Source organism: Roseibium sp. AS2, assembly GCF_038900065.1.
Taxonomy (GTDB): Bacteria; Pseudomonadota; Alphaproteobacteria; order Rhizobiales; family Stappiaceae; genus Roseibium.
The window spans coordinates 168,682-281,788 of record NZ_JBBMQN010000004.1 but is presented as its reverse complement, the minus strand read 5'-3'; the positions used below and the strand labels follow the sequence as shown (position 1 = coordinate 281,788).

Here is a 113,107-nt window from a genome sequence, read left to right as displayed (position 1 = left end):
CACCTACATGTCCGATGAATCGCTGCACCGGAAATTCGGCCGCAACCTGCAGGACCGGGACAGCCTGACCTTCGGATTCGACGCCGATTTCCAGATCGAAAGCTACCTGCGCCACCAGGGCATGACCTTCGTCGACAGGTTTGACGCCAATTCCTATCTGTATGTCACCCGCGCCATGGACTATTTCGATCTGGCCGAGGAATTCGGCGGCGCCCTGCCCAATGCCTTCAAGGACACGAAAACCCGGTTCTGCGTCATGTCCTTCACGTCGGACTGGCTGTTCCCGACGACGGAAAGCCGCCGTGTGGTCAAGGCCCTGAATGCCGCTGCCGCGAATGTTTCCTTCGTCGAGATCGAAGCGGACTGGGGACATGACTCTTTCCTTCTGAATGTCCCGGAAATGTTCGCCACCATCCGTGGATTCGTCACCGGATCGGCCCGCGCCCGCGGCATTCCGGTTCCAGGCGAGGAGATCTGACGCCATGAACCTCGCACCGACACAGACCGGTCCCGGTCATGTCCGCGGCGACCACAAGGTCGTCGCCTCTCTGGTACCGGAAGGCGCCCGTGTCCTCGACATCGGCTCGGAAGACGGCGCCCTGCTCGATCTCCTGATGCATGAACGCAATGTGGATGGACGCGGCATCGAATTGTCCCAGGCCGGCGTGAACCGCTGCGTCGCCCGGGGCCTGTCGGTCATTCAGGGAGATGCGGACACGGACCTGTCCGATTACCCGGACCGGGCCTTCGACATCGCCATTCTCAGCCAGACACTGCAGGCCACCCGGGAACCGAAGAAGGTCATGAGCGAGCTGCTGCGCATCGGCAGGCATGTTGTGGTTTCCCTGCCGAATTTCGCCCATTGGCGCAACCGGGCACAGCTGCTTTTCCGCGGCCGCATGCCGGTGACGAAATACCTTCCCTACGAGTGGTACGACACGCCGAACATCCATTTCTGCTCGCTGCGCGATTTCGTCGAGCTGTGCCACGAACTTGACGCCGACGTCGAGAAGGCGATCGCCCTGAGTGGACGGGGCAACAAGATCCCGATCAATGCGCCCTGGTGGGTCTGGAACATCGTCGCCGAACAGGCCGTGTTTCTTCTGAAACGCTGAAGCGGGCCGGACAGGTCAGACCTGTCTCACCCCGGACCTTCGATGCACCGCCCGCACCGGTTTCAGACCGGAGGCAACGCCTTCGGGGATGAACACCGGGCGCAGAACCCGGAACCGGCTCTTTTGCCCTCCGGCTGGCAGGCTCTGGAAGATGACTTTCTCGGCTTCCGTGACCAGAACACCGCCGAAGGCCGGCCAGATTCTCCGGCCGATGCCCTCCCAGGTCCGGGCCGCGCTCTGGATCGTGCGCGTCCTCGAAGGCGGCATGAACACCGCCTCCCTGTCGTCCACCACCTTGAACTGGCAGCTTTTCAGGAGATCCTTCAACTGGCCACCCGAATAGGGCCGGCCATAGCCGAACGGCGAAAGTTCGGAACGGGCCCACAATCCGCGCCGGTTCGGCACGACGGCAATCAGCCGCCCGCCGGGTGCAAGCACGCGCCAGGCTTCCCTCAGCACCGCCGCAGGGTCGGAACAATGGTCCAGCGCATGAACCAGCAGGACCCGGTCGAAAAAGGCGTCGGGAAACGGCAGGTCGGTGTCCTCGACCAGCGTGCAGGTACTGGCGCGTTCGCGCGGCCAGGGAACCGCCCCCTGTGGTGCGGGCATGGCTGCGATCGCCCGTTCGGCGGTCTCCAGATAGGGCCGCATGAACGGACCGGCATAGCCGACGCCCAGCAGGCTTTTCCCGGTCATGTCCGGCCACATCTTGCGGACCGGCGCACCGACAAGGCTCCGCAACAGCCGCCCGAGCGGTAAATCGTAGAAGGCGCGCAGATGGACGACGTCGAGATACATTCAGGCTGGCTCAATGAACAGGGTCGGCGCGATTGAACATGGAACCGGGGCCAAGTGCAAGATCTCATGCCTTGCCCTTGTCGCCGCTCTTTGACACTGTGCGCATCAAACAGACCCTTCCTGCAAGGAGCCCGGCATGGCCTTGAGTGAAACCACCGAAATCCACCAGTTCACCTGTCTCGACAACAATTTCGGCGTGCTCGTGCACGATCGTGACAGCGGCACCACCGTTGCGATCGACGTGCCGCACGCGGCCGCCTACGAGCAGGCGCTGGAGCAGACCGGCTGGACACTCAGCCACATCCTGATCACCCATCATCACTGGGACCACGTCCAGGGCCTGGGCGACCTGAAACGGGCCACCGGCGCCACCGTGATCGGACCCGAGCGCTCACGCCAGAAGATCGCCGAACTGGACCGGACCGTCGAAGACGGCGACGACGTGCTCTGCGGACCTTACGAAATCGCGGCAATCTCCACACCCGGGCACACGCTGGACCAGATCTCCTGGTATTTCCCGGCGATCGGCATGGCCCATACCGGCGACACCCTGTTCTCGCTCGGCTGCGGCCGGGTGTTCGAAGGCGACATGGAAATGATGTGGTCGTCCCTTTCCAAGCTGATGCGCCAGCTTCCCGACGACACGGTGATCTATTGCGGTCATGAATACACCGAGGCCAATGCCAACTTCGCGCTGACCATCGAGCCGGACAACACGGACCTGCAGGCACGCGCGGCGGAAGTCACCGCGCTCAGGGCAGGGGGCGAGGCGACCCTGCCGACCACAATGAAACGGGAAAAGGCCACCAATCCGTTTCTGCGCGCCGGCGAGGCCTCGGTCGCCGCCGCCCTCGGCATGGACGGCAAGTCCGCGGAAGAGATCTTCGCCGAGATCCGCACCCGCAAGGACAACGCCTGATACCGCCTGGGTGACGGGAGCGCATCCGGCGCTTTTTTGAGCTTTCTGCGCCGGATGACTTAAAACGATTGAGTTTTGCCCCCATATGCACGTCATCGTGATCATGAAGGGGCACTTGCCATGACACCTGACAGTTCCGAAGCTCATCTGGCACGCAGCGCCGAGCAGCGCGCCAGGGACGTGGTCCACCGGATCGTCCACCAGGCGGAAGCGATCCCGCTGCAGCAGGGCGGCGGTCACAAGCTGGACATGCAGGTCCTGTACGAGGAAGTGGTTGCGGCCCTGCGCGAAACCATCGATGATCTGGCCTTCTGCTCCGGACCGAATGCGTCCTGACCGGTTTCCTTCCGGCTTTTCCCGACCGCTTCCGGAACCCTCGATGACTATGTATTCAAAAATGACCGCTGATGACGTCGTCGCGCTGCTCAACATGCAGCCCCATCCCGAGGGCGGCTTCTACGCCGAAACCTTTCGCGACGAAGTGACGGATGATGACGGCCGGGCCGCCTCGACGCTGATCTATTTCCTGCTGCCCGAAGGCGTGCTGTCGCGCTGGCACAAGGTCGACGCGGTCGAGACCTGGCACTGGTACGCGGGCGCGCCGCTGGAGCTGTCGATCAGCACGGACGGAAGAACCAGGGAAGTCCTCACTGTGGGAAACAATCTTCTTGCCGGCCAGCGCCCGCAAGGCATCGTGCCGCGCGACGGCTGGCAGCAGGCAAGGTCCCTGGGCGCCTGGACCCTTGTCGGCTGCACCGTGGCGCCGGGATTTCAGTTTGATGGATTTGTCATGGCACCAGAGGGCTGGGAGCCGGGTGTGACCCTGGACGCACCTGTATCAGGAGTACCGGCTGACTCACCACGACGGTGAAGTTGAAAACGTCCACCTTTCAGGCAACAGTATCCCGGCATGCGCCGGTCGGTCGTCACACCTTGTGTTGACAACACCATCTTGGCCGCCCCGGCCATGTGCCGGGGCCGACACCAAGGAGCGGATCTGTGCGCGGTCAGATCCGGGACGGTTCAAGGGCGTGGCTGTCAGTTACGCGGCAGCTTTGACCCGTTCGAACACCTTTTCGAAATCTCCGGTCGGATCGGCGGTCAGGATGCTCGGCTGGTGGCGGTCAGTGACTACTGCGTCAATCCCGACGAGCCCAAACCACCAGTCCATATAGGTAGAGTGAAAATCAGCACCGTATTTCGTATCTGCGCCCGGCGAAAAAACCCCTGACGTGTAGAAGACATGTGCCGTCTTGTTTTCCAAAAGCCCGAAATAGCCACGTTCAGGATCAAAACCGAACAGCAGGCCGGGTTGGGTGATGACATCGATATAGTGTTTCAACTTGTAGGGGACCCCGCCGTTCCACATGGGTATGTTGAAGACATATTCGTCGGCTTCAATGAAACGCCGGGTGATTGCGGCGATCTGGTCCCAGGCGCCTTGCCCGGCCGCAGTCATTTCTCCGACGCCGAAGAATGACAGTTTCGCCGCATTCTTGTCCCCGTCGAACTCCGGTAGCGTCTCGGTCCAGAGATTGAGTACATCGACCTGAATCCGGGCGTTGCTCCCCCTGCGCTGCTGAATATGGGCGTTGGCGAGCTGGGCGGACTGGGATTTGTCACCGCGCGGCGACGCATTGATGTGCAATAGTTTCGTCAATTCACTGATCTCCGGTTCAAGGGCTCGAGAAATCGCCCCGATAACCATCAAATATTATTTTTGACGGTTACATGCAATTGCAGTAACCATCAAATTAGAATAATAACGGTTTCAAATTCCTGTGAGCGCCCCCAGGAACAGCGGATGACGACAGTTCAAACCCTTCCACCAATGCTGATTGCCGATCATCCGGCGCTCGATTTCCTGAATTCGGTCGGAGCACCGTTTGGCGAGGAAATCGAATGGCTCGCCACTGGGGAATGTCTGCTCGACTGGTTGGCGGCATCCGGATTGATGGCGCAAGATCAAGCGGACAAATGCCGGAAAAACTTCGCTCGAACAGATCTCGACACGGTTGCCCGGCAGGCCATTGCACTGCGCGAATGGTTCCGTACATTCCTGATACGGCAAAGCGAATTCAATGAGTGGTCACTGGACGACGACGATTTCAACCGGATAAACGGTTTCCTGGGCAAGGCGGTTCACGTATTCCGGCTCCACCCGGCATCGCCCGGCGATGATGAACGCAAAAACCGCCCCGAACTCTCGGGTTCTTTCGCCTTCGATAGTCCCGAGGATCTGCTCGCCCTGCTCGCCCTGAATATCGCGGAATTCGTTTCGGTTGCCCGCCTGAACGACACCCGAAACTGTGCGGGCGAGACCTGCACGATGTGGTTCGTCGATCTGACCAAGAACAAGAAACGGCGTTGGTGTGACATGAAAATCTGCGGCAACCGCGCCAAGGCAGCCGCTTTCCGGGAACGGCAGGTAAAGACCTGACCAGCACGACCGACGGTCATGCCAGATCACGGGAAAATCCGACAGTCCGACCAGTCAAGACCACGCCAACTCGCGACCCAGGAGCAAGTCTCTCGCGCGCAGTGCATTTGCAATCGGCAGAAAGACCATGCTGTCTGATTGCTATGGCAACACCGATTAACGGGGCTGATGTCAGGCCAGTCCCGCGATTGCCCTGGCGAAGTCGCCGGCCGAGAACGGTTCCAGGTCGGCAACCCCTTCGCCGACACCGATGAAATGCACCGGCAGACCGTGTTTGGCGGCAATCGCGACCAGAATGCCGCCCCGCGCGGTGCCGTCCAGCTTTGTCATCACCAGACCGGTGACCCCGGCGACCTTGCCGAAAATTTCCACCTGGTTGAGCGCATTCTGGCCGGTGGTGGCGTCCAGGGTCAGGAGAACCGTGTGCGGCGCGTCCGGATCGTGTTTCCTGATCACGCGGATGACCTTTTCCAGCTCGTCCATCAGCTCGGCCTTGTTCTGAAGCCTGCCGGCCGTGTCGATCAGGAGGACGTCAACCGCCTTGTCCTTCGCGGCCTTCATGGCATCGAAGGTCAGGCCGGCGGCATCCGCGCCCGTGTCCCCTGCGATGACTTCGGCACCGGTGCGCTCACCCCAGATCTTCAACTGCTCGACGGCCGCGGCCCTGAAGGTATCTCCGGCGGCAAGCATGACGGTCTTGCCTTCCGAATGCAGCTTCTGGGACAGCTTGCCGATGGTGGTGGTCTTTCCGGTGCCGTTGACACCGATCATCAGCACCACATGCGGCTTGTTGCCGGTATCGAGGTCGAGCGGTCTGGCAACCGGTTCCAGCACCTTTTCGACCTCTTCGGACAGGATCGCCCGGACTTCCTCCGGCGAAATTTCCTTGTTGTAGCGGCCGTCGGACAGGCGCTCGGTGATCGCCATCGCCGTGTCGACGCCGAGATCCGCCTGGATCAGGATATCCTCCAGCTCTTCCAGCATGGAGGCGTCCAGCTTGCGCTTGGTGAAGATCGAGGAAATGCCCTCGGTCAGCGAGGCCGAGGATCGCGACAAGCCGTGTTTGAGCCGCTGAAACCAGCTCGCCTTCGGTTCATCGGCAGCGGGGACCGGCTCGGGCAAAGGATCCGGCGAAACCGCAGATTCCGGCCGGGGCTGCTCCGCGATCTCCGGTTCCGGAGCAAGATCCGTCGACATCTCGTCAAAGGGCACGTCCGGCATCCGCGGCGGTGCGAACCCGTCAACGAGATCGGGGCCGCTGGCAGCTTCCAGCGGCTGCACCGTCGCGCTCATGGCCGCAACCGGCTCGACCTCCATCTCGATGCCCGGAGCCTCGTCGCCCGACAAGGCTTCGGCATCGGGCGCAGCGGATTGCGTGTCAGCCTGCTCCGCAGGATCCGGCTGGTGCTCCGGCGCGTCCTTGCCCCCGAACAGCCGTCCGAGAAACCCGCGTTTTTTTTCGCTCATGAACCCGCCCTAGAATTTCTGTCTGACATCATCTGTCCGATCCGCCGAAACGAAGAGGCACCAGACCCGGCCACAGCCTGTGATAGCATCCGGATCTGTCCGGCGCCATTCACCGACCGATCCGGATCCCCTCAAGCCACCCGTGAAAGCGCTTCGCCCAGAAGGTGCCGGCCGGTATGGCCGATAATTCTGGTTTCGACAATCTCTCCGGCAACGCCGCCGTCCAGTTCGACCTGGGTGAACTGCTCCGTCCGGCCGAGACCTTCCTTTTCGATCAGCACGGGCCGGGTCTTGCCGGCCTCCGCCGCCAGGTGCCGGACCAGGGCGTCCTGTCCCTTGGCGCGAAGCCGGGCCCCGCGTTCCTTGATCAGGGCACGCGGCAATTGCGGCATGCGTGCCGCCGGGGTGCCCGGGCGCGGCGAAAACGGAAAGACATGCAGATGGGTGAGGCCGCATTCGTCGATGATCTTCAGAGAATTTTCGAACATCTCTTCGGTCTCGGTCGGGAATCCGGCGATGATGTCCGCGCCGAAAACCACCTCCGGCCGCATCCGCCGGACCTCCTCGCAGAATTGGATCGTGTCGGCCCTCAGGTGCCGCCGTTTCATCCGCTTCAGGATCATGTCGTCACCGGCCTGCAGAGACAGATGGAAATGCGGCATCAGCCGTTCGTCTTCGGCGATGACCCGCATCAGGTCGTCGTCGGCCTCGATGGAATCGATGGAAGACAGGCGCAGCCGCTTCAGGTCGGGCACCATTTTCAGGATCTTCGCGCTCAGGGTGCCGAGCTTCGGCGCCCCCGGCAGATCCGCCCCGTAGGAGGTGATGTCAACGCCGGTCAGGACGATTTCGTTGTAGCCGTTGGCGGTGAGCCGCTTGATCTGGTCGATCACCACCCCCATCGGCACGGACCGGGAATTCCCGCGGCCGTAGGGGATGATGCAGAAGGTGCAGCGGTGGTCGCAGCCGTTCTGGACCTGGACGAACGCCCGCGCGCGACCGGTCAGCCCGTCGATCAGATGGCCGGCCGTCTCCTCGACACTCATGATGTCGTTGACCCGCACCTTCTCGGTGTCGGAAAGGCCGAAGGCAGCGACGTCGGAATAGGATTTGCGCTCCAGTTTCTCCGTGTTGCCGAGCACCAGGTCGACCTCGTCCATCGCCGAAAACGTTTCGGCCTCGGTCTGGGCGGCGCAGCCGGTGACGATCACGCGGGCATCCGGATTGTCGCGCTTGGCTTTCCGCACCGCCTGGCGTGCCTGGCGCACGGCCTCATTGGTCACCGCGCAGGTGTTGATCAGGATCGCGTCCTGAAGACCCGCGGCCTCCGCCTCGCGTTTCATCACCTCCGACTCGTAGGAGTTGAGCCGGCAACCGAAGGTCACCACATCGACGCTCATGAAGCGGCCTCTGCCTCCGGCGCCATGTCGCCGGTATTGGTCCTGCGCCAGTCCAGCGTGTCCAGATCGACCTCGCCCTCGAATTCGATTTCGGTGGGGCCGGTCATCAGCACATGCCCGTCGCTTTCGCGCCACTCGATGGCGAGCGGCCCGCCGGGCAGATGAATGGTCGTCTTGCGGCTGGTCTTGCCATCCCGTGCCGCGGCCACGCCGACCGCACAGGCCGCTGTACCACAGGCCAGCGTCAGACCGACCCCGCGTTCCCAGACCTTCAACCGGATCTGGTTCCCGTCGAACACATGCGCAAGCGAGATATTGGCGCCTTCCGGAAACACCGGATGGTGTTCCAGCAGCGGGCCCACGCGTTCCAGGTCATAGGCCTCGATGTCGTCGACCCAGAAGATCGCATGCGGATTGCCCATGCTGACCGCGGCAGGCGTGTGCAGGATCGGATCGTCGATCGGCCCGATCTGCAACTCGATCGCCCGCGTGTCGGCGAATTCCTCGGCAAGCGGAATGTCCTGCCAGTCCAGCTTCGGTGCGCCCATGTCGACCGTGACGGTGCGTGCGCCGTCCGCCGCGAAAGCATGAAGAAGCCCCGCGCCGGTCTCGATGGTCACCAGATCCTTGCCGACTTCTTCCATCAGCAGGCGGCCGACGCAGCGCGTGGCGTTGCCGCAGGCATCGACCTCGCCGCCATTCTGATTGTGAATGCGCATGAAGGCGTCGACGCCGAGAGAAGACCGTTCCACGGTGATCATCTGATCGAAGCCGATGCCGGTCGTCCGGTCGCCGAGGGTCGCGATGACCTCGCCTGTCAGACGCAGCGGTTTCTCCCGCGCGTCCCAGACCACGAAATCGTTGCCAAGGCCGTTCATCTTCAAAAAGGGTCTGGTTTCAGACGCCATGCCGAATGCACTTTTTTCAAGCTTGAGAAAACAGGTCCGCCATCTTGCGGACATTGGCACTATATGGCGGAAAATGCTGTTAATTACCAGTGGGACAGGCGTTTTCGTCAGATCTGCGTAAACGAGCCGGCGCTCCCAGACTCATTCATGATCCCGCGAACCCAGCCTGAAAGCAGGCATCCGGCTCACAGGTCCCGGGCATTGAACGTGTCACACGCATCCATGCTGCCGGACCGGAAGCCCTCCCGGAACCATCTTGCCCGCTGCGCGGAGGTGCCGTGGTTGAAGCTTTCCGGCACAACATAGCCCTGCGCCTGCCGCTGCAACGTGTCATCGCCGATCTTGCTGGCGGCGTTGAGCGCTTCCTCGATGTCACCGTCTTCGACGAAGCCGCGCTGGCGGGCCGCGTAATGCGCCCAGATGCCCGCAAAACAGTCCGCCTGCAGTTCGACGCGCACGGACAGGGCATTGCCCTCCGCCTTGCTCATGGATCGCCTGGCCTTGTGAAATTCCGGCAGGATGCCCAGCACGTTCTGAATATGGTGACCGACCTCATGGGCCAGCACATAAGCCTGGGCGAAGTCGCCGGGCGCGTTCAGCTGCGAGGCCAGCTGCTGATAGAAACTGAGATCAATGTAGAGCTTGCTGTCGGCACCGCAGTAGAACGGTCCGGTGGCGGCACTTGCGTGGCCACAGGCCGAGGAGACGGACCCGGAAAACAGCACCAGCGTCGGCTCGGGATAGCTGCCCCCGCCCTGCCGGAAGATCTCGCCCCAGGTGTTTTCGGTGTCGGCCAGGACCACGGACACGAACCGGGAGGTCTCGTCATCGGCCGCCGTTTGCGGCGCCTGGCTCCGGGAAGGCACAGTCTGGTAGCTTCCACCGCCATCAAGCTGGCTCAGCAGGGTCAGCGGATTGACACCCGTCAGCCAGGCGATGCCGAGCACCACCACAATTCCGGCCAGACCGAGACCGCCGCCGGCACGGGCACGGCGTCCTGAAGGGATCCGCATGCGCCCGCCCCTCGAACGTCTGTCATCGATATTGCTGCTGCCGCGGCGGCCTTTCCAGCGCATGGTCTTCTCCGCTTCATTGGTTCCGCCCTGCCGGGCTTCGATTGCATCTCTTAGCAGACGGCGACCGCAAGGCCCAATCCTGCGATGATCATTGGAGTGAACGCGCGCGGCGCCATCGCGAAACGGAATATCACAAGAATGTGATGCCGGTTACATCGCCCGGTCGAAACCGCGCCTATCTTCAGCCGCGTGATTCAGCACAGAAGGATCTTGAATGTGCCCGATATCAGTGAACAACAGGCGCAACGCCTGATTTCCTATGCCACTGCGCGGCTCGGCCGGGTCGAAGGCAATGGCGAATGCTGGACCCTCGTCAACAACGGTTTCCAGCATCTCGGCTTCCACAAGCCGGCGGCAATCTACGCCTGGGGCCGCGTGATCGACCAGCTCGGCAGTGCCAGGCCCGGCGACGTTTTCCAGTTCAGCCGGTTCACCTATCGCGTCGAGCATTCCGACGGCAGCTGGTTCGAAGGCAGCCGGGGCGCTCCGCGCCACACGGCCATTCTGGAAAGCATCGATGCCAACGGGCACGCGACCTTTCTGGAATGCAATGTCAACGACGCCCTCAACCCCCAGGACGACGCGCACAATGTCCAGCGCAACAGGTTCCATGTCAGGACAGCGGACATCAACGAGGACGGCGGTACGCGCACAACCGTGCGGACAAGCGGCTCCTTCATCATCTACCGGCCGCAGGCCGCCGAATAGACCGAGCGCAAGACCCGTCAGGCGCTGATCACCATGTCGGCGGCGGCACCGATCCGGGACAGGATCAGCCGCATGTGCGCCGGCGCAACGGCGACGCAGCCTTCGGTCGGGCGGTAGTCCTCGCGGGCGATGTGAAAGAAGATTGCGCTGCCTCTGCCCTTCACCGCCGGAGCCATGTTGCAGTCGAGAATGACAACAACATCGTACAACCGGTCGTCCCGCCACATTGTTTCATGGCTGGCACCGAAAGGACGTTCGACAGGCCGGTTGTAGCGGGGACTTGCCGGATCGTCGCACCAGCCGGAGCGTTCCGTGAGCGGTTTGACCGGCAGCAGTGTGGCCGGCGGCAACCCCCGGTCCGGGCGATAGCAGACATTCAGCAGCCGGAAACGGCCCGCCGGCGTGCCGCCGTCGCCTTCGCGCTTGCGGACGACGATGCCCGACCTCCCCAGCGCACACGGAACCGTGATCGGTCCAAGCCGCAAAATGCCCTTTGTCCGGTCACGGACCAATGCGCGAACGTCGAGCGTCTCCGCCGTTTTTCTGACATGTCCCATGACGGCCCCGATCCTTGCCCTGCACTGCGCTGAAGGTCCTGATAAACCGGCCCTGACCCGCGCGTGAAGAAGAATTGACGCAACGCAGCTTGTATGGCGACAATTTCACGCGCACATAGGGGAAAGGAACACTCTTGTGTCATTTGCACAAGTTGACGTGATTGTTTTTGAAGATTCTGGCAAGGACCGCGACGATGACCGCCCGCACGATCTTGATTGTCGACGACGATAGCGAACTGCGCGAAGCACTGGTGGAACAACTCTCGTTGTACGACGAGTTCGAAACCATCCAGGCCGACAGCGCGACCACAGGCATCGCCATGGCCAAGGACGAGCATGTCGACCTTCTGCTCATGGATGTGGGACTGCCGGACATCGACGGCCGCGAAGCGGTGAAGCTGCTGCGCAAGGCCGGGTTCAAGGCACCGATCATCATGCTGACCGGTCATGACGGCGACAGCGACACGATCCTGGGGCTGGAAGCCGGCGCCAATGATTATGTCACCAAGCCGTTCAAGTTCGCCGTGCTGCTTGCCCGCGTGCGTGCGCATCTGCGCCAGCATGAACAGAGCGAGGACGCCACCTTCGCCATCGGCCGCTATTCCTTCCGTCCGGCCGCCAAGGTGATGCAGGACGATGCCGGGGCCAAGGTGCGCCTGACGGAGAAGGAAACCTCAATCCTGAAGTTTCTTTATCGCGCCGGCGAAAAACCGGTCACCCGCGACGTGCTGCTGCACGAGGTCTGGGGCTACAATTCCGGTGTCACCACGCACACGCTGGAAACTCACATCTACCGCCTGCGGCAGAAAATCGAGCGGGACCCGTCCAACGCGGAGCTTCTTGTCACGGAAGCCGGTGGATATAAGCTTGTGCCGTAACGGGTAATCGGCGTAAATCTTCGGCATGAGCCTTGCCCAAGACATTGCGATTCTCAATCAAATCCCGATGCTTTCGGACTTCCAGGACGATCAGCTCCGGCTGCTCGCCTTCAGCGCCGAAAGCATGGATTACAGCCGCGGACAACGCCTGTTCGATCAGGACGACCGTGCCGACGGCGGTCTCGTCATCACCAGTGGCATGGTCAGCCTTCAGACCAGGAGCGCTGACGGATTTGTCGAAGTCGACCGGGTCGGCCCGGGCACGCTGCTGGGCGAGACCGCCCTTCTGGCCGAAAACAGGCGGCCCTGCCGGGCCGAGGCGACGGAAGCCGTGCGCATCATCCGCATCCGCCGCGCGCTCTTCAAGCGCATGATCCAGGAATATCCGGAGCTCGCCCAACGCCTCCTCGACCAGCGCGCCAGCAATTTCCGCAACACGGTCGCGGCGCTCAAGCCCATCGGCGACAAAATGGCGGAACTGGAACAGATCAACGCCGAACGACGGGTCCGGAACGACGACAAGTCCTGAAATGATGACGTCAATCCGGATCGGCACCGCCGGGCGCAAGCGCCCGGTTCAGATACCGGGCAGCCCAGTCTGTTCAAGCGATAGATCCCGTCTCAGACCCAGGGACGGCTTTCACCCATCTTGCCCTCGAAGGTATCGATCTGGCCTTCCTTGGCCATGGTCAGGCCGATGTCGTCGAGACCGTTCATCAGGCAGTGCTTGCGGAACGCATCGATCTTGAAGGCGATGTCGCCGCTTTCCAGGCCCTGGATTTCCTGCTTTTCCAGATCGATGGTCAGCGTGAAGTTGGCGCCGCGCTCGGACGCATGCATCAGCGTGTCCAGCTCGTCCTCGGACACCTGGATCGGCAGGATGCCGTTCTTGAAACAGTTGTTGTAGAAGATGTCGGCGAATGAGGTCGAGATCACACAACGGATGCCGAAGTCGAGCAACGCCCAGGGGGCATGCTCGCGGGAGGATCCACAGCCGAAATTGTCGCCCGCGATCACAATCTTCGCATTCCGGTAAGCCGGCTTGTTCAGGATGAAATCCGTGTTTTCCGAGCCGTCGTCATTGGTGCGCATCTCGTGGAACAGGGCCGATCCCAGACCGGTCCGCTTGATCGTCTTCAGGAACTGCTTGGGAATGATCATGTCCGTGTCGATGTTCACGATCGGCAGCGGCGCCGCGACGCCGGTCAGGGTTTCGAATTTTTCCATTTTTTTCTCCTGAAAGCGTTTTCTCAAGCCGCAAGGCTGGTCGTCTGGTCGACACCGAGCATCAGATTGAGGTTCTGGACCGCAGCGCCCGATGCGCCCTTGCCCAGGTTGTCGTAGACCGCAAGGATCGCGGCTTGCGCGCGCGCATCGTTGGCAAAGACATGCAGGCGCAGCTTGTTGGTGTCGTTGAGCGCCTGCGGATCGAGCTCGTCCGCGCGTTCCAGATCCTGCAGCGGTGCGACCTCGACGAAACTGTCGCTGCTGGCCGCGAAATGATCGGCGATCGCCGCATGCAACTGCGCGCCGGTCGGCACGCTCGCAAGACCGGCCAGATTCAGCGGCACCACCGTCAGCATGCCCTTGTAGTAATTCCCGACGGTCGGCGTGAACAGCGGCGCTGCCTCGAGCAGCGTGTATTCGGTCATTTCCGGCAGATGCTTGTGATTGAAGCCGAGTGCGTAGGGCGCGAACACGTTGGCGGCGTTTCCCGCGGCCTCGTAGTCGGCGATCATGCCCTTGCCGCCTCCGGAATACCCGGAAATGCCGTGATAGCTCACGTTGACATCTGCCGGCAGCAGACCTGCCGCGATCAGCGGACGCACGGAGGCGATCAGCCCCTGGGGCCAGCACCCCGGATTGGCCACCCGCATGGCGGCGGCGATGATGTCGCCCTGGTCGACGTCCATCTCGGCGAATCCGTAGGCCCAGCCCTCGGCGATCCGGTGCGCGCTGGACGCATCGATCACCCGGGTGGTGTCATTCTCGATCAGGGCGACACTTTCCCTGGCCGCCGCGTCGGGCAGGCACAGGATGGCGACGTCGGCCCTGTTGAGATAGTCGGCGCGGGCGGCCGGGTCCTTGCGGCTTTCCTCCGGGATGGAGATCAGCTCCAGGTCGCGGCGCATGGCGAGGCGTTCGCGGATCTGCAGACCCGTCGTTCCGGCTTCACCATCTATGAATACGCGCGCGGCCATGGCCCGCTCCTCTCCTTGTCAAAACGCAAGCGTCATACACCCAAACAGCGGGCTTGTCACCGCATTGTCCGCCACCAAGACCTCAACGGGCCCTTGAGTGATACTCATCATTCGGACGCATGTCGGATGCGGCGGCGACCCTGTTGGTCATGTTGAAGAAGGCTGCCACCGAGGCAATGTCCCAGATGTCGCGGTCGGTGAAACCCGCGTCCCGCAGCGCCTGCCGGTCGCTTTCCACGATTTCCGCCGGTCTCTCCGTCAGCTTGACGGCGAAATCGAGCATGGCCCGCTGCCGGCCGGACAAATCCGCCACGCGGTAGTTCATCACCATCAATTCGCCGAGCACCGGATCGCCGGAAAGTTCGCGCACCGCGGCGCCATGGGCGGTCAGACAATAAAAACAGCGGTTGACCGCAGATACCGCAACGGCAATCATCTCCCTCTCGAGTTTGTCAAGCCCGCTATCGGCCAGCATGAGGTCGTTATACATGTCCGTGAAGGCACGCAGTTTCGTTTCATCGAAGGAGTAGGCTTTGAGAACGTTGGGCACCAGACCCAGCTTCTCCTCGCACACATCGAAATACGCCTGTGTTTTTTCACTTAATGTTTCAATTGAATCGATTTGCAAGGCCGTGACTTTACTTGACAATTTGTTCCTCCCGTCATGAAACCTTTTATGTCGGCGACATATGACCATAAGTCTAAAAACCAGATCGCGACAGAGCCAAACCATACGACCGCCCAGGGGGATGGAAAATGCCGGACAAACACGACGTCGAGAAAAAGAAACTCATCGACGCGGTCCAAGCGCTCTTGGAACAGGAAGATCCGGCCCTCGCCGAATTCTCCCGCGCCTTTTATGACCGGGGCGCCGCGGAAGACCTGGTGACCTATTCGGCCGAGGAACTGATCGGCTTCGCGCGGCATGCCTGGCAGGACTTCCAGGACCACGATCTCGGCACGCACCGCGTCAGCATCGGAGAACCGTCCTTTCAGGCCGAGGGCAAGAAGGTCAACGGGCTGACGGTCATAGAGGTCGTCAATGACAACATGCCCTTCCTGGTCGACTCCGTCATGGATGAACTGCAGGGCAGCAAGTACGAGGTGCATCTGGTCCTCCACCCGATCTTCATCGTCGAGCGCCAGAAAGACGGCAAGCTGATCGCCGCCACCGCGCACAAGAAACCGCCGAAACGCACAGACCGCCAGGAAAGCCTGATCCACATCCACGTGACCAGGATCGATTCGGAAGAAGAGCGCACGGCGCTGAAGGCCAAGCTGGACAAGGTCCTCGACGACGTCCGCGCCGTGGTGACCGATTTCAAGCCGATGCAGGAACGGCTGGCCGAAGCCATCGACACCTACAAGACGACCCAGATCCCCGACAGCAGCGACGAATTGTGGGAAGCGATCCATTTTCTGGAGTGGATGGAGAACGACAACTTCATTTTCCTCGGCATGCGCGAATACACGTTCGACGGCGGCATCGAGGAAGGCGAGCTCTCCCCGCACGCGGGCACCGGCCTCGGTCTGCTCACGGACCCGGATGTACGGGTGCTCCGGCGCGGTTCGGAATTCGTGCAGATCACGCCCGAGATCCGCGAGTTCCTGAAAAAACCCGAACCGCTGATCATCGCCAAGGCCAATGTGAAGAGCACCGTGCACCGCCGGGTGCATATGGATTACGTCGGCGCCAAGCTTTACGACGACAACGGCAACCTGATCGGCGAATTGCGCATTGTCGGCCTGTTCGCCTCGACCGCCTATACCGAACCGACGAGCACGATCCCGTTTCTGCGCCGCAAGGTCGCAAGCGTCCTCGCCCGCGCGGGCTACGGCTCCGAAAGCCATTCCGGACGGGCCCTGCGCAACGTGCTGGAAGCCTTCCCGCGCGATGAGCTGATCCAGATCGACCGGGACCGGCTCTACGATTTTGCCATTGCCATCCTGCAACTCGACGAACGCCCGCGCATCCGCGTGCTGTCACGGCCGGACAAGTTCGACCGTTACGTCTCGATCCTCGTGTTCGTGCCGCGCGATCGCTATTCCACCGAAGTCCGCCTGAATGTCGGGACCTATCTGGCAGCCATCTACGAGGGCCGCGTGTCCGCCTGGTACGTGACCTATCCCGAAGGACCGCTGGCGCGGGTGCATTACATCATCGGCCGCGACAAGGGCGAGACGCCCCAGCCGGGGCAGGAGGAACTGGAAGCCGCCGTCGCCGAAATGGTGCGCACCTGGTCCGACAGCGTGCGCGATGCCTTGAGGAAAAAGCTGTCGCCACCGCAGGCCCGCAAGCTGGCGGACCGCTATGCCCTGTCCTTCCACGGCGGTTACAAGGAAGTCTACAACGCCCAGTCGGCGGTTTCCGACATTTCCAAGCTGGAAACCCTGACAGGTCCGAGCGACACCACCATCACCTTCCACCGGCTGGACGGCGCGAAGGAAAACCGCCTGTCCCTCAAGGTCTATCACCGCGGCGCACCGATCCCGCTGTCCGCCCGCGTGCCGATGCTGGAAAACATGGGTTTCCGGGTGATCAACGAGCGGACCTACCGGATAACGCCGGCGGACGCGCCGCTGTCCTATCTTCACGAGATGACCCTCGAGGCGCGCGGCGGTGAGGACTTCGTCGTCAGCGATCAGCTCAAGACCCGCCTTGAAAGCATGTTCATGGCGGTCTGGACCGGACAGGCCGAGGATGACGGCTACAACCGCCTTGTCCTGACCGCGGATCTCGCCTGGCGCGACGTCGCGGTCATCCGGGCGCTGTCGAAATATCTGCGCCAGGCAGGCATCCGCTTCTCCGAAGACTACATGTGGTCGACACTGAACAACTACCCGGCCATCGCCGCCAAGCTTGTTGAACTGTTTCACCTGCGCTTCAATCCCGACCTGACCGAAAAGGACCGGGACCTGGGCACCGAGCGGCTCGAAGGCGAACTCATCGCCAACCTGGAAGATGTCGCCAGTCTCGACGACGACCGCATCCTGCGCCGGTTCCAGAACACGATCGAAAGCGTGCTCCGCACCAATTTCTATCAGCTGGATAGCAATGGCCAGCCGAAGCCGGTGTTCGCCTTCAAGATAAACAGCCGTGAGATCGACGACCTGCCCCGGCCGCGCCCCTTCAGGGAGATTTTTGTCTACAGCCCGCGCGTGGAAGGCGTGCATCTGCGCTTCGGCATGGTCGCCCGCGGCGGCTTGCGCTGGTCCGACCGGCCGCAGGACTTCCGCACCGAGGTGCTCGGCCTCGTCAAGGCCCAGCAGGTCAAGAACGCCGTGATCGTGCCGGTGGGTGCCAAGGGCGGCTTTGTTCCCAAGAACCTGCCGCCCATGAGCGATCGCGACGCCTGGTTCAAGGAAGGCACGGAAAGCTACAAGATCTTCATCAACGCACTGCTCGACGTGACCGACAACCTGGACGAGGACAAGGTTCTGCCGCCGGAAAGGGTCCAGCGGTTCGACTCGGACGACCCCTATCTGGTCGTTGCCGCAGACAAGGGCACCGCGACGTTCTCCGATACCGCCAACGGCATATCGGAAAGCCGGAATTTCTGGCTGGGCGACGCCTTTGCCTCCGGTGGATCGGCCGGATACGACCACAAGAAAATGGGCATCACCGCGCGCGGTGCCTGGGAAGCCGTCAAACGTCATTTCCGCGAGATGAACCGCGACATCCAGAGCGAGCCGTTTACCGCGGCCGGCGTCGGCGACATGTCCGGAGACGTTTTCGGCAACGGCATGCTGCTGTCGAAGGCGACCAGGCTGGTTGCCGCCTTCGACCACCGCGACATCTTCATCGATCCGGATCCGGACGCCGCCACCACCTTCGAGGAGCGCAAACGCCTGTTCGACTTGGGCCGCTCGTCCTGGAAGGATTACAACACCGAGCTGATCTCCAAGGGCGGCGGCGTGTTTTCCCGGCAGCTGAAGTCCATTCCCCTGTCCCCGGAGATCCAGAACCTCCTCAATCTGCGCAAGTCCAGCGCGCCGCCGCAGGAAGTCATGACGGCGATCCTCAAAATGGAGGTCGACCTGCTGTGGTTCGGCGGCATCGGCACCTATATCCGCGCCACCACGGAAACCGACGCCGATGCGGGCGACCGGGCCAATGACCCGATCCGCATCACCGCGCCCGATGTCGGCGCCAGAGTGATCGGCGAGGGGGCCAATCTCGGCCTGACCCAGCTGGCCCGGATCGAGTTCTGCAAGAAGGGCGGGCGCTGCAACTCCGATGCGATCGACAATTCCGCCGGGGTGAATTCCTCGGACATGGAAGTCAACATCAAGATCGCCCTCGGCGCGGCGGTGAAGTCCGGCAAGCTGACCCTGGAACAGCGCAACGAACTGCTCGCGGAAATGACCGACGAGGTCGCCGAACTGGTTCTGAGAAACAACTATCTGCAGACCCTGGCGATTTCCATGACCCAACTGCGCGGCATGGAGGATTTCGGCTACCAGGTGCGCATGATGCGCCAGCTGGAAACGGCCGGCTTGCTGGACAGGGTTGTCGAGGAACTGCCGGACGAGGCCACGCTGGACGAAATGCGCAAGGCCGGCCAGACCCTGACACGCGCCGAACTGGGCGTGCTTCTGGCCTACGCCAAACTCACGCTCTACGATTCGCTCCTGGAGAGCTCCGTACCGGACGACGATTATCTCGCCCGGGAGCTGTTCCGGTATTTCCCTGACCAGATGGCAACGTCCCATCAGGACGAGATCAGCAGCCACCGGCTGCGCCGCGAGATCATTGCGACCATGCTCGCGAACTCCATGATCAACCGGGGCGGACCGACTTTCCTGACCCGGCTGATCGACCAGACCGGCGCGACACCGACGGAAATTGCCCAGGGATTTGTCGCGGTCCGCAACAGCTACGACCTGACCGAGCTCAACGCCGAAATCGACGCCCTCGACACTGTGATCGACGGCAACCTCCAGCTTGAACTCTATTCCGAAATCCAGAGCCTGCTGCTCGAAAGGGTGGTCTGGTTCAAGCGCAACGTGTCCTTCGACAAGGGCCTGTTCGCGGTTGTCGAACGGTTCCGTTCAGGCGTTGCCGCGCTGCGCAGACGGCTGGAAACGGTTCTTCCCGAAGAACCGGCTGCCACCTTGAACGCGCGGGCGGCGGACTACGTCTCCAGGGGGGTCCCGGAAGCACTTGCCCGCCGGATCGCCTGGCTTCCGGCGGAACACGCCATTCCCGATATCGTGATCGTCTCCGAAGAGACGGCTTCGGATCTGGATACGGCCGCGACCGCCTATTACGAAGTCGCCCACCACTTCCATATCGGCGCCATGCACGAGCGCGCCAACGATCTGGACGTGCGGGATTATTACGACGGCCTGGCGCTCGACCGGGCCCGGGCGACCCTGTTCGGCGCACACCGGGCACTCGCGATCGAGGCCGTCGGCGACGGTGGCTTTGCCGGCTGGCTGGAAAAACACGAATCCAAGGTCAGCCGCACCAATCAGTCCGTCACCGAAATTCTCGACGGCAGCCTGAGCGTGTCGAAATTCTCGGTCGCGGCAAGCCTGCTCGCGGAGATCTGCGGCACCGCCTGACGCCTTGCGCGGACAGACCGGACCGGCGGAAGCCCCGCCGGTCCGTGATCATGACTTCCGGTTTCCGGCCGCTCGCCACGCACCGGCGCCTCATCCTGACAAGGTCCGGCCGAACGGAAGCGCCATCTTCTCCTCAGAACCCTGCACCCGGCCATGGGCACCGGCAAGGACCGCTCGACAATGACCGTCACTACCGACCTTTCCGCCGGCCACGCCGGCAGGCGCGCTGTTCTTTCCTGGGCGTTGTTCGACTGGGCGGCACAGCCGTTCTTCACGCTCGTGACGACCTTCGTGTTTGCCCCCTATTTTGCCTCCGCCTTGACGGAAACGCCGGAACAGGGCCAGTCGCTCTGGGGGTATGCCACCGCCGCCGCCGGTCTGGCCATCGCGCTCACCGCACCTGTGCTGGGATCCGTCGCGGACGCCACCGGCCGGCGCAAACGCTGGATCCTGATGTTTTCGCTACCCTTTGTGCTGTGCTGCTGGGCGTTCTGGTATGCCGTCCCGGGCAGCCCGTACGCGATTGCGATCGCGCTCGCCGCATTCGCGATCGGCACCTTTTCGATCGAGGTCGCGACGGTGTTCAACAATGCCATGATGCCCGGGCTGGTGCCGCCGTCCCGCATCGGGCGGCTGTCGAGTTTCGGCTGGGCAATGGGGTATGCGAGCGGGCTGGTCTCGCTGGTGATCGCCCTCGGTTTCCTTGCCGCGAACCCGGACACCGGCAGGACGCTTTTCGGACTTGAGCCGGCGTTCGGTCTGAATGCCGCGACCGGCGGCGGCGACAGGGCGGTCGGGCCTCTGTCCGCGCTCTGGTATCTCGTGTTCGTGTTGCCGATGTTTCTGTTTGTTCCGGACATGCCTCATCAGGCGAAAATCGGTCCGGCCATCCGTGCGGGTCTGAAAAATCTTGCGGTGAGCGTGTCCGAGGCACGCGAGAACCGGAACATATTCCTGTTTCTTCTGGCCAACATGATCTTCAAGGACGGCCTGGTGGCCCTGTTCGCCTTCGGTGGCATTTACGCGGCCGGTCAGCTCGGCTGGGGCGCTCTTGAAATCGGCACCTTCGGCATCATCCTGACCGTCACCGGCACGCTCGGACTGCTGCTCGGCGGACCGATGGACGACAGGTTCGGAGCAAAGTCCGTCATCGTGTTTTCGCTGATCGTCCTGATGATCTGCGGGCTTGGCATGATATCCGTCGACCGGACCACCATCTTCTTTGTCATCAAGACCCAGGCCGCCCCGGACGGAGCGCTGCTGGCGTCCCTGCCCGAACGGACATTCATCGTGCTCGGCGCCGTGATCGGCGCGGTCTCCGGGCCCCTTCAGGCGGCCTGCCGCAGCCTGCTCATCCGCCTCGCTCCTGCCGGGAACATGACCCAGTATTTCGGTCTGCTGGCGTTGTCCGGCAAGGTCACCAGCTTCCTGGCACCGCTCACCGTCGGCGTCGTCACGGCCCTCACCAACAGCCAGCCGGCCGGCATGTCCGTCATTCTGGTCTTCTTTGCCCTGGGTCTGGCTCTGCTGTTGAAGGTGCGGGAGGAACGGGACTGAAGAGCCGATAAAGGGTGATAGTCTCTTGCGCCATCCCGGCTCGCGCTCCGGCCCGGGATGACGTCAGAAGGGCGGGTGTCGTTCTCCCGATGCCCGATCAGTGGCGGAAGTGGCGCATCCCGGTCATGACCATGGCCAGACCCGCCTCGTCGGCCGCCGCGATCACGTCGTCGTCGCGCATCGAGCCCCCCGGCTGAATGACGGCCGTCGCCCCTGCTTCCGCTGCTGACAGCAAGCCGTCGGCGAAGGGGAAGAAGGCGTCCGATGCGACCACACAGCCCTTCGTCAGCGGCGTGCTTAATCCCGCGGCTTCGGTTGCGTCAAGCGCCTTGCGGGCAGCGATCCGGGCGGAATCGACACGGCTCATCTGACCCGCGCCGACCCCGACTGTGGCGCCGTCCTTCGCATAGACGATGGCATTCGACTTGACGTGCTTGGCGATCCGGAAGGCGAATTTCAGATCGGCCAGCTCCTGATCGCTCGGCGCGCGCTTCGTCACCACCTTCAGGTCGAGATCGTCGACGACACCGTTGTCGCGGGACTGGACCAGCAGGCCGCCGGCAACGGATTTGACGAACAGCCCTTTCGTGCGGGCGTCGGCGAGACCGCCGGTGACCAGCAGGCGCAGGTTCTTTTTCGCCGCGATGATTTCGCGCGCGGCGTCATCCGCATCGGGCGCGATGATCACTTCGGTGAAAACCTTGACGATTTCCTCGGCGGCGGCCGCGTCCAGCGGCCGGTTCAGCGCGACGATGCCGCCGAATGCCGACACCGGATCGCAGCGCAGGGCCTTTTCATAGGCCTCTTTCAGGGTCGCCCCTTCCGCCACGCCGCAAGGATTGGCGTGTTTGATGATGGCCACCGCACTGGTGCGGTCGGGATCGAATTCGCTGACCAGCTCGAAGGCCGCATCCGTGTCGTTGATGTTGTTGTAGGACAACGTCTTGCCCTGGACCTGCTTCGCGGTGGCAACCCCGGGCCGGCTTTCGCCGGTCTTGTAGAAACCCGCGGTCTGATGCGGGTTTTCGCCGTAGCGCATGACTTCGGCGAGTTCGCCGCCGACAGCCCGGTGCGCCGGGGTCGCCTCGCCGAGCTGATCGGCCATCCAGTTGGACACCGCCGCGTCATAGGCCGCCGTGCGGGCAAACGCTTTCAGCGCCAGTGTCTTGCGCAGCCCGATCGGGGACTGGCCGCCGTTGGCGTCGAGTTCGGCAACCACCGTGCCGTAATCGGCCGGGTCGGTGACCACGGTCACGTACGCGTGGTTCTTGGCTGCCGCGCGGGTCATGGCCGGTCCGCCGATGTCGATGTTCTCGATCCCGGTGGCGTAATCCGCACCGGAGGCAACCACCTGTTCGAACGGATAGAGATTGCCGCAGAAGAGATCGATCCCGGCAATGCCATGATCGCGCATGGCGGCCGCATGATCGGCGTCGTCCCGGATCGACAGCAGGCCACCATGAACCATCGGATGCAGCGTCTTGACCCGCCCGTCCATGATTTCCGGAAAGCCGGTGACTTCGGAAATGTCCAGAACGGTCAGCCCGGCCTCTTTCAGGGCCTTGTAGGACCCCCCGGTCGACACCAGTTCGACGCCGCGCTCGCTCAGTGCCCTGGCGAAATCGACCAGACCGGCCTTGTCGAAGACGGACAGCAGCGCGCGTTTGACGGGCACAAGTTCGGGAACGGGAACGGCTTTGGACACAATGGCCATGAATTTGCCTCGCGGTAAGGGACGCCTTGGGAGAGTTGCGGCTGCCCCTAGCACGTCTTCAGGCAAATCGGAAGGTCACTTCAGGTTCGTGGCGCCTATTCCTCGAGCGGCAATTCTTCCACGTCGTCGAAATCGCTGGTGCCGCGCCGGCTGAGTTTGGCCGCCACCGTCTTGCGGAATTGCCAGCCCACGGACGGCGATTCCAGCAGCGATCCGCTCACCACGATCTGGTCGGTCTTGCGGTGTCCATAGACATCCGAAAGATAGATGCTTTCTTCAAGGCCCACCTCGGTGCCCGGCGCCTCGAACTCCCAGGCTTCTCCGTCCCTGCACACCAGCAGCACCGCCGAGCCGCCGCGAACAAGCGACGAGCGCAGGCCCGGGTGGAGATGAAAGCGGATCGCATAGTGTTGGTCCGGATCGACCGGCCCCACGGCGCCGAATGTGTCGACACCGTCCAGAACCGTCCCGTCGGCCGCAATCCTCAGATCCCGCTCGTGGACGACATTGAACTCGGCCACATATCCGTCATGCGAGGCCGTGACCCTGCTGCCGGTGGCGTCGTCCTCCCGCTCGACCGGAACGGTGGCCGGGCCGGACAGAATGGGAGCCCCGAGAATTTGGCCGAAGGGCTTGTCGGACAGGAACCGGCAGGAGGATGTGTCCTCGATGACGGCGGTCGAATGGGCCGCCGTCGACCGGCTGACCCGGCGCCACAACGGGTTCGACTTCGGCGACACGCCGCAATTCACCACGATGCGGTTGCTTCCCGAGGAAAATTCGAAAGACAGGCAGCCGGCATGGGCATCGCCCGAGACATTGACTGCCGGGGAGGGGCCCGTGTCGATTATCGCGACGGATTGTCCACCGCTCAGGCGCTGATACCCGGAATGGGGCGCGTTCAGGGGCGGCGCTCCGCGCGCATCGTCATAGGCCAGGATGGTCGCCACCAGATCGCCCGGCGTCGAGCCCATGCCGTTGAAATGGGCCAGCGCGCCGTCGCCATGACGGAAGAAACGCAAAAGGGGCATCATCCGGTCCACCGACTGCAGCATCGCAGGGGGCACTTCCAGGCCTTGGGCGACGAATGCCTGCCGAATCGGCAGGAGATCGGCCAGGATGTCGATCAGCGCCTTCGGATTGCGCGAAATATGCCCCCCGTCAGGCAGGATCTGGCGGGTGAGTTCCTGGTCAAGACGACGGATGCTCTGGCGCGCGAACCGGCCCTGGCCGGCCATGGAGATGCAGGCCGACGCGATGGCCAGCGTTCCGTGAAGCCGCTCGACGCCGTCTTCGGTCTCGTTGATGGTCTGGCGCAGAAAGCGCACCTGCCGCGCCAGCGACTTGACGAAACTCCGGTAGAAGTCGTGATCGCCGTCCTGGAGAATGAACGGCGAATGCGCCAGCCACGAGAGGATCCGCCGCGTGACGACGGACGCTTCCCAGCCGATGTCGTGCCAGCGGCCGCTATAGCGGATCCAGTCCTCGACGAGCGCCCGGGCGTTCTGCCGGGAAATCTGGCTGTCGGATGCGCGCAGGTCGCGGAGCCAGCCGAAACTGTGCAACTCGCGCTGCCAGTCCTCGTGCACGGCCTTGAGTTCGAACGGGGAGCGGCCTTGTGTCTCGACGAGGTGGCCGGAAAACAGAAAACGGCCGCCATAGATGTCGGCGGCGTTGGTCGCATCCGCCGTGCGCAGGTCCTGCGGCGCGATCAGAAGGCGCGCCGGCACAGCCGAAAACGGCTGCATGCGGAACAGCGGTCCACCATGCATCCACTTCAGGGAGCGTTGCCAAACATGCAGGGCCACAAGACGCCAGACCAGGCCTCTTTCATTCAGGCTTGCGATATTCACCAAACCATCCCCGATACTGATGGTTCAAACCCGTCTATGGGAACTCTCCGGCTGCGAAAACGGAAAAAGACACCGTTAAGGTTAGCATTTCATTTAGAGAATCATTGCAAATGAACAGTTTATGCCGCGTTAAAGACGCTTGAATCTGGCTGCGAAAAACCCGTCCATGCCCTTGGACTCACCGGTTGCCGCCGCATTGTGGCAGGGCAGGCAGCGCAAATATCCGTCATTTGTGACCAGATGGGCAAGCCCGCCGACCTCGTCGGGCACCACGTCCACCCGTGTCACACGGCCTTTCTGGCGCTCCAGAAAGGCAGCCGCCTGGGCCTCGCCCTCGGATGTTTCGAGCGAGCACGTGCAATAGACGATCAGTCCGCCGGGCTTGACCCAGCCGACGACACGGTCCAGCAGGGTCCGCTGAATTTCGGTCAGTTTCTCGACGTCGTAGGGCTGCTTGATCCAGGGAACGTCCGGGTGCCTGCGGATCGTTCCGGTGGCACTGCAGGGGGCATCCAGCAGGACCGCATCGAACGGCGCGTCCGGTTCGAATTTTCGCAGGTCGGCGGCAACCGTCCGCACATTCAAGCCGAGCCGGGCCATGTTGCCTTCAAGGCGCTTCAGCCGCGCGCTCGAAATATCGATGGCGGTCACGTTCGCCCCGGCCGCAGCCAGTTGCGCCGTCTTGCCGCCAGGCGCCGCGCACAGATCCGCGACCTCCAGACCGGTGACCTCTCCCAGAAGCCGGGCCGGCAGCGCCGCCGCGGCGTCCTGAACCCACCACTGACCGTCTTCGAAGCCTTCCAGTGCCTCGACGGCGCCTTTTTTCGTCAGCCGGACGCTGCCTGTGCCGACGGTTTCTCCGCCCAATCTGCGCGCCCAGTCTTCCGGATCCGCCTTCACCGAAAGATCCAGCGCCGCTTCGCTCTGGTGCGCTTTCGCGATCATCCGGGCCGTGTCTTCGCCGAAAGTCTCCCGCCAGCTCTCCAGAAGCCAGTCCGGTGTGTTCAGGAGATCGGGCTCGAGGCCGCCGGTGATCTCTTCCTTCTCACGACCGAGGCGCCGGAGCACTCCATTGACCAGCCCCTTGTAGGGCCGCGCCCGCCGGTCCAGGCCGGCATGGTCTACCGCCAGCGAGACGGCGGCGCGGTCCGGAACCTCCATGAACAGCATCTGCGCGATGGCCACATGCAGAATGTCCAGAATTCTGCCGGTTTTTTCCGGAATCGGCCTGTCGAGCAGACGCTCCAGAACCGCGGCGATTTCGCCGCGGCGCCTCAGGGCGGTGCCGACGATCGCCCGCACCAGCGCGCGGTCGTTGGCGGCCAGCACACGAAATCCGGAATGGCCCGAGACCGTGTCCAGCTCCCCGTCAAGCGGCCGCTTCTTGAAAACCACGTTGCCGAGCAGATCCGCCGCTACCTTGCGGGCGGCAAAACCTGGTTTGTCGAACCTTTCCGCCGCCGTGCCGGCTTCGGGTTTCGGATTGCTGTTCGGCCGTTTGGTCAAGGAATTTCCAATCGCGTGTCGGCCGGTGACATACGGCCTGCATCAAAATCAAGCGCCGCAGACCGGGTGACCGGTCGCGGCGCAGGACCCCATTCTAGGTCCGGTCGCTGTTCCGGCAAAGCATTTTTCCGGGTACGCCCGTTTTGTCCCGGCTTGCGACTAGCCCCAGGGGCCCTTGCTGGGACGCGATCCGCCGGAGGGAGCCCGCCGCCCTGTCCCGCCCCAGGGCCCGGAGGCCCGCGGCGCGGCACGGCCGAACGCGGCACGGTCTCCGCCAAGCGGGCCGCTATCGGCCAGCTTGCGCAACGCGTCGATGCGGTTCTGGGTGTTCGGATGCGTCGAGAACAGGTTGTCCATGCGCTCGCCGGACAGCGGGTTCATGATGAACATATGCGCTGTTGCCGGATTTGCCTCCGCGTCCGGATTGTGGATCCGCTCCACGCCGCCGGCGATCTTGCCGAGCGCGGAAGCGAGCCACATCGGTTCACCGCAGATTTCGGCGCCCATGCGGTCGGCCGCGTATTCCCGTGTTCTCGAAATCGCCATCTGCACGACCATCGCCGCCATGGGCGCGACAATCATCATCAGGAGCATGCCGACGAACCCGAGCGGATTGTTGCGGTTCCCGCCGAAGAAGAACGCGAAATTGGCCAGCATCGAAATGGCACCGGCAATCGTCGCGGTGATGGTCATGATCAGGGTGTCGTGGTTCTTCACGTGGGCGAGTTCATGCGCCATCACGCCGGCGACTTCCTCCGGTGACAGCATGTTGAGCAGTCCGGTCGTCGCCGCAACGGCCGCATTCTGCGGGTTTCGTCCGGTCGCGAAGGCATTCGGCTGAGGATTGTCGATCAGGTAGACCTTGGGCATCGGCAAGCCGGCGTTTTGTGCAAGCCCCCGCACCATGTGGTAGAAGTCGGGCGCGCTGCGCTCGTCGACCTCCCTGGCATGGTGCATGCGCAGCACCATCTTGTCAGCGTTCCAGTAGCTGAACAGGTTCATGGCCGCCGCAACGGCAAGTGCGATCATCATGCCCGACTGACCGCCGATCATGAATCCGATCCCCATGAACAGGGCGGTCATCGCCGCCAGAAGCATTGCTGTGCGGATATAGTTCATCGCCGCTGGTTTCCGTTTCGCTTTCTGATCCTGAAGTGTCTGATGGCCCCGTCAGGGACCGGTTCTTCCAGAAAGATGGGGAGTGCTGCCAATCTTGGCAAGAATGCCCTATATGTTCATGACAGGATCGTAATCTGGACGAACAGGGCCCATGACGGACAAGCCGGACACCCCGACCGCCGCCTACAGCCACAGCGCGGCGCCCTCACTGAAGACCGAACCGCAGGCGGCTCCCGCGAAACGGTTCGAGGATCTGCCGCCCGCGGCCCAGCGCGCCCTGCGGGAGGCCGAAGCCCGCCGAAGTGAAATCGACGCGCGCGAAAAGGCTCTGCCGGAAGAGAAAAACGGCCGTGGCGGGCTGGAGCCAACCCGTTACGAAGATTGGGAAATCAAGGGCCTGACCGTGGATTTCTGATCGCGGTCCACATCCGTGTTGAAGTCGGTTCTGAGGCCAGACCGACAGCCGAACGTCAGGTGAGTTTTCTCACTTCTGCGGCAACGGCCACGGCGAGGCCGGCCTGCGGTTCCGCGTCCAGATGGATCGCATCGACGGCGCTGGCCGATATCACCGAGCCGGTATCGAAGAAGGCCGCACCGTAGTCTGCCGCCTTGTCAGAATAGCATTTGGCAAGCCGGTGTGATTCCACGACGCTCTGCTCGCTGAATTGCGCCGCGAACGGTGTGCCTGCCATCGGTCCCAGAGGCGGCGGCGCCATTAGCAGCACCCTGGGCGCCCGACCCTCGACGTCGTCCGTCGGCCGCCGCGCGAAATCCAGCAACCGCCCCATCGCCACCGCGATCGTGTCCGCGTTCATCGCAAAACGCGCCTGCAGGTCATTTGTCCCGAGCATCATGATCAGGATGTCGATCGGCATGTGGGTCTTGCGCACGATCTCCAGATGCCGAAGCCCGTTCTTGTCGCCCTTGACCGGATCCTCGAATACGGTCGTGCGTCCGTTGACGCCCTCCTCAATCACATGGAAGCCGCCGCCGAGTTCCTTCTGCAGCAGCCGCGTCCAGCGGACGTCGTGTCCGTATCGGGATTTGTCGACCGGATTGAACCCCCATGTGAGCGAATCTCCGAAGCAGACAACGGAAATCGGATCTTTAACCGTCACAGCCATTGTAAAACCTGTTAAAACGAGTTCGAATTTCAGATTTCAACGATTACCGCCTCTCAATCGCGAGAACAAGAATGCCGGTGCGGTCACCGGCTACAGCCTCAACATGAAGACGGCGGTCAATGCCCTCGGCATGACGGGCACCCAGTACGGGTTCGGCAGGCGCCTGCCGACCAACGCCGCCGAAATCCTTGCGGGACACCCGGTCGCGGGAAATCCGGTCGCCGGCACATCGGAGGTCTACGGACGAAAGTCTGTTCCGGTGCCGGTTGGTTAATAAGGGATTTACCAGAGAGGCGATAGAGTCGGTCCAGAGTTATGCGTAACGACTTTCGGATCCCTGATGATTGCCAGCCCAAAGCCCTATCAGCGCGGCAAGTGCCTGCCGAGTTCCAATCCGTTCCAGCGGCTCGCCGACCTTCTGGACGGCGCGACGCCGGGCCGTGATCCGATCATCATGACCATTGGCGAGCCGCAGCACGCGATACCGGACTTCGCGGCGGATGTTCTGGCGGAAAACATGGGCGATTTCCGGCGCTATCCGCCCATCAACGGCACACCGGAATTCCGGCAGGCCATCGCCTCCTGGCTGGACCGGCGCTACGCGCTTGACGGCACCGTCGATGCGGACCACGGCGTGCTGCCGCTCAACGGCTCCCGCGAGGGTCTGTCCTTCGGCGCCATTGCCGCCCGCGACCAGCTCGACAAGGGTCTGGATCATCCGGTGGTGATCCTGCCCAACCCCTTCTACCAGACCTATGCCGCCGCGGCCCATGTGGCGGATGCCGAAGCTGTCCTGCTGGATGCGGTCGCCGCCAACGGCTTCCTGCCCGATCTTGACAGTCTCGATCCGGATCTTCTGCAAGGAACTGTCGCCTTCTACATCGCCTCACCCACCAATCCGGAAGGCCATGTCGTTGATATCGCCTATTGGCAGCGCCTGATCGAACTTGCCCGCAAGCACCGTTTCTTCATTTTCGCCGATGAATGTTATTCGGAAATCTACCGCGAAACGCCGCCTCCCGGCATCCTTGAAGCCGCCAAGGCGATGGGCGGCGGCTTTTCGAACATCATCGTCCTGAACTCGCTGTCGAAACGATCCAATCTGGCCGGTCTGCGCTGCGGTTTTGCAGCCGGAGACCCGGATTTCCTGCGAAGATGGGCAAAGTTTCGCGGTCTCGCCGCACCCCAGGTGCCGCTGCCGGCCCAGGCCCTGGCAGTGTGCGCCTACCAGGACGAAAACCATGTCGCGGAGAACCGCCGGCTCTACAACGAAAAGTTCGAGGCCGCGGAACGGATCCTCGGTCCGATCCTCGGGCCGGTGACACCTGAGGCCGGGTTCTTTCTGTGGCTCGACGTGAGCCGCTGGGGCGACGGCGTCTCCGTGGCCCGGGCGCTCTGGAGCGACATCGGGATCAAGGTCCTGCCGGGCGGTTATCTGGCCTCGGATCAGGCGGACGGCGGCAATCCGGGCAGGAACTATATCCGCATCAGCCTGACCGCACCGCTGGAGCAGGTGGAAACCGCCCTTGATCGATTGGCAAACTGGATGGGAGAAACAGCATGAGGCGGGCCAGCGCAGTTCGCGGCAACGGCCGCAGGGGCTCGGTTGACCTTCTGGACACCGAAAGCCCGCTCAAACGGTTTGCCCGGCGCAATCTGGCCGGCGCCGCCGGACTCGCCATCATCGCCCTGGCGGCTATGATGGCGGCCAGCCTGGCCACATGGTCGGTCAGCGACCCGAGCCTCAACCACGCGACCGGCGGCCAGGTTCGCAACGCTCTTGGGGCACCGGGCGCGATCCTCGCCGATATCCTGATGCAGACCATCGGCCTCGCGACCGCCGTTTTCCTGATCCCTCTGGTTCTGTGGGGCTGGCGCCTCCTGACCGGACACACGCTCGGCATCGGCCGCCGCCGGCTTGCCTACTGGCTCATCGGCTCCAGCCTCGCGGCCGGCGCCCTGGCCGCACTGCCCGTTCCCGACAGCTGGCCTCTGCCCACCGGCCTCGGCGGGTTCCTTGGCGACACCGTTCACTGGGCTCCGGCCCTGATCACCGGCAACATGACAAGCGGCGCGGCAACCATTGTCGGCGGCCTGGGGCTGGGTGTGCCCTCCGTTCTGTTCCTGCTGGCCGCCGCCGGATGGCTTGGTTCCGCCGGTGAGCCCGTCACCCGGGTCGAACCGGCCGCTGCCCCGAAAGGCCACGGAAAGTCTCTCGAGGACGATCTCGGCCTGGACGATGACGAGGCCGAATCCCGTGTTGGAATGATCGCCAGCGCATTCGTCGGCCAGATGGAACACTGGGGCCTGCAGGCCGCGACCCAGTTGCGCCGGGTTACCGGCCTGCAGCGCAGCCGCCCGCGCGACGAGGACGACTGGGACGAGGACGACACCGAATCCGACTACGAACCCGAAGACAGCCGTCAGGACAGCCGGTTGAAGGCGTTCCGCAGAGCGCTCACCGGCCGTCTGGTCCCGGAGGACGATGACGGTCTCGACGAATTCTACGACCGCGACGACAACGACGAGGATACCGATACCGGCGGCTTCGGTCATGCGTTCCACGATGCTGGCCACCAAACTGGCCACGTCGGTGGCGACTACGACGACCATGGCGATGGCGACACCTTTGCGCCCGATGAGCTGCTGATCGACAAGGGACCGGTCACCGGAAGGCCGGTCGTTCCTGTCGGCATTGCCGCGCCGGCATCCGTCGGCGAGGCGGCCACCCAGCAGTCCGCGACGGCCGGCCGGGTGATCCCGGCGGCACCGCGTCCGAAACAGAGCAAACGCGCCATCGCGGAGGCGCAGCCGTCGTTTCTCGGCGCGCCCGAGGCGTATGAACTGCCGCCGCTGCACCTGCTCGCCGAGCCCAAGACGGCCGGCAAGGTGCCGGGCCTGTCAGCCGACGCGCTGGAACAGAATGCCCGCATTCTGGAAGGGGTGCTGGAGGATTTCGGCGTCCGCGGTGAAATCATCGAGGTCCGTCCGGGCCCCGTCGTGACCCTTTACGAGCTGGAACCGGCACCGGGCATCAAGTCCTCACGCGTCATCGGGCTTGCCGACGACATCGCCCGATCCATGAGCGCGATCTCCGCCCGTGTCGCGGTGATCCCGGGCAAGAACGCCATCGGCATCGAATTGCCGAACGCCCGCAGGGAAACCGTCTACCTGCGTGAATTGCTGGCCGCCCAGGACTTCGAGAAATCGAAGTCCAAGCTGGCGCTGGCCCTCGGCAAGACCATCAATGGCGAGAGTGTCGTCGCCGACCTGGCCCGCATGCCCCACCTTCTGGTTGCCGGGACCACCGGTTCGGGCAAGTCCGTGTCGATCAACACCATGATCCTGTCCCTGCTCTACCGGCTGACACCCGAGCAGTGCAAGATGATCATGATCGACCCGAAGATGCTGGAACTGTCCATCTATGACGGCATTCCGCACCTGCTGACGCCCGTCGTGACCGATCCGAAGAAGGCCGTCGTGGCGCTGAAGTGGACGGTCCGCGAGATGGAGGACCGCTACAAGAAGATGTCCAAGATGGGCGTCCGCAACATCGACGGCTACAACACCCGCATCAAGCAGGCCCTGGAAAAAGGCGAGAGCTTCACCCGCACCGTCCAGACCGGCTTCGAGCGCGACACCGGCCAGCCGATCTACGAGGAAGAGGACCTGCCGCTCGAGGCAATGCCTTATATCGTTGTTGTCGTCGACGAGATGGCCGACCTGATGATGGTCGCCGGCAAGGACATCGAAGGCGCGATCCAGCGGCTTGCCCAGATGGCCCGGGCCGCCGGCATCCACCTGATCATGGCAACCCAGCGCCCGTCGGTGGATGTCATCACCGGCACCATCAAGGCGAACTTCCCGACCCGGATCTCGTTCCAGGTGACGTCGAAGATCGACAGCCGCACCATCCTGGGTGAAATGGGCGCCGAACAGCTGCTCGGCATGGGCGACATGCTGTTCATGGCCGGCGGCGGCCGCATCCAGCGTGTCCACGGCCCGTTCGTTGCCGATGAGGAGGTGGAAGACATCGTCAAGCATCTCAAGGTTCAGGGCACGCCCCAGTATCTGGAAGCCGTCACCGAAGAGGAAGACGGCGGCGACAGCCCCTATGACGGCGGCGACGGCGCCTCAGGCGGCGGCGACGGCAACGATCTTTACGACAGAGCTGTCGCCATCGTGCTCAAGGACAAGAAGGCTTCGACCTCCTACGTCCAGCGGCGCCTGTCGATCGGCTACAACCGCGCCGCCTCGCTGATCGAGCGCATGGAACAGGAAGGCCTGATCAGCGCGGCCAATCACGCCGGCAAGCGGGAGATTCTGGTGCAGAACGGCCTCGAGGAAGACTTCTGACCCATTGTTTTCCCGCTTTTTGTGATTTTATGTCAGGTGGTGCCAAAGCTTTGCCACACACGGCCCTTAACTCTAGGAAACGTGTACCGAAGACAACGATCCAGGATCCTGCAACATGCTGAAATGCCTCGCTCACCGTCTGTTCAAGTCTTTCGCGGCGACAGGTTTGGCTGCGGGCCTTGCCCTGTCGGCGCTTGTGCCGGCCATGGCCCTGACCGAGCACGAGCAGAAGACCCTTCAGGATCTCAATGTCTATTTCAACTCCGTGAAGACCATGCACGGAGACTTCATCCAGTTCGGTCCCGACGGCAGCCAGTCGGACGGCAAGTTCTACATGGCGCGTCCCGGCAAGGTCCGGTTCTACTATGCCAAGCCGTCCGTTCTCGACATTGTCGCCGACGGCAAGTCCGTCTCGGTCAAGGACCGCAAGCTTAACACCCAGGACATCTGGCCGCTGGGGCAGACCCCGTTGCGCTTTCTCCTGTCCGACGACATCGACCTGCAGAAGGACACCAACGTCACCAATGTGCTGGTGGAAGAGGACCTTGTCACGGTGACCATCTTCGACAAGACCAAGTTCAACTCCGGCACGCTGACCTTGATCTTCGATGCCAAGGACTACGCCCTGAAGCAGTGGACCGTGACCGACCAGCAGGGCTACGACACGTCCGTGGCGGTCTATAACGTCGTCTCCAACGGCCCGACCAATCCGGACCTGTTCAAGATCGACTATCTGGCCAATGCCCGCCAGGGCAGGAATTGACGGCCGGTCCGGCGGACCACCCGTGAGCGCGGCAGAGACGTCCGGATCCCGCGCCGCCGTCTTCGAACTGCTGGAAGCGTTCTGCGCCCGCAACGATCTGCGGCTGACCACCGCCGATCCGCACGGCCACGCGGGCCTGGTCGAGAGCCCGGCCGGCAAACGCTGGTTCTTCAAGGGCACCCGCTTCGATCTCAATCCGCTCGGCGCGTCTGAAATTGCCGGTGACAAGGCCTATGCCGCCTCGTTTCTGAAAGCAGCCGGGATCGCCGTCCCCGCCGGCCATTTTGTTCCGGCCGATGACATCCGGGACGGCAAGCGCCCGCCCGAAGAGGTCCTGGATTTCGCGGAAGACCGGGGATTTCCCCTGTTCATCAAGCCCAATTGCGGCCGCGAAGGCCTGGACGTGATGCGGGTGGACACCTACCACACCCTCCAGAACGGTTTGCAAATTCTCGCCAAACGCCACCAGCAACTTCTTGTTCAGGAGGAGATCCGGGGCCAGGAACTGCGCATTCTGGTGCTGGACGGCGGTATCCTGTGTGCCATCGAACGCCACCCGCCAAAGGTGACCGGAGACGGCGCGCGCAGCCTCGCCGAACTCATCGACGCCGACCCGCTTGTCGACGCCACCGACGGTCGGATCGATTTCAACCTGTCCCAGCAAGGCCTGATGCTGGAAACCGTCCCGGCGGACGGCCAGACGGTGACCGTGCTGCCCGTCGCCAACCTGTCGGCAGGCGGCACCGCCCGCATCGTCACCGGCCCCCTGTCCGCCGGCCTTGCCGCTCTCGCCCGTCATGCCGCCCGGACTCTGGCGTTGCGCTACGCCGCAGTGGATCTGATCCTGCCGGAACGGCCGGTCCCCGGCACGGCCGCGATCGTCCTGGAGGTCAACGCCGCACCGGGGCTGGGCAGACTGTCCCGGCAGGGCGAAGCGGAATCCGCGCTGGTGAAAGAAGTCTACGACAAGGTGTTCAGCGCCCTGTTCACGGCATGACGCGGTCCGGCGCGTGCCACATGATAAAACGGCAACCACCACCTGCCGGGACTTGGCTTCCCGGTTGCAGCGCGGTATGAATGCCGGACCACAAGGACCCGGGTGCGATTCCCGGGTGGCTCTTCCGGCCGCCGATCCGCCGGACAACCCGATACGAATGATCTGGCACACCGCAGCGCCAACCGCTTCGGCAGACAGAACTTTGGGCTGTATATGATTTCATTCTCTCAATACAAGAACCAGTGGACGGGCAACATCCGGGCCGACCTGCTGTCGGGTCTCGTGGTTGCGCTCGCCCTGATCCCGGAAGCAATCGCGTTTTCCATCATTGCCGGTGTCGACCCGAAGGTCGGCCTCTACGCGTCCTTTTCCATAGCGGTGCTGGTCGCGATCACCGGGGGCCGTCCGGGCATGATCTCGGCCGCGACCGCCGCAACGGCGGTGCTCATGGTCACGCTGGTCAAGGATTACGGGCTGCAATATCTGCTCGCGACCACCGTGCTCGCCGGCCTGTTGCAGATCGGCGCGGGCGTGCTGAAGCTCGGCTACGTGATGCGCTTCGTCTCCCGCTCCGTCATGACCGGCTTCGTCAACGCGCTCGCCATCCTGATCTTCATGGCGCAATTGCCGGAACTCGATCCCTCGCGCGTTCCGCTGCTGACCTTCGCGCTTGTCGCCGCGGGCCTCGCGATCATCTATCTGTTCCCGCGCGTGACCAGGGTCATTCCCTCGCCGCTGGTCACGATCCTCGTGCTGACCGTCCTCACCATTGCGTTCGGCTGGGACGTGCGCACCGTCGGTGACATGGGTGAGCTGCCGAACACGCTGCCCATCTTCCTGATCCCGGACATCCCGCTGACCTTCGAGACCCTGCAGATCATCTTCCCCTATTCGCTTGCCGTCGCCGTCGTCGGCCTGCTGGAAAGCCTGATGACCCAGCAGATCGTCGACGATCTCACCGACACATCCTCCGACCGCAACCAGGAATGCATCGGCCAGGGCATCGCCAACACCGCGACCGGCTTCATCGGCGGCATGGCCGGCTGCGCCATGATCGGCCAGTCGATGATCAACGTGAAATCCGGCGGACGCGGGCGCCTGTCCTGCTTTGCCGCCGGTGTGTTTCTCCTGTTCATGGTGGTGGTTCTGGGCGATCTCGTCGGCCAGATTCCCATGGCGGCCCTGGTGTCGATCATGATCATGGTGTCGATCGGAACGTTTTCCTGGAGTTCGATCAGGAACATCAGGGAACATCCGCGCTCGTCCTCCATCGTCATGCTGGCGACGGTCTTCTTCGTGGTCTACACCCACAACCTTGCCATCGGCGTGCTTGTCGGCGTGCTGCTGTCGGGCCTGTTCTTCGCCTGGAAGATCTCGCAGATCTTCCGCGTGACAACGTCCGTCAGCCCGGACGGGCGGCACCGGACCTACAAGGTCGAGGGCCAGCTGTTCTTCGCTTCCTCCGAGGACTTCATGAAGGCCCTCGACTTCAAGGAAGCGGCCGAAAAGGTAACGCTCGACGTCAGCCGCGCCCATATCTGGGACATTTCCTCCGTCGCCGCCCTCGACATGGCGGTGGTGAAATTCCGAAGAGAGGGCGCCGAGGTCGACATCGTCGGCATGAACGCGGCAACGGAAACCATCGTCGACAGGCTTGCAATTCACGACAAGCCGGGCGCCATGGAAAAACTGCTGGGGCATTAGGGTTTAGGGAGGCACACATGACCAAGGGAACGCTGATCGCCCTGGTGGACGGTTCGAAATACTCCGAAAGCGTCTGCCACTACGCAGCCTGGATCGCAAAGCGGACGAAGAGCACGATCAAGATCTATCACGTGCTCGGACGCCGTGAAGGTGCCGACAGGCAGGATCTCAGCGGAGCGATCGAGCTCGGCGCCCGGACCCACATTCTGGACGAGCTGAGCGAACTCGACGCGCGGCGCGCCAAGCTCACCCAGGCCAGGGGCCGCGCGATCCTGGAAGACGCCCAGGCGATTATCGAAGCCGATGGTGTCACCGTCGAAACGCGGCTGCGGCAGGGCGATCTGGTCGAGACGGTCCTTGCCAAAGAAGACACCGGCGACATGATCGTGATCGGCAAGCGCGGCGAGGCGGCGGATTTCGCCAAGCTGCATCTGGGCTCCAACCTGGAACGGGTCATCCGCTCAAGCAGCAAGCCGGTCTTTGTCGCCAACCGCGAATTCAAGCCGGTCACCAGTGTCCTGATCGCCTTCGACGGCGGCCAGTCCTCCATGAAGGCGGTCGACTACCTCGCCCGGAACCCGCTTCTGGCAGGCCTGCCCGTCACGCTCGCCTTCGCGGGCAGCGATACCACCGACATCCGCAAGTCCCTCGAAGACGCCCGGGCGACCCTGGCCGCCGGCGGCTTCGACGCGCAGATCCTCATTCAGGCAGGCAAGGCCGATGCCGCCCTCGGCAAGCTGGTGGAAGACGGGAATTACGATCTGGTCGTCATGGGCGCCTACGGCCATTCCCGCATCCGCCATCTGATCATCGGGTCGACCACCTCCGAGATGATCCGCACCTGCAAGGTCCCGATCCTGCTGATGCGGTAAGGCCTTTCGGGTGCCGTCGAGGCTGAAACCCGGCAGTCGCCGGCAAGAGCGTGCCTTGGGCGTGCCCGGAGCCCTCGAATGTCATAGCCTCGGGCGCCTGACCCTCAATAATCGCCGAGCTTCATGTCCGGTGAGTAGTCTCCCGGGGCATCCTTGGTCACGGCCTGGCCGCAGATGGTCGCGCCGCGGGCGGCGTCGAAGGTCAGCGACGGAGAGCCGGACAGCGACCAGCCCTTGTTGAGCGCCTGGGTGACCCGGTGGCAGAATTCGCTGTCGTCGACGCCGGTGATGAAGCGGTACAGTTTCATGAAGAGTCTCTCGTTGCTGTCAGGATACGTGCTTTCTGTCAGGCACGGGCGGCGATGGCATCGGCGATGGCGATCACCCGCCGGCCCATCTCCGCATGTAGCCGCTCGACCATCTTGCCGTCCACCTGGATCGCGCCCTTGGACGCATTTTCCGGCAGCGCGAACACTTCGTTGATCCTGCGGGCCCAGGCGATCTCTTCCTTCGACGGGCTGAAGGCGTCATGGCAGGGCCCGATCTGTTTCGGGTGGATCAGCGTCTTGCCGTCCATGCCCATGTCCACGCCTTGCGCGCATTCCGCGGCAAAACCCTCCTCGTCCTGAAAGGCGTTGTAGACCCCGTCGAGAATGTCGATGCCGCCGGCCCGCGCCGCGGCGACGCAGGTCATCAGCCATGGCGTCATCGCCGCCCGTCCGGGCGACAGGCGCGCGCGGGTTTCCTTGGCCAGATCATTGGTGCCCATGACGAAGCAGGACAGCCGCACCTGCCCGTCCCGGCCGCAGGCACCGATCGCGCCGGCATTGAGCATCGCCTGCGGCGTTTCCATCATCGCCCAGAGTTTCAGATCGCTGGACGCACCCAGGACCGAAAGCTTGTGGGCGATCATCTGCAGGTCGGCAGGCGCGTTGACCTTGGGCACCAGGATCGCATCCGGGTTGGCCTTGACTGCGGCGGCGAGATCATCGTCGCCCCAGGGGGTCTCCAGAGCGTTGATCCGGATGACGACCTCGCGCTCGCCATAGCCGCCTTCGGAAACCGCCGCGACGATCTGGCTGCGGGCGAGGTCCTTGGCGTCCGGTGTGACCGCATCCTCCAGGTCGAGCAACAGACAGTCCACATCCAGGGTTTTGGCCTTTTCCAGCGCCCGCGCATTCGAGCCGGGCATGTAGAGGGCGGAGCGACGGGGTTTGAACGAAGTGGTCATCGGTTGGTCTCTGATCAAAGGGAACGCGGAATTCGGAATAACCTAGTGGATCGGGCCAGTAATACCATCCGCCGAAGGGGGAACAGCCTGTCATGCCAAAGAGTGGTGATCATGACCCATCTGACGGCGTCGCCGGTCCCCCTTTCGAGGCTGACCTGAAAATCATGTCCTTGGCCGCGATGACGGCGCCAAGCGTGATCGCCACACAGGCGATGCCGACGGCCATCGTCAGCGGACCGAACCCGAAGGCGATCAGGAGCAGGGTCGACAGCAGCGGTGCGGAATAGGCGGCCGCACCCAACACCTGGATGTCGCCGCGTTTGACGCCGATATCCCAGGTGAAAAAGGCAAGTCCGACGGGGAACGCGGCCAGGGCCAGAACGGACGCCCATTCCAGCGGCACCGCCGGCCAGACGGTTTCCTCAAGCGCCAGATGACACAGGCCGGAGAGCAGCGCCGTCATCAGGCAGAAGCCGGCGACGGCTTCCGTCGGCACGGAGCCGAGCCGGCGCGACAGCACCGAATAACTCGACCAGAACAGGCAGGACGCCACCGCCGCGCCGTAGCCGAGCATCGATCCCCCGGAAAACTGCACGCCCTCACCGCCGGTGATCAGCAGGACCGCGCCGGCAAGACCCAGAACCGCGCCGATGACATGGTGCAACCGCAGGTGTTCGCCCGGCAGAAGCGCGGAAAACAAGACGATCAGCAGCGGCCAGGTGTAGTTGATGAGGTTCGCCTCTACCGGCGGTGCGTTTCGGATCGCGGTGAAATAGAAGAAATGGAAGCCGAACAGGCCGAAGGTGCCGAAGGCCCAGACGCCGATGGGCTGGCGCAGCAGGCGTGTCCTGCCCGTCACCACGAGCCACACCAGGGCGATCGCACCGGAAAAGCCGAAACAGAGCGTGTTCAGCAGGAACGGCGGCACCTGGCCGGACCCCGCGCCGAACAGACCAAGTGTTGCCCACATCAGCACCGCGCTCATTCCGATGAGTGTCGCCTTGAGCCTGTCCGCGTTCGCCATGCCGTCTTTCCGTCGTTTCGGTTGTCACGCTCATGGCATGAATGGGAGGCCCGCGAAAGAGCGTTGCCGGATCTGCCCCGGCAAACCCGCCGCAAAGCATATTTGATCGAGGTCCTTGATCCCGGATCGGTTTTCGGGACATTGTGTGCCTCACCTAAGTCGATTTTCTTTTCCGGGGACTACATGACGACACCGCAGATCAGGGCTCTCGGGCCGGACGATGCCCATCAGCTTGCGCCACTCATTGCCGAAAACGCTCAGGCGCTGAAACGCGGCGCGCCACGGCGCCCCGACGAATATTACGCAGAACGGATTCTGGGAGACAAGAGCGCCGAAGTGATCGGTGCGCTGGACGGCGGCGAGCTGGTCGGTTTCGCGGTGTTCTTCGACCTGCCGGAACTCATCACCGGCCTCCGGATCGGCCAGCTCGACGATATCTACGTGCATCCCGATCACCGCAACAAGGGCATCGGCCGCCGGATGATCGAAACCCTGGTTTCAGAGGGGCAGACGCGCGGCTGGCTGCACCTGCGCTGGCTCGTTCCGGGCAAGAATGCCCCGGCCGTCGCTCTATACGAGAAGATCGCCGAACCCGACCACCGCAAGAGCTACGTCATCCCGATCGACCGGATCGCCGGCGACTGAGCGAAACAGGCACTTCTGCTGCCGTTCTCTATCCTAGGTCCCCGCCTGAAACAGCGGCGGGATCCGGCCAACGGGCAAAAGGCCAAGCTGGACCAGCCCGTTGGTGATTGTGACGGGAATCGTGATGGACCGGACACCGTCAATCTCCGTTGCTGCCGGTTCCAGGCTGTTCACCACGCCTTCAAGCAGCGGGTAAGTCCGGTCTTGCGCGGGAAACAGCGGTTTCAAGGCCCGCACCAGAGCGCCCGCATTGCCGAGTGTCAGGTCGAGCGCGCCGGATATCGTGCCGTCGCCCGCAAGAACCAGGTTGCCGCGCGCGGTTGCCCGGCCCGTGCCGAGCACGGCTTCCCCCAGAACCAGGTCTATCGGCAGGCCGTCGCCACTGGCCCGCACCAGCGAGATGAGGTCCGCCCCCCCGAGGAGACCCATGCCGCCGTCGATTCGGGCATGACCGCGCAGCATGATCGCCTGACTCAACTCCGGCAGGGCAGCCAGAGAAAGACTGTCGACGGTCACGAACCCTTCCAGTATGCCTGCCGTTCCCGGCGCTTCGCGCACATGCAGTTCCGCTTTGTCCGCCGAAACCAGCCCGTCCGGCACGTCGCCCGCAAGGGTGATCCCAGGCTTGGCGATCACGGCATCGAGGGCTCCGAGAGAATCTTGTCCAAATTTCATGCTGGCGCGGGCAGTGTCCCATGTGATCTCTCCGGCCAGGCCTGAGAGCGGCACCGACAGGGACGCCGGGGAGTGTGCCTCGAAAATCGCATGCCGGGGATTGTAGATCAGCGCCACGGCGTCCAGCCCGCCGAGCGATCCGGTCGTTCCGGACCGGTCCGCCGTGCGCATCTCACGGCAGGCGACCTCGTAACGGAACGGATAGCCGGCGATGGACAGATCGGCACAGGCAAGCTCCAGGCCCTGACCGGCCATGCGGTCAAGCTGCAGGTCCAGCTGTTCGGCCAGCACGGACCGGCCGTAGGCCCAGGCCGCCGACCATCCCGCGACCACCACGACAACCGCGACGAGCAGCAGAATATAGCCGCGCCTGGAACGCTTCGGCGATTTCGGGGGCGTCGGCGCCTTGATTTCGGTATCCGTCACGGGATTGAACTTCCTCTCCGGGGGGCCACAGGGACCCTGTCTACCGTGTCCGGCGCGAAACCGCAGCACCGAAGCGGCATTGAATTGGCGGGCGCGGCTTGGTATCTCCGCACTTGCCAAAGCACTTTCAAGAAACACGGAACCATTTGATCCAAGCGGGGCACCTGTTCCCGTGTTTCTTAAAAAGGCTCTGCAACAGAATACAGGTCGATATGAGCGATTTTTGGGTCTTTGGCTACGGCTCCCTGATGTGGAACCCGGGATTTGCCTTCCTGCGGTCCGAACGAGCGCTGCTCACCGGCGCCCACCGGTCTCTTTGCGTCTATTCCTGGGTACACCGCGGCACCCGGGAACGGCCCGGACTTGTCTTCGGTCTGGACAATGGCGGCGCCTGCCGCGGCATCGCCTATCAGGTCGCCGAGGAGACATGGCCGCAGACGCTGGACTACCTGCGCGCCCGGGAACAGACCACGATGGTCTATCGCGAACACCATCATCACATCGAACTGGATGACGGCGGCAAGATCGAGGCGCTGGTCTATATGGTCGACCACGGCCATGCGCAATATGCCGGGGCATTGCCCCTGGAAAAACAGCTCGAAATCGTTCAGGGCGCGGTCGGCCAGTCGGGCGAAAATCCGGAATATGTCATCAACACCGCAGCCCATCTCGAAGACATGGGCATCCGCGACACCGGTCTGTCCTGGCTCGCGGATCGGCTGAAAACCTAGGGTTTCGGACACTCCGGACTGATCCCGGGCAGATGCGACCGGACCATCCGGCCGTCACACCCGGCGACACCCTCAAAAGATGCGTCATAAAACTGTTACGTACTATAGGTAGCAAATCCCTCCAAAATTTGTGAGGAGGCTAACTATGCAACGAATCGCCCGGGAGCTCATCAGCAAGGGTCACGCCAAGATCAGGCTGAACGCCGAAGACGTTGATACCCTCCTTTCGGTGTTCGGCTCGGCCGACCGGTTCTTCAACCAGGACAAGGCCGAGAAAGCCGCCTTCAGATTCAAGAGCGATGTTGAAGGCTATCGCGAAATCGGCGCGGAATTCTCAATCTCCGAAGACAGGCCGGATCTGAACGAGGCCTATGGGGTCGTGCTGGGCAATATCCCTTCGACACAGGCCCGTGGCTGGGCAACCGGAAATGTGCTTTTCAAATCTCTGCTGGACGTTTCGAAGGTCTACCAGCCGACGATAAACGCACTGTTCGAGGCCCTTCGCCAGGAAATCAATCCGGACGGGGCGGTGCTGGAAGTTGGAGACACCTCGTATCTGCAGGTCAATTATTACCGCCCCTCGGCGGAAACCCGCGATTTTCTGCAGGACCATCACGAGGACGGGCACCTTTTGACCGTGGTCAAGGCACTCGAACCGGGCCTGGAAATCAGGCCGGACGACCGGTTTGAACCGGTCGTTCTGGAAAGGAACGAGATCCTGCTCATGCCGGGAAGCCTGCTTTCCATCATGACGGGAGGAGAGATTCCGGCCTTGTGGCACCGGGTGCGCAACACCAACGCCCAACAGAACCGTGCATCCATGATGTTCTTCGTCAATCCATGCCTGAAGGAAGCACCGGCCCCATGGAAATCGGGCCCGTCGGGCCAGGATACGGATCTGGCGGCCGCCTGTGTCGAGCGTTCGGTCGCCTTCGGCCTGGAGCCGATCGATACGGCAGTTTGAACCCGTGGTGACCGGGTCCGATCCTGTCGGGCTCCCGAATATGGACGGTGCAAAATCATGAAAAGAAAAGTATTGGTCCTGAGCGCTGGCGATCCTGCCGGCATCAATTTCTGCAAGTCTCTGGCCCTGCAACCGGACCGTTTCCAGATCCAAGGAGCGGACACCGACATCTATCGCCTGCATCTGGCCTGTGCCGACAGCCGGCATCTGCTGCCCCCGCCCGGCGACGAAAATTATCTTGCGGCCCTGAACCGGCTGATCGAGGAAGTCGAGCCCGATCTGCTCTATGCCGCCGATACCAACGCCGAACTGATCTTCGTCTCTGAAAACCGGGATCGGATCAATGCGCGTGTGTTCATGCCTCCGCCCGCGGCGGTCACGTCCTACGAAAACAAGTTCGAGACCTATCTTGCCTGCCGTGAGGCCGGCATCACCGTTCCCGAGACCATCATGCTCCGTGAGCCTGCCGATGTGGACAGGGCGATTGCGGACTTCGGCGAAATCTGGATCAGGGCAACCCATGGCAGCGGCGGTTCTGGCTCTCTGCCGACGTCCGATCCCGTGCTGGCCTGCGCCTGGGTCGAACGGAATTCCGGCTGGAACCGATTCAGCGCCTCGCAGCGGCTCGGCCGGAAGATGGCCACCTGGATCGGACTGTGGGACGCGGGCAGGCTGGTCACATGCCAGGCGCGCAAGCGTCTGCACTGGGAATATGCCCATCTCAGCCCGTCGGGCGTAAGCGGCATCACCGCCGCACAGGCCACCACGGACGACCCGAAGATCCACGAGGTCGCGCTCGCCACCATCGAGGCGGCCGCCCATGTGCCCAACGGGGTCGTCGCGGTCGACCTGACCTATGACAATGACGACGTGCCCAACCCAACGGAGATCCAAGCGTCCCGCTTCTACACGTCGATCTACTTTCTCGCCCGCGCCGGTCTCAATTTCCCGGCCCAGTTCGTCAAACTCGCCCTTGGCGATCCACTCGACACGGATCTCACCGGGACCCATCCGCTCGAGAACGACCTTGTCTGGCTGAAGACCGTCGATGCCGAGCCGATCCTGACGACGGCCGAAGAAGTGTCGGGCAACCTCACCAGGTGGAAAGTGGCGCAATGATCAGCGCCCGCCAGGTCCGGGGTGCGATGGAGCCGCAGTACCGCTCGGCAAGCGTTTCGGCGATCAGGCCCCTCGCCAGCGGCATGTTGAACCATGTGTATCGGGCGCAATTGAGTGACCCGCCCTGCGACATCGTTGTCCGGGAGCGCCACTTTACCGATCCTGAATACGGACAGTTTTTCGCCGCGGAACGGCTGGCCTATCCCCTGCTTTCCCGAGACCGGCCAAGGGTGCCCGCGTTTCTGGGCGCGGACGAAAGCGGCACGCTTTCAGGAAACCCTCTTGCAGTATTCGGTTTCATTGACGGCACCCGTCTGGACGACCTGTTGGAAGACCGTCCGTCTTCAAGGCTGCTGCGCGCGCTTGCCATCGCGATTGGCCATGTTCACGAGGTCGCCGCACCCGGCTACGGGACGTTGTCCGCGACAACCCATGGACCGGAGGAAACCGGGGCGTTCTGGCAATCCCTGTTCGAAGCCGAAGCAGCGACCCTTGCCAGGCTTTACCCGGCATCCGCGGAAAACCTGAGATCCCGTATTCCGGAATGGCTCGCCCGCCTCCGCGAAGCGCCACCCGGCCTGGTCGCGCCGGCACTGGTTCACGGGGATTTCCATGCTCGCAACATCATCATCGACAGCACCGGCGAACCGAACCTGATCGATTGGGAGGCGGCCCGCTTCCGGTCGCCCGGCTATGACCTGGTGCAGATCCTGGACCTCAATCTGATCCGGCACAAAGGCGCGGGGACCGAATTCCTCTCGCACTATCTCGCGACCCGCAGGATTTCCGCCTCACCGGATGAGGCCATGAAAATCATCGACGTCTTCAAACGGTTCTGGCGCATCCGCATGGGAGGCTTCATGTGCCTCAACGATGTGCCCGGCTGCTCTTATTTCGGTTTCCAAGCCGACTACCGCAGATACCTCCAGGAGGGTGGATTTCTTGAATTCTGACTCTGTAACGGCACTGACATCCATTCTGGATGTGCTTCCGGACTACGATGTGTTTCTCATCGATCAATGGGGCGTTCTCCATGAAGGCCACGCGGTTTATCCGGGTGCGCACGAGGCCTTGCGTGAAATCAAGCAAGCGGGCAAGACCACGCTCATCCTGACCAATTCCAGCAAATCCAACCTGGTGAACGCCGACCGGCTCGAACGGCAATTCGGCATCGGGTCCGACTGCTACGACCACATTGTCAGTTCGGCGCATTATCTCATCGAAGCGCTCGTCCGCAATCCGGCCTCGGTCTGGCCCGGCTTCGCGGGCTCTTCTCCCAGGGCCTTTGTCCTTGCCGACGGCAGGGACATCGCCATCGTTGAGGAAAGCGGTCTTGCCTGCGCCCCGGGCATCGCCGAAGCGGACTATGTCCTGCTGCTCAGCGTCCCGCCCGGAGAAGGAAGCGCGGATCACGAACACTGGATACCGGACGCGATCAGGCGCGGATTGCCGCTCGTCTGCCCGAGTGCGGATCTGCACTCGGTCTCGGTCAAGGGCCTGGTCAACGGACTGGAGTCGGTTGTCTCCGCCTATGCCCGGGGCGGTGGCAGCTTCGTGAATTTCGGCAAGCCGTCTTCCTCCATCTACGAGGTGGTGCGGTCCCTGACCGACTGTCCGGCACCGGCGAGGGTGCTGGCGATCGGCGACCAGACCGGATCGGACATAGCGGGAGCGAAGCTGAAAGGGTATCACAGCCTCCTTGTGCTGACCGGTGCCGGAACGGCGCGGCTTGGGACCGGTGACCTTGAGAAGGCGGCCGGCATCCTGGATGCGCCCGCCTTTCCCGAAGCCGAGCGGCCTCACTACATCATGACCTCCCTGAAACCATGAGCGCGGAGCACCCCCTGACGGGACGGGTCCGGCCGCGGACGCTCGCGACCGGCCTCGTGCTGCTGCTGTCCGTTTTCGGAGCGGGAACCTTCGGACAAACCTTTGTCTGGGGTATCCTGGCACCCGATATTCTCGCCGCAACCGGGCTCGGCAATGCGGAATTCGCGGCGGCAATCAGCATTGGCGGCCTGGCCGCCTCCACGCTTTACCTGTTCGCCGGCCTGTATGCTGCCAGGATCCGGCCGGAACGCCTGCTGACGGCCTCCCTGATCCTGACCGGCATCGTTCTGCTGGGTTTCATGCCCGCATCGGTATCCTGGACGGGACTTGTGATCGCCTTCGTGCTGCTGAGGCTGTCGTCCCGGCACATGCTGTATCACGCCGCCGAGATGACGATTTCGGCAAACCGCACCGATCTGGGCCGGTTTGGCGCAATGCTGATGTCAGCCGCCTATCCCCTGTCGCTGTTTGTGGTGCCACCCGTTGTCGTGCTTGTGCTGGCCGTTTCGGACCTGGCGAATTTCTTCACGATCGCGGCGGCCTACGCGTTCGTGGTCGGGGGCGCTGCCTTCCTGATGGCGATGCGCTTCGGCACACCTGCCGTCAGCAAGGACAGATCCGCAGGATCCAACACTTTCCAACTGCTGCTTGACCCGCGCTTTCTGCTGCTGACGGCTATCTATTGCGTGACATTCGGTCTCGATACGGCGGCCCTGCTGTTTCACAAGACCCTGTTCGAGGGGATCAACTCGGTCAACATCCTGACGCTTTATGCCCTCGCGCAAATAGCGGGCACCGGCCTTGCCACGTTTCTCGCACCGCGCATTTCGGGACCGATGTTCCTTTGGTGCCATCTTCTGGTTCTGTCTGCCGGCATTGCCAGCCTGGCCCTGCTGCCCGGCATCGGCCACATCGGCTTCTTTCTCGGTCTCGGCGGCAGCATAGCCATGTCGAACTATGCGGCCGTCTACTTGTGGTCCGGCGAGTTCAAACCTCTGGATTTCGCCAGGGCGGTTGTCCTGCGGGGTTTCACGGCGGCCTCGGCGGGCGCGGTCGTCGCCATCGGAATCGGCAGCCTGATCGACCATGGCGCCGGACCCGGCACCCTGATCCGGTTCAGTGCCGCAGCTGCCGTGTTTGCGTCCATGTGTATCGCCGCCTACCACATGATGAGCACACCCGCGCGAACGGGAGCCGAACTCTGACATGCGCCAGGCTCTGGTCCTCATTCACGATTTCGGCGACACGCTCGGCAATCTGACCGGCGGCCTGCTGGACCGGCGCTTTGTCTGCAGCTACTGGAACCCGGTGCTTCAGATCACGCCGCCCCGACCGGCGGAGACCTGGGATCTCCTGATCGTGCTCGGCGGAGCCGCCCATCCGGGGGCCTCGGGCACCCGTCACTGGCAGCAGCGCGAGATCGGCTTCCTGGAACAGGCAATCGCGCATGGCGTCCCCGTCCTCGCAATCTGCCTTGGAGCGCAACTGATCGCCATGATGCTTGGCGCTTCGCCCAGGCCGCTGACACAACCGGAAATCGGGCCGTTTCCGGTTCGTCCGGCCGGACCGGACGGTGCTCTTGAAGCATTGGAGGCCAGCCGCTTTCATGTTTTTCAATGGCACCAATACGGCTTCGAGTGCCCGCCCGGCGCAACCCCGCTGGCCTTCGGTCCGGACGGAATGTGCGCGGCCTTCGGGTTCCGGAACCGGGTTCTGGCGACCCAGTTTCATATCGAGGCAACCCGCGAGATCTTTGAAGGCTGGATGCTGGAAAACCTGCCCCGTATCGAAGGCCGGCTGCAAACGCTTCACGACGAAGTCCGCGATCTGGGCCCGGCAATCGAACGCGCCTGCCGCACAGTATTCGCGGACTGGCTGGCTCGGGTGGTGTGCGGGCAGGCCACATACAAATCATCCTGCGGGGAGGCTGGACATGAAATTGCATCACCTTGAGGTCGCCCGGTCCGGGAGCTTTTCCTCGATCGGCGCCTATCTGGCGCGGGCCCGCCCGGACGAACCGGTGATGTTCTACGCCGCCGATGTGCTGCGCGCGAAGGTGTTCCAATTTCAGAAGACATTTGCCGAAGGCCTGTCCTACGCCATCAAGGCCAACAATCATCCCAATGTCCTCGGCCATGTTCTCGATTGCGGCGTCTGCAGTTTTGATGTCGCAAGTCCTGCTGAAATCGGGCAGGTCAGAAGGAAGGCACCGGGAGCCGTGCTGCACTACAACAACCCGGTTCGAAGCCCGGCCGAGATCGAGACCGCCTTGCGCGCCGGCGTGTCTTCCTTTTCGGTGGACCGCCCTTCGGAACTGGAAAAGCTGTTCGCGCTGGTGCCACCTGGAGCGGCAACGATTTCACTCAGGTTCAAGCATGAAAACCCGTCTTCCGCCTACGGGTTCGGCGCGAAGTTCGGGGCCACAATTGCCGACGCAGAGCGGCTCCTTCAGTCAGCGTCCAGGCGCGGATATCGGACCGGCCTGAATTTTCACGTGGGCACACAATGCAATGACCCGAAAGCCTGGGCGGACCACCTTGGCATCGCCGCGGCAATCACTCGAAACACCGGTACGGTTCCCGCCGAAATCAATGTCGGGGGCGGTTTTCCGAGCTGGAGAACAACCGAAGAGCCGCGACTGGGTGACATCCTGCGGATCATCGGCGCCGAATTCCGCGCGCATTTCGATCCGGGCAGGGTCCGGTTGCTGTGCGAACCCGGCCGCGCCCTCATCGCCGATGCCGTGACGCTCGCCACCCGGATCAAGGCCCGCTCGCCGGCGGACACGCTCTATCTCAACGACGGCATCTATGGCCGGCTGAACGAGTTTCCTCTGGTCGGCCTCGCCGGGCGCACCGAGATCCTCACGCCGGCGGGAGAGCGCCGTCAGGGGACGGCCGGGCTCTTCAGGGTCTTCGGACCGACCTGCGATTCCGTCGACAAGCTGCCCGAACCGGTCGCGTTGCCGGAAGACTGCCGCGAAGGCGATTATCTGCTGTTCCATGGCATGGGCGCTTATTCGAACGCATCCGCGACGGATTTCAACGGCTACGGCGGCCATGACTGGGTCGCCGTAGACCGCCTGCTTCCACCCGCCGGGTCAGGCCCGAGCGAAATCGATGCAGTTTGATATCCTGATCGTCGGCGCGGGAATGTCCGCGGGGCCGGTGATCGAGCACTTCGCAACAGTGGCTCCGGAGACCCGGATTGCGATCCTCGACCGGGGGGTCCGGGAAAACTTGCGCGAAAGGCGCAGCATCAGGTTCGCCCGCGAGGGGACATTCCGCGAGGCGGACCAGTGGTGGACCTGCGGACTTCCCGGAGGCGCGGCAAATCTGTGGTACGGGCAACTGTCGCGCTTCCAGGGGCCGGACTTCCTTGAACTGCCGGAAGACCGGAACGGGCCGACTGAATTCTGGCCAATCGGTCAGCCGGAACTGACGCCCTATTACGATAGCATCGAGCGGCGGCTGCGGCCTTATTGTGCCGATCATCTGCTGAGAGGCCGCAACGCGCCGGCCGACGCGGGCCTTGTAACGCCCCGCAACAGGGTGTCCACGTTCGAAAAGATGACGTTCGACCTTCTGCGGACCCAGGGTTGGGACCCTTATTGCGGCGCCACCTGTCTCGGTGGACACGGCTGGTCTTCCGCTCCCGTGGACCCGGTGACCTTGCATGGCCGTGATCCGGCCTCCGCGAACAGTCACATGAAAAACTGGGTTTTCCGCACGGCGGCGACGGTGCGTGCGATGGACAATGTCTCGTATTTCGAAGACCGGAGTGTTGAGAAAATCATTCCGGCGCCCGGTGGTTATCGCCTTGAATGCATCAACAGGTCAGGCTGCAGGTCGGACTTTTTTTCTAACCGGATTGTCCTGGCCAGCGGGGTCACCTCGACGGTTCCGCTGCTCGCCACAATCCCGGATATCGACAGGACACTGCTGGGCCGCAAGTTCACGCTGACAAACGAGCTCACCGCCTACATCGACACGGACATTCCCAGAGACAGCGTTCCCGACCAGCAGATCGGACGCTTTGCCAATGTATCCTCAAGGCGGCTTTATGCACCCAGCGACTTTCACCCGCATCTGGGCGGTAAGATATCCCTCTACGATGCACGCAGCTTCGAAGGCGATGCGCGCCATGCGGAAAAACTCCGCCGGTTGCGCCGGCTGGACAGGTCGATTGGAACGCTCTCACCAGACAGGGTCACATTGAAAGTGAGCTTCAAGGGAACGTCGGAGCCGAGCGAGAACAAGTTCATCGAGACGGATCCGACAGGCAGGCCGGTCCTGCACTACAAACCGACCGGTCAGGACGAGGCGCTGATTGAATACGTCGAGCGGCAGGTGCGCGGGCTGGCGGAAAATCTTCCGGGAGCAAGGTTGCTGGGACTGTCCGACAATGTCCGTGGCGCGGACGTCAGCTCCGCGCATCTTCATGGTGGCGCGGTCCTTGGAACCGATCCCCGAACCAGTCTCCTGACGCGGGACTGCGAAGTCCGGGCCGCTCCGGGGGTGTTCGTCGTCGACGCGAGCTTCATGCCCGGATCGGGAGGAACAAATTCCTCCCACACCATTCTGGCCAATTCCCTCCGTGTGGCGACTGTCGTTGCCAGCCGGATGGCACATGAAAAGACATCTGCCGACGCGCAAGGCGGCACACCGCGCCGGTGAACTATATCCACCTGATGGCGTCGGCATGAGGTTCCGCGTGAACAGACGGAGATCCTTATTGCGCGGAACTGCCCGAGGCGCGCCGCGCATCAACCTGCTTGAGCACAGGCGACGGGTTTGGCGCCTGACGGGCCTCCTCGATCAGCCGGTCACTGGTGGTTTCGATCGCCGTGACCATGCGCGCGTGAAAGATATCCGTGGCCAGTCCCGGCGGAATCGGCGGCAGAATCTCGACAATCACGGTTCCCGGATAAACGTTCCAGGAAGCCCGCGGCCAGTAAAGGCCGGCATTGTGGGCGATGGGGGCCACGGGACAATTCAGGTCCCGGTAAAGATGGGCGACGCCGAATTTATACTTCGGCTCGGCCCCGGCGGGCCTGCGCGTGCCTTCCGGAAAGATCAGGATCTGGCGCTTTTCGGAGATGGCTTGCTTGGCCGCCACAACCATCGCGGCCAGCGCTTTCGTCCGTTTGCCCCGGTTGACCGGGATCTGCCTGAATTTGGCCGTGTACCATCCGAAGATCGGAATCCAGCGCAATTCGCGCTTCAGGATGAAGGTGGGGCTCGAAAAAAGCGGGATCAGCGCCACCGTCTCCCAGGCGGACTGGTGCTTCATCGCGGCCATGAAACCGCCATCGGGCAGGTTTTCCCGACCGCGAACCTCCATCCGGATACCGGCAACGACCCGCATCAGCAACAGCAGCACCTTCGCCCAGGCAGGCATCACCCACCAACTCCAGCTGCGCGGCAGCAGCAGCATCGGGGAAAACAGGATCATCACGACCAAATTGAGCAAATAGAACAGGACCTGAAACAGGGTAGATCGCAATAAGGTCATGGCACCGTGAACGCTGATCAGGAAAATTGCCACCGCGCGGTCGTGGTCTGAACGCGTCAGCGCACACCCTTCACGGTAATTCGAAGTCGGGCGAGGATATACTTCACATATTCACGCATGAGAAGCCGGATTGTGGCCGGCTCCATGTACCAGGTGTCCAGTTTGAGTTCCTTGGAGAAAACCGGGTAGGCAATCAGGTCGACGGACGGCAGCGCTCCGGACAGTTCCGCGCGCGCCCTGGGCAGGTGATAGGCGCTGGTGACCAGCAGCAGCGAGGAGAAGCCGTTCTTTCTGGCCCAGCTCGCCGTTTCAGTGGCATTCTCGGCCGTGTTCAGGGCAACCCGGTCCAGATCGACGCTGCTTTTTTTGAGCGGCATCGACGATGCGGTGACCTTGGCCAGTTGCTCGCGTGTCGTGCCCGGATGAACACCGGAAATCAGCAGCCTGTTCGCGCGGCCTTCTTCCAGAAGCCGGACCGCCTCGCTGACACGCGCGTGACCACCGGTCAGCACGACGATGGCGTCCGCGTTCGAGGCTGTAGGCACCGTTGCGGTCGCAATCTTGTGCGCGAACAGGGCGAACTGGCCAAACGTGCCCGCAACCAGGGCCGTAACGACGGCGACAAGGACGACCCGCAGGCCGAATCGCTTCCTGCGAACCGGCACCGGGCGACCCGCGACCCGTTCCGTGGTGTCCGAAGCGTTGTCCTTCAAAGCCTGATCTATGACAGTGTCCGCGTGCGTCATGGTGAAACTATGATAAGTGATTCGGCCATTTTCGCGGCAATCTGTCAGAAAAATCAATCCACTTTCGCCAGATGGGCCTTGACCGCCAGGCCGGATGTGAGAGCCGTGAGGATGGCAACCAGGAAGACGACGCCGAAAACACCGAGATATCCCGGCAGACTGACCGACACGCTGCCGAACAGGGCGGACAGCTGATCGGACCCGGCCTGACCCGACCCCTGGCGGGTCAGCATGTCGAGAACCACGAAAGACAGGATCGCCGCCACGCCGCCCGAGACCCCTCCCTTCAGGCCGAGCACCAGAAAATGCCTCTGGAATTCCCGTGCGATGAAACTGTCTTCAGCGCCGACGAAATGCAGCACCGAGACAACGTCCTTGTTGCCGGCCATCGCCGATTGCGTGGCAAACACGACGCTCAGGACCATGGACGCCATCACCAGGATCATGATGGCGAAACCTCCGACCACCACCGCCCCCGCCATGGCCGACAGCCGCGATGTCCAGACGGAATGGTCGTCGACACTGGCGCCGGTCACGGTGTCCGACACCACCGCGCTGAGCTGATCGAGGTTCAAAAGCGCCGGGTCGCCGACGGTGATCTGGATAAGCCGGGGCACCGGCAGGCCTTCCAGCTGCAACCCTTCGCCCAGCCAGGGCTCCAGCAGGGCCTTGGTCTCCGCATCCGACAGCGCCCGGACCGAGTCGATGCCCGGGAACTCCTGGGCCAGCGCAACCGCCTTGTCGATCTCGCGCAGCATGTTCACGCCCTCGGTCGGGCGGATCTGGATCGTGATCTCGCGGACCAGATCGTTCTGCCAGGCATCGGCGGCATCCCAGACCACCGACACCGCCCCGACAGTCAGACAGGCCAGAAAGCTCATGATGGCGACGACCAGGGTCAGTGCCCGGCCGGCCACCGATTGCGGCGGCACGATCGCCGCGACCGGCCGCAGCTTGGCGTCGTCGCCCTGGTCTTCGCTGTTCGGCCTCGCCGCCGCCTTTTTGGCGGGGCGCCCCGGACCCTTGGCCTGCCTCGGGCCCTTGGACCGTCCAGACCGCCGCGGCGGACTGACCTTGGCGGTCGAACCCTTGTTCTTTTCGGTGTCGTCGGACTGGGCCATTGTGCCGCCTAGTTGCGCTGAAGAGGGTGGGGTCGCCCGTCACGGCTTTTCGCACAGGCCTGACGATCGCCGAACGGAGCGGTGCGCAGGAGTCCCGGACGGGACGCCCCCGTCTGCCGGTTGCTGCGGTAAACTGGCACGCTGTTCGTCCGTACCCCGGTCAAATCCGGTCTCCCCCTGGATCCTACTCGAATATTGAAATGCGCCCATCGGCAAGAACCATGCGACGTGCGTCCACCTGTTCCAGCAGCGCGATGTCATGGGTCGCGATGACGACGGAGGTGCCGAGTTTGTTCAATTCGATGAACAAGCGCAACAGCCGCCGGGCGAGGGGCGGATCGACATTGCCCGTCGGCTCGTCCGCCAGCAGCACTTCCGGACGGGTGATCAGCGCCCGCGCGATCGCCGCGCGTTGTTTCTCGCCACCTGAAAGCACGGGTGGCAGCACATGCATGCGTTCACCGAGCCCGACCCATTTCAGAAGATCGATCACGTCGGACCTGTATTCCGCTTCCTCCTTGCCGACCACCCGCAGCGGCAGGGCGACGTTTTCATAGGTGGTCAGGTGATCCAGCAGTCTGAAATCCTGAAACACCACGCCGATCTTGCGTCTGAGCCTCGGCAGCTCCTGCTTGTCGATCACGCTCAGATCGCGATTGAACACCTTGATGAGACCCCGCGTCGGCCGGAGCGACATGAACAGGAGTCTGATCAGACTTGTCTTGCCCGCGCCCGATGGCCCGGTCAGGAACTGGAACGACTGCGGCTCGATGGCGAAGGACAGGTCCCGAAGGATTTCAGGGCCCATACCGTATCTCAATCCGACATTTTCAAAGCGGATCACGAACATACTCCTGTAGCGGCGCCCGGGTACAGCGGCCCGCAATTGGCCAAGAATTGGCAATAGCCCCGCACTTCAGCGACAGGCCGCGACCCGGGGGCCAGCCGTCTTGCCCGCCTGTCCGTGTACCTTGTCATCCCTGGTTGCGCCATTACAAACAACTTACTGAGGAAGGCCCTGTTCGGCTATCGCTCTATAGCCAGCCTGTTAACGTTGCATTAATCATATAAAGGTCCATTAGAGACCTGAAAGCCCGACATTGTATTTGGTGGCCTTTGTCCAATATTTCATGCCGGATTTCGCCCCGTCGGTTCCAGATCGAGCCGTTTGAGCATGCCATGACGAAAGGTCTTCGCGCATGAAGATCAAATGTCCGGACTGCAGTACGTCCTATGAAATCAAGGCAGAGGCACTTGGCCCGGAAGGCCGCAGTGTCAAATGCGCCAAATGCGGCAACCGCTGGTTCGTCTCGCCGAATGACGAAGAAGAGGCTGACGTCGCCTTCGGTTCTGTGGACGAGAGCGCCGGAAATGCCGGCAGCGCCGCCGCTGCCACCCCCGCCGCCGGACCCACCGAGGCGGAAGCCGAGGACGAGGACGAGGACGAGGCCGGCTGGGCTCAGGATGCCGAAGACGACAGCACCGAAACCGCCCCGGTTGACGGCGAAGACGACGACACGGGCGATGAAGACGGATTTACGCCCGACACGGCCGCTGCCGCAACCCCGGACCCGGCTCCAGCCCCGGGGCCGGCGCCGGCCCCGGCCAGCACCGACGAGTCGAAGTTTGCCGAGGATCTCCGGGACGAAGAGGAAGAGGACGGCAATTCGACCGATATCGAGTCCCTTGCGAAACGTCCGAAGATCATCGTCAATCCGAACAAGTTTCGCAGAAACCATATCGGCGCCCTGCTGCGCTGGCTGTTCCGGCGCAATTTCCGGCGGCTTGGAGGCGTGATGCTCTTCGGCGGCGTCCTGGCCGTCTGTGCCGTGCTCGTCCTGATGCGCGACAATATCGTGAAACAGTCTCCCGACCTGGCCAGCCTGTTTCAGCTGATCGGTCTGGAGGTCAACCTGCGCGGGCTCGAATTCCGCAATTTGCGGGTCTTCAATGAAGTTGAGGACGGCAAGCGGGTTCTCGTTGTCGAAGGATCGATCCGCAATCTGCTCGAAGAAAGCAACACCGTCCCCGCGGTCCGCCTGTCCATCCGCAGCGCCGATCAGCAGGAAGTTTACGCCTGGACGGTGGAACCGAGAACAAAATCGCTGAATGCACTGGACGAGACCCGGTTCAGGACGATATTAGCCGACCCTCCCAGCAGCGCCACCGATATCCAGGTCCGGTTTGTCGAGCGCGGCAAACGCCAGATAGTTCTCGAGTGATCATGACCGCACATATTCGTACATTGTTCGATGAAGACGCCATTTCCCTGCGCGTCGGCGCGCTTGCGGAGGAAATCGCGGAAGGAAAACCGCATGACCTTCTGGTGGTCGCGGTGCTGAAGGGAAGTTTCATCTTCGCCGCCGACCTGGTGCGCGCCATGCACCGCGCGGGCCTGCAGCCGGAAATGGAGTTCATGCACCTGTCTTCCTACGGTGCAGGGACCGAAGGCTCCGACACCATCCGGATATTGCGCGATGTCGAAAGTGACGTTAACGACCGCGATATCATTTTGGTGGATGATATCCTTGAATCGGGCCGCACGCTGACCTTTGCGAGAGAGAGGCTGAAAAACCGGGGCGCCCGTTCGGTCAAGGTCGCAACCTTGCTGGACAAACCGGAGCGCCGCAAAGCTGCCATATCTGCCGATTATGTCGGGTTTGCCTGTCCTGATAAGTTTGTCGTCGGATATGGGATGGATATGGGCCACGCCTGGCGGCAGTTGCCCTATATTGGATACGTTGTTGCACCGGAGGAGGGTGCAACGGACGGCACAACAGGAGAGTGAGCATGGCTCGCATTCTTCTTACCGAAGACGATGAAGCTGTCCGCAGTTTCGTTAAGCGCGCACTTGAACTGGACGGACATTCCGTCGATGCGTCGGAAGACGGCGGTGAAGCTGTGGAAAAGCTGGGCCGGGAAAAAGGTGCCTACGATCTGCTTCTCTCCGACATCAAGATGCCGGTCATGGACGGAATAGCCCTGGCCCTGCACGCCGCGCGCGACTATCCGACGCTCCCGATCCTGCTGATGACCGGTTTCGCCGATCAACGCGAACGTGCCAATGGCCTTGACGCCCTGGTGCATGACGTGATCACCAAACCGTTTTCCCTTGCCGACATCCGCAAGGCGGTGCGTGACGCCATCAATGGCGAACTGCCGCAGGCCACCACCCGCCGCTACGCCTGAAGACGGCGCCGATCCCGCGAAATTCTCCGGTTGGACAACAGCGCAGCAGTTCCGATGCCAACCCGGATTCTGCACCGGTTCTGACCAAAGACCGGTCAGACTCCGGACCAGGCCCGTGCCTCGCCGTCAATACCGCTTCAGCAACCTTTCCAGGTAATCCAGTTCCAGCTTCGGCCGGGACGGATCGGAGAAGCGGCGGCGCAATTCCTCAAGGATCCGGCGCGCCCGTTGCACGTCGATTTCATCGGGAATGCGCACACGGTTGTTGAAATCGGGACCTTCCGCCCGGCGCGGCCGCCCCAGCGGGTCCTCGTCCTGCGGAGACAGACCGCCCGGTGACCCCGGACCTTCTCCCTGGCCCATCATCTGTTCGGTCATGCCTTGCGCGCCGCGCCGAAGGGCATCGAGAGCGTCGCCCTGCTGACCGAGCGCCTGCTGACCCTGGGCGCCATCCAGGGACTGCTCCGCCTGGCCCATGGACTCACCGGCTTCGCCAAGCGCTTCGTTCTGGCCCATGCCGTTCTGATTGAGCTGCTCCATGAGCTGCTGCAGCTGCTGTGCCAAATCGCCCTGTCCCTGCTGAAGCTGCTCAAGCATCTGCTGCAACTGTTCCTGGGTAAGCTGCTGGCCCTGTCCCTGTTGTTGCTGACCCTGCTGTTGCTGCCCCTGGCGCTGCTGCTGCTGGTCCTGATTGAACTTGTGCGTCTCGTCCATCAGTTGCTGCTGCTGCTGGATCATTTCCCCAAGCTGGTTGAGCATTTCCATCATTTCGCTGCTCATGCTGTTGGGCATCATCTGCGGCCGTCCGGCCTGCAGATTCTCCAGCATCTGCTGCATCTGCGCGAGCAGTTCGCGCGCGGCGTCCCGCGATCCCGTCCGGGCCAGCTCCTCGATCCGGTCGAGCATTTCGCTCAGGTCCTGCTGATCGAGGGTCTGCTGGTTGCCGTCAAACGGCTGCATCGCCTGCGGGTTCTGCCGCATCTGCTCGGCCAGCGCCTGCATGTACTCGTTCAAGGCCTCCCGAAGCTGCTGCGTCAGCTTGGCGATCTCTTCCTCGCTGGCGCCTTCTTCCAGTGCCTTGCGCAGCGCCTCCTGAGCCTCGCGCAACTTGCGCTCGGCGGCCGACAGGTCGCCATCCTCGATCGACAGGGCAAGATCCCACAACAGCGGCAGCAGCTCCCTGAGCTCCTCGTCCGTTGTCGCGGCAACAAGCTGTCCATAGGCAAACCGCATGCCCAGGTAATTGCGTGCCTTGAAGTCGAAGGCCTGCGGCGCCAGCATGAGGGCATCGAAAGCGGTGATGATTTCCACCTGGTTCTGGGCGTCCAGCGCCAGGTTCCGGCGCTGCTCGACGACTGCCCGCGCCAGCGGCTTGCCGAACCGGCGCTGCGGCAGGGCGATCCGGTAGGCGGGCGACACGCCTTCCTGACCGGCCTGATCGCGCGCGCTCAAGATGAGGTCGACCTCCGATCCCGCCCAGGGATGAGACGTCAGGTCGCGGATCGTTTCAGCCGTTTTGGCGGTTCCCGCCCGGGGCGGGAGCGACAACGGAAACTGCGGTGCGTCCACCAGCGGCCTGGGAACCCGGTCGCCGTCATCGGGATCGGGCAACGGAGCGACGCGGGCTTCGGCCGCGACCACGCCGTAATCGTCCTTGACCAGGTAGGAGAATTTCAGGGCACCGCTAAGCTGTGGCTCCGGATCGTCGGTCAGACGGATCTCCGGTGAATCGTCCGGGCGGACCGCGAAGACGTAACTGTGCAGCCGCTCATCACCCATCAGAAGCTCGACCACTCCGGCGGTCTCCAGCTCGAGGCGCCGCTCGACCGGCAGCAGGTGCGCCAGCTCCTCGTCGGGGTTTTCGGTCAGAACATCCGGTTCGATCACCTGCGGCTCGTCATCGTCCGCCGTGGCGAAGGTCATGGCAAGTTCGCGGGCACCCTGGCTTCTGACGACCAGAACAGACCCCTCCGGAACCGAGACCGGCGCACCGGGCTCGCGCAACCGGGCGCTTTCCCCGCTCAGATAGATCGGCGGTTCGTTGGTATAAACCGGCGGCGTCACCCAGGCGTCCAGCCGGCTGGGGGGCTCCACAGTCTTGAACGGGTTCTGGAAGGCGGAGGCCAGACGTCCGGCATGATCGCCGCTGGCGGTCGAAAATCCGATGACAAGCAGACAGGCGGCGAGAACACGCAGCGCCCAGGGGTCTTTCCGGTAGGCCTGGGGGTCGGGTGCTCCGGAGCGGACCGCCGCGATGGCCGCCGCTGTCCGGCGCTGATGCAGCGCCCAGATGGCCTGGCTTTCCGAATTGTCGGTGCCGATCGACAGCTCGTCCTCGAGCGCGGTCAGCGGACGGTGCGAAAGATCCGAGGCCTGCTCGACCCGGCCAAGAGCCTCTTCGCGCGTGGGCCAGGACAGGTGTCGGAGATCCTTCCCGGCATAGAACGCGGCGCCGGCAAAGGCGACAACGCCCAGCGGGCCAGCCCAGACCGGCAGAACCAGCCACAGGCCGAGCCAGGACAGGCCGACAAAAGCGCCGATGACAACGAGAACGGGGAGCGCGGCACGCCAGAGGCGTTCCACAAACAAGGCCCAGCGGCTGTGCCGGACGATACGGTCGAGGCGGGATCTGACAAAGGCCCGCCATCCGGCAGCCTCGGGCAGCGTCGGCCGGGCGGGATCTCGATTGCTGTCAGTCGGGCTCAATGGCACCTCCGGTTCCTGTCACCCGGATCTGAAGTTTGTCCCGATTCCCGGCATGCCTTGAACGGACTTCAGGCCCGAAGGGTGACTGGCAAGTTGGTATTGTCGGCGTGGATCACGATCCTGGAACGCATTCCGGCGGCTGCAGCCGAACGAACTCCATTTCAAGATCTCCACACCAGCCCCGCAAACCGGCAGTCATTCCGGATATGTCGACCCGGATAAATCAGCCTGCGGAACCTGCCCACCCCCAATAAAGTGAGGCAAAGGAAGCCGTCCGGCAACCTGTCGGAACAACTAATTGCCGGAAGATTGTGTCACGAACCGTTGAACCAGTCCGGAATACGGTCCAGGGCGATCAGGTCCTCGTAGCTCGGCCGTGGCCGAACCACCGCGAATTGATCAGCGTTTACCAGCACTTCCGGGACCAGAAGACGCGAATTATAGGTACTGGACTGAACCGCGCCGTATGCGCCCGCGGAATAGATCGCCAGCAACTCGCCCGCAACGACCCTGGGCATATCCCGGTTCTGGGCCAGATAATCGCCGGTTTCGCAGACCGGCCCGACAATATCCGCCTTGATTCGCTCCGTGCCATCCACCGTTTCACGGACCGGACGGACCTCGTGATAGGCCTCATAGAGTGTTGGTCGGATCAGGTCGTTCATGCCTCCATCGACGATCACGAAGGTCTTGTCCGCGCCTTCCTTCATGTAGATGACTTCGGTCACGAGGATCCCCGCGTTGCCGGCGATCATGCGGCCCGGCTCGAACATCACCCTGCAGTCGAGTTCGCGCACGTGCTTCTTGACGACCTGGGCGTAGGCATCCGGATGCGGTGGCGGATTGTTGTCCGTGACATAGGGAATGCCGAGCCCGCCGCCGAGATCGACGTGATCGATCCTGTGGCCCTGGGAACGCAGGTCCGAGATCAGGTCGCCCAGGCGGGCAAAGGCATTGTCGAAGGGTTCCAGCTCGGTGATCTGCGAGCCGATATGCATGTCGATTCCGGAAACCTCGATTCCGGGCAGTGCGGCGGCTTCGGCATAGACTTCCCGGGCCCTCTGCCACGGAATGCCGAACTTGTTCTCCGCCTTCCCGGTGGCAATCTTGGCATGGGTCCTGGCATCCACATCCGGGTTGATGCGCATGGACACCCGCGCGGTTCGGCACATCGCGGAGGCGACCCGCGACAATTGCCGGAGTTCGGGCTCGGACTCCACGTTGAAGCACAGAATGTCCTCTTCCAGCGCAAGTGTCTGTTCGGCTTCGGTCTTGCCGACGCCGGAAAAGACGATCCTGTCGGCCGGAACGCCGGCGGCCCGCGCCCGGCGCAGCTCGCCCTCGGAGACCACATCCATGCCCGCGCCCAGCTGAGCCAGTGTCTTCAGCACCGCCTGGTTCGAATTCGCCTTCATGGCGTAGCAGACCAGGGACGGGATATCGTCGAACGCGGACGAAAACACCTGGTAGTGGCGGGACAGCGTGGCGGTCGAATAGCAGTAGAACGGCGTACCGACCTCCTGCGCGATCCGCGCGATCGCGACATCCTCGGCGTATAGTTCGCCGTTCTTGTAATCAAAATGGTGCAAGGAATGCCTCGTGCGGCTGGACCGCCGGATGCCACGCTGCGGGCACGGCATCAGGAAGGTCGATCGTGTTCAAACTGTCGGGCACCGTGTCCGTTTTCCGCCGAACGCGGGAGCTCCAGGGTCAATCTTCACTTGCCTGACGGGCGACCCGGTCGCCCGCTGCGCCGGTCTCTTACCGGATCAGGAAATCGAGCGGAAAGGACCGGTCGTTTTCCGGCGGGACCGCAGGCGCAGGCGCGGCCACGGCCGGATCCAGGGCTTCGCCTGCCTCGGGCACCGGCGCCCCCGGGTCGTCCAGGCTGCCCTTTCGGCCGCACCCGGTCAGGATCAGGCCCAGGCAAAGGCCGAGCAAAGCCAGGAGTTTGAGCCGGGTTGTCATCGCCATTGTGCCCCTTTGTAACGGTTGATCCGCTCCCGCGCGGACCCGGACCGTGTCTTGACGCCATGCGCCGGTTCCTGTCCTCGCATGACACGGCGCATTCGGCAAGACCCTCAGCCCCGCGCCAGATCCTTGAGCCAGCGCCGCGCCTGCTTGCGCACGTTGACCGGCGAGGTGCCGCCGTAGCTGACGCGGCTGCGCACCGACTTGTCAACGGACAGGACCGAATAGATCTCCGCCGTGATTTTCGGTTCCACCGCCTGCATGTCCTCCAGCGGCACCTTGTGCAGCTCGACATTGGTTTCAACCGCAAGCGCAACGATCCTGCCGGTGACATGATGGGCGTCCCGGAACGGCAGGCCGAGCACGCGAACCAGCCAGTCGGCCAGGTCCGTTGCGGTCGAATACCCCGACCCGGCAGCCTTTTTCATGGTTTTCACCGCAGGCTCCAGATCCCGCATCATGCCGGTCATCGCCGCAAGCGCCAGGGAAATGCTGGCCAGGCCGTCAAAGGCCTGTTCCTTGTCTTCCTGCATGTCCTTGGAATAGGCCAGCGGCAATCCCTTCATCATCACCAGCAGTGCCTGAAGCGATCCGTAGATGCGGCCCGACTTGGCCCGCACCAGTTCGGCCGCGTCCGGGTTTTTCTTCTGCGGCATGATCGACGACCCGGTCGAGAACTTGTCGGACAGTTTGACGAAGCCGAATTGCGCCGAACACCAGATCACGATTTCCTCGGCCAGACGGGACAGGTGCATCGCCGTCAGCGACGCCGCGGCCAGCGCCTCGATCACGAAATCCCGGTCCGACACGGCGTCCAGGGAGTTCGCGCAGGGGCGGTCGAAGCCAAGCGCCTCGGCCGTCATCGCACGGTCGATCGGAAAGGACGTGCCGGCCAGCGCCGCCGCGCCGAGCGGGCATTCGTTCATGCGGGCGCGGGCATCGCGCATCCGGCTGCGGTCGCGGCCGAACATTTCCACATAAGCCAGCAGATGATGGCCGAAGGTGACCGGCTGCGCCGACTGCAGGTGCGTGAAACCGGGCATGACGACGGCAGCATGCGTTTCCGCCTTTTCGGCCAGAACCTGCATCAATTCGCTCAGCTGGGCTTCGAGCGTGTCGAGGGTGTCCCGAACCCAGAGGCGGAAATCGGTTGCCACCTGGTCGTTGCGGGAGCGCCCCGTGTGAAGCCGGCCCGCGGCCGGACCGATCAACTCGGCAAGGCGGGCCTCCACATTCATGTGAATGTCTTCCAGAGCCCGGGAGAAGGTGAATGTACCGTTTTCAATTTCTGACAGGATTGTGTCTAGACCTTGAACGATCTTGTCGGCATCGTCCCGCGTCACGATGTCTTTTTCAGCGAGCATGCGCACATGGGCTTTCGAGCCGTCGATGTCTTGCCTATAAAGCTTCCGGTCGTAGTCGATGGAGGCGTTGATCTCCTCCATGATGGCGTCCGGTCCCTCGGCGAACCGGCCTCCCCACATGCGATTGCTCATGTCCTGTCCTTTAGAAGGCGCCCCGTCGGGGTGTGAACGAATGACCAAGCCTACCGAACCCGCAAAAGCCTCCAGACGCGGCATCATCGCCGCCGGGCTCGCTGGTGCAGTGGCCGCCGTAGCGGCTCTATACGTGATCGTTGGTCCGAATGGCAATATCGCCGGCACGCAAAGCTGTACGGCCGCGCTGGCGGCTGCCGGTGCCGTCAAGCCCCATGCAACCGGAGAGGTGGCCGCGTTCCTGCCCGCGAGCCAGCCGCTGGATCTGCGCGACCTTGCGTTTCTGGGAGACGACGGCGCACCGGTGACGCTGGCCGATTTCGCCGACAGAACGGTGCTTCTCAATCTCTGGGCAACCTGGTGCGCGCCCTGCCGGAAGGAAATGCCGGCACTGGATCAGCTCCAGGCCGATCTCGGAAACGGTGAATTCGAGGTGGTTGCGGTCAACCTCGACCGGGGAGGGCCGGACAAGCCCAAAGCTTTCCTGGACGAAATCGGCGTCGGAAATCTCGCCTTCTACCAGGACAGTTCGAACCGGCTTTTGAAGGATCTCAGGAAGGTCGCCCGCGCCACCGGACTGCCGACAACGATCCTGGTCGGACCGGAGGGCTGCGAAGTCGGCACCATGTACGGCCCCGCCGAATGGGCCTCCGGCGAGGCAAAGGCGCTTATCGAGAGCGCCATGAAGGCTGCTGGAACGTGAAACACCCTGCGTCCCGGTGACCGCGCCGGCAGCTCGAACTCTTTGGCCCGAACTCTTTGGGAGCGGACGGCTTGCGGGGCGACAGGATTTGTGGCGCAGAACGACTTACGGACCTTCAATCGATGCCGATTGAAAGTCCGCTCTCGTGACCACCCCTGAAGCTCCCTGAAACCGGACCCACAAACCCGTGTGTCCGGCGGTCGGATAATCAGACCGTGATGTCGACCGCATTTCCAAGACCCGGGATCTGGCGCTGTTCGCGGCGGTCCTGTTCCTGGGTCGCCTGGGCCTCGTCAAGGCGCTCGGCAACCTGACGTTCCTGATCGTTCTGGTCCTTGACCGCATTCGCAGACAGCTCGTTTCGAACGCTGGCCGCGCTGTAGGCGGCCGAGGAAGAAGTGCTGTCGGATACACTCGCCATAATCAGATACTCCTTGGCGTACTGTTGAAACCGGTTTCTAGACCAGAATGTCGACCTGACTTCCGAGACCGTTTTCCGGGTTGCGCGTCTCCGCACGGTTTTCCAGTTGTTCAGCCTGACGGCTCAGGAATTCCGCGCGGCTGCTGCTGAAATCCGCCTGGCGCTGCACGGTTTGCGCAACCACCTCGGACTGACCGGCATTGATCGCCTTTGCCTTTTGTGCGACCTGGTCCGGTTGCGCGGAGGCGAAGGACGGTTGAAATGCTGCATATGATCCCTGTATTGCGTCAGGCATCGGGGTTCCAATCTCTGGATACGATCTTGCTGACACATATTGGCAGATACAGGCGGGTTCAAAGGTAAACACCAGGAATTACCCGGCAGGTTCCTTACCGGAGCGTCCATGCGCTTCCGAAGATTTACTTAAAATTTTATGAGAAGCCCGGCAAGATACTGAAATCAGTGACAGGCGCCGGCATCCACACCTGGGAGCAACGCAGGGGAAAGCCCGTGAAGCATCGCGCGAATCAGGTCGAATTCACGCGCGACGCGAGGCGATTCAGACCGTCGTGTTAAGAATTCGGGACAGAAAGTCGGGAAAGGCGTTCAGGCAGTCACGTCGACCTGGGCACCGAGACCGGCCCCGGGAGCGGCCTGGGCCGACTGCAGGTTTTCAGCACCCTGCTGCAGCAGCGCCACCAGATTGGCATCCTGCTGCGCGGACATTTTCAGCATTTTTGACTGCAGCGCCTGAGCCGTCTCGGCCTGGCTCTGCGCAACGAACGTGTTGGCGATGCCGACGCTGTCCATCAGAAACTCCCTAGTTGCGAATCACCCTAGCGCCCGGCTGTTAAAAGTGCGTAAACGCCTTCAGCCGGGTCACGGGCCCGGGCGCCGGCGCAGAGCCGTCCGGCGCAGCTTCCCGGACGGGGTGCGCGGCAGTTCCTTGAGGACCTTGTAGTCCTTCGGACGCTTGTATTCCGCCAGATTGGCGGCGGCGTGCGCGGCCAGCCGATCGGCATCGAACGCAGTTGGATCCACCGGCACGACAAAGGCCGTGATCAGGCTGACACCGTCCCTCGCGGGAACCGCGGTCACCGCGACCTCCTGAATCTGCGGATCGCCCGCCAGCACCCGTTCCACCTCTTCCGGCGCAACCCGGTAGCCGAAGGCGTTCATCAGATCGTCCGCACGGCCCTCGTACCAGTAGTAGCCGTCATCGTCCCGCCGGGCGCGGTCGCCGGTCAGGAACCAGTCGCCGCGAAAGGCGGCGTTGGTCTCCTGCGGTCTGTTCCAGTAGCCCAGCATCAGCCCGGGCTCGTCCCGATGAACGGCAAGCAGGCCGGCCTCGTTGGTGGCAGCGAACCCGGCCTCGTCACCGGTCTCGCGCAGGATCGCAACCTTGCGGCCCGCTTGCGGCTTGCCTGGTGATCCGGGCCTCACCGGCGTCTCCGGGCCGCTGGACAGATAAGTCGAGATTTCGCTCATGCCGAGGGCCTCGTAAAGCTCCCGGCCGCTGCGTTCCTTCCAGTCCTCATGAAGACCTGCAGACAGGGCCTCGCCGGCGGTCAGCCCATGGCGCAGATCAGGAAACGACTGCGGGCTCACTGTGCCGTATTTCAGGATCCGGCGGTAAAGGCTCGGCACGGCGGCAAAAAGCGTCGCCCGGCTGGCCGTGATCACGTCCGGCCACAGCTCCGGATCGCGCGGGCCGTCATAGACGATGCTGGTCGCCCCGTTCGCCCACGGGTCCATCAGGCCGACGCCCAGCGTGTAGGTCCAGTTGAAGGCGCCCGCATGCAGCAGCCTGTCCCGCGCCCGCATCCCGTACCAGCCCTGGTACATGGGTTTGCGCGCGGCAGCCGCCCGGTGCGCGTGAAGAACACCCTTTGGTGTTCCGCTGGTGCCTGACGTGTAGATCAGAAAGGCGGGATCTTCCCTGTCCGTATCGGCAAAGGAAGCGGGGGTGGCCTGTTTCAGGCCGCTGATATCCGCCGGACCCAGAAGCCGGGCCCCGGCCGTCTCCGGAACGCCCGTCTTGCCGTCATGCAGCACCAGCCGGGCACCGCTGTCGGCAAGAATCGCGGATGTTTCCGTGGATGTTAGCTGGGGCGACGTCGGCACCGGCACATAGCCGCCGGCGATGGCGCCGAAGAACAGCAGCGGAAAATCGCTGGAATGGCCGATCCGCAACAGAACCCGGTCGCCCCGGTCGAGCCCGGTGGCGGACAGTCCTGCGGCAACCGAAAGCACCGCGTCGGTGAGCGCACCGTAGCGCCATTGTTCCAGAACGGTGCCGCCCGTGCCGATCACTTCCAGCGCCGTCTTCTCGGGATCCGGCACCGCAGCGGTCAGACAGTAGCGGGCAAGATTCATCAAATTCGGATCTTAGCGGGTCGGAACCGGTTCCTCGCCGCGGTAATCGTAGAAGCCGCGCTGGGTCTTGCGGCCGAGCCAGCCGGCCTCCACGTATTTCACCAGCAGCGGACACGGACGGTATTTTGTATCCGCCAGGCCTTCATAGAGCACCTGCATGATCGACAGGCAGGTGTCCAGGCCGATGAAATCGGCCAGCTGCAGCGGGCCCATCGGGTGGTTCGCGCCGAGCCGCATGGCCTTGTCGATCGATTCGACGGACCCGACACCTTCGTAAAGCACGTAGATCGCCTCGTTGATCATCGGCAGCAGGATCCGGTTGACCATGAAGGCCGGGAAATCCTCGGCCACCGCGACCTGCTTGCCCAGCCTGACGCAGAAGGCCTTGGACGCCTCGAAGGTCTCGTCTTCCGTGGCAATGCCGCGCACCAGCTCGATCAGCTCCATCAGCGGCACCGGATTCATGAAGTGAATGCCGATGAAACGCTCCGGACGGTCCGTCGTCGCCGCCAGACGCGTGATGGAGATGGAGGAGGTGTTTGTTGCCAGGATGGCTTCCGGCTTCAGGATCGGACACACCTGGGCAAAGATCTTGCGCTTGACCTGCTCGTTTTCGACGGCCGATTCGATCACCAGATCCGCGTCACGCAGAAGGTCGAGATCCCCGGCCGGCGTGATCCGGTCACGGGCGGCGGCGCGCTCTTCTTCGGTAATCAGGGATTTCTGGACCTGACGGGCCATGTTGCCGTTGATCGAGGCAAGGCCGGATTCGATCCGCTCCGTGGAAATGTCGCTCAGGCCCACGTCGAAGCCCGCGAGTGCACACACATGCGCGATACCGCTGCCCATCTGACCGGCGCCGATCACGCCGACTTTCTTGATTTCGACTGCCATCCTGAAAATCCGATCGCTGGATCAACGGATATCCCGCCCGAAGCGGGCGGACATCCAAGAGTTGATCGATTCTACCCCATTGGAGCGACCCGCGCTCATTGGAACGCAGATTGCTAGAGAAACATCCCGTCTGGCCGGGTTGCGGCTATTTTTGGCAAGTCTTGCGCCGAACAGCAAGAACCCCGGAGCGAAAACTGTCATTCACCCCGGGGTCCGTGATCATTTTGTCGCAGGTCCTACTCGACGGCGGCCTTCAGTTCGGGAAGGACGTCGAACAGATCCGCGACCAGTCCGTAGTCCGCGACCTGGAAGATCGGCGCTTCCTCGTCCTTGTTGATCGCCACGATCACCTTGGAATCCTTCATGCCGGCCAGATGCTGGATCGCGCCGGAGATGCCGCAGGCGATGTAGAGATCCGGGGCGACGACCTTGCCGGTCTGGCCGACCTGCCAGTCGTTCGGCGCGTAGCCGGCATCCACTGCGGCCCGCGACGCACCAACGGCGGCGCCCAGCGCATCGGCCACCGGCATGATGACTTCCTGGAACTTCTCTTCCGACCCGAGCGCGCGGCCGCCGGAAATGATGATCTTGGCGGAGGTCAGTTCCGGACGGTCGGACTTGGAGAGTTCCTCGCCGACGAATTCGGACAGACCCGCGCCGTCTGTGCCCGCAACGGTCTCGATCGCGGCCGAACCGCCGTCTTCCGCCGCGGCGAAAGTCGAGGTGCGCACCGTGATGACCTTCTTCGGATCGCCCGACTTGACGGTCTGGATCGCATTGCCCGCATAGATCGGGCGTTCGAAGGTATCCGCGTCGATAACGGCCGTGATGTCGGAAATCTGCATCACGTCGAGCAGGGCGGCGACACGCGGCAGCGTGTTCTTGCCGTTGGCGGTCGCCGGGGCCAGGATGGCGTCGTAATCGCCGGCCAGGCCCACGATCAGGTCGGCGGTCGGTTCGGCAAGCTGGTGTTCCAGCGCATCGCTTTCGGCAACCAGGATCTTGGCGGCGCCGGTCAGCTTCGCGGCTTCCTCGGCAACGCCCTGGACGCCCTTGCCGGCCACCAGAATATGCACGTCGCCGCCCAGGGCGACAGCAGCGGTGAGGGCCTTGGCCGTGGCATCGTTCAGCGAACCACCGGCATGTTCAGCCACAAGAAGTGTTGTCATTGTGTTTTCCTCCTGCGACGGGCCCTAAAGGACACCGGCTTCGTTCTTGAGTTTGTCGACCAGCTCGCTGATGGAGCCGACCTTGACACCTGCCTGACGGGTTGCCGGTTCCGCGGTCGACACGACGGTGAGACGCGGAGCGGCATCAACGCCGAAATCGGCCGGTGTCTTCTCGTCGATCGGTTTTTTCTTGGCCTTCATGATATTCGGCAGCGACGCATAGCGCGGCTCGTTGAGGCGCAGGTCGGTGGTCACGATCGCCGGCAGCTTCAGCTTGACGGTCTGCAGGCCGCCATCGACTTCACGCGTGACGTCGACGGTGCCGTCGCCCAGATCCACCTTGGAGGCGAATGTGCCCTGGCTCCAGCCGAGCAGCGCGGCCAGCATCTGGCCGGTCTGGTTGCAGTCGTCGTCGATCGCCTGTTTTCCGAGGATCACCAGGCCCGGCTCCTCGGCCTCGACGATGGCTTTCAGGATCTTGGCAACGGCCAGCGGCTCGGTGGTTTCGTCCGTCTTGACCAGAATGCCGCGGTCGGCGCCCATGGCCAGGCCGGTGCGGAGCGTTTCGGTCGCCTGTTGCGGACCGACGGAGACGACAACGACTTCCGTTGCCTTGCCGGCTTCCTTCAGCCGCAAGGCCTCTTCGACGGAAATTTCGTCAAACGGGTTCATCGACATCTTGACGTTGGCAAGATCGACGCCGGAACCGTCGGATTTGACACGGACTTTGACGTTGTAGTCGATGACCCGCTTCACGGGTACGAGGATCTTCATTTGGTCTCAACCTCTTGCTGGGCCGGCTTTCACCGCACCGCTTACTCAGGCCCGTCCACCAGAATGACGTTAGGTTACAAATGGCGGAAAAGAGCCAATCGTGGCGCATGGCGGGGGACGGTACTGACCCGCACGGCGGCTGTCAATCGCGGTAAAAGGTCTAAGGCGGCAATTTGCCGGGACTGGAAAAACACGCGTCGCAACGGCGACAGTTCGGCAATGCAGCATTTGCGGGAAAACCGGGCCCGAAAACACGACAGGCCTGCGCCGGATTGTCCCGCCGGCCGTCCCCGGAACGTTCAGGTCAGGTTTTTGTCGAACAGCGGCACGCCCCGGCGCCGGAGGACCAGCACCAGCACGGCGCCTGCAGCCAGACCGCCGACATGGGCGATCCAGGCAACATTGCTGTCGGCGGCCGTGACCGCATTGAAGATCTGGTAGAGGACCCAGGCCCCCAGCAGCCAGAATGCGGTCAGCCGCAGTGGAATGCGGCCCAGGAACAGCACCCAGACCTTCACCCTTGGATGCAGCATCAGATAGGCCGCCACCACCCCCGAGACCGCGCCGGAGGCTCCGATCAAGGGGACTTCGGACCGTGTGTCCATCATCGCATAGGCAAGGCCGGCCGCGGCGGCACAGGCCAGATAGAACACCAGATAGCGCACATGGCCCATGGCATCCTCGACATTGTCGCCGAACACCCACAGGAACAGCATGTTTCCCAGAAGATGCATGAAGCCGCCATGCAGGAAGGAATAGGTCACCAGCGACATCCAGTCCGGCTGCATGCGCAGCGCTTCCGCCAGTTCGCGCATTTCGAAGAACACGACCGGGATGAGGCCGAAGGAATAGGACGACGCGCCGATGGCCTGATCGTCTCCAGCACCCTGGAACACCAGGAAGATGAGGATATTGGCGGCAATGATCGTCAGGTTCACGTAGGGGCGCCGGACATGCGCCAGCCCGTTTTGATCGTGGAGGGGAAGGAACACTGGGCGCCTAACGATTCTTGCCGGGAACCCAGAGAACGTCTTCCTCGCCCTTGCCGTTCATGTGGCGCGAGGCGACGAAGAAATAATCGGACAGCCGGTTCATGTAGCGCACGGCGGCGGGATTGATCCGCTCGCGCGCGGCAAGGTCGACCATCAGACGCTCCGCACGGCGGGACACGGTCCGGGCCAGGTGCAGATGGGCCGATGCCGCGCTGCCGCCCGGCAGAACGAATGATCTCAGGGGACTGATGTCGGCATTCAGCGTGTCGATGGCCGCCTCGATCGCCTCCACCTGGGCGTCCGTGATGCGCAGCGGCTCGTAGCCCAGGTCCTCATCGGTCTCCGGTGTTGCCAGGTCCGCCCCCAGATCGAACAGGTCGTTCTGGATCCGGTTGAGCACGGCATCCACTTCCGGAGCGGCCGCGCCGGTATGCAGCCGGGTCAGGCCGACCACCGCGTTGGTTTCGTCGACGGTGCCATAGGCCTCGATCCTGAGATCGTTCTTCGGCCGGCGCTCCCCGGAGCCGAGCGCGGTCGTGCCGTCGTCGCCGGTTTTTGTGTAGATCTTGTTCAGGACAACCATCGATCCCGTCCCCCCGTTTTGCCATCCGGCAGAATTAGAACCTGTTTTGGCAGGTCTGCACCAGAGCGTGCCTGTTTTTCGTCAGCGCCCTGCGCCGAAAAAGTAGAGCCCGCCCATCACCAGCACAAGGACCAGGAACTGCAGCCCGACCCGCCAGCGCATCAGCATCTGCGACCGGTTGGCCGGCCCGTTGCGGAACATGTTCCAGATCCCCAGCAGAAGCACGATGGCAACCGCCGCCATTCCGATGGGGACAAGAATGTTGAAAAGCTCTGCCATGGTGTTACCTCATATGGCCGGTGGAAGCCTGTTATCTGGCGCGGCACGACCGGAAGTCTATTTCTCGCCGTCGGCCGCCCGGATGCAGAAACGGTCGAGAAGTCCGGTCGGCAGCACCCTTTTTGCCACGGCCATGATCGTCGTCGGAACCGTGACATGATAACGCGCCTTCGGCCGCTTCGCCTCGAGCGCATGCACCAGCTTCTTGACCACCGCTTCCGGCGGCAGCTTGAACGGGCCCTGTTCGCCCGCTTCCATGCGCTGCCGGCGCTTTTCATAGGTCTTGTGGAACCGGGAGGCCTTCATGCCGTCCGCGCCGATCCAGCGGTCGAAATTGGCAAGCGCGTTTTCGGTGAACCGGGTCTCGATCGGACCGGGTTCGATCAGGCTGACGTGAATGCCGGACCCTCTGAGTTCCTGGCGCAGCGTGTCCGAATAGCCCTCAAGAGCGAATTTCGATGCCGTATAGGCGCCCCGGTATTTCAGCGCGACAAACCCGAGCACCGAGGAACATTGCACGATCCGGCCCGACCCGTGGGCGCGCATCGCGGGGATCAATTGCCGCGTGAGGTCGTGCCAGCCGATGAAATTGGCCTCGAACAGCGCGCGCAGCGCCTCTGTGGGCATGTCTTCCAGAGCGCCCGGAATGGCATAGGCCCCATTGTTGAAAACCGCATCAAGCCGGCCGTCGGTCCGCTCCAGCACGGCTTCGGCGCCGGCCCGGATGCTGGCCGCGTCCTCATAGTCGAGGCGGATCGCCTCGAAGCCCATGTCCGTCAGCCGGTCGACATCCTCCTGCCGCCGCGCCGCCGGGAAAACCCGCCAGTCCCGGCCGCGCAGGATGTGGGCCGCCGAGGCGCCGATGCCGGAGGAACTGCCCGTGATCAGGATCGAGCGCGGCCTGGGAAAACTCTCGGGATAATCATTCATTCAGGGGAATTCCGGCAAATGGCACCCGGCGAAAAGGATTGTCGGTCCGAAGTCCTATCAGATTGGCTCACCGGAAAGCAATTTCGGAACAGGTCCGGCAAAGCCCGCGGCTTCCTTGATGAAGCGGGATTTCAGGCCGGGCATGCGGTCGACCACGCCCAGACCGAAATCCCGCACCGCGCGCAGAACGTCGCTGTCGTTGGAAAACAGCCTGTTGAGCACATCGGTCACGACCCCCATCTGGAAGGTGTCGAACCGGCGCCAGCGCTGATAGCGTTCCAGCACATCGAAGCCGCCCGGATCCTGTCCGAGCCGGCGCGCGTCGATCACGACTTCGGCCAGCGCAGCGACATCCTTGAAGCCCAGATTGAGCCCCTGGCCCGCGATCGGGTGAATGCCGTGGGCGGCATCGCCGATCAGCGCGAAGCGCGGCTTGACGAAGTCCCGCGCCAGCTTCAGCCCGAGCGGATAGGCCCGGCGCGGTCCGTCCAGCTCCAGGGTGCCCAGGTGATGGCCGAAGCGGCGTTCCAGCTCCAGCTCGAAGGTGAAGTCGTCGGACCTGACCAGCCGGTCCGCATCCGCGGTCTTTTCCGTCCACACCAGCGACGACCTGTTGCCCGGCAGGGGCAGGATCGCGAACGGGCCCGCCGGCAGGAAATGTTCCTCCGCCCGGCCCTCATGCGGCCGTTCGTGCTTCACCGTCGTCACGATGCCGGACTGGCCGTAGTCCCAGTCGACCGTGCGGATCCCGGCGAGATCCCGAAGCCTGGAGCGCACGCCGTCGGCCGCCACCAGCAGCCGGCTCTTCAAAAGCGTGCCGTCCTCAAGCGCCAGCTCGACATGGTCGGTGTGGGTGCGGAATGTCTCCGCCATGCCCGGCGCGAAAAACGACACGCCCAGCGCCTTTGCCTCCTTGTAAAGCGCGGGCATCATCACGCCGTTGGGCATCATGTGCGCGAAGGGCTCGCCGTCGGCGGTCTCGCCGCCGAAGGTCAGAAAGACCGGCCGGACCGCATCCCGCAGCTTGCTGTCGGTGACGATCATGTCGTTGATCGGCTGGGCCTTGGCCGCAATCTTGTCCCAGATGCCGAGCTGGCCCAGCATGCGCGAGGCCGCCGCCGCGATGGCCGAGGCGCGCGGATCCTTGTGCAGATCCGCCATCGGCTTTGGATCGACCACGGCGCAGGCCAGGCCCGGATCGCCCTGTTTCAGCGCGACCGCCAGCGACAGGCCCACATAGCCGCCTCCCGCGATCACCACATCGAACATGTCCACGGCGTTCTTTTTCCTGGCCATTGTCTTCCGCTCCTCGTCTTCGGCTTCCCCAAAGACATCTTGACTTTAACGTCACCTGCCGTCCAAGAGTGGTCTCGGCAGGCCGCCGCCCCCGGCCACTGCTCCGGCATCTTTCGGACCTTATCTAGAGCGCTTTGCGCTCGAATTGAACCATTTGACCGTATAACGCTTTAACAGGGATCACGCCGATGAACACGGCCATTGACAACCTCCTCGGGATTCTTGACCTGGAACCGCTGGAACGCAACCTGTTCCGTGGTCGCAGCCCCCAGGTCGGCTGGCAGCGCGTGTTCGGCGGCCAGGTGATCGGCCAGGCCCTTGTGGCCGCCTCCCGCACCGTTGTCGAGGACCGGCATGTCCATTCGCTGCACGGCTATTTTCTCAGACCCGGCGACCCGGCGGTTCCGATCATCTACGAGGTCGACCGCATCCGCGACGGCGGCAGCTTCACCACGCGGCGCGTGGTCGCGATCCAGCATGGCGAGGCGATCTTTTCCATGTCCGCGTCGTTCCAGCTGCGCGAAGACGGCCTTGAGCACCAGAGCGCCATGCCGGACGTGCCGTCGCCGGACGACCTGCCCAGCGAACAGGAGCTGAAGGACCGGTTCCTGTCGATGGCACCGGAAAACATCCGCAAATACTGGGAGCGGGAACGGCCGATCGAGATGCGGCCGGTCGACATGACCCATTATTTCAGCACCAAGCCGCTGCCGCCGCAGCAATATGTCTGGGTGCGGGCCACCGGTCCCTTGCCGGACGACGAGCGCATCCATCAGTGCGTGCTGGCCTATTCCTCGGACATGACCTTGCTGGACACGTCCCTGTTCCCGCACGGCACCTCGGTGTTCAACCCGAAGATCCAGGCCGCCAGCCTCGACCACGCCATGTGGTTCCACCGCCCCTTCCGCGCCGACGACTGGCTCCTCTACGCCACCGACAGCACCTCCTCCTCCGGCTCGCGCGGCATGAACCGGGGATCGTTGTTTACGAGGGATGGTGTGCTGATTGCGTCGACGGCGCAGGAGGGGTTGATTAGGTTGCGGAAGGAGGGGTGAGGGTTAGGACGCACGGGAGATCCGACGCGACTCGGCGCACCAGTTGGGAGATCGGTCGCTTGGCAACAAATGTCAGCTTCATTCCGCAATACGACATTGCAGTATCGAATGATCGGGCACGCTGGTTCACCGAAGGCAGTGAAGGAGCGTGCCCGGCCTCAAAAACCTGGACTCGATCCGATTGGTCAGCTCAGGTGGTGGACCTCCTGCAGTCTGTACACGGGTGTCGGGATACCCTCCATCCGCGCCTTGATCTGCAGCGACAGGAACTGCGAGTAATGGCGCGACTGGTGCAGGTTGCCACCATGCATCCAGAGGTTCGGCACCTGCGTCGGCTTCCACATGTTGCGCTGTTCGCCTTCCCAGGGCCCTGGATCCTTGGTGGTATCTGAGCCGAGGCCCCAGCATTTGCCAAGGGTATCCGCCGTCTCCTGACCCATCAGGTCCGCCACCCAGCCGTTCATCGAATTATAGCCGGTGGCGTAGACAATGAGATCGGCGTCGAGATGACTGCCGTCGTCAAGACTGACCCCGGTCTCGTCGAGCGAGACGACCTGGCCACGCTTGAGCTTAATCTCGCCGTCGATGATGAGCTGGCTCGCGCCCACGTCAATGTAATAGCCCGAACCGCGGCGCAGGTATTTCATGAACAGGCCGGACTCGTCATCCCCCCAGTCGAGCCAGAAACCAGCCTTTTCCAACCCATCGTAGAATGCAGCATCGCGTTCTTTCATCTGCGCATAGGCCGGGATCTGGAACTCGTGCAGAATCCGATAGGGCAGTGAGGCGAAGATCAGATCGGCCTTTTCTGTCGTCACACCATTGCGGACCGCTTCCTCGGAGTAGAGCGCACCCAGTCCGATCTCCATCAGCGTGTCCGATCGCACGATGTGTGTGGAAGACCGCTGCACCATGGTCACGTCCGCGTCGTGTTCCCAAAGCGCGGCGCAGATGTCATGGGCCGAATTGTTGGAGCCGATGACGACCACCTTTTTGCCGGTCCATTTGTCCGGCCCGTCGTGTTCCGACGAATGCTGCTGCACACCCTTGAACCTGACCATGCCGGGGAAGTCGGGCATCCGCTTCTTGCCGGACATGCCGGTCGCCATGACAAGTTGCTTGGGACGCAGCACCACCTCTTCGCCGTCGCGATCCACCACGACAGTCCATTCCCCCGTCTTCTCGTCGAAGCTGGCGGACTTGGCAGTTGTGCGGCTCCAGTAGTTCAGCTCCATTACCTTGGTGTACATTTCCAGCCAGTCACCAATCTTGTCCTTTGGGGCAAATACCGGCCAGTTCTCGGGGAACTTGATGTAAGGCAAATGGTCGTACCAGACCGGGTCGTGCAGGCAGAGTGACTTGTATCGCTTGCGCCAACTGTCACCGGGCCGGTCGTTGCGCTCGACGATGATTGTCGGCACGCCGAGTTGGCGCAAGCGGGCGCCGAGCGCGATGCCGCCCTGACCGCCGCCAATGATCAGACAGTAAGGCTGGGTTTTGTAGCCAAGCTCCGCAGCCTCGCGTTCACGTTCTTCCTTCCAGGTTTCGCGGTTCTTCCCGGCTCCGTGCCTGGCGCCGAGCGGGCGCATGAAGCCTGCCGGCTCCTCATGCCCCTTTAACTCGACCATCGTGGTCAGCAGGGTCCAGATCTTGCCGTCCTTCAATCGCACAAGACCATAGCCCTGCGCCATTTCAGTCTCGAACTGGATCCATGCGGTAGTGACGCCATCATCTTCGGTGGGAATCTCGCCCTCGGCCAGTTGCCAGTTGCTGGGCCTGGTCGTGGCCAGTTGGTGCTTCAGCATGTCCTCGACCTGGTCCTTGCCCTCAATCGTCTTGAAGTTCCATGTGAACGTCACAAGGTCGCGCCAATAACAATCGTCCAGAAACATATCCCGCGCTTTGGCAATGTCATTTTGAGTCAGCGCGGCGCCGAAACCGTCCAAAAAAGCCTGAGTCCGGCCGGCAACAGTCGTATCGAGCATGTGCTCCTCCCTTTTCGTTTTTGGTGTTGGTCCTCCGGCACCACGACTATCAAGCGGACGCGCTGGCAAGCAACGGCATCTGGTCCTGACGCAGGGTAATTGTGAATACACATCGCGCGGCCGTTGCGCCTGCAACGGCCGCGCAACGGCCGTGTTGCGTCAAGCCGGTGGCGTAAGGCCCGCCTTCCGGATGCGCCGAAGCATGGTCGAACGGTTTACGCCCAACCGCCGCGCCGCCTGCGCCATATTCCAGCCGCAGGCCGCCAGCAACGCTTCCAGTTCGTCGATACCGTCCGGTTCTGGCTCGGCCCGCTTCGGCGCAACGGGCAGGTCCGGCAGGTCAATGACCAATCCTTCGGACATCGCAACGGCGACGTCCAGAACCTGCTCCAGTTCCCGAATATTCCCGGGCCAAACGCGCGATTTCAGATCGGCCCTGGCTGCGGAGGACAAGCGTATATTTGCAGTGCAGCGCCAGCGAAGCAGACGGTCGATGAGCCAGTCCAGGTCGGCACGGAGGCGCAGCGGCGGCAATGCCAGGGTGTTGCCCGCGACGCGATAGAACAGGTCGTCGCGGAGAATGCGCGACAGTTCAAAGGCCGTACAGCGGCAGGAGGCCACGATGCGAAGATCGGTCCGCCCGTCGAGCATCGTCAGCAGGGCGGATTGCCCGTCCGGCGGCATGTCTTCGATTCCACGCAGAAACAATGTTCCGGGCGTCGCATCGGCAAGCAACTCGACTGCGCCTGGTCCGGTGCAGCGAATGGCGTGAAAGCTGCGGTCCTTGGGACCGGTCACATGGATGGCACGGGCCAGTCTCTCCTTTCCGGTGCCGGTCTCGCCGGTGATCAGCAGCGGCACCTGCGTTGGCGCCAGACGCGCAGCCTGCTCCAGAAGACCCCTCAGCGCCGGATCCCCCCCGGCAAAGCTGCCAAGTGCTCCAGGCAGGGCCGGTTCACGCTGCCTGAGCGCGGAGATCGTCAGCGGGGTCTGAGGCGCTATGGCATGGCCGAACAGGCAGCGCCCGTCCTTCAGCCGCAACACCCGCTCTTCGGTCGGCCGTCCACGCATGAGGTCCGGCAGGTTGTCCATCGACAATTCCAGCCAATCGTCGATCCGCGAGCCGATCAGGCCGCCGCCCACTTCGGGATCCAGCGCCGTTCGCGCCCCCGATGTCATGCCGACGATTCGGCCCGAGCCGTCGAGCGCCACAGCGGCTTCGGGATCAACTTCCAGAAACTCGGGGTTGGTCGAGAAACGAAGTACCCATTCTCGCCGGGTCGTCGCCATCAAGTTGGCCATCTCGACCCGCCGTGCCGAGGCGGTCACCAACCCCATCGCAAGATACTGCGAGGGTTTCGGCGAAGGCGAGCGCAAGAGCGAAATATCGAGCACCGCAGACAACTCACCCTTGGTGTCGAAGATCGGCGCCGCTGTGCAGGACAACGGTATATGCGCGAGCCCGAAGTGATCACCCTGGTGGATGGTGACGGCTTTCCCGGTGACAATGCAGGACCCGACACCGCAAGTGCCGGCCAAGTCCTCGGTCCAGTTCGAACCGAGATAAAGTCCGGCCTGACGCAAGTGGTCCTCGAAACGAGGATCGCCGAAGAAATCGACGCAAACACCCTTTGCATCGGCGAGGAGCAACACATAGTTCTGTCCCGCGACCTGTTGAAAAAGCGTTTGGAGACCCGAGCGGGCCGTGGCTATGAGTCTTTCCGACTGCTCGCGGTGTGCGCGCAGCTCGGACTCGGTAACGACATGGGCGGGGTCCGGCCGCGAGGGATCCATGCCATAGCTCTGAACACAACGCCTCCAGCTCTCCGCGACAAGACTGTCGCGCCCGGTTTCCACCCCGCGCAGCACACGGTCGATTTCGTCGACATGTTCGAGATCAAGCATCGCGTCCTCCCAAACGTTGCCCAGCAGTCAGGATAGCGCGTTGACCGGATCAGCGCCATCCGACCTTGATTGGCATGGTCACTGCGAGAAAATGGGGTCGTTCGCACGCTTACCAAAGGTCGTCGGAATGGGGTCGAAACCTGCAGCAGTCCACTTTCCAGCGAATGTCCGCTTAGGTACCCAGCGTGACGTAAATTGCCAGTCCGCCCCGACCCACGCACGCCCGTCCCCACCCCCCTACCGCACCGGACTGGTGAACCCCGACACCGCCAGCGGGTTGTCGCTCAAGGCCTGGTGGTCCGGCGTGTCGGGCACCAGAGCACCATGCCGGACGTGCCGTCGCCGGACGACCTGCCCAGCGAACAGGAGCTGAAGGACCGGTTCCTGTCGATGGCACCGGAAAACATCTGCAAATACTGGTAGCGGGAACGGCCGATCGAGATGCGTCCGGTCGACATGACCCACTATTTCTCGAACAAGCCGCTGCCACCGCAGCAATATGTCTGGGTCCGCGCCACCGGTCCATTGCCCGACGACGAACGCATCCACCACTGCGTGCTCGCCTATGCCTCCGACATGACCTTGCTGGACACGTCCCTGTTTCCCCACGGCACATCGGTGTTCAACCCGAAGATCCAGGCCGCCAGCCTCGACCACGCCATGTGGTTCCACCGCCCCTTCCGCGCCGACGACTGGCTCCTCTACGCCACCGACAGCACGTCGTCATCCGGCTCACGCGGCATGAACCGGGGGTCGCTGTTCACAAGGGATGGTGTGCTGATTGCGTCGACGGCGCAGGAGGGGTTGATAAGGTTGCGCAGGGAAGGGTGAGGAGGCATCCCCGGAGACGATACGCCTTTGCAACTTGCTGCACTCGTGAGCAGATGGACCGCAGGGTGAGGAATGGCGAGTTTGCGCGCCTTTTTCGATTGCTCGCAGATCTCGGCTCGACCTGAAATGCTACCCTCATGGCGAGGTTTCCGTAAGGCTGTTGTCGGCGGGAAGTGGTGGTTTGCTGCGTTATGCACGAATAACCAAATTGCGCAGAAAACTATCAATGCAAAGCAGCTGTTGTAAGCCACATCGAGCGCCGTGCTCGACCAAAAGCCGTCAGACATTCATTGAGTATCTAAGCGCCCTGAATATCCTTGATCAGCAGACACCCTTGTGGGTGGCAAAAAAGTTGCACTAACCTCAAACACACCTACTCTAGAACTGATGCAGACAAACTATTTGGATATGACATTTCACAACTCAGTTTTAGTCGGAGGGTAGCATGAGAACTGTAGCGAGATTTCAGCTTACGACCGCTGATCAGCCAGAAGAAGCATACTCGCTTGTTTTTGATGAAGTCCAAAGATGGCGCGACGAGAAGTACATCTTAGAGGACGGCGTATGGCAAAATCGCAAGTTCGGCGGACAGGCGGACTTTGAGGAGAAGGTCGGCGGTCAAGACAGCTGGAGTTCATATGCAATAGTGTCCAAGCAATCGACGGGACAGGCTGCCATTGAAATGGTCGCAAAGGCCCTTCTCTTCGAAAACAAAACGTATCTCTTATGCGAAATTCGGGCCATAGATGCCACCGGTAATTTTATGCGTCCAAATATCACGATCTCCGCTCCAGGTTTTCTTAAGAGCATCCTGTCCAAGGATATCTCATGGAGACACGCACGCGGAATAGATCGTGTGTTTTCGTCGGCGTTTGAGGTGGATGAAGTATCGTACCTTCAGTTCGAAAGGCTTTTGCTTGCTGACGAGAGGCAACTGCCACTGATTGTTGTCTCGAGGGACTTTGGCTCACAGCTAATACCCGGACTCTCACAAACCATGGCAGAGAGAGGCGCTGGCGTTTGCCATGTGGTGACGATTGACGAAGATGTATCCTGGAAGATGACGGAAAATCTTGGGAGAGATTGGTCCTGCTTCAACGGTGCGATACGCGTTTTTTGGCCGAGAACAGTTCTTTCCTCACATCCGAAGAAGCATCCACTATGGATGGCAGATCGGCTCCACGCCCGAATTGAACACTCGCGAAACCCAAAAATTTATGCATCGGACCTCATTCTAAGGAGCGTGTTTGAGGCATCTTGCTACATACCCTCTCCAAAGGAGTTTGAGGACGTAGAAGCCCACAGCTTGGAGGTTGGCTACAGACAGGCGCGTCAGGAGCACGAAGACAACAAAGACTACCAGAGTTTGGCGGAATCATACGCAAGAGAGGCGGACGAACTCAGGAGAAAACTAGCGCTGCTTCAGCAGGAGAAACGCACCGCCGAAGAGAACCTTCAAGCACTGATGGTCGCGAACAGCGGAGTATTGGTAGAACATTCTGCCGATCTTGATGAGCGAGATGAAACCCCAGAATTTCAAACGGTTAAGGAAGCTGTGGAGTTCTTTCGCAAAAATTCTGGCGCATCCATTGCGTTCCCAGATGACCTTGCGGATCAACTCGACTCAATCATTCCTACTGCCGGACCTCCCCAGAAGCTGTATCTCTACCTTCTTGCACTCCGCTCTTTAACCGAGGAGTTGCAAGAAAAAGGAAGCCTGGGGAACACGGTAGTAAATTGGATGAAGGATAAAAACGTAGATTGCAGCGGTGAATCTGAAACAAAGAAAGCCTCTGGACTATTTCAGTTTTCCGTTGCTGGTCAGAGCCGTGATTTTGAGTTGCACCTAAAGGTGAGCAATGCAACATCCCCTGATCGCTGCATTCGCATCTACTTCACAAATCAATCCACCTCCCCTTTTGTCCTGATTGGATGTATCGCATCGAAAAAATACCTGAACTTGTAATAGCTTGGACCATAGGACTGTTAAAATTTGCTCCTTCTAAAAGCTATTCAGAGTTGAGTGAAGTGCCGTTGCTAACTGAACAGCATCTGCAAGGCCAACAACCTGCATATTCCGCAGGCATAAGCCAATTCATGATTCGTTGGGCACGGATAACTGGAGGGGCTGCGGCCACAATCCACTGCATTTCGAATGTAATAACCAATATGTGTCAGGAGCGCTAACACATTTAGGGCCGACGAATGTCAGCTGAACCCAATCAGCGCCCGCAAACAGACAACCTCATCCAGTCACCACCACGCGCCCAAACCCTCTCACACCACCCCTCACCGCACCGAATTCGTAAACCCCGACACCGCCAGCGGGTTATCTGTCAGCGCCTGGTGGTCCGGCGTGTCGGGCAGGAGGGCGCCTGAAAAGGCCTCGAACATCTTGCGCACGAAGCCTTCCGGCAGGTCCTTGGTGATGAACACGATGCGCGTGCGGTGATCGTCGTCCGGCCAAGCGTCCAGGGTCGCGGGCGGATGGAAGACGTGCTGGACGCCGTGAATGACCACCGGACGGTCGGGATCCTCGGCGATCTGCACGATGCCCTTGACCCGGAGCAGCTTGGGCCCGTGCGCCGAGCGCAGCAGATCCAGAAACATTTCCAGCGCCGAGGCGGGGATCGGCCGGTCCGTCGACAGGGTGAACGCCCGGATCGCATCGCTGTGCCGGTTCACGTCATGCGCATGATCGTGGCCATGGGAATGCCCGTGATCATGGCTCTGCCCGTGCTCATGGCTGTGATCATGACTGTGCTTGTGGGCATGCCCGTCCCCGTGTCCATGAGCGTCCGAGTGGCCATGATCATGGTGATGCCCGTGCGGGTCCTCATAGGCTTCGGCATTCAGCCAGGCGGCCACGTCCGGGATCTTGCTGGCGGGATCGTAGAGGCCCGCATTGAACAGCTGGGCCACGGTGGCCTCGCCGGACTGCGCATCCAGCCGCCGTGCACCGGGATTGAGCTCCCGGAGCCGGTTCTTGAGGCCTTTGAACCCGGCCTGTGCGTCTTCCGAGCTCAAGAGATCCGTCTTGGTGAACACCAGCCGGTCGGCGACGGCGGCCTGCTTGCGGGCTTCCTCGTGGTTGTCCAGCGTCGACAACCCGTTGACCGCGTCGACCAGCGTGATCACGCTGTCCAGCCGGTAGCGCATCACCAGGTAGGGGTGCAGCATGACCGTGTGCAGGATGGGGGCCGGGTCGGCCAGACCCGTGGTTTCGATGACCACCCGGTTGAGCTTGTCCATGCGGCCGTTGTCGAGGCGGCGCAGCAGGTTTTCCAGGGTGGTCACCAGATCGCCCCGGATGGTGCAGCACAGGCAGCCCGAAGCCAGTTCGACGATGCCGTCGCCGGCCTGGTCGACAAACAGGTGATCGAGACCGATCTCGCCGAATTCGTTGATGATCACCGCCGTGTCCGCCATGGCGGGATCCTTCAGGATCCGGTTGAGCAGGGTGGTCTTGCCGGACCCCAGGAAGCCGGTCAGGACCGACAGGGGGATCGGGGGCTTGGGTCCCTTTTGCTGCTGCTGCGAAGACGGCGACGGCGAGGCCATGAGATATTCTCCAGGTGGTCCGCGCCCGCACGGACGGCGGCACGCAGGTTGCCTGCAGACACATAGGCAGAAAGCACCGGCAGCGCAATCTGGCCAAGCCTGCCGTGATGGTCTGAACCAGTCCGTGCATCCCCGGATCGGGACAGGTGGGGAGACTGCCCGGTTTGGTGACACCCTCTCGATCTGTCATCCCGGGCAAGTGCAGCTTCGCTGCATGCTGACCCGCAATTCAGCGCACATGCCGCGCCTCGGGCGCGTCAAAATAAATGAGATCAATCACTTGAAGGGGTTAGGTGCTCGCGTCGCTCGCGCTGATCCGCTGGGTCCCGGGTCAGCGCGCAGTTTTGCTGCACTTGTCCGGGATGACGGCCTTGGTGTGCATCAACGGCCCGAGGCGATGACCCCGCCTATCCGGCGTTCAGCACCGCTTCGTCGTCCTTGTCGCTGTCCTTTTCGGCAGCCACGTCGGGGCCCGCCAGCGCGACGATCTTGCCGTCGACATCGTTTCCGCTCAGGTCCATCGGCGTCAGGTCCTGGACCACCTCGGCCTCGTCGCCGAACGCTTCTTCGTCGGCGTCGGCCTCGTCCGGATCCTGTTCATCCGCATCGACCACCAGTTTGACGGCCTCGGCGGCCTTGCGAAGGGTTGCGATCACCTCTTCGACGGACGCCCCGTCTTCCAGCTGGTTGGCGGACAGCTCGGCCAGGCTGGCAAGGGCCCGGATAGTGGCTGTGGATCTCGGTTCCATCATGGGGCGATCTCACGCGTTGTGTGTTTCGGCACGTTCTGTACCCGAAATGACCCTGCGGGTGTCATGGCATTTTCTGGTCGGGCCACGGCTTTTTCAGAGAAATGCTTACGACACTGTTAAGGAGCAGCGTAAATAAATGGTTAATACAACCGATAAGCTTCGACTGGAACCTGCGGGATCGGGATCACTGCCTGCGCGGGCTCGGGGCGGGAACCGGCACGGTAAAATCCAGCCCCTTGCGGAAAATCGAGCCCGGCGCAACGGCCTGCGCCGTGTCCGTGGCCGCTCCCGGCCGGGCCACCTCCGCCTGCGGTATGCCCCCCGCGACACTGGCTCCGGCAACGGCGGCCCCGGCGACATTGGCCGCCGCTGTTGTCTGAAGCTTCTGGCGGATCTGGATTTGCGCGCGCCGAACGGGATTGGCCGCCGGCAGGGGAATGTCCTCGGCCGGAATTGCCACGGCGACCGCGGCGCTGCCGACGGTGGCCGGCGCGGCGTCCGGCTTGCCCAGACCGACCTGCAGCGGACGATAGGCGAGACGGCGCGGTCCCAGGGTCCGGTCGAGGATCTTGGCCCAGTCCGGCTTGCCGTTGGCAAGCGTGAAGCCCGCTTCGTCGACCTTGACGTCTTCCCGGTTGGCCTTGAAGAACAGGAACCCGCCCTGCTTCTCGTTTTCCATGTCGAACCGGGCCATGTAACCCTTCGCGCCCGGGCTCCTGTTGCGCCGGCAATAGCCGTCGGCGGGCGGCCCGGCCGAAACGCCGGTCAGGCTCTTGATGTTCCTGCCGCCCCGCTTTCGGAAGCCTTCATCGAACAGTTGCCGCGCAAAGGCCGTGCGTTCCAGGCCGGAGCCGGCCCCCAGAATGATCGCGATCAGCGTGCGCCCGCCCCGGGTCACCGAGGCCGAGACATTATAGCCGGAATTGCAGATGTAGCCGGTTTTCATGCCATTGGCGCCGGGCACGCGCAGCAGGAACTCGCGGTTGGCCGAGCGCAGGGCCTTCTTGCCGAAGCGGATGCCGGGATGCTTGTAGAATTCGCGGGCTTCGGGAAAATCGCGCCGCAAGGCCATGGCCAGGATGGCCATGTCGCGGGCGGTCGTCACCTGGCGGTTGTCCGGCAGACCGTGCGGATTGGTGAACCGGCTGCCGCTCATGCCCAGCCGGGCGGCTTCGGCGTTCATCATGGCGATGAACCCGGCTTCGGACCCGGCGACGGCTTCGCCCAGCGCAACGGCAACGTCGTTCGCGGACTTGATCAGGATGATCTTCAGCGCCGTGTCGACGGTAAAGCGCGTGCCGACCTTGAAACCCATCTTGCTGGGCGGCTCGGACAGGGAATTCTTCGACTGGACCACGGCGGAATTGAGCGTGATGTGACCTGCGCGAATGGCCTTGAAGGTGACATAGGCGGTCATCATCTTGGTCAGCGACGCGGGGTACCATTGGCGGGTCGCGTTGTTTTCCTCGATCACCGCGCCCGACTTGGCGTCGACGAGCACATAGGCGCCGATGTCCGCCTGCGCCCGCGCCACCGGCAGCAGCAGGACGAGAGCGAGCATTGTCACGAGGACAGAGGTCAGGCGGCCAATCTGGCTTCCAGTCACAGAAATTCCTCGCTTGTCATCCCGTCAGGACCCGAAATCGCAGCACAGCGACCGATGTTCCCTAAAAAACCGGAACATGCGGCCCAGATCAACGGGTTTTCAATCGAAATCGATTGATAATCCGAAAAGTTGATCGATCCATTAAGGTGTTCGGGCATCTTGGCTGCCTCCAGATGACCCCGCGAGAGACTCAATGGCAACCCTTTCGTGCTTTCTGTCCAGAGCCGCTTTTTTCACCAGTTGCTGAAATTTTATGCAAACTGCAATCGCGACGTTCCTTGGCCGTTGATAAAGTGAGAGTTTCGCTCCCGGACAAGGAGGGTCTGCTGCGGCCCCCGTTTCTGGCCCGGCTCTTGCTTGAATTGCCGTCGGCGCTCTGCCGGCCGCAGTCCGGACGGCACCGGGAGAACCTGGCGGCAGCGCCCATTGATAAAAACACGAGGCCGGCGGCCCGGGAGGCGGATCGATCATGCTGGATGCTGCAAAGGCATCGGACTTCGAGGTGAGCCCGCACGCGATGCAGCGTGTGAGGGCCGAGGCACGCATCGGCTTCAAGGCCGCCGGAGGCCGGACGCGGCTCGCCGACCTCTATCAGAGCGGATCCGCCAAGATCAGGCTTCCAAAGGTCTATGACACCCCGGTGACCGCCGTCCTGATCAATACGGCCGGCGGCCTGACCGGCGGCGACAGAGTGTCCTTCGCCGTCAATGCAGCCGCTGGGACACGCGCAATCGTGACCAGCCAGACAGCGGAACGGGCCTATCGCAGCAACGCCGGCTCGGCGCGGGTGACCGGCCGCTTTTGCCTGGAAGCCGGCGCGGACGTCGAGTGGCTGCCCCAGGAAACCATCCTCTTCGACGCCTCCCGTCTGAAGCGCCAGTTGCACGCGGACCTGACGGGCGACGCCCGGCTGCTGATGCTGGAATCCGTGGTGGTCGGCCGCGCCGCCATGGGTGAACGGGTCGGATCGGTGCTGTTCACCGACACTTGGCGCCTTCGCCGCGACGGCAGGCTTGTCTTTGCCGACGACATTCGCCTTAAAGGCGATCCCGCCCTCTGCCTGCGCGGTCGGGCAACGGCAAAGGGCGGTGTCGCCGTCGCCACGCTGGTCGATTGCGCCCTGGACGCCGAAGACCGCCTTGACCGGGCCAGGAACCTGCTTGCCGATCGGACCGGCGCAGGCGTGCAGGCCGCGGCCAGTGCATGGAACGGGTTGCTGATCGCACGGTTTGTGTCCGAAGATGGGCGCGGTCTACGCAGCGCCCTGACAACCTTTCTGACCGGATACCGCGGCATGGAACTGCCGCGTGTCTGGCATTGCTGATTTGAAGGAGCATACTTCATGAACCTGACCCCCCGCGAGAAGGACAAGCTGCTGATTTCCATGGCGGCGATGGTTGCGCGCCGCCGCCTGGAGCGCGGCGTGAAGCTGAACCATCCCGAAGCGATCGCCCTGATCACGGATTTTGTCGTCGAGGGCGCGCGCGACGGCCGCAGTGTCGCCGACCTGATGGCCGCCGGCGCCAATGTGCTCACCCGCGACCAGGTCATGGAAGGCATTGCCGAGATGATCCACGACGTCCAGGTGGAGGCCACCTTTCCGGACGGCACCAAGCTCGTCACCGTGCACGAACCGATCCGCTGACACCCGCCGCTGATTTACCCGAAGGAGACGACCATGATCCCCGGAGAACTGTTCCCGGCCGAAGGCGACATCGAACTGAACGCCGGTCTTGAGACGGTCACTGTCGATGTGGCCAACACCGGTGACCGGCCCATCCAGGTCGGCAGCCACTATCATTTTTACGAGACCAACGAGGGCCTGTCCTTCGACCGCGAGAAGACACGCGGCATGCGTCTGGACATCCCGGCCGGAACGGCTGTGCGGTTCGAACCCGGCCAGACCCGCTCGGTAACCCTTGTCCCCTATCAGGGCGACCGCACGGTCTACGGGTTCAATCAGAAGATCATGGGTGCGCTCTGAGCGCACCGGAGAAGATGATGATCCGAGCACTTCCCCTTCTGGCCGTTCTGACCGTTCTGGCCGCGGTCACCTTCACCGGCGCCCGGGCGCAGGAGAACATCGACTGCGGATATCCGCTCGATGACAGCCAGCGCAGCTATTGCGCCGACAAGGCCCTGGAAGATGCCGGCACGAAAATGCGGGAAGCCTATGAGCTTCTGGCCGCACGGGTGAGTGAACTGGATGCCGCCTTGCCCACTGCCCTCAAGGGGGCGCCCGCCGCGCTGAAGGAAGCCCAGGCCGCCTGGGAGACCTATGCCGGCAAGGACTGCAAGGCCTACGCCTTTCCCTTCATGGGTGGCCCCGGCGGCAGCGACGCCTACCGCAATTGCCTGATCGTGCTGACGGTCAAACGCACCGACGACCTCACCGCCACGGTTGAGGACTATTCAAATTGATCGACCGGATTTCTGATCGCCGATTGGAGACTAAAAATGTCCTTTAAGATGCCTCGCGCCGCCTATGCGGACATGTTCGGACCAACCACCGGCGACAGGCTGCGCCTCGCCGACACCGATCTCGTGATCGAGGTGGAGAAGGATTTCACCACCCATGGCGATGAGGTGAAATTCGGCGGCGGCAAGGTGATACGCGACGGCATGGGCCAGTCGCAGGCCCCCCGCTCCGCCGGGGCAGTCGACACCGTGATCACCAATGTGCTGATTGTCGACCACTGGGGCATCGTCAAGGCCGATGTCGGCCTGAAGGATGGCCGCATCACCGGAATCGGCAAGGCCGGCAATCCGGATATCCAGCCCGGCGTCGAAATCGTTGTCGGACCCGGCACCGAAGTGATCGCCGGCGAGGGCCGCATCCTGACCGCCGGCGCGCTGGATGTGCACATCCATTTCATCTGCCCGCAGCAGATCGACGAAGCGCTGATGTCCGGCGTCACCACCATGCTCGGCGGCGGCACCGGCCCGGCCACCGGCACGAACGCCACCACCTGCACGCCCGGGCCCTGGCACATCACCCGGATGCTGCAGGCCGCCGACAGTTTCCCGATGAACCTGGCCTTTGCCGGCAAGGGCAACGCCTCGCTGCCGGCCGCGCTGGAGGAACAGATCCTGGCCGGTGCCTCGGCCCTGAAGCTGCACGAGGACTGGGGCACCACGCCCGCCGCGATCGACACCTGCCTCTCCGTTGCCGACGAATACGACGTCCAGGTGATGATCCATACCGACACGCTCAACGAGAGCGGCTTCGTGGAAAACACCACGGCCGCCTTCAGGAACCGCACCATTCACGCCTTCCATACGGAAGGCGCCGGCGGCGGCCATGCGCCGGACATCATCAAGGTCTGCGGCGAGCTCAACGTGCTGCCGTCCTCGACCAATCCGACCCGGCCCTACACCGTCAACACGCTGGAAGAGCATCTCGACATGCTCATGGTCTGCCATCACCTGGACAAGTCCATTCCCGAGGACGTCGCCTTCGCGGAAAGCCGCATCCGCAAGGAGACCATCGCCGCGGAAGACATCCTGCACGACATGGGAGCCTTCTCGATCATCGCTTCCGACAGCCAGGCCATGGGCCGGGTCGGCGAGGTCATCATCCGCACGCTGCAGACGGCGCACAAGATGAAGGTCCAGCGCGGCCGCCTTTCGGAAGAGGCCGGCGAGAACGACAATTTCCGCGTCAAGCGCTACATGTCCAAGATCACCATCAATCCGGCAATCGCCCACGGTCTCGACGAGCACATCGGCTCGGTCGAGGTCGGCAAGCTCGCCGACCTGGTGTTGTGGGACCCGAAATTCTTCGGCGTCAAGCCGGACATGGTCATCAAGCTCGGCACCATCGCCGCCGCGCCCATGGGCGATCCCAATGCCTCCATCCCCACACCTCAGCCGGTCCACTACCGGCCGATGTTCGGCGCCTTCGGCAAGGCCATGACCCAGAGCCGCGTGACCTTCGTCTCCCAGGCAGCCTACACCAACGGGGTCAAGGACAAGGCTGGCCTCGACAGCCTGGTCCTGCCGGTCAGGAACACCCGCGGCGGCATCTCCAAGAAATCCATGGTGCTCAACGATGCCACCCCGGACATCGAGGTCCATCCGGAGACCTATGAGGTCCGCGCCAACGGCGAATTGCTGACCTGCGAACCCGCCGAGGTCCTGCCCATGGCGCAGCGCTATTTCCTGTTCTAAGCTCCGCGCAAAACTGAAACACGGAGCAGGACATGTACAAGATCGTCGGATTTCCGCGCACCCGCGCGATGCGGGTGATGTGGCTCCTGGAAGAACTGGGCGAGGCCTACGAGATCGACCCGGCGCCGCCGCAGTCCGAAACGGTTCGCGACCTGACGCCGGACGGCAAGGTTCCGATCCTGATCGAGGATGGCACCGCCATCACCGAATCGGTCGCGATCTGCACCTATATCGCCGACAAGCACGGCAGGTTCACCTTTCCGGCGGGCACGCTGGAGCGCGCCCGGCAGGACAGTTTCACCCAGTTCGGCGTCGATGTGCTGGAAGGCGCCCTGTGGACCTCCGCCAAGCACAGTTTCGTTCTGCCGGAGGGCCTGCGCGCACCGGCGGTCAAGGAAGCGTGCCGGTTCGAATTCGCCCAGGGACTGAAGAGCCTGGAAACACGGCTCGGTGACGGGCCTTACGTCATGGGCGACACCTTCACCATTGCCGACATCATCATCGGCCACTGTTCCGGCTGGGCCTTTGTCGCCAAATTTGACCTGCCCAAGGAAGGTCCGGTCCATGACTATTTCAAGCGCCTGCGCGAACGGCCCGGGTTCAAGGCCATGAAACAGAAGGCGGAAGCCGCCTGATGATCCGCGTCCGGAAAATCCATTCCGCGGGCGGCTGGTCCGGCGCACCGGCCGATCGGATCACGCTCGACCTGGACGACCGGTATCGCCGGCGGGCGGTGCTGACCGGCGCTTCCGGGCTCACCTTCCTGCTGGATGAGCCCCAGGCCGTTCATCTCCATCACGGCGACGGTGTCGAACTGGAAGACGGCCGGATTGTCGAAATCCTCGCCGAGCCGGAAGACCTGGTCGAGATTGAGGCCGACAACACGGCGCATCTGGTCAGGATCGCCTGGCATCTCGGCAACCGGCACCTGCCGACGCAACTGATGGGCGACAAGCTCCGCATCCGCCGCGACCATGTCATCGAGGACATGGTGGCAAAGCTCGGCGGAAAACCGACGCCCGTATCGGCCCCCTTCGATCCGGAAGGCGGCGCCTATGGCCACGGGCGCACCCATGGCCACGAGCATGGGCATTCCCACGATCACCAACACAATCACGGGCACGGGCATGGGCATGACGGGCACAGCCATGACTGAAAGCCTGTCGCTGTCCGCGCTCTACCGGCTGCAGACGTTCCTGTCGCCCGCCTTTCCGGTCGGTGCCTTCACCTACAGCCACGGGCTGGAGCAGGCGGTCGACCGGGGTGACGTCACCAGCGCCGCCGAGCTGATCCCGTGGCTGGAAGACGTGCTGCGCTTCGGTGCCGGTCGCAGCGATGCCATCCTGCTGAAGGAATCCATGAGAGCCGCTTCCGGCGGCGATGCAGAGGCCCTGGCGGAGCTGCGCGCGCTGGGTCTGGCGTTGCAGCCGTCGAAAGAACGTCATCTGGAAACAAGTGCCCAGGGAACCGCCTTTGCCGGCGCGATCGCGAGAAGCTGGCTGCCCGGCCGGTCGACCCGCGCCGCGGACCTGTGCCGCGAAATCCTCGCGGCGGACGACGATCCCTGGCCCTATCCCGTTGCCGTGGGTCTTGCCTGCGCGGCCCATGACATTCCCGACGATGCGGCCCTGATCGCCTGGCTCCACGCCTTTTCCGCCAACATCGTCTCCGCGGCGATGCGTACCGTGCCGCTCGGACAGACCGAAAGCCAGACCGTCCTGGTACGCATCGAGCCGGTCATCTTCGACGTTGCCGAAGAGGCAGCTGCCTCCGGTCTCAACGATCTCGGCACCTCCACATTCCTTGCGGACATCGCGTCAATGGCGCATGAAACCCAGTATTCGAGGCTGTTTCGCTCATGAATTCCCAAAACGGCCCCTTGCGCGTCGGCATCGGCGGTCCGGTCGGATCCGGCAAGACCACCCTGACCGACCGCCTGTGCAAGGCCATGCGCGACACCTGGTCGATCGCGGTCATCACCAACGACATCTACACCAGCGAGGATGCCGAGGCGCTGATGCGCTCCCAGGCCCTGACCAGCGACCGCATTCGCGGCGTCGAGACCGGCGGATGTCCGCACACGGCGATCCGCGAGGATGCCTCCATCAATCTGGCCGCCATCGCGGACCTCACCCGCGCGATCCCGGATCTGGACCTGATCCTGATCGAGTCGGGCGGCGACAATCTGGCAGCAACCTTTTCGCCGGAACTCGCCGACCTGACGCTCTATGTCATCGATGTCGCCGCCGGCGAGGAAATCCCGCGAAAGGGCGGCCCCGGCATCACCCGGTCCGATCTTCTCATCATCAACAAGACGGACCTGGCCCCGCATGTCGGCGCCGATCTGAGCGTGATGGACCGGGACGCGAAGAAAATGCGCAAGGACCGGCCATTTGTCTTCGCCAACACCAGGGCGGGCGAAGGGCTTCAGTCTGTGGTAGACTTCATTGTTCACAAGGGCGGGTTGAACGCATAGGGGTGACCCCTTCCATTGAAAAGTTGTTTTGAATGAGTGCTGGCAATCAGGGCATCTGCGCGCACAACAATGCGATCTGGTGCGATGCGGTTCTCAAGGCAGCCGGGGCGAAGACCGGATTCCATCCGGGTTTCTGGCAAGCGGAAGACCGTCTGCTGCCGCTCCATCCCAACATCGTCACCTTGTCGGAGGCCCCGGGCGCGGGCTTCAAGCAGGCGCTGGCGGCCTTGCCGAAAGAGGCGACGGTAAAGGACAGCTTTGACACTCTCGGCCTTGGACCGCTCGGCTTTCGGAAGCTCTTTTCCGGCACCTGGCTGTTCCGGCCGGCCCAGACAGCGAGAAAAGCGCCGATACAGCCGGACTGGCACAAGATCACCCATCCCGATGCCTTGAAGAAATGGGCCGTGGGCTGGAACGGCAACGAACAGCTTCAGGCGGTCTTTTCCCCAAGGCTGCTGGCATCGGCAACAATAGATTTCGCCGCCATCATGAAGGAAGATGCCATCAGGGCAGGGGCCGTGTTCTCGTCGGGGCCCCGGCTGGACGGCAAGGACGTGGTCGGCCTGTCCAACCTGTTCTGCCGCAGGAACTGGCGCTACAGCGCCCTGCACGGACTGCTCGCCCCCTATGCGCACAGACCTGTCTGCGCGTATGAAGCCGATGACGGCCTGTTGCCCGTCTACGGCCAGCTCGGCTTCCAGACATGCGGCCGCCTGAGCGTCTGGATCAAGACCGCCGCTTGATCTTTGCGCTCCACCCGGCCACGCTGTTCCCGGAAAATACGGAGGGTGGATCATGATGTTCGACGGTGTGAATCTGATCGCGGTAGCGGCCGCTGCAATCGGATCTTTTGTCTTCGGGTCGCTTTGGTACGGCGTCCTCGGCAAGCCATGGATGAAGGCGGCCGCGTTGACGGCGGCGCAGACCAGGCCGGATCCGATCACCCTGGGGATCGCCTTTTTCTGCCAGCTGGTGATGGCCTTCGTCTTTGCCGGCATCATCTACCACAGCGGCAGCAGTGGACTGCGCGCCGGGATCATCTCGGCCCTGATGATCTGGATCGGCATCGTCATGACCACGCAGATCGTCAATCACCGCTTCCAGGGCAAGCCCTGGAGCCTGACCTTGATCGATGGCGGGCACTGGCTCGGCGTTCTTCTGGTCCAGGGGGTTCTGATCGGTTTGCTGAGCTGACCGAAGCGCAAATATCTACGTATTTGAACGCATTAGACCAAGGACTCGGCGACTAAAGGACTAATGTTAGGATCTGGACGCTGCAGGGGGGCATACGCATAATGGCCCCCGGCAAAACAGGCTGCGGGGATTGCGCGGAGCGCCACTCGCGGGCCTTATTGTTGTTTCTGGGAGGTTTTCAATGTCCGATTCCGTTTTTCCCGTTCCCGCGGAGGTTGCCGCACGGGCGCATGTCGACAACGCCAAATATCAGGAAATGTATCAGAGATCCGTGGAAGACCCGGAGGGCTTCTGGGGGGAGCACGGCAAGCGCCTCGACTGGATCAAGCCTTACTCCAAGGTCAAGAACACGTCCTACGACTACCACAATGTCGCGATCAAATGGTTCGAGGACGGCACGCTCAATGTCTCCGCCAACTGCGTCGACCGGCATCTGGAAAAACGCGGAGACCAGCCGGCCATCATCTGGGAAGGTGACGATCCGGGCGAACACAAGGTCATCACCTACAAGGAACTTCACCACGAGGTGAACAAGTTCGCGAACGTGCTGCACGCGCAGGGCGTCAAGAAGGGTGACCGCGTAACGCTCTACCTGCCGATGATCCCCGAGGCTGCCTACGCGATGCTGGCCTGCGCCCGCGTCGGCGCGGTTCATTCCATCGTTTTCGGCGGCTTTTCACCGGACAGCCTTGCCCAGCGCATCGGCGACTGCAAGTCGGAATGCGTGATCACCGCCGACGAAGGTCTGCGCGGCGGCCGCAAGGTTCCGCTGAAGGTCAATGTCGACAAGGCCATCGAAAAGGCCCCGGTCAAGAGCGTGATCGTCGTCAAGCGCACCGGCGGCGACGTTCCCATGCAGGAGGGACGGGACGTCTGGTACCACGACGAGGCCGACCGGGTGTCCGATCATTGCGCCCCGGTGGAAATGAACGCGGAAGATCCGCTGTTCATTCTTTACACCTCAGGTTCGACGGGCAGCCCGAAAGGCGTCATGCACACGACCGGCGGCTACCTGGTCTATGCATCCATGACCCACGAATATGTCTTCGACTATCACGAGGGCGACATCTACTGGTGCACGGCCGATGTCGGCTGGGTGACCGGCCACAGCTACATCGTCTACGGCCCGCTGGCCAATGGTGCCACAACCTTGATGTTCGAAGGCGTTCCGACATATCCCGGGCCCGGCCGGTTCTGGGAAGTCTGCGACAAGCACAACGTCAACATCTTCTACACCGCGCCGACCGCGATCCGCGCCCTGATGGGGGCGGGCGACGATCCCGTCACCAGCACCTCGCGCAAGTCGCTGCGTCTTCTTGGTTCCGTGGGCGAGCCGATCAACCCGGAAGCCTGGACCTGGTACTACAACGTGGTCGGCGAAGGCCGCTGCCCGATCGTGGACACCTGGTGGCAGACCGAAACCGGGGGCATCCTGATCACGCCTCTTCCGGGCGCGACCGACCTCAAGCCGGGCTCGGCCACGCGGCCGTTCTTCGGCGTCCAGCCGGCCATTGTCGACGCGGAAGGCAATTTCCTCGAAGGCGCGACCGAAGGCAATCTGGTGATCAAGGACAGCTGGCCAGGCCAGATGCGCACGGTCTATGGCGACCATGAACGCTTCGTGCAGACCTATTTCGCCACCTACAAGGGTCTTTATTTCACCGGAGACGGCTGCCGCCGCGACGAGGACGGCTACTACTGGATCACCGGCCGTGTCGACGACGTCATCAACGTGTCGGGCCACCGCATGGGCACGGCCGAAGTCGAGAGCGCCCTGGTTGCTCATCCCAAGGTCTCGGAAGCCGCGGTCGTCGGCTATCCGCACGACATCAAGGGGCAGGGCATCTATGCCTATGTCACGCTGATGGAGGGCGAGGAACCCACGGACGAGCTCAAGAAGGAGCTGGTCAAGCACGTCCGGTCCGAAATCGGTCCGATCGCGTCTCCCGACCTGATCCAGTTCTCTCCGGGACTGCCCAAGACCCGCTCCGGCAAGATCATGCGCCGGATCCTGCGCAAGATCGCGGAAGACAGTTTCGACAGTCTCGGCGACACGTCGACTCTCGCCGATCCGGCCGTGGTCGACGACCTGATCGACAACCGTCAGAACCGCGCCTGAGCGGCTCGACAACACACCTGAAGGCCCGTCGACACGACGGGCCTTTTTCTTACCCGGACTATTTCGACAGGTAGATCGACTGGATTTTCTTGGCGATGTTGCTGAAGGCGTTGATCAGCTCCGAGGAGGATGTCGCCTGGTAGTAATTTCCGTCGCTGGCGCAGGACGCCATGTTCTTTGCACCGGTGGAGCTGTTGTTGTTGCCGAAATAGACGCCGAAAATCTCGATTCCCGAAGTCTTCATGCCCTCGCAAAGTGCACGGGAGGATGTCGAGGACTCGTTGTCGTAATAAACCCCTTCGCCTTCCTCATCCCACACATAGGCCACAACCTCTTCCCAGGTGCAGACTTCCTTTGTCTTACCGTTTTTCTTGATTTTTGTCGTGCAGGTTTCTTCCCACTGGGTCGTTTCGTCAATCTCGTAGTACCGGTTGTTGTCACCGTCGGTCATGATGACCGCGAATTTCAGAACGTCTTCATTGTCATAGGCTTCCGGAGCGCTGTCCGCAGGCCAGACGTCCTTGTAGTTGGGTGACAGGCTGTTCCACCCCCAGGTGATACCGGTCTGCCCGGCGGTGCCGCCATTGTCGTCCAGCGCCTCGATGGCGTCGATCAGCTCTTCCCGATCGGATGTCAGCGGGATCATTTCGGAATCCGACGAGCAGCTCCAGCTGGCACCGCCGTAAAAGACATTCATGGGCGGCGGATCGGTTTCATCGTAATAATCGTAGGGCTGGTCGGTGTATTTGACCTCGTAAAGATCGGTACCATCGTCATAATCAACGCGTTCGGTGACACATTCGCTGCCATCGGCATAACCATAGGCGTCGCCCTTGACCTTGTCGGCATAGGTCCCCAGGTTCACGCCCTGGCTATACGGCACCAGGGAAATGCGGACCTTGACGTCCTCCTCCTGCGTTTCTTCCGGGATCAGGATGTCCACGAGGCTTTCCGAGGCCTCCCGCAGCGTGTCCATGTCACTCCTCATGGACCCGGTAACATCGACCACAAGGGCCAGCTCCACGTCGAACCGCGAATAGGCAACCTGGGCGCTCGTTCCGAAGGCGAAGAACGCCGGACCGAGGCTCTCCTTCATGTAGCCACCCATGTCGATGAAATAGTTCTGGAGCGTCGCCGAAGCGGAGACCGTCACGGTCCCGTTGTTGCTGTCGACGATGAAATCCAGGTTCTCGATGGCTTCTTCAAGGAACTCCGTGTCGGCCAGGTTCGCCCTGAATGACTTCGTGAGGGCCTCCTTGATCTGAGCGTCCGTCATCACCGACGTCGACAGGTCCGTGGCCAGGGAGAGGGCCGCGGCGTCGAGCGCATAAGAGAGTTTCTCACGCGCGTTGATGCTCCGGGAAACATCGAATGCCGCCCCGGAGATGACCAGCATCAGGATCACCATCAGGCCGAACAGGGGCAGGATCGACGCCTTGCGGTCGCCAATGAATCTGGTTGCCAGGGTCTGGAAAATCTTACGCTGAAAATACCGCATAGCTGCCTCTTGAGATGCGGCGGATCCTACCCGACAAAAGTACCTAAAAGTTTAAGGTTGCTGTCGAAATTGTTTTTACACCCCCCGTCCCATCGACCTTCCGGCCAGGGTTCCGGCAAAGGATTGCGCCGCGGGATCATTTGGACAGATAGATCGACTGGATCTTGCGTGCGATGTTCGCGAAGGCACTGATGAGCTGTTCTGCGGACGATGCCTGATAATAATTGCCGTCGCTGGCACAGGACTGCATGTTGCGTGCGCCGGCCGAAGTGCTGCTGGTACCGAAATAAACGCCGAAAATTTCGATGTCGGACGCTTTCATAGCCGCGCACATGTCCCGGGATCGTGTGGAAGACACATTGCTGTAGGATTCGCTCTCACCGGACTCGCGCCATGCGTTGACGGGCACGGTGCTGCACTCCCAGCGCCATCGGCCGCGATTGCGGACCCAGCCGCATTGTTCCTCTTCTTCGATAAATTCGTAAAACCGGTTGTTGTCGCCATCGGTCATGATGATCGCGAACTTCAGAACCTCGTCGTCCGAATAGGCCGCAGGCGTGCTTTCCGAGGGCCACAGGGAGGAATAATTCGGCGACAGGCTGTACCAGCCCCAGGCAATCCCGGTCTGACCGGCCGTGCCGCCGGTATCGGTAAGTGCATCGATCGCGGGCAGCAGCGTGTCCCTGTCGCTTGTCAGCGGCACCATTTCGGAAGAAGAGGAGCAACTGGTGCTGCCGCCGCCGAAGAAGGTTCCCTCCGGCGGCGGGCTGACATCGGTGTAATAGTCGTAGGCGGCATCCGTGAACATCACTTCGTTGCTGTCGAAGTCCTGACGCTCGGTAACGCAGTCGCCGCTGACACTGTAGAAATCGGATCCCTTCACCTTGTCCGCATAGGGGCCCAGGTTGACGCCCTGGCTGTAGGGAATGAGCGAAATGCGGACCATCGCGTCGCTTTCATCCACCGTTTCGGGCACCAGTATGTCCACCACGCCGGCGGAAGCCTCGCGCAGGGTGCGCATGTCGCTCGAGGACATGGACCCCGTGACGTCCACCACAAGGGCCAGTTCCACGTCGAACCTCGAATAGGAGACCTGCGAGCGCGTGCCGAATTCGAAGGTTTCGGGACCCAGCGCGCTCTGCATGTAACCGCCCAGATCGATGAAATAATTGTTGAGGGAGGCCCTGGACGACACGGAGATGACCCCGTTTTCGCTGTCCACATTGAACTCCAGATTGCCGATGGCCTGTTCGACGAATTCGGTGTCCTGAAGATTGGCCCGGAAGGACGCGGTCATCGCCTCGGTGATCTCCGCGTCGGTCATCACCGATGTGGACAGGTCCGCCGCCACGGACAGCGCCGCCGCATCCAGGGCAAAGGACAGCTTTTCCCTTGCACTGACCGCACGGGTAACATCGGCCGCGGCGCCTGCAAGCACGATCATGAGAATAACCATCAGTCCGAAAATAGGCAGAATTGCCCCGTCACGCTGGGTTATCAAACGTCTCAATAGGTACTTCACGGAGTGAATGCGTCGACTGTGCATGGTTGCCTCATGTTTCAACGAGACAAATAATGCAAAAAGGTACCCATTTCCTTAAATGAACCTTAGGAAAGCTATTAACAAGACATAAATTTATTGATTAAAATTCTTCAATACCGGCCGGAACGCAAGACGGCACGATCCGGCGTGCTCCGGTCGGCAACAGTCCCTGATAGCCCCGGCAGCCCATGAAGGGTCGAAACAGGTGGCCGTGTTTTCAGGGTTCCAGTTCGGTGTCCCAGTAGAGGAAATCCAGCCAGCTCTCGTGCAGGTAGTTCGGCGGGAAACCCCGGCCATTGTTGTGCAGGTCCTGGATGGTCGGCTGAAAGGGCATGTGCATCGGCCACATGTTCAACTGCTGGCAGGACTTGTTGGACTTGCGCAGGTTGCACGGAGAGCAGGCCGTGATGACGTTGTCCCAGGTCGTCAGACCACCCTTGGAGCGCGGAATGAGGTGATCGAACGTCAGCTCATGCCTGGAGCCGCAATACTGACACTGGAATTTGTCGCGGAGGAAGACGTTGAAGCGGGTAAAGGCGGGATATCGGCTGGGTTTGACAAAGGTCTTGAGGGAAACGACGCTCGGCAATCGGAACTCGAAGCTCGGACTTCGGACCGCCGCGTCATATTCCGAAACGATGTTTACCCGATCCAGAAACACAGCCTTGATGGTGTCCTGCCAACTCCACAGGGACAAAGGATAGTAGCTCAAGGGCCGATAGTCCGCATTGAGCACCAACGCCGGATGCGTCCCCGGCGAAACCGCTATCGTCACGCTCCGCTCCTCACGACTAGTCGGATCGTCCGGTGCCCGGTCAAACGGACAGCGGATCACGTCCTTTTGTGACGGGAGTATTGTAGTGCCGAGGTGACAGTCTTGTGAAGCCCGGTAAATTCATTTCTCGCAACAGAAAGCCGGACCCGTTTCCGGCAAAGCATTTTTCTTAAAGCTATGAATTATTTGCGTGAAAGCGGAAATCTCTGCGGCACTGTGACAAACCGGCGGCTCCAACGCAAAAGGGCGCCCGAAGGCGCCCCCTGAAATCATGAATTCCTCAATCGAATCAATTTGAGGTCCACTGCCGGATATCGACAAAATGTCCTGCGATCGCGGCCGCCGCAGCCATGGCCGGCGACACCAGATGCGTCCGGCCCTTGTGACCCTGGCGGCCCTCGAAATTCCGGTTCGACGTCGAGGCGCAACGCTCTCCCGGGCTCAGCTTGTCCGCATTCATGGCAAGGCACATGGAACAGCCGGGCTCACGCCACTCGAAACCGGCTTCCTTGAAGATCAGGTCCAGGCCTTCCTCTTCGGCCTGCTCCTTCACCAGTCCGGAGCCCGGCACCACCATGGCGCTGACATGGGACGACACCTTGTGATTTCCGATCACCGCCGCCGCTGCGCGCAGGTCCTCGATCCGGCCGTTGGTGCACGACCCGATGAAGGCCCGGTCGATCCTGATATCCGTGATCTTCGTGCCCGGCTCGAGCCCCATGTATTCCAGCGCGCGGATTTTCGAGGCGCGGCGGTTCTCGTCCTCGATCTCCAACGGATCCGGGACGATGCCTTCCACGGAGACCACATCTTCCGGCGACGATCCCCAGGAGACGATCGGCGGCAGATTGGCGGCGTCCAGCTCGACAACCTTGTCGAAATAGGCATCCGGATCCGTATGCAGCGTCTGCCAGTAGGCCAGCGCCTTGTCCAGCTCCTCGCCCTTGGGTGCCTTCGGGCGGCCCTTGATATAGTCGAACGTGACTGCGTCCGGCGCGATCAGGCCCGCGCGCGCGCCGGCTTCAATCGACATGTTGCAGACGGTCATGCGGCCTTCCATGGACAGCGAGCGCATGGCCTCGCCGGCGTATTCGATCACGTAGCCGGTGCCGCCGGCCGTGCCGATCTTGCCGATGATGGCCAGCACGATGTCCTTGGCGGTAACGCCGTCCGGGATCTTGCCGTCGACCTTCACCAGCATGTTCTTCGCTTTTTTCTGGATCAGCGTCTGCGTGGCCAGAACATGTTCGACTTCCGACGTGCCGATACCGTGCGCCAGGGAGCCGAAGGCCCCGTGGGTCGACGTGTGGCTATCGCCGCAAACGATGGTCATGCCGGGCAGGGTGAAGCCCTGTTCGGGGCCGATGATGTGAACCACGCCCTGACGCATGTCCAGTTCGGAGTAATACTCGACCCCGAATTCGGCCGCGTTCCTGGCCAGCGTATCCACCTGCAGTGCGGATTCAGGATCGTCGATGCCATGGCGGCGGTCCGTGGTCGGCACGTTGTGGTCGACGACGGCAAGGGTTTTCTGTGGCTGACGCACTTTCCGGCCGGTCATGCGCAGACCTTCGAAGGCCTGCGGACTGGTGACTTCATGCACCAGATGGCGATCGATATAGAGCAGGCCGGTACCGTCCGGCTGCATGTCGACCACGTGGTCGTCCCAGATTTTGTCGTAAAGCGTCCGTGCCTTGGCCATGGGTCTCTCCTCAGTCCCGCCGGACCGTCGTTCAAACCTCTTCAGTTTGCAGGAGCCCGGCAGGTCCCTCCTTCGGCCGGTCCGGCCGCGGGGGTCTGTCCTCAATTGTCAAGGCTAGTGAATGACGCAGCTCTGCTCAAACGTCAAGCGTTCCGAGTTGAGCTGAATTCAACTGGGATTGACCGCCAGCGGCAAAAACGAAAAAACGGCGGCCCATCCGGACCGCCGTCTTCAAATTCTTCAAGCCGGGCCGGCTTATTCTGCAGCGTTTTCCGCAGCTTCCTTTTCGGCCTGCTTGGCCTCCGCCTTGGCGACCTTCGCGGCAACAGCCTCGGAGCGGGCCACTTCGTTCAGACGCTTGGCGCGGACATTGGTGTTCTCGGTGATACGGGCCGACTTGCCGCGGCGATCGCGCAGGTAGTAGAGCTTCGCGCGGCGAACCTTACCGCGGCGGACAACCTCCACGCCTTCCAGCATCGGTGAGAAGATCGGGAACACACGTTCGACACCTTCACCGTAGGAAATCTTGCGCACCGTGAAGCTCTCGTTGATGCCGCCGCCGGAACGGGCGATGCAGACACCTTCGTAAGCCTGTGTACGGGTGCGGGTGCCTTCGGTGACCTTCACGTTGACGCGAACGGTGTCACCTGGAGAAAATTCCGGCAGCTTCCGCTGGCCTTCGATTTTCTCCATTTCCTCGGCATTGATCTGTTCGATGATATTCATGGCATTTTTCCCTTTTCATTTACAAAGCGGTCAGAGCGTTCTCCGAATGGACCGGGAACGAATTCACCAGCTCTGGGCCATGTTTCCTTGTCCGCCGGATGGCCGCGGAATTCAGGTCTTTCCAGACCCGTCCACAAGGCATGCCTTCAAAATCAAGACACACGATCACCCGGCTTCGGCGGGCGTATACAGGAAAACACCCCCCATGTCATGCGGATTCGTCAATCCACGTCGTCTTCATCCGCCATATAGGCATCCCAGAGATCCGGGCGGCGTTCACGGGTCAGGCGTTCGGCTTCCGCCATGCGCCACTCGTGGATCTTGCGGTGATTGCCGGAGGTCAGCACCTGGGGAATGACCGCGCCTTCGAACGCGGCCGGGCGGGTGTAATGCGGGTGCTCCAGAAGACCCGTCTCGAAACTTTCCGTATCCGCGCTTTCCATGTTGCCCATGACCCCGGGAATGAGCCGTATGACCGCATCCAGCAGCGTCATCGCGCCGATTTCCCCGCCGGACAGGATGTAGTCGCCGATGGAGACTTCCTCCAGGCCGCGGGCCTCGATCACTCGCTGGTCGACCCCCTCGAAGCGGCCGCAGACGATGACGGCTCCGGGTCCCTCGGCCAGCTCATGGGCGCGGTCCTGGGTAAACGGCAGACCGCGCGGGCTCATCAGCAGATTCGGACGCGGATCGTCCTGCTGCGCGGCCGCATCGACGGCCCTGGCCAGAATATCGGCCCTGAGCACCATGCCGGCGCCGCCGCCCGCAGGCGTGTCGTCGACGGAGCGGTGCTTGTCCGTGGCAAAATCGCGGATCTGGCTGGTCTCGAGCTGCCACAGGCCCTTGTCCAGTGCCCGTCCGGACAGGCTGTGACCCAGCGGCCCCGGAAACATGTCCGGGTAGAGCGTCAGGATTGTTGCCTTGAAAGCCATGACCGCTGCCCGTTTTCCCGATTGGCCGTTGATCCGTGTCCGAAAACCCGCCCCCGGTTAAGAAGCCGTTTACCGCATTCTCCGAAATCCGGCGATATCAACACCCGGATCATCGGAAAGAAAGTTCTGATTAAGGCCCGGTGCCTACCCTGACAAGAGCGATTCAATCGGGTCTTTCACCGTGCCAAGGTTTCCAGTCTACCGTTTCAAACTTCCCGCGTTCATCCAGGCACGTGTCGACCGGCACTATCTCGATGTTTCGATCAGCCGCGTTCTGCCGCTGATCTGTCTGATGACCTTTGGCGTTCTCGTCGGCCTGGTCTTCAACACCGGTGTCGGCCACCCCTATGACAAGGTCATCCATATCGGCTTTTTCGCCCTTCTGACCCTGTCCATCCACGCTCTCTTCTGCTGCCGGCTGCGGATTTCCGCAGTCGTCGCTTTCGGCATGGGACTGGGTGGCGAGGTGCTGCAGGGCTTCCTGCCCCACCACGAAATGTCTCTTTCCGACGCGGTTGCCAACGGCATCGGCGTCTCGATGATCGTGGCCCTGATCGCCCTGATCCGCTCCGAAACCCGCCAGGCGGTAAAGGACGAACAGGAAGATTTCAATCTGGGCCGGATGGGTCTGGAACCGGTCCGTACCCGTTACCGCTCGGGCGCACCCTCGGACGGTTCCGGCGCTCCTTCGGAAAAATAGTCCTCGGGCAGGTCCACCCGCACCTGTCCTTCAGCCAGGTTGATCTCCGGCACAAAGTCCTTCGTGAACGGGATATAGAAAGTGTTGCCGCGCTGCGGCCGGACCTCAAGCAGGTCGCCGGCGCCGAAATCCTGCACCGCCGCGATCTTGCCGAGCGTTTCGCCGCCCTGATCGATGACGGCAAGGCCGGTCAGATCCGAATAGTAGAATTCGTCTTCTTCAGGCTCGGGCAGCTGGTCGCGGCTGATATAGAGTTCAACCCCGTTCAGTTCCTCGGCCTGGTTCCGGTCCGTGAGCCCCTTGAACCGGGTGATCACAACCGTCTTCTGCACCCGTACCTTTTCCACTTCGAACGACCGGGAGCCGTCCTTGGTGACAAGGGTGCCATAGTCGGCAAAGGAAAGCGGGTCGCTGCCGAAAGGCTTGACCCGCACTTCCCCGCGAATGCCGTGCGCCGCACCGATCCTGGCCATCAGCACCTTCCGATCGTCTGATGACGTCATCTCAAAAGGCTCCCTGGCTCAATTCCGGCGCGGCGGCTGTCATCGGACTTATTCGGCGGCAGCTTCTTCGGAAGCAGCCTCTTCAGCCGGAGCGGCGGCGGCGGCAGCCGCTTCTTCTTCAGCGATCCGCTTTGCTTCCAGGCGTTCCTTGGCCTTCGCGCCCGGCTCGGCCTTTTTCGGGTTGTTGCGCGCGTCGCGCTTCTTCAGGCCGGCGGCATCCAGGAAACGGTGAACGCGGTCGGTCGGCTGGGCACCGGTGTCGAGCCAGTACTGAATGCGCTCGACATTCAACTGCACGCGGTCTTCGGAATCCTTCGGCAGCATCGGGTCGTAGGAACCGACCTTTTCAATGAAGCGGCCATCGCGCGGGGAGCGGATGTCGGCAATGACGATGCGGTAATACGGGCGTTTCTTGGAACCGCCGCGTGCCAGGCGAATTTTCGTAGCCATGATATTTCTCCAGTTTTTTCAGTTGCCGGCTTCTGCGGCAATGGCTTCATGGTGCCGGATCACTTCGTGAACAATGAAGTTCAGAAACTTCTCGGCAAAGTCAGGATCGAGATTGGCGTCGCCGGCAAGTTGCCTCAGCCGCTCGATCTGAATTTTCTCCCGCGCCGGGTCGGCCGGCGGCAGGTCGTTGTTGGCTTTCAGCACGCCCACTTTCTGGGTGCACCTGAACCGTTCGGCGAGCATGTGGATCAGCGCCGCATCGATGTTGTCGATGGACGACCGCAGGGCTTTCAATTCGGCAAGCGCCGCACTCTGGCCCAGACGGGTTTCCGCTTCGCTCATCGTTTCTTGCCTTTTCCCATGCCCGGCAGACCCGGAAGTTTCGGCCCCCCGAGGCCGGGCAGACCCGGCATTCCAGGTGGCAGCCCGGCGCCGCCCAGCCCGCCAGGCAGTCCGCCCGGAAGACCCTTGGGCAGCTCCATGCCACCGGGCAGTTGGCCGGATTTGGCCATTTCTTCAAGCTGCTTGGGATCGACATCGGGCATGCCGCCGCCCATGCCACCCATCAGCTTGCCGAGCATGCCCTTGCCCTTGCCCATCTTCTTCATCATGTCCGCCATCTGGCGGTGCATTTTCAGAAGCTTGTTCACTTCGGCCACCTGCACGCCGGATCCGGCGGCGATGCGCTTCTTGCGGCTGGCCTTGAGAAGGTCGGGCTTGCGGCGCTCGATCGGCGTCATCGACTGGATGATGGCGACCTGACGCTTGAACATCTTGTCGTCGATGTTGGACGCCTCGATCTGCTTCTTCATCTTGCCGACACCCGGCAGCATGCCCATCATGCCGGACATGCCGCCCAGTTTTTCCATCTGTTTCAGCTGTTCGGCCAGATCGTCCAGGTCGAAGTGACCCTTCTGCATCTTTTTCGCCATCTGGGCGGCTTTTTCCGCGTCGATGGCCTCGGCGGCCTTTTCCACCAGCGAGACGATGTCGCCCATGCCCAGAATGCGGTCGGCGATCCGCTTGGGATGGAAATCCTCCAGCGCATCGGCTTTTTCGCCCGTCCCGATCAGCTTGACCGGCTTGCCGGTGACCGCCTGCATGGACAGCGCCGCACCGCCGCGGCCGTCACCGTCCATGCGGGTCAGCGCGATGCCGGTGATGCCGACACGCTCGTCGAAGTTCCGCGCCAGATTCACGGCGTCCTGACCGGTCAGGGAATCGGCCACCAGCAGGATTTCATGGGGCTGCGCGGCGGATTTGATATCCGCCATTTCCACCATCAGCGGCTCGTCGATATGGATCCGGCCGGCGGTGTCCAGCATGACCACGTCATAGCCGCCCAGCTTGGCGGCGGACATGGCGCGTTTTGCAATCTCGACAGGGCCCTGACCCTCGATGATCGGCAGGGTGTCGACTTCGTTCTGTTCGCCCAGAACCCTGAGCTGTTCCTGGGCCGCCGGACGGCGGGTGTCCAGTGACGCCATCAGCACCTTGCGCTTGTCGCGCCGGGTCAGGCGCCGCGCGACCTTGGCGGTCGTCGTCGTCTTGCCCGAGCCCTGCAGGCCGACCATCATGATCGCCACGGGCGCCGGTGCGTTCAGGTCGATCGGCTGGGCCTCTTCGCCGAGCATCTCGACAAGCTGATCGTGAACGATCTTCACGACCATCTGGCCCGGCGTCACCGATTTGACGACTTCCGCGCCGACAGCCCGGTTGCGGACCTTGTCGGTGAAGGACCGTACGATCGGCAGCGCGACATCAGCCTCGATCAGCGCGCGGCGAATTTCGCGCATCGCCTCGTTGACGTCGTTTTCCGAGAGCGCACCGCGGCCGGTGAGCTTGTCGAAAATGCCGCTTAGTCGATCGGACAGGCTTTCAAACATCAAAGGGTCCTTGAACATCGTCGGTTTCGGGAAATCTCCCGAACCATATGGGCAGCCCTGCCTCGATTCCAACCGGATCGAACTGCGCAAAGCAGTTTGACACCCGAGGGCGCATCGCGCTGTCGGGTGGTGACCTCCGGGAACTCTTTAGACCTTGACGGGTCCCGGTCGGCGGGTCGAGTTGTTGCTCACTCATATGGAGTTCGCGGTCTATGCCTGAAAGCGGTCAGAGAGTCAAGGAAGACGCCCCGTTGTCACGGAACGGCATTCGCCGTGCCCGCCACCGTTCGAAACAAACCAGCCGGACTATTCGGCATCCCGCCGCGACGTTTCGTAGGTCGCCGAGATCCGGTAGTAGTCGTTGAAACCGATCCTGTCGCGCAATTCCCTGAAGTCCATCAGGTCGGGCGTGCGGTCCTGGTCCGTCTTCAGTTGCGCGAGTGTGGTCATCATCGCCTTCATGGCGCTGGCCATCAGGGTCAGCGGATAGGCGGCAATCGCATAGCCGATGTCCTGAAGCTCCCGGTGCGACAGGTCCGGTGTCTCGCCGCCTTCGACGATATTGGCCATCTTCGGACCCGGCAGTTCCCGGCAGACTTCCGCCATCTCGGCAACGGTCTTGGGCGCCTCGACGAACAGGATATCGGCCCCCAGTTCCTTGAACTTCGCCGCCCGCGCGATCGCCTCGCCAAGTCCGTGGTCATGGCGGGCATCGGTGCGCGCCAGGATCAGGATGTCGGCGCCCGCCTCCCTGGCATCCTGCGCCGCGCGGATCCGGTCGAAGGCCTCTTCGCGGGTCACCACCGCCTTGCCCGGCGTATGACCGCAGCGTTTCGGGGCGACCTGATCCTCGATCATCACCGCCGCCGCACCGGCCTTGGCCATTCCGGTGACCGTCCTGCGCACATTCATGGCATTGCCGTACCCCGTATCGCCGTCAGCCAGCAACGGAACCCGGACCGCATCCGTGATATTCCGGGCCTGATCGAGCACCTCGCCATAGGACATCAATCCGAGGTCCGGCTGACCGATCCGCGACGCGGAGGCGGCGAACCCGGACATGAAAGTCAGATCGAATCCCGCCTGTTCGATCAGCTTTGCCGACAGCGCGTCGTAGCAGCAGGGCATGACATGGAGCGTGTCCTGCGCCAGCAGGGCACGAAGCGTTTCGGCCGGAGACGGCATGATCATGAAACCTCAGAGTTTGAAGGGAATGTAGAGCGCCAGATCGGTCCATACATAAAGGATCGCCGCGGAGAACAGCAACAGGAGAAGGAACGGCAGGACTCCGCGCGACACATCCGTGAGACTGGCCTTGGCAACCGACTGGATGACATAGAGATTGAGTCCGACCGGCGGCGTGATCAGGGCACATTCCACCATCACCACCATGAAGACGCCGAACCAGATCGGATCGAAGCCGAGCAGCAGCGCCGCGGGCAACAGCACCGGCGTCATGATCAGGACCATGGACAGGGCCTCGAACACCAGCCCCATGATCAGCAGCACGACCGCAACCACCAGGATGAAGCCAAGCTGCGTATCAATGTTCTGGCCGATGAAGACCGAAATCTCCTGCGGAATCCGATAAAGCGTGATCGCCTTGCCGAACACCTTGGCACCCGCAACAATCAGAAGAATGGCCACCGTTGTCGCCATGCTCTCGAAGCTCGCCTCACGGAATCCTGTCCAGCTCAACCGGCGCATCGCCAGCGTGATCGCAAGCGCGCCGGCAAGACCAAGCGCGGCTGCCTCGGTCGGTGTCGCCGCGCCGGTATAGATCACCCCGATGACATAGGCGGCCAGCAGGACCGCCGGCAACGCCCGGAGCGTTGCCCGGACCCGTTCGGGCCATTCCGTCGGCGGCTCCGGCGTGAACCCGCCGAACCAGCGCGCATAAATCATCGAAAAGGCGATGAACAGCACCACCAGCAGAAGTCCCGGCCCGATGCCGGCGAGAAACAGGTCCAGCACCGACTGTTCGGTGACGAAGGCATAGACGATCATCGGGATGGACGGCGGGATCAGGATGCCAAGCGTTCCGCCGGCGGCCAGCAGCCCGTAGACGAACCGACGCTGATACCCGCGCCCGATCATTTCCGGTATTGCAACGGTGCCGATGGTCGCGGCGGTGGCGACGGAAGACCCGGAAATCGCGGCAAAGATGCCACAGGAAATGATGGTGGCAACCGCGAGGCCGCCCGGCCAGTGGCCGACCCAGGCGTGGACGGACGCGAACAGATCCCTGCCGACGCCCCCTTTCAGCAGGATGTTCGACATCAGCAGGAACAGCGGCACGGCCAGCAGGATGAAGCCGTCGAGGGTCGACAGGATCGCCTGGGGCGCCATCAACGGCGAAAATCCACCCAGCATCAGCAGCGCCAGGCCAAGCCCGCCCAGCGCGAAAGCCACCGGCACCCGGATCAGCAGCAGCGAGAACAAAGCTATCAGGATGAGCACGACCGTCATGCGGATACCTCGCCGTCCCGACTGTCTTCCGGGCCGCCACCACCACCCTGCGTTCGCGCGAGTTCGATCAGCGCCTGCAGGAACACCAAGGAAAAGCCGACCGGGATCGCCAGTTCGGAAACCCAGATCGGCATGTCCAGCATCGAGCCGGTGGTCCGTCCGCGCTCGAAGGACTCAAGGAAGATGCCGCCGCCCTTCCAGGCAACCACGGCGCTGAAAAGCGCAACCGCGGTCATTGCCAGCAACCGGCAGACAGTCCGCCCCGCGGGGCCCAGCCTGTCGGTCACCACATCGACGGCGATATGGCGGTTGGCCTGAAGCAGCCAGGGCATGGCGATCATGGATCCCCAGATGAGGCAGAGCTGGGACAGTTCCGCCGCCCAGATCGTCGGCGCCACGAACAGGTAGCGCGCCGCGACCTCGTAGGTCAGCATGCCCCCGGCGACAAAAAACAGCAGCGCCGCGATCCAGGCCAGCGCCTTCAGGAGATGTGAAAAGGTTTTCATGGAATTCCCCGGCACCGGGACCTGCAGCCACCGGAGGGTTCAAAAGAGAAAGAACATAGGATTTCGGCGGCGGCCGGATGTTTTCCGGCCGCCGCCCAACGGGTCAAGTCCGCGTCAGAGAGCTTTCGCTGCATCCATGACGGTCTTGCCAAGGTCCCCGGATTTTTCGACATAAGCGTCGTAGACCGGCTGGCTTACCGCTTTCCAGGCTTCGAGTTCCGACGCCGTGGGGGTATAGATGGTCATGCCGTTTTCCTCGGCCTGCGCATAGGCCGCGGCCTCGATCTCGGACATCCGGTCCCGCACATCCGCTTCCGCCTTCAGCGCCGCGGCCTGGATGAGCGCCCTGTGGTCTTCCGGCAGCCGGTTCCAGAAATCCGTGTTCACCACGACGATGAACTCGATGTCGGCATGATTGGTCACGGTGATCGTGTCCATCACCTCCCACAGCTTGCGGGATTTGACACCCGAAACGCCTGTCATGCCGATATCCACCGTACCGCGCTGATAGGCCAGATACTGTTCGGAGCCGGAGATCAGCGTCGGTGCGCCTTCGGCGGCCGTGACAAAATCGCCGAGCGTCTTGCCGAAGACCCGGACTTTCTTGCCCTTCATCTCGGCCGGTGTTTTCACCGGACCGTCCTTGGAGAGCATGATCGCCCCGCCGTAGGCCTGCCACCACAACACCGTGGATCCGGTTTCCGAGATGGCGTCGTCAAGCGGGCCACGCACCGGCGACCCGGGCGCGACGGCCGCGCGGACCTTTGCTTCCGTGTCGAAAAGGAACGGCTGATAGAAGATATCGACCGCGGACACGTCACCGACGTAGCGCGTCAGTGATGCGACGCCCATCTCGATGGCGCCGGAGCCGACCGCAGCCGGGACTTCCTTGTCCTTGTAAAGCTGCGCGGAATCGTAGATTTCGACAGCGATGTCACCGTTCGAGGTCTTCTCCACCTCTTCCTTGAAGAGCTGAAGGTTCTGACCCAGATGGCTCGTCAGCGGCAGTTGCAGCGATATACGCAAGGTCGTGTCGGCAGCCTGCGCCGAACCGGCAGACAGGCCAAGCGCCACTGCGGCGCCCAGCGCCCAGGAAAATGCTTTCATTTTATTCCTCCCAAAAAGAACCTTTCGCTTCAAAACGAAAGGGTCCGGAAGGCACTCTTGCAAAAGCGCATTTCAGGGTCAATACGCCTGAAAGCCCTTGCAACCGGTGATGCCTGTTCCCGTTTCAGGAACCCGTTCCTTGCATTTTGCACGGCGCGGGCGGATAAGGACTTCTTCAAACAAACCCGACTGCCGTCCTGACAGCCGTCCTTCCCGGATGCACGGTCAATGAATTTTCGAGCCATAGCCTTACCAATCGGTCGTTTGCTCATCCTGATTTCCCTGTTGATGACCCTCCCCGCGATGGCCGATGCCGTTGCCGCGCACGCGGACTGGCAGGTCTTTCTGGTATCGGGGCTGGTGCTGGGAACTACGGGCGGCCTGATTGCACTGGCATTCAGGGGCGAAAAACCGCCCTCCGGATTCCGCGAGGCGATCGTGTTCGTGACCGCGGCCTGGTTCGCGTTTTCCATCGCCGGTGCGATACCGTTTTATTCCGGCAATCTCGGGCTCGGTTTTACCGATGCCTTTTTCGAAGCCGCCTCGGGCCTGACCACCACCGGATCCACCGTACTGACCGGACTGGACAGCTTTCCTCCCGGTATTCTGCTCTGGCGCGCGCTGTTGCAGTGGATCGGCGGCATCGGTGTCATCGTTCTCGGCATATGGCTTCTGCCGGCTCTGAGGGTGGGCGGCAGCCAGCTTTTCGCGCTGGAATCGTCGGAAAAGACCACGCGGCCCTATGGCCGCATAACGCCCTTCGTCTACCGGCTGCTGATCCTTTACGGAGGGCTGACACTGAGCTGCATGATCCTTTACCTGATCTGCGGCATGAGCTTTTTTAACGCCGTCGTCCATACCATGACCACGGTATCCACCGGCGGCTTCTCAACCTCGGACCAGTCTTTCGGCCAGTTTCAGGGAACTGCGGTCTATTGGGTCGCCACCGTGTTCATGCTGCTCTCCAGCCTGCCGTTTTTATACCTCATCAGAAGCCTTGAGCGCCGGCGGTTCACACCGGATATCCAGGTCGTGCTTCTACTGGCATTCGTGACTTCGGCTTCTTTCGGGGTCTTTTTCTTCGAACGGTACATTGTTCACGACACACCGTTTCACATGTTCACACTGGCGGTCTTCAACGTGGTCTCCATCATCACGACCACCGGTTACGCGGCGAACGACTATCTGCGGTTTGGACCGGCGGTCATTGTTATTTTCTTCGTGCTGACGTTTTTCGGCGGCTGCAGCGGCTCGACGGCCGGCGGTTTCAAGATGTTCCGCATCGCGATCCTGACCGCCTACATCCACGCGCTCCTGCGCCGCATGATCCGCCCGCACCGCATCGCGGCTCCCCGGTATCAGGGCCAGGCGGTGTCGGACAACGTGCTGGAAGGCGTTCTGGTGTTCGCGGTGCTCTATACGGGATCGTTCGCGGGGTTTTCCCTCATCTACATGATGCTGGGACTCGATCTGGAAACCGCGCTGAGCGCGTCCGGCACGGCGCTGGCCAATGTCGGGCCCGGTGTCGGCAACACCATCGGGCCTTCAGGAACGTTTCAATCTCTTCCTGACGCAGCCAAGTGGTCCCTGGCCATTGAAATGATACTCGGCCGTCTCGAGATCCTCGGAGGAATCCTGCTTCTGACCCCGGATTTCTGGTGCGACTGAACCCAACCTTGCAAGATGGCAATGCATCTGGCTGCACTTGAAGGGTTGCGAAAGTGACACGGACATGGAAAACCACCGCCGGCGTGACCGTCCGGCGGTGGTCTTTCTCAGGCGATCGAACTGCGCGGCCAACGATGGACCGATCGGATGAAACCGGTCATCCGTCGAATTTGCAGCCTACGGGGGGATGATCGCCCGGAGCTCGCCTTACGGCAGGACGGTTGCGAATTCTTCCGGGTCGAGCAGACTGTCCTGGTTGGAATCCGCTGCCTGGAACAGGTCTTCCGACATGGTCGGAACAGCGGCCGAGATTTCCTCAAAGCTCACGTAACCGTCCTGGTCGCTGTCGACCGCCTGAAACGACATGCCCTGAGCAAGGGCTGCGGACGACGCGGTGAACGCACCGATGAGAAGAGCAACGGTAAGACGTTTGGACATGATGTGACCTCCAGTGGTTTGGTCATGGCCGGGCCGTCCCCACCCGGCCGCTTTTCTGCAGCCGTGGACGGTCCCGCTGTTCCGTCCGTCCGAAAGGTCCCTGCGACCCGCCGAACCGGAACAGGACGGACAGTGCGGGCCGATCGCGACAGCCAAAAGGCGTCTCCTTGAAACCTTCGCGGCATTGTTGTGTCCGGGTATGACGATCCGTCACAGGCAGAACAAATTCCCGTCAACATCAATGGTTTCAGGCGGGACTGCGGCGGGAAGGAAGAACACTGTAAATCTATCAAGATATTGTTTATGAATGATTTTTCTGGAGATTTGCAGTCAGCGGCGCACCTGTTGCACCTGCTTTCACGGTTCCGGGCGGGCGGATCTGGCAGATCACTCGCGGCAACATTCAGCGCCGTCCCGGCCTTGTGTCTGCAGGCGCTAACATGAGCGTCGCTGAAAGAGCGGTTGGTCCTGTAGTTCAGGCGTATTGGGTTCCCTTTGGTGTCACCCCTGGCGAAGCGCAGCGACGACCGGGGGCCCACTCGCCTTTCCTCTCGGCACAGGCTGTGCTCTCGCCGGGCTACTCTGGAAACGAGTAGGCCCCGGATCTGCGCTTGCGCTCCGTCCGGGGTGACGGCGGGGGCGTGGCCTGCCCTAACAGCCTTCAAGTTGGCACCTGTGGGCACGATCCGGGATCTTCTTCGAGGCCCCGGCACAAGCCCACGACGGTTTGGAAACGGCGCGAACCGCTTCTCAGCCGTAGTCCCGTGTGCCGAAGATCGCCGAGCCGACCCGCACGTGCGTCGCCCCGAAGCCGACCGCGATCGCAAAGTCGGCGGACATGCCCATGGAGAGCTGAGTGAGGCCGTTGCGTCCGGCGATCTTTTCCAGAAGCGCAAAATGCTCGCCCGGAGCTTCCTCGACCGGAGGAATGCACATCAGGCCGACAATGGTAAGGCCGATGTCTTCCCGGCAGTGACGGACGAATTCATCCACGTCGTTCGGGGCGATCCCCGCTTTTTGCGGTTCCTCGCCGGTGTTGACCTGAACGAAACAGGGCAGATCCCGGCCCTGCCGGTCCATTTCCGCTTTCAGCGCGCCGGCTATTTTCGGCCGGTCAACGGTGTGGATGACATCGAAGGTGGCGA

Annotated in this window: 109 protein-coding genes, 1 pseudogene and 1 other annotated feature (2 of these 111 running past the window's edge); of the genes and pseudogenes, 50 read left to right on the top strand and 60 right to left on the bottom strand. The window is 62.4% G+C overall.

Annotation, left to right across the window (positions count from 1 at the left end):
• On the top strand, positions 1-478 hold the end of the coding sequence (locus WNZ15_RS13305) for a homoserine O-acetyltransferase (RefSeq protein WP_342893468.1). 725 nt of this gene lie to the left of the window's left edge; the window shows 478 of its 1,203 coding nt (coding positions 726-1,203); its start codon lies beyond the left edge, outside the window; the stop codon is at positions 476-478.
• Positions 479-482: 4 nt separating this feature from the next.
• Positions 483-1,115: a methionine biosynthesis protein MetW gene (gene metW, locus WNZ15_RS13300; protein WP_342893467.1), complete on the top strand. Its 633-nt coding sequence runs from the start codon at positions 483-485 to the stop codon at positions 1,113-1,115.
• 15 nt (positions 1,116-1,130) lie between these two features.
• On the opposite strand, the gene WNZ15_RS13295 is transcribed toward metW, so the two are convergent.
• Positions 1,131-1,913, bottom strand: a complete 783-nt coding sequence (locus tag WNZ15_RS13295) for a class I SAM-dependent methyltransferase (RefSeq protein WP_342893466.1) — start codon at positions 1,911-1,913, stop codon at positions 1,131-1,133.
• A 136-nt stretch (positions 1,914-2,049) separates the two neighbouring features.
• Here WNZ15_RS13295 and gloB point away from each other — a divergent pair, with 136 nt between their 5' ends.
• The 3 genes from gloB to WNZ15_RS13280 all read left to right on the top strand — a co-directional run bounded on the left by gloB (position 2,050) and on the right by WNZ15_RS13280 (position 3,703).
• Complete coding sequence (gloB, locus tag WNZ15_RS13290; RefSeq protein WP_342893465.1) at positions 2,050-2,832, top strand: hydroxyacylglutathione hydrolase; 783 nt, start codon at positions 2,050-2,052, stop codon at positions 2,830-2,832.
• A 120-nt stretch (positions 2,833-2,952) separates the two neighbouring features.
• Positions 2,953-3,168, top strand: coding sequence for a hypothetical protein (locus WNZ15_RS13285; RefSeq protein WP_342893464.1), 216 nt, complete (start codon positions 2,953-2,955; stop codon positions 3,166-3,168).
• A 43-nt stretch (positions 3,169-3,211) separates the two neighbouring features.
• Positions 3,212-3,703 carry a cupin domain-containing protein gene (locus WNZ15_RS13280; protein WP_342893463.1) on the top strand — a complete coding sequence of 164 codons (492 nt, stop codon included), beginning with the start codon at positions 3,212-3,214 and terminating at the stop codon, positions 3,701-3,703.
• A gap of 171 nt (positions 3,704-3,874) precedes the next feature.
• Here the strand turns inward: WNZ15_RS13280 and WNZ15_RS13275 are convergent, their stop codons facing one another.
• A complete protein-coding gene (locus tag WNZ15_RS13275) occupies positions 3,875-4,540 on the bottom strand; it encodes an NAD(P)H-dependent oxidoreductase (RefSeq protein ID WP_342893462.1) in 666 nt (221 codons plus the stop codon).
• 96 nt (positions 4,541-4,636) lie between these two features.
• Between WNZ15_RS13275 and WNZ15_RS13270 the strand changes: the two genes are divergently transcribed.
• The gene (locus tag WNZ15_RS13270) at positions 4,637-5,272 is read left to right on the top strand and encodes a CGNR zinc finger domain-containing protein (protein WP_342893461.1); all 636 of its coding nucleotides are present in this window, start codon (positions 4,637-4,639) and stop codon (positions 5,270-5,272) included.
• A gap of 171 nt (positions 5,273-5,443) precedes the next feature.
• On the opposite strand, the gene ftsY is transcribed toward WNZ15_RS13270, so the two are convergent.
• From ftsY to WNZ15_RS13250, 4 genes are all read right to left on the bottom strand, one after another.
• Positions 5,444-6,739 (bottom strand): signal recognition particle-docking protein FtsY, encoded by a 1,296-nt coding sequence (gene ftsY, locus WNZ15_RS13265; protein ID WP_342893460.1) that lies wholly within the window; start codon positions 6,737-6,739, stop codon positions 5,444-5,446.
• A 131-nt stretch (positions 6,740-6,870) separates the two neighbouring features.
• Positions 6,871-8,139, bottom strand: coding sequence for a tRNA (N(6)-L-threonylcarbamoyladenosine(37)-C(2))-methylthiotransferase MtaB (mtaB, locus tag WNZ15_RS13260; RefSeq protein ID WP_342893459.1), 1,269 nt, complete (start codon positions 8,137-8,139; stop codon positions 6,871-6,873).
• A complete protein-coding gene (gene dapF / locus WNZ15_RS13255) occupies positions 8,136-9,047 on the bottom strand; it encodes a diaminopimelate epimerase (RefSeq protein WP_342893458.1) in 912 nt (303 codons plus the stop codon). The genes mtaB and dapF overlap by 4 nt, the downstream gene beginning before the upstream one ends.
• A gap of 185 nt (positions 9,048-9,232) precedes the next feature.
• A complete protein-coding gene (locus WNZ15_RS13250) occupies positions 9,233-10,123 on the bottom strand; it encodes a neutral zinc metallopeptidase (protein WP_342893457.1) in 891 nt (296 codons plus the stop codon).
• A 216-nt stretch (positions 10,124-10,339) separates the two neighbouring features.
• On the opposite strand from WNZ15_RS13250, the gene WNZ15_RS13245 reads away from it, so the two are divergent.
• Positions 10,340-10,831, top strand: a complete 492-nt coding sequence (locus tag WNZ15_RS13245; protein WP_342893456.1) for a hypothetical protein — start codon at positions 10,340-10,342, stop codon at positions 10,829-10,831.
• Between the two features lie 17 nt (positions 10,832-10,848).
• Here WNZ15_RS13245 and WNZ15_RS13240 read toward each other — a convergent pair whose 3' ends face one another.
• Positions 10,849-11,388, bottom strand: coding sequence for a L,D-transpeptidase family protein (locus tag WNZ15_RS13240; protein ID WP_342893455.1), 540 nt, complete (start codon positions 11,386-11,388; stop codon positions 10,849-10,851).
• 194 nt (positions 11,389-11,582) lie between these two features.
• On the opposite strand from WNZ15_RS13240, the gene WNZ15_RS13235 reads away from it, so the two are divergent.
• Both WNZ15_RS13235 and WNZ15_RS13230 read left to right on the top strand, forming a co-directional pair.
• Entirely contained in the window at positions 11,583-12,266 is a 684-nt protein-coding gene (locus tag WNZ15_RS13235; RefSeq protein WP_342893454.1) for a response regulator transcription factor, read from the top strand.
• 25 nt (positions 12,267-12,291) lie between these two features.
• The gene (locus tag WNZ15_RS13230; RefSeq protein ID WP_342893453.1) at positions 12,292-12,795 is read left to right on the top strand and encodes a cyclic nucleotide-binding domain-containing protein; all 504 of its coding nucleotides are present in this window, start codon (positions 12,292-12,294) and stop codon (positions 12,793-12,795) included.
• Between the two features lie 92 nt (positions 12,796-12,887).
• Here WNZ15_RS13230 and leuD read toward each other — a convergent pair whose 3' ends face one another.
• From leuD to WNZ15_RS13215, 3 genes are all read right to left on the bottom strand, one after another.
• A complete protein-coding gene (gene leuD, locus WNZ15_RS13225) occupies positions 12,888-13,493 on the bottom strand; it encodes a 3-isopropylmalate dehydratase small subunit (protein WP_342893452.1) in 606 nt (201 codons plus the stop codon).
• A gap of 23 nt (positions 13,494-13,516) precedes the next feature.
• On the bottom strand, positions 13,517-14,467 hold the full coding sequence (gene argC, locus WNZ15_RS13220; protein WP_342893451.1) for an N-acetyl-gamma-glutamyl-phosphate reductase: 951 nt from the start codon (positions 14,465-14,467) through the stop codon (positions 13,517-13,519).
• Positions 14,468-14,549: 82 nt separating this feature from the next.
• Positions 14,550-15,116, bottom strand: coding sequence for a peroxidase-related enzyme (locus WNZ15_RS13215; protein ID WP_342893450.1), 567 nt, complete (start codon positions 15,114-15,116; stop codon positions 14,550-14,552).
• Positions 15,117-15,223: 107 nt separating this feature from the next.
• On the opposite strand from WNZ15_RS13215, the gene WNZ15_RS13210 reads away from it, so the two are divergent.
• Positions 15,224-20,035, top strand: coding sequence for an NAD-glutamate dehydrogenase (locus tag WNZ15_RS13210; protein WP_342893449.1), 4,812 nt, complete (start codon positions 15,224-15,226; stop codon positions 20,033-20,035).
• Between the two features lie 180 nt (positions 20,036-20,215).
• Positions 20,216-21,592, top strand: a complete 1,377-nt coding sequence (locus WNZ15_RS13205) for an MFS transporter (RefSeq protein ID WP_342893448.1) — start codon at positions 20,216-20,218, stop codon at positions 21,590-21,592.
• A 97-nt stretch (positions 21,593-21,689) separates the two neighbouring features.
• On the opposite strand, the gene purH is transcribed toward WNZ15_RS13205, so the two are convergent.
• From purH to htpX, 4 genes are all read right to left on the bottom strand, one after another.
• Positions 21,690-23,306, bottom strand: coding sequence for a bifunctional phosphoribosylaminoimidazolecarboxamide formyltransferase/IMP cyclohydrolase (gene purH, locus WNZ15_RS13200; protein ID WP_342893447.1), 1,617 nt, complete (start codon positions 23,304-23,306; stop codon positions 21,690-21,692).
• A gap of 95 nt (positions 23,307-23,401) precedes the next feature.
• Complete coding sequence (locus WNZ15_RS13195) at positions 23,402-25,159, bottom strand: heparinase II/III family protein (RefSeq protein ID WP_342893446.1); 1,758 nt, start codon at positions 25,157-25,159, stop codon at positions 23,402-23,404.
• A 129-nt stretch (positions 25,160-25,288) separates the two neighbouring features.
• Positions 25,289-26,665, bottom strand: a complete 1,377-nt coding sequence (locus tag WNZ15_RS13190; RefSeq protein WP_342893445.1) for a transcription antitermination factor NusB — start codon at positions 26,663-26,665, stop codon at positions 25,289-25,291.
• A 159-nt stretch (positions 26,666-26,824) separates the two neighbouring features.
• Positions 26,825-27,784 carry a zinc metalloprotease HtpX gene (gene htpX, locus WNZ15_RS13185; RefSeq protein WP_342893444.1) on the bottom strand — a complete coding sequence of 320 codons (960 nt, stop codon included), beginning with the start codon at positions 27,782-27,784 and terminating at the stop codon, positions 26,825-26,827.
• Positions 27,785-27,935: 151 nt separating this feature from the next.
• Here htpX and WNZ15_RS13180 point away from each other — a divergent pair, with 151 nt between their 5' ends.
• Positions 27,936-28,199, top strand: coding sequence for a DUF1674 domain-containing protein (locus WNZ15_RS13180; RefSeq protein ID WP_342893443.1), 264 nt, complete (start codon positions 27,936-27,938; stop codon positions 28,197-28,199).
• 55 nt (positions 28,200-28,254) lie between these two features.
• Here the strand turns inward: WNZ15_RS13180 and WNZ15_RS13175 are convergent, their stop codons facing one another.
• A complete protein-coding gene (locus WNZ15_RS13175; RefSeq protein WP_342893442.1) occupies positions 28,255-28,908 on the bottom strand; it encodes an SGNH/GDSL hydrolase family protein in 654 nt (217 codons plus the stop codon).
• Positions 28,909-29,011: 103 nt separating this feature from the next.
• Here WNZ15_RS13175 and WNZ15_RS13170 point away from each other — a divergent pair, with 103 nt between their 5' ends.
• The 7 genes from WNZ15_RS13170 to WNZ15_RS13140 all read left to right on the top strand — a co-directional run bounded on the left by WNZ15_RS13170 (position 29,012) and on the right by WNZ15_RS13140 (position 37,600).
• Complete coding sequence (locus WNZ15_RS13170) at positions 29,012-29,182, top strand: hypothetical protein (protein ID WP_342893441.1); 171 nt, start codon at positions 29,012-29,014, stop codon at positions 29,180-29,182.
• Positions 29,183-29,248: 66 nt separating this feature from the next.
• On the top strand, positions 29,249-30,472 hold the full coding sequence (locus WNZ15_RS13165) for an aminotransferase class I/II-fold pyridoxal phosphate-dependent enzyme (RefSeq protein WP_342893440.1): 1,224 nt from the start codon (positions 29,249-29,251) through the stop codon (positions 30,470-30,472).
• The gene (locus WNZ15_RS13160) at positions 30,469-33,264 is read left to right on the top strand and encodes a DNA translocase FtsK (RefSeq protein ID WP_342893439.1); all 2,796 of its coding nucleotides are present in this window, start codon (positions 30,469-30,471) and stop codon (positions 33,262-33,264) included. The genes WNZ15_RS13165 and WNZ15_RS13160 overlap by 4 nt, the downstream gene beginning before the upstream one ends.
• Before the next feature lie 115 nt (positions 33,265-33,379).
• Positions 33,380-34,027, top strand: coding sequence for an outer membrane lipoprotein carrier protein LolA (locus tag WNZ15_RS13155; RefSeq protein WP_342893438.1), 648 nt, complete (start codon positions 33,380-33,382; stop codon positions 34,025-34,027).
• A 22-nt stretch (positions 34,028-34,049) separates the two neighbouring features.
• Positions 34,050-35,024, top strand: coding sequence for an ATP-dependent carboxylate-amine ligase (locus WNZ15_RS13150; RefSeq protein WP_342893437.1), 975 nt, complete (start codon positions 34,050-34,052; stop codon positions 35,022-35,024).
• Positions 35,025-35,115: 91 nt separating this feature from the next.
• Positions 35,116-35,173 (top strand) — a sequence feature (sul1 is cis-regulatory element that is thought to sense ions involved in sulfur or methionine metabolism; They are found in Alphaproteobacteria).
• A 64-nt stretch (positions 35,174-35,237) separates the two neighbouring features.
• Positions 35,238-36,728 carry a SulP family inorganic anion transporter gene (locus WNZ15_RS13145; RefSeq protein ID WP_342893436.1) on the top strand — a complete coding sequence of 497 codons (1,491 nt, stop codon included), beginning with the start codon at positions 35,238-35,240 and terminating at the stop codon, positions 36,726-36,728.
• Between the two features lie 17 nt (positions 36,729-36,745).
• Complete coding sequence (locus tag WNZ15_RS13140; protein WP_342893435.1) at positions 36,746-37,600, top strand: universal stress protein; 855 nt, start codon at positions 36,746-36,748, stop codon at positions 37,598-37,600.
• Positions 37,601-37,704: 104 nt separating this feature from the next.
• Here WNZ15_RS13140 and WNZ15_RS13135 read toward each other — a convergent pair whose 3' ends face one another.
• The 3 genes from WNZ15_RS13135 to WNZ15_RS13125 all read right to left on the bottom strand — a co-directional run bounded on the left by WNZ15_RS13135 (position 37,705) and on the right by WNZ15_RS13125 (position 39,855).
• Positions 37,705-37,908: a DUF1737 domain-containing protein gene (locus tag WNZ15_RS13135; protein ID WP_342893434.1), complete on the bottom strand. Its 204-nt coding sequence runs from the start codon at positions 37,906-37,908 to the stop codon at positions 37,705-37,707.
• 38 nt (positions 37,909-37,946) lie between these two features.
• Positions 37,947-38,831 (bottom strand): CoA ester lyase, encoded by an 885-nt coding sequence (locus WNZ15_RS13130; RefSeq protein WP_342893433.1) that lies wholly within the window; start codon positions 38,829-38,831, stop codon positions 37,947-37,949.
• Between the two features lie 109 nt (positions 38,832-38,940).
• A complete protein-coding gene (locus WNZ15_RS13125) occupies positions 38,941-39,855 on the bottom strand; it encodes an EamA family transporter (RefSeq protein WP_342893432.1) in 915 nt (304 codons plus the stop codon).
• A gap of 183 nt (positions 39,856-40,038) precedes the next feature.
• Between WNZ15_RS13125 and WNZ15_RS13120 the strand changes: the two genes are divergently transcribed.
• Positions 40,039-40,500, top strand: a complete 462-nt coding sequence (locus WNZ15_RS13120) for a GNAT family N-acetyltransferase (RefSeq protein ID WP_342893431.1) — start codon at positions 40,039-40,041, stop codon at positions 40,498-40,500.
• A 33-nt stretch (positions 40,501-40,533) separates the two neighbouring features.
• Here the strand turns inward: WNZ15_RS13120 and WNZ15_RS13115 are convergent, their stop codons facing one another.
• Positions 40,534-41,601, bottom strand: a complete 1,068-nt coding sequence (locus WNZ15_RS13115; RefSeq protein WP_342893430.1) for a DUF2125 domain-containing protein — start codon at positions 41,599-41,601, stop codon at positions 40,534-40,536.
• A 212-nt stretch (positions 41,602-41,813) separates the two neighbouring features.
• Between WNZ15_RS13115 and WNZ15_RS13110 the strand changes: the two genes are divergently transcribed.
• From WNZ15_RS13110 to WNZ15_RS13070, 9 genes are all read left to right on the top strand, one after another.
• A complete protein-coding gene (locus WNZ15_RS13110) occupies positions 41,814-42,332 on the top strand; it encodes a gamma-glutamylcyclotransferase (RefSeq protein ID WP_342893429.1) in 519 nt (172 codons plus the stop codon).
• Positions 42,333-42,477: 145 nt separating this feature from the next.
• A complete protein-coding gene (locus WNZ15_RS13105; RefSeq protein WP_342893428.1) occupies positions 42,478-43,296 on the top strand; it encodes a 2OG-Fe(II) oxygenase family protein in 819 nt (272 codons plus the stop codon).
• Positions 43,297-43,353: 57 nt separating this feature from the next.
• On the top strand, positions 43,354-44,415 hold the full coding sequence (locus WNZ15_RS13100) for a hypothetical protein (protein ID WP_342893427.1): 1,062 nt from the start codon (positions 43,354-43,356) through the stop codon (positions 44,413-44,415).
• Positions 44,412-45,368 carry an aminoglycoside phosphotransferase family protein gene (locus tag WNZ15_RS13095; RefSeq protein WP_342893426.1) on the top strand — a complete coding sequence of 319 codons (957 nt, stop codon included), beginning with the start codon at positions 44,412-44,414 and terminating at the stop codon, positions 45,366-45,368. Before WNZ15_RS13100 ends, WNZ15_RS13095 begins: the two co-directional genes overlap by 4 nt.
• Positions 45,358-46,245, top strand: coding sequence for a TIGR01459 family HAD-type hydrolase (locus WNZ15_RS13090; RefSeq protein ID WP_342893425.1), 888 nt, complete (start codon positions 45,358-45,360; stop codon positions 46,243-46,245). Before WNZ15_RS13095 ends, WNZ15_RS13090 begins: the two co-directional genes overlap by 11 nt.
• The gene (locus WNZ15_RS13085) at positions 46,242-47,450 is read left to right on the top strand and encodes a hypothetical protein (RefSeq protein ID WP_342893424.1); all 1,209 of its coding nucleotides are present in this window, start codon (positions 46,242-46,244) and stop codon (positions 47,448-47,450) included. Before WNZ15_RS13090 ends, WNZ15_RS13085 begins: the two co-directional genes overlap by 4 nt.
• 1 nt (position 47,451) lies before the next feature.
• Positions 47,452-48,198 (top strand): gamma-glutamyl-gamma-aminobutyrate hydrolase family protein, encoded by a 747-nt coding sequence (locus WNZ15_RS13080; RefSeq protein WP_342893423.1) that lies wholly within the window; start codon positions 47,452-47,454, stop codon positions 48,196-48,198.
• The gene (locus tag WNZ15_RS13075; protein ID WP_342893422.1) at positions 48,179-49,375 is read left to right on the top strand and encodes a hypothetical protein; all 1,197 of its coding nucleotides are present in this window, start codon (positions 48,179-48,181) and stop codon (positions 49,373-49,375) included. The genes WNZ15_RS13080 and WNZ15_RS13075 overlap by 20 nt, the downstream gene beginning before the upstream one ends.
• Positions 49,365-50,921, top strand: coding sequence for a GMC oxidoreductase (locus WNZ15_RS13070; protein ID WP_342893421.1), 1,557 nt, complete (start codon positions 49,365-49,367; stop codon positions 50,919-50,921). The genes WNZ15_RS13075 and WNZ15_RS13070 overlap by 11 nt, the downstream gene beginning before the upstream one ends.
• Positions 50,922-50,976: 55 nt before the next feature.
• Here the strand turns inward: WNZ15_RS13070 and WNZ15_RS13065 are convergent, their stop codons facing one another.
• The 4 genes from WNZ15_RS13065 to ftsE all read right to left on the bottom strand — a co-directional run bounded on the left by WNZ15_RS13065 (position 50,977) and on the right by ftsE (position 54,470).
• Positions 50,977-51,759, bottom strand: coding sequence for a lysophospholipid acyltransferase family protein (locus WNZ15_RS13065; protein ID WP_342893816.1), 783 nt, complete (start codon positions 51,757-51,759; stop codon positions 50,977-50,979).
• A 56-nt stretch (positions 51,760-51,815) separates the two neighbouring features.
• A complete protein-coding gene (locus WNZ15_RS13060) occupies positions 51,816-52,505 on the bottom strand; it encodes a YdcF family protein (protein ID WP_342893420.1) in 690 nt (229 codons plus the stop codon).
• 53 nt (positions 52,506-52,558) lie between these two features.
• Complete coding sequence (locus tag WNZ15_RS13055) at positions 52,559-53,626, bottom strand: ABC transporter permease (protein ID WP_342893419.1); 1,068 nt, start codon at positions 53,624-53,626, stop codon at positions 52,559-52,561.
• A 184-nt stretch (positions 53,627-53,810) separates the two neighbouring features.
• Positions 53,811-54,470: a cell division ATP-binding protein FtsE gene (gene ftsE, locus WNZ15_RS13050; protein WP_342893418.1), complete on the bottom strand. Its 660-nt coding sequence runs from the start codon at positions 54,468-54,470 to the stop codon at positions 53,811-53,813.
• A gap of 355 nt (positions 54,471-54,825) precedes the next feature.
• Here ftsE and WNZ15_RS13045 point away from each other — a divergent pair, with 355 nt between their 5' ends.
• From WNZ15_RS13045 to WNZ15_RS13035, 3 genes are read left to right on the top strand one after another with little or no spacing between them, the layout of a single operon-like run.
• Positions 54,826-55,848 (top strand): MJ0042-type zinc finger domain-containing protein, encoded by a 1,023-nt coding sequence (locus WNZ15_RS13045; protein WP_342893417.1) that lies wholly within the window; start codon positions 54,826-54,828, stop codon positions 55,846-55,848.
• Between the two features lie 2 nt (positions 55,849-55,850).
• Positions 55,851-56,414 (top strand): hypoxanthine phosphoribosyltransferase, encoded by a 564-nt coding sequence (hpt, locus tag WNZ15_RS13040; RefSeq protein WP_342893416.1) that lies wholly within the window; start codon positions 55,851-55,853, stop codon positions 56,412-56,414.
• Positions 56,415-56,416: 2 nt separating this feature from the next.
• On the top strand, positions 56,417-56,815 hold the full coding sequence (locus tag WNZ15_RS13035; RefSeq protein ID WP_342893415.1) for a response regulator: 399 nt from the start codon (positions 56,417-56,419) through the stop codon (positions 56,813-56,815).
• 126 nt (positions 56,816-56,941) lie between these two features.
• Here the strand turns inward: WNZ15_RS13035 and WNZ15_RS13030 are convergent, their stop codons facing one another.
• The 4 genes from WNZ15_RS13030 to argH all read right to left on the bottom strand — a co-directional run bounded on the left by WNZ15_RS13030 (position 56,942) and on the right by argH (position 62,988).
• Positions 56,942-59,521, bottom strand: a complete 2,580-nt coding sequence (locus tag WNZ15_RS13030; RefSeq protein WP_342893414.1) for a TIGR02302 family protein — start codon at positions 59,519-59,521, stop codon at positions 56,942-56,944.
• A gap of 314 nt (positions 59,522-59,835) precedes the next feature.
• Positions 59,836-61,110 (bottom strand): diaminopimelate decarboxylase, encoded by a 1,275-nt coding sequence (gene lysA, locus WNZ15_RS13025; protein ID WP_342893413.1) that lies wholly within the window; start codon positions 61,108-61,110, stop codon positions 59,836-59,838.
• A 172-nt stretch (positions 61,111-61,282) separates the two neighbouring features.
• A complete protein-coding gene (locus tag WNZ15_RS13020) occupies positions 61,283-61,495 on the bottom strand; it encodes a lipoprotein (RefSeq protein ID WP_342893412.1) in 213 nt (70 codons plus the stop codon).
• A gap of 107 nt (positions 61,496-61,602) precedes the next feature.
• Entirely contained in the window at positions 61,603-62,988 is a 1,386-nt protein-coding gene (gene argH / locus WNZ15_RS13015; RefSeq protein ID WP_342893411.1) for an argininosuccinate lyase, read from the bottom strand.
• A 40-nt stretch (positions 62,989-63,028) separates the two neighbouring features.
• Here argH and WNZ15_RS13010 point away from each other — a divergent pair, with 40 nt between their 5' ends.
• Complete coding sequence (locus tag WNZ15_RS13010; RefSeq protein WP_342893410.1) at positions 63,029-63,691, top strand: TlpA disulfide reductase family protein; 663 nt, start codon at positions 63,029-63,031, stop codon at positions 63,689-63,691.
• A gap of 208 nt (positions 63,692-63,899) precedes the next feature.
• Here the strand turns inward: WNZ15_RS13010 and WNZ15_RS13005 are convergent, their stop codons facing one another.
• The 12 genes from WNZ15_RS13005 to WNZ15_RS12950 all read right to left on the bottom strand — a co-directional run bounded on the left by WNZ15_RS13005 (position 63,900) and on the right by WNZ15_RS12950 (position 73,405).
• Positions 63,900-64,112: a hypothetical protein gene (locus WNZ15_RS13005; RefSeq protein WP_342893409.1), complete on the bottom strand. Its 213-nt coding sequence runs from the start codon at positions 64,110-64,112 to the stop codon at positions 63,900-63,902.
• Positions 64,113-64,149: 37 nt separating this feature from the next.
• Positions 64,150-64,407 carry a hypothetical protein gene (locus tag WNZ15_RS13000; protein WP_342893408.1) on the bottom strand — a complete coding sequence of 86 codons (258 nt, stop codon included), beginning with the start codon at positions 64,405-64,407 and terminating at the stop codon, positions 64,150-64,152.
• Positions 64,408-64,718: 311 nt separating this feature from the next.
• Positions 64,719-64,922: a hypothetical protein gene (locus WNZ15_RS12995; RefSeq protein WP_342893407.1), complete on the bottom strand. Its 204-nt coding sequence runs from the start codon at positions 64,920-64,922 to the stop codon at positions 64,719-64,721.
• Positions 64,923-64,991: 69 nt separating this feature from the next.
• Positions 64,992-66,488 (bottom strand): class I adenylate-forming enzyme family protein, encoded by a 1,497-nt coding sequence (locus WNZ15_RS12990; protein WP_342893815.1) that lies wholly within the window; start codon positions 66,486-66,488, stop codon positions 64,992-64,994.
• Between the two features lie 12 nt (positions 66,489-66,500).
• Complete coding sequence (locus WNZ15_RS12985; protein ID WP_342893406.1) at positions 66,501-67,382, bottom strand: 3-hydroxybutyryl-CoA dehydrogenase; 882 nt, start codon at positions 67,380-67,382, stop codon at positions 66,501-66,503.
• Between the two features lie 236 nt (positions 67,383-67,618).
• Positions 67,619-68,551, bottom strand: coding sequence for an FAD-binding protein (locus tag WNZ15_RS12980; RefSeq protein ID WP_342893405.1), 933 nt, complete (start codon positions 68,549-68,551; stop codon positions 67,619-67,621).
• A 24-nt stretch (positions 68,552-68,575) separates the two neighbouring features.
• Positions 68,576-69,325 (bottom strand): electron transfer flavoprotein subunit beta/FixA family protein, encoded by a 750-nt coding sequence (locus WNZ15_RS12975; RefSeq protein WP_342893404.1) that lies wholly within the window; start codon positions 69,323-69,325, stop codon positions 68,576-68,578.
• A 299-nt stretch (positions 69,326-69,624) separates the two neighbouring features.
• Positions 69,625-70,317: a rhomboid family intramembrane serine protease gene (locus WNZ15_RS12970; protein WP_342893403.1), complete on the bottom strand. Its 693-nt coding sequence runs from the start codon at positions 70,315-70,317 to the stop codon at positions 69,625-69,627.
• A 7-nt stretch (positions 70,318-70,324) separates the two neighbouring features.
• Positions 70,325-70,900, bottom strand: a complete 576-nt coding sequence (locus WNZ15_RS12965) for a cob(I)yrinic acid a,c-diamide adenosyltransferase (protein ID WP_342893402.1) — start codon at positions 70,898-70,900, stop codon at positions 70,325-70,327.
• 81 nt (positions 70,901-70,981) lie between these two features.
• A complete protein-coding gene (locus WNZ15_RS12960) occupies positions 70,982-71,179 on the bottom strand; it encodes a twin transmembrane helix small protein (RefSeq protein WP_342893401.1) in 198 nt (65 codons plus the stop codon).
• A 57-nt stretch (positions 71,180-71,236) separates the two neighbouring features.
• Positions 71,237-72,109 carry an SDR family oxidoreductase gene (locus WNZ15_RS12955; RefSeq protein ID WP_342893400.1) on the bottom strand — a complete coding sequence of 291 codons (873 nt, stop codon included), beginning with the start codon at positions 72,107-72,109 and terminating at the stop codon, positions 71,237-71,239.
• A gap of 57 nt (positions 72,110-72,166) precedes the next feature.
• Positions 72,167-73,405 (bottom strand): ubiquinone biosynthesis hydroxylase, encoded by a 1,239-nt coding sequence (locus WNZ15_RS12950; RefSeq protein WP_342893399.1) that lies wholly within the window; start codon positions 73,403-73,405, stop codon positions 72,167-72,169.
• 188 nt (positions 73,406-73,593) lie between these two features.
• Here WNZ15_RS12950 and tesB point away from each other — a divergent pair, with 188 nt between their 5' ends.
• Complete coding sequence (tesB, locus tag WNZ15_RS12945) at positions 73,594-74,460, top strand: acyl-CoA thioesterase II (RefSeq protein WP_342893398.1); 867 nt, start codon at positions 73,594-73,596, stop codon at positions 74,458-74,460.
• Positions 74,461-74,645: 185 nt separating this feature from the next.
• Here tesB and WNZ15_RS12940 read toward each other — a convergent pair whose 3' ends face one another.
• Both WNZ15_RS12940 and WNZ15_RS12935 read right to left on the bottom strand, forming a co-directional pair.
• Positions 74,646-76,445 carry an NAD(P)/FAD-dependent oxidoreductase gene (locus WNZ15_RS12940; protein ID WP_342893397.1) on the bottom strand — a complete coding sequence of 600 codons (1,800 nt, stop codon included), beginning with the start codon at positions 76,443-76,445 and terminating at the stop codon, positions 74,646-74,648.
• A 159-nt stretch (positions 76,446-76,604) separates the two neighbouring features.
• A complete protein-coding gene (locus tag WNZ15_RS12935; protein ID WP_342893396.1) occupies positions 76,605-78,350 on the bottom strand; it encodes a sigma-54-dependent Fis family transcriptional regulator in 1,746 nt (581 codons plus the stop codon).
• Positions 78,351-78,662: 312 nt separating this feature from the next.
• Here WNZ15_RS12935 and WNZ15_RS12930 point away from each other — a divergent pair.
• A pseudogene (locus WNZ15_RS12930) lies at positions 78,663-79,181 on the top strand (acyl-CoA thioesterase II); the annotation flags it as partial.
• A 445-nt stretch (positions 79,182-79,626) separates the two neighbouring features.
• Positions 79,627-81,147, top strand: a complete 1,521-nt coding sequence (locus tag WNZ15_RS12925; protein WP_342893395.1) for a hypothetical protein — start codon at positions 79,627-79,629, stop codon at positions 81,145-81,147.
• Positions 81,148-81,470: 323 nt separating this feature from the next.
• Here WNZ15_RS12925 and WNZ15_RS12920 read toward each other — a convergent pair whose 3' ends face one another.
• The 3 genes from WNZ15_RS12920 to WNZ15_RS12910 all read right to left on the bottom strand — a co-directional run bounded on the left by WNZ15_RS12920 (position 81,471) and on the right by WNZ15_RS12910 (position 85,100).
• Complete coding sequence (locus WNZ15_RS12920) at positions 81,471-82,742, bottom strand: GTP-binding protein (protein ID WP_342893394.1); 1,272 nt, start codon at positions 82,740-82,742, stop codon at positions 81,471-81,473.
• Positions 82,743-83,149: 407 nt separating this feature from the next.
• Complete coding sequence (locus tag WNZ15_RS12915) at positions 83,150-83,494, bottom strand: hypothetical protein (RefSeq protein ID WP_342893393.1); 345 nt, start codon at positions 83,492-83,494, stop codon at positions 83,150-83,152.
• 184 nt (positions 83,495-83,678) lie between these two features.
• A complete protein-coding gene (locus WNZ15_RS12910; protein ID WP_342893392.1) occupies positions 83,679-85,100 on the bottom strand; it encodes a D-alanyl-D-alanine carboxypeptidase family protein in 1,422 nt (473 codons plus the stop codon).
• Between the two features lie 469 nt (positions 85,101-85,569).
• Between WNZ15_RS12910 and WNZ15_RS12905 the strand changes: the two genes are divergently transcribed.
• The 12 genes from WNZ15_RS12905 (at position 85,570) to acs (ending at position 95,059) form a co-directional block, all read left to right on the top strand.
• Positions 85,570-86,424, top strand: coding sequence for an urease accessory protein UreD (locus WNZ15_RS12905; protein WP_342893391.1), 855 nt, complete (start codon positions 85,570-85,572; stop codon positions 86,422-86,424).
• A gap of 18 nt (positions 86,425-86,442) precedes the next feature.
• Complete coding sequence (locus WNZ15_RS12900; RefSeq protein ID WP_094073039.1) at positions 86,443-86,745, top strand: urease subunit gamma; 303 nt, start codon at positions 86,443-86,445, stop codon at positions 86,743-86,745.
• 33 nt (positions 86,746-86,778) lie between these two features.
• Positions 86,779-87,084 carry an urease subunit beta gene (locus tag WNZ15_RS12895; RefSeq protein ID WP_342893390.1) on the top strand — a complete coding sequence of 102 codons (306 nt, stop codon included), beginning with the start codon at positions 86,779-86,781 and terminating at the stop codon, positions 87,082-87,084.
• Positions 87,085-87,101: 17 nt separating this feature from the next.
• Complete coding sequence (locus WNZ15_RS12890; RefSeq protein WP_342893389.1) at positions 87,102-87,521, top strand: lysozyme inhibitor LprI family protein; 420 nt, start codon at positions 87,102-87,104, stop codon at positions 87,519-87,521.
• 36 nt (positions 87,522-87,557) lie between these two features.
• A complete protein-coding gene (gene ureC / locus WNZ15_RS12885; protein ID WP_342893388.1) occupies positions 87,558-89,270 on the top strand; it encodes an urease subunit alpha in 1,713 nt (570 codons plus the stop codon).
• A gap of 32 nt (positions 89,271-89,302) precedes the next feature.
• The gene (locus WNZ15_RS12880; RefSeq protein ID WP_342893387.1) at positions 89,303-89,905 is read left to right on the top strand and encodes a glutathione S-transferase family protein; all 603 of its coding nucleotides are present in this window, start codon (positions 89,303-89,305) and stop codon (positions 89,903-89,905) included.
• The gene (locus tag WNZ15_RS12875; RefSeq protein ID WP_342893386.1) at positions 89,905-90,426 is read left to right on the top strand and encodes an urease accessory protein UreE; all 522 of its coding nucleotides are present in this window, start codon (positions 89,905-89,907) and stop codon (positions 90,424-90,426) included. The genes WNZ15_RS12880 and WNZ15_RS12875 overlap by 1 nt, the downstream gene beginning before the upstream one ends.
• Positions 90,344-91,132 (top strand): urease accessory protein UreF, encoded by a 789-nt coding sequence (locus WNZ15_RS12870; protein ID WP_342893385.1) that lies wholly within the window; start codon positions 90,344-90,346, stop codon positions 91,130-91,132. The genes WNZ15_RS12875 and WNZ15_RS12870 overlap by 83 nt, the downstream gene beginning before the upstream one ends.
• Positions 91,129-91,746 carry an urease accessory protein UreG gene (gene ureG, locus WNZ15_RS12865; protein WP_342893384.1) on the top strand — a complete coding sequence of 206 codons (618 nt, stop codon included), beginning with the start codon at positions 91,129-91,131 and terminating at the stop codon, positions 91,744-91,746. The genes WNZ15_RS12870 and ureG overlap by 4 nt, the downstream gene beginning before the upstream one ends.
• A gap of 32 nt (positions 91,747-91,778) precedes the next feature.
• Positions 91,779-92,489: a hypothetical protein gene (locus WNZ15_RS12860; protein ID WP_342893383.1), complete on the top strand. Its 711-nt coding sequence runs from the start codon at positions 91,779-91,781 to the stop codon at positions 92,487-92,489.
• 52 nt (positions 92,490-92,541) lie between these two features.
• The gene (locus WNZ15_RS12855) at positions 92,542-92,940 is read left to right on the top strand and encodes a DUF1761 domain-containing protein (RefSeq protein ID WP_342893382.1); all 399 of its coding nucleotides are present in this window, start codon (positions 92,542-92,544) and stop codon (positions 92,938-92,940) included.
• 181 nt (positions 92,941-93,121) lie between these two features.
• Positions 93,122-95,059, top strand: coding sequence for an acetate--CoA ligase (gene acs / locus WNZ15_RS12850; protein WP_342893381.1), 1,938 nt, complete (start codon positions 93,122-93,124; stop codon positions 95,057-95,059).
• 58 nt (positions 95,060-95,117) lie between these two features.
• On the opposite strand, the gene WNZ15_RS12845 is transcribed toward acs, so the two are convergent.
• From WNZ15_RS12845 to trmD, 6 genes are all read right to left on the bottom strand, one after another.
• Positions 95,118-96,557, bottom strand: a complete 1,440-nt coding sequence (locus WNZ15_RS12845) for a pilus assembly protein (RefSeq protein WP_342893380.1) — start codon at positions 96,555-96,557, stop codon at positions 95,118-95,120.
• Between the two features lie 136 nt (positions 96,558-96,693).
• Positions 96,694-98,067 carry a pilus assembly protein gene (locus WNZ15_RS12840; protein WP_342893379.1) on the bottom strand — a complete coding sequence of 458 codons (1,374 nt, stop codon included), beginning with the start codon at positions 98,065-98,067 and terminating at the stop codon, positions 96,694-96,696.
• A gap of 250 nt (positions 98,068-98,317) precedes the next feature.
• Positions 98,318-98,875 (bottom strand): HNH endonuclease, encoded by a 558-nt coding sequence (locus tag WNZ15_RS12835; RefSeq protein WP_342893378.1) that lies wholly within the window; start codon positions 98,873-98,875, stop codon positions 98,318-98,320.
• A 289-nt stretch (positions 98,876-99,164) separates the two neighbouring features.
• Entirely contained in the window at positions 99,165-100,577 is a 1,413-nt protein-coding gene (gene leuC, locus WNZ15_RS12830) for a 3-isopropylmalate dehydratase large subunit (RefSeq protein WP_342893377.1), read from the bottom strand.
• A gap of 255 nt (positions 100,578-100,832) precedes the next feature.
• On the bottom strand, positions 100,833-101,303 hold the full coding sequence (gene rplS, locus WNZ15_RS12825; RefSeq protein WP_342893376.1) for a 50S ribosomal protein L19: 471 nt from the start codon (positions 101,301-101,303) through the stop codon (positions 100,833-100,835).
• A 221-nt stretch (positions 101,304-101,524) separates the two neighbouring features.
• On the bottom strand, positions 101,525-102,235 hold the full coding sequence (gene trmD, locus WNZ15_RS12820; protein ID WP_342893375.1) for a tRNA (guanosine(37)-N1)-methyltransferase TrmD: 711 nt from the start codon (positions 102,233-102,235) through the stop codon (positions 101,525-101,527).
• Between the two features lie 181 nt (positions 102,236-102,416).
• On the opposite strand from trmD, the gene WNZ15_RS12815 reads away from it, so the two are divergent.
• Positions 102,417-102,935 (top strand): antibiotic resistance protein VanZ, encoded by a 519-nt coding sequence (locus tag WNZ15_RS12815; RefSeq protein ID WP_342893374.1) that lies wholly within the window; start codon positions 102,417-102,419, stop codon positions 102,933-102,935.
• On the opposite strand, the gene rimM is transcribed toward WNZ15_RS12815, so the two are convergent.
• From rimM to dctP, 8 genes are all read right to left on the bottom strand, one after another.
• Complete coding sequence (rimM, locus tag WNZ15_RS12810; protein ID WP_342893373.1) at positions 102,884-103,438, bottom strand: ribosome maturation factor RimM; 555 nt, start codon at positions 103,436-103,438, stop codon at positions 102,884-102,886. The two genes, WNZ15_RS12815 and rimM, sit on opposite strands and share 52 nt — an antisense overlap.
• Positions 103,439-103,486: 48 nt before the next feature.
• Positions 103,487-103,888, bottom strand: coding sequence for a 30S ribosomal protein S16 (gene rpsP / locus WNZ15_RS12805; RefSeq protein WP_342893372.1), 402 nt, complete (start codon positions 103,886-103,888; stop codon positions 103,487-103,489).
• Between the two features lie 18 nt (positions 103,889-103,906).
• Complete coding sequence (locus tag WNZ15_RS12800; protein WP_342893371.1) at positions 103,907-104,230, bottom strand: chorismate mutase; 324 nt, start codon at positions 104,228-104,230, stop codon at positions 103,907-103,909.
• On the bottom strand, positions 104,227-105,774 hold the full coding sequence (ffh, locus tag WNZ15_RS12795; RefSeq protein WP_342893370.1) for a signal recognition particle protein: 1,548 nt from the start codon (positions 105,772-105,774) through the stop codon (positions 104,227-104,229). The genes WNZ15_RS12800 and ffh overlap by 4 nt, the downstream gene beginning before the upstream one ends.
• A gap of 306 nt (positions 105,775-106,080) precedes the next feature.
• Positions 106,081-106,965, bottom strand: a complete 885-nt coding sequence (locus WNZ15_RS12790) for an isocitrate lyase/PEP mutase family protein (protein WP_342893369.1) — start codon at positions 106,963-106,965, stop codon at positions 106,081-106,083.
• A 6-nt stretch (positions 106,966-106,971) separates the two neighbouring features.
• The gene (locus tag WNZ15_RS12785) at positions 106,972-108,243 is read right to left on the bottom strand and encodes a TRAP transporter large permease (protein ID WP_342893368.1); all 1,272 of its coding nucleotides are present in this window, start codon (positions 108,241-108,243) and stop codon (positions 106,972-106,974) included.
• The gene (locus WNZ15_RS12780) at positions 108,240-108,749 is read right to left on the bottom strand and encodes a TRAP transporter small permease (RefSeq protein WP_342893367.1); all 510 of its coding nucleotides are present in this window, start codon (positions 108,747-108,749) and stop codon (positions 108,240-108,242) included. Before WNZ15_RS12780 ends, WNZ15_RS12785 begins: the two co-directional genes overlap by 4 nt.
• Positions 108,750-108,863: 114 nt before the next feature.
• Positions 108,864-109,856 carry a TRAP transporter substrate-binding protein DctP gene (gene dctP, locus WNZ15_RS12775; protein ID WP_342893366.1) on the bottom strand — a complete coding sequence of 331 codons (993 nt, stop codon included), beginning with the start codon at positions 109,854-109,856 and terminating at the stop codon, positions 108,864-108,866.
• Positions 109,857-110,144: 288 nt separating this feature from the next.
• On the opposite strand from dctP, the gene WNZ15_RS12770 reads away from it, so the two are divergent.
• A complete protein-coding gene (locus tag WNZ15_RS12770) occupies positions 110,145-111,524 on the top strand; it encodes a TrkH family potassium uptake protein (protein WP_342893365.1) in 1,380 nt (459 codons plus the stop codon).
• Positions 111,525-111,731: 207 nt separating this feature from the next.
• Here WNZ15_RS12770 and WNZ15_RS12765 read toward each other — a convergent pair whose 3' ends face one another.
• Positions 111,732-111,962 carry a hypothetical protein gene (locus tag WNZ15_RS12765; RefSeq protein ID WP_342893364.1) on the bottom strand — a complete coding sequence of 77 codons (231 nt, stop codon included), beginning with the start codon at positions 111,960-111,962 and terminating at the stop codon, positions 111,732-111,734.
• Between the two features lie 750 nt (positions 111,963-112,712).
• Positions 112,713-113,107, bottom strand: partial view of a YggS family pyridoxal phosphate-dependent enzyme gene (locus WNZ15_RS12760; protein ID WP_342893363.1) — the 3' portion only. The gene runs 277 nt beyond the window's last position; the window shows 395 of its 672 coding nt (coding positions 278-672); its start codon lies beyond the right edge, outside the window; the stop codon is at positions 112,713-112,715.

What these genes read in the sequence shown, in the direction of transcription:
- metW (WP_342893467.1), top strand. Translation starts at nt 483, where the DNA reads ATGAACCTCGCACCGACACAGACCGGTCCCGGTCATGTCCGCGGCGAC.
- WNZ15_RS13295 (WP_342893466.1), bottom strand. Translation starts at nt 1,913, where the DNA reads ATGTATCTCGACGTCGTCCATCTGCGCGCCTTCTACGATTTACCGCTC.
- gloB (WP_342893465.1), top strand. Translation starts at nt 2,050, where the DNA reads ATGGCCTTGAGTGAAACCACCGAAATCCACCAGTTCACCTGTCTCGAC.
- WNZ15_RS13285 (WP_342893464.1), top strand. Translation starts at nt 2,953, where the DNA reads ATGACACCTGACAGTTCCGAAGCTCATCTGGCACGCAGCGCCGAGCAG.
- WNZ15_RS13280 (WP_342893463.1), top strand. Translation starts at nt 3,212, where the DNA reads ATGACTATGTATTCAAAAATGACCGCTGATGACGTCGTCGCGCTGCTC.
- WNZ15_RS13275 (WP_342893462.1), bottom strand. Translation starts at nt 4,540, where the DNA reads ATGGTTATCGGGGCGATTTCTCGAGCCCTTGAACCGGAGATCAGTGAA.
- WNZ15_RS13270 (WP_342893461.1), top strand. Translation starts at nt 4,637, where the DNA reads ATGACGACAGTTCAAACCCTTCCACCAATGCTGATTGCCGATCATCCG.
- ftsY (WP_342893460.1), bottom strand. Translation starts at nt 6,739, where the DNA reads ATGAGCGAAAAAAAACGCGGGTTTCTCGGACGGCTGTTCGGGGGCAAG.
- mtaB (WP_342893459.1), bottom strand. Translation starts at nt 8,139, where the DNA reads ATGAGCGTCGATGTGGTGACCTTCGGTTGCCGGCTCAACTCCTACGAG.
- dapF (WP_342893458.1), bottom strand. Translation starts at nt 9,047, where the DNA reads ATGGCGTCTGAAACCAGACCCTTTTTGAAGATGAACGGCCTTGGCAAC.
- WNZ15_RS13250 (WP_342893457.1), bottom strand. Translation starts at nt 10,123, where the DNA reads ATGCGCTGGAAAGGCCGCCGCGGCAGCAGCAATATCGATGACAGACGT.
- WNZ15_RS13240 (WP_342893455.1), bottom strand. Translation starts at nt 11,388, where the DNA reads ATGGGACATGTCAGAAAAACGGCGGAGACGCTCGACGTTCGCGCATTG.
- WNZ15_RS13235 (WP_342893454.1), top strand. Translation starts at nt 11,583, where the DNA reads ATGACCGCCCGCACGATCTTGATTGTCGACGACGATAGCGAACTGCGC.
- WNZ15_RS13230 (WP_342893453.1), top strand. Translation starts at nt 12,292, where the DNA reads ATGAGCCTTGCCCAAGACATTGCGATTCTCAATCAAATCCCGATGCTT.
- leuD (WP_342893452.1), bottom strand. Translation starts at nt 13,493, where the DNA reads ATGGAAAAATTCGAAACCCTGACCGGCGTCGCGGCGCCGCTGCCGATC.
- argC (WP_342893451.1), bottom strand. Translation starts at nt 14,467, where the DNA reads ATGGCCGCGCGCGTATTCATAGATGGTGAAGCCGGAACGACGGGTCTG.
- WNZ15_RS13210 (WP_342893449.1), top strand. Translation starts at nt 15,224, where the DNA reads ATGCCGGACAAACACGACGTCGAGAAAAAGAAACTCATCGACGCGGTC.
- WNZ15_RS13205 (WP_342893448.1), top strand. Translation starts at nt 20,216, where the DNA reads ATGACCGTCACTACCGACCTTTCCGCCGGCCACGCCGGCAGGCGCGCT.
- purH (WP_342893447.1), bottom strand. Translation starts at nt 23,306, where the DNA reads ATGGCCATTGTGTCCAAAGCCGTTCCCGTTCCCGAACTTGTGCCCGTC.
- htpX (WP_342893444.1), bottom strand. Translation starts at nt 27,784, where the DNA reads ATGAACTATATCCGCACAGCAATGCTTCTGGCGGCGATGACCGCCCTG.
- WNZ15_RS13180 (WP_342893443.1), top strand. Translation starts at nt 27,936, where the DNA reads ATGACGGACAAGCCGGACACCCCGACCGCCGCCTACAGCCACAGCGCG.
- WNZ15_RS13175 (WP_342893442.1), bottom strand. Translation starts at nt 28,908, where the DNA reads ATGGCTGTGACGGTTAAAGATCCGATTTCCGTTGTCTGCTTCGGAGAT.
- WNZ15_RS13170 (WP_342893441.1), top strand. Translation starts at nt 29,012, where the DNA reads ATGAAGACGGCGGTCAATGCCCTCGGCATGACGGGCACCCAGTACGGG.
- WNZ15_RS13165 (WP_342893440.1), top strand. Translation starts at nt 29,249, where the DNA reads ATGATTGCCAGCCCAAAGCCCTATCAGCGCGGCAAGTGCCTGCCGAGT.
- WNZ15_RS13160 (WP_342893439.1), top strand. Translation starts at nt 30,469, where the DNA reads ATGAGGCGGGCCAGCGCAGTTCGCGGCAACGGCCGCAGGGGCTCGGTT.
- WNZ15_RS13155 (WP_342893438.1), top strand. Translation starts at nt 33,380, where the DNA reads ATGCTGAAATGCCTCGCTCACCGTCTGTTCAAGTCTTTCGCGGCGACA.
- WNZ15_RS13145 (WP_342893436.1), top strand. Translation starts at nt 35,238, where the DNA reads ATGATTTCATTCTCTCAATACAAGAACCAGTGGACGGGCAACATCCGG.
- WNZ15_RS13140 (WP_342893435.1), top strand. Translation starts at nt 36,746, where the DNA reads ATGACCAAGGGAACGCTGATCGCCCTGGTGGACGGTTCGAAATACTCC.
- WNZ15_RS13135 (WP_342893434.1), bottom strand. Translation starts at nt 37,908, where the DNA reads ATGAAACTGTACCGCTTCATCACCGGCGTCGACGACAGCGAATTCTGC.
- WNZ15_RS13130 (WP_342893433.1), bottom strand. Translation starts at nt 38,831, where the DNA reads ATGACCACTTCGTTCAAACCCCGTCGCTCCGCCCTCTACATGCCCGGC.
- WNZ15_RS13125 (WP_342893432.1), bottom strand. Translation starts at nt 39,855, where the DNA reads ATGGCGAACGCGGACAGGCTCAAGGCGACACTCATCGGAATGAGCGCG.
- WNZ15_RS13120 (WP_342893431.1), top strand. Translation starts at nt 40,039, where the DNA reads ATGACGACACCGCAGATCAGGGCTCTCGGGCCGGACGATGCCCATCAG.
- WNZ15_RS13110 (WP_342893429.1), top strand. Translation starts at nt 41,814, where the DNA reads ATGAGCGATTTTTGGGTCTTTGGCTACGGCTCCCTGATGTGGAACCCG.
- WNZ15_RS13105 (WP_342893428.1), top strand. Translation starts at nt 42,478, where the DNA reads ATGCAACGAATCGCCCGGGAGCTCATCAGCAAGGGTCACGCCAAGATC.
- WNZ15_RS13100 (WP_342893427.1), top strand. Translation starts at nt 43,354, where the DNA reads ATGAAAAGAAAAGTATTGGTCCTGAGCGCTGGCGATCCTGCCGGCATC.
- WNZ15_RS13095 (WP_342893426.1), top strand. Translation starts at nt 44,412, where the DNA reads ATGATCAGCGCCCGCCAGGTCCGGGGTGCGATGGAGCCGCAGTACCGC.
- WNZ15_RS13085 (WP_342893424.1), top strand. Translation starts at nt 46,242, where the DNA reads ATGAGCGCGGAGCACCCCCTGACGGGACGGGTCCGGCCGCGGACGCTC.
- WNZ15_RS13080 (WP_342893423.1), top strand. Translation starts at nt 47,452, where the DNA reads ATGCGCCAGGCTCTGGTCCTCATTCACGATTTCGGCGACACGCTCGGC.
- WNZ15_RS13075 (WP_342893422.1), top strand. Translation starts at nt 48,179, where the DNA reads ATGAAATTGCATCACCTTGAGGTCGCCCGGTCCGGGAGCTTTTCCTCG.
- WNZ15_RS13070 (WP_342893421.1), top strand. Translation starts at nt 49,365, where the DNA reads ATGCAGTTTGATATCCTGATCGTCGGCGCGGGAATGTCCGCGGGGCCG.
- WNZ15_RS13065 (WP_342893816.1), bottom strand. Translation starts at nt 51,759, where the DNA reads ATGACCTTATTGCGATCTACCCTGTTTCAGGTCCTGTTCTATTTGCTC.
- WNZ15_RS13060 (WP_342893420.1), bottom strand. Translation starts at nt 52,505, where the DNA reads ATGACGCACGCGGACACTGTCATAGATCAGGCTTTGAAGGACAACGCT.
- WNZ15_RS13055 (WP_342893419.1), bottom strand. Translation starts at nt 53,626, where the DNA reads ATGGCCCAGTCCGACGACACCGAAAAGAACAAGGGTTCGACCGCCAAG.
- WNZ15_RS13045 (WP_342893417.1), top strand. Translation starts at nt 54,826, where the DNA reads ATGAAGATCAAATGTCCGGACTGCAGTACGTCCTATGAAATCAAGGCA.
- hpt (WP_342893416.1), top strand. Translation starts at nt 55,851, where the DNA reads ATGACCGCACATATTCGTACATTGTTCGATGAAGACGCCATTTCCCTG.
- WNZ15_RS13035 (WP_342893415.1), top strand. Translation starts at nt 56,417, where the DNA reads ATGGCTCGCATTCTTCTTACCGAAGACGATGAAGCTGTCCGCAGTTTC.
- WNZ15_RS13020 (WP_342893412.1), bottom strand. Translation starts at nt 61,495, where the DNA reads ATGGCGATGACAACCCGGCTCAAACTCCTGGCTTTGCTCGGCCTTTGC.
- argH (WP_342893411.1), bottom strand. Translation starts at nt 62,988, where the DNA reads ATGAGCAATCGCATGTGGGGAGGCCGGTTCGCCGAGGGACCGGACGCC.
- WNZ15_RS13010 (WP_342893410.1), top strand. Translation starts at nt 63,029, where the DNA reads ATGACCAAGCCTACCGAACCCGCAAAAGCCTCCAGACGCGGCATCATC.
- WNZ15_RS13005 (WP_342893409.1), bottom strand. Translation starts at nt 64,112, where the DNA reads ATGGCGAGTGTATCCGACAGCACTTCTTCCTCGGCCGCCTACAGCGCG.
- WNZ15_RS13000 (WP_342893408.1), bottom strand. Translation starts at nt 64,407, where the DNA reads ATGCCTGACGCAATACAGGGATCATATGCAGCATTTCAACCGTCCTTC.
- WNZ15_RS12995 (WP_342893407.1), bottom strand. Translation starts at nt 64,922, where the DNA reads ATGGACAGCGTCGGCATCGCCAACACGTTCGTTGCGCAGAGCCAGGCC.
- WNZ15_RS12990 (WP_342893815.1), bottom strand. Translation starts at nt 66,488, where the DNA reads ATGAATCTTGCCCGCTACTGTCTGACCGCTGCGGTGCCGGATCCCGAG.
- WNZ15_RS12985 (WP_342893406.1), bottom strand. Translation starts at nt 67,382, where the DNA reads ATGGCAGTCGAAATCAAGAAAGTCGGCGTGATCGGCGCCGGTCAGATG.
- WNZ15_RS12980 (WP_342893405.1), bottom strand. Translation starts at nt 68,551, where the DNA reads ATGACAACACTTCTTGTGGCTGAACATGCCGGTGGTTCGCTGAACGAT.
- WNZ15_RS12975 (WP_342893404.1), bottom strand. Translation starts at nt 69,325, where the DNA reads ATGAAGATCCTCGTACCCGTGAAGCGGGTCATCGACTACAACGTCAAA.
- WNZ15_RS12965 (WP_342893402.1), bottom strand. Translation starts at nt 70,900, where the DNA reads ATGGTTGTCCTGAACAAGATCTACACAAAAACCGGCGACGACGGCACG.
- WNZ15_RS12960 (WP_342893401.1), bottom strand. Translation starts at nt 71,179, where the DNA reads ATGGCAGAGCTTTTCAACATTCTTGTCCCCATCGGAATGGCGGCGGTT.
- WNZ15_RS12955 (WP_342893400.1), bottom strand. Translation starts at nt 72,109, where the DNA reads ATGAATGATTATCCCGAGAGTTTTCCCAGGCCGCGCTCGATCCTGATC.
- WNZ15_RS12950 (WP_342893399.1), bottom strand. Translation starts at nt 73,405, where the DNA reads ATGGCCAGGAAAAAGAACGCCGTGGACATGTTCGATGTGGTGATCGCG.
- tesB (WP_342893398.1), top strand. Translation starts at nt 73,594, where the DNA reads ATGAACACGGCCATTGACAACCTCCTCGGGATTCTTGACCTGGAACCG.
- WNZ15_RS12940 (WP_342893397.1), bottom strand. Translation starts at nt 76,445, where the DNA reads ATGCTCGATACGACTGTTGCCGGCCGGACTCAGGCTTTTTTGGACGGT.
- WNZ15_RS12935 (WP_342893396.1), bottom strand. Translation starts at nt 78,350, where the DNA reads ATGCTTGATCTCGAACATGTCGACGAAATCGACCGTGTGCTGCGCGGG.
- WNZ15_RS12925 (WP_342893395.1), top strand. Translation starts at nt 79,627, where the DNA reads ATGAGAACTGTAGCGAGATTTCAGCTTACGACCGCTGATCAGCCAGAA.
- WNZ15_RS12920 (WP_342893394.1), bottom strand. Translation starts at nt 82,742, where the DNA reads ATGGCCTCGCCGTCGCCGTCTTCGCAGCAGCAGCAAAAGGGACCCAAG.
- WNZ15_RS12915 (WP_342893393.1), bottom strand. Translation starts at nt 83,494, where the DNA reads ATGATGGAACCGAGATCCACAGCCACTATCCGGGCCCTTGCCAGCCTG.
- WNZ15_RS12905 (WP_342893391.1), top strand. Translation starts at nt 85,570, where the DNA reads ATGCTGGATGCTGCAAAGGCATCGGACTTCGAGGTGAGCCCGCACGCG.
- WNZ15_RS12900 (WP_094073039.1), top strand. Translation starts at nt 86,443, where the DNA reads ATGAACCTGACCCCCCGCGAGAAGGACAAGCTGCTGATTTCCATGGCG.
- WNZ15_RS12895 (WP_342893390.1), top strand. Translation starts at nt 86,779, where the DNA reads ATGATCCCCGGAGAACTGTTCCCGGCCGAAGGCGACATCGAACTGAAC.
- WNZ15_RS12890 (WP_342893389.1), top strand. Translation starts at nt 87,102, where the DNA reads ATGATCCGAGCACTTCCCCTTCTGGCCGTTCTGACCGTTCTGGCCGCG.
- ureC (WP_342893388.1), top strand. Translation starts at nt 87,558, where the DNA reads ATGTCCTTTAAGATGCCTCGCGCCGCCTATGCGGACATGTTCGGACCA.
- WNZ15_RS12880 (WP_342893387.1), top strand. Translation starts at nt 89,303, where the DNA reads ATGTACAAGATCGTCGGATTTCCGCGCACCCGCGCGATGCGGGTGATG.
- WNZ15_RS12875 (WP_342893386.1), top strand. Translation starts at nt 89,905, where the DNA reads ATGATCCGCGTCCGGAAAATCCATTCCGCGGGCGGCTGGTCCGGCGCA.
- WNZ15_RS12870 (WP_342893385.1), top strand. Translation starts at nt 90,344, where the DNA reads ATGGCCACGAGCATGGGCATTCCCACGATCACCAACACAATCACGGGC.
- ureG (WP_342893384.1), top strand. Translation starts at nt 91,129, where the DNA reads ATGAATTCCCAAAACGGCCCCTTGCGCGTCGGCATCGGCGGTCCGGTC.
- WNZ15_RS12860 (WP_342893383.1), top strand. Translation starts at nt 91,779, where the DNA reads ATGAGTGCTGGCAATCAGGGCATCTGCGCGCACAACAATGCGATCTGG.
- WNZ15_RS12855 (WP_342893382.1), top strand. Translation starts at nt 92,542, where the DNA reads ATGATGTTCGACGGTGTGAATCTGATCGCGGTAGCGGCCGCTGCAATC.
- acs (WP_342893381.1), top strand. Translation starts at nt 93,122, where the DNA reads ATGTCCGATTCCGTTTTTCCCGTTCCCGCGGAGGTTGCCGCACGGGCG.
- WNZ15_RS12845 (WP_342893380.1), bottom strand. Translation starts at nt 96,557, where the DNA reads ATGCGGTATTTTCAGCGTAAGATTTTCCAGACCCTGGCAACCAGATTC.
- leuC (WP_342893377.1), bottom strand. Translation starts at nt 100,577, where the DNA reads ATGGCCAAGGCACGGACGCTTTACGACAAAATCTGGGACGACCACGTG.
- rplS (WP_342893376.1), bottom strand. Translation starts at nt 101,303, where the DNA reads ATGAATATCATCGAACAGATCAATGCCGAGGAAATGGAGAAAATCGAA.
- trmD (WP_342893375.1), bottom strand. Translation starts at nt 102,235, where the DNA reads ATGGCTTTCAAGGCAACAATCCTGACGCTCTACCCGGACATGTTTCCG.
- rimM (WP_342893373.1), bottom strand. Translation starts at nt 103,438, where the DNA reads ATGACGTCATCAGACGATCGGAAGGTGCTGATGGCCAGGATCGGTGCG.
- rpsP (WP_342893372.1), bottom strand. Translation starts at nt 103,888, where the DNA reads ATGGCTACGAAAATTCGCCTGGCACGCGGCGGTTCCAAGAAACGCCCG.
- WNZ15_RS12800 (WP_342893371.1), bottom strand. Translation starts at nt 104,230, where the DNA reads ATGAGCGAAGCGGAAACCCGTCTGGGCCAGAGTGCGGCGCTTGCCGAA.
- ffh (WP_342893370.1), bottom strand. Translation starts at nt 105,774, where the DNA reads ATGTTTGAAAGCCTGTCCGATCGACTAAGCGGCATTTTCGACAAGCTC.
- WNZ15_RS12790 (WP_342893369.1), bottom strand. Translation starts at nt 106,965, where the DNA reads ATGATCATGCCGTCTCCGGCCGAAACGCTTCGTGCCCTGCTGGCGCAG.
- WNZ15_RS12785 (WP_342893368.1), bottom strand. Translation starts at nt 108,243, where the DNA reads ATGACGGTCGTGCTCATCCTGATAGCTTTGTTCTCGCTGCTGCTGATC.
- WNZ15_RS12780 (WP_342893367.1), bottom strand. Translation starts at nt 108,749, where the DNA reads ATGAAAACCTTTTCACATCTCCTGAAGGCGCTGGCCTGGATCGCGGCG.
- dctP (WP_342893366.1), bottom strand. Translation starts at nt 109,856, where the DNA reads ATGAAAGCATTTTCCTGGGCGCTGGGCGCCGCAGTGGCGCTTGGCCTG.
- WNZ15_RS12770 (WP_342893365.1), top strand. Translation starts at nt 110,145, where the DNA reads ATGACCCTCCCCGCGATGGCCGATGCCGTTGCCGCGCACGCGGACTGG.
- WNZ15_RS12765 (WP_342893364.1), bottom strand. Translation starts at nt 111,962, where the DNA reads ATGTCCAAACGTCTTACCGTTGCTCTTCTCATCGGTGCGTTCACCGCG.